General features: G+C 71.8%; 102 protein-coding genes and 1 pseudogene (2 of these 103 only partly in view). 59 read left to right on the top strand and 44 right to left on the bottom strand.

Translation table 11 applies throughout. The annotated features are described in order from the left end of the window. Positions 1-732, top strand: partial view of an ABC transporter ATP-binding protein gene (locus LPA41_RS11430; RefSeq protein ID WP_229070082.1) — the 3' portion only. The gene continues 78 nt to the left of window position 1, outside the view; the window shows 732 of its 810 coding nt (coding positions 79-810); its start codon lies off the left edge, out of view; it ends in the stop codon at positions 730-732. 343 nt (positions 733-1,075) lie between these two features. Beyond that, a complete protein-coding gene (locus tag LPA41_RS11425; RefSeq protein WP_229070081.1) occupies positions 1,076-3,292 on the top strand; it encodes a UvrD-helicase domain-containing protein in 2,217 nt (738 codons plus the stop codon). On the opposite strand, the gene LPA41_RS11420 is transcribed toward LPA41_RS11425, so the two are convergent. Further along, positions 3,247-3,798, bottom strand: coding sequence for a Uma2 family endonuclease (locus LPA41_RS11420; RefSeq protein WP_229070080.1), 552 nt, complete (start codon positions 3,796-3,798; stop codon positions 3,247-3,249). The two genes, LPA41_RS11425 and LPA41_RS11420, sit on opposite strands and share 46 nt — an antisense overlap. A 274-nt stretch (positions 3,799-4,072) precedes the next feature. On the opposite strand from LPA41_RS11420, the gene LPA41_RS11415 reads away from it, so the two are divergent. Then, on the top strand, positions 4,073-4,801 hold the full coding sequence (locus tag LPA41_RS11415) for an HAD-IA family hydrolase (protein WP_229070079.1): 729 nt from the start codon (positions 4,073-4,075) through the stop codon (positions 4,799-4,801). Continuing rightward, positions 4,798-5,784 (top strand): proline racemase family protein, encoded by a 987-nt coding sequence (locus LPA41_RS11410; RefSeq protein ID WP_229070078.1) that lies wholly within the window; start codon positions 4,798-4,800, stop codon positions 5,782-5,784. Before LPA41_RS11415 ends, LPA41_RS11410 begins: the two co-directional genes overlap by 4 nt. A gap of 63 nt (positions 5,785-5,847) precedes the next feature. Here the strand turns inward: LPA41_RS11410 and LPA41_RS11405 are convergent, their stop codons facing one another. Further along, on the bottom strand, positions 5,848-6,567 hold the full coding sequence (locus LPA41_RS11405; RefSeq protein WP_229070077.1) for a hypothetical protein: 720 nt from the start codon (positions 6,565-6,567) through the stop codon (positions 5,848-5,850). Between the two features lie 179 nt (positions 6,568-6,746). Here LPA41_RS11405 and LPA41_RS11400 point away from each other — a divergent pair, with 179 nt between their 5' ends. From LPA41_RS11400 to LPA41_RS11375, 6 genes are all read left to right on the top strand, one after another. Next, entirely contained in the window at positions 6,747-7,133 is a 387-nt protein-coding gene (locus LPA41_RS11400; RefSeq protein ID WP_229070076.1) for a hypothetical protein, read from the top strand. After that, entirely contained in the window at positions 7,130-7,642 is a 513-nt protein-coding gene (locus LPA41_RS11395; RefSeq protein WP_229070075.1) for a GAF domain-containing protein, read from the top strand. The genes LPA41_RS11400 and LPA41_RS11395 overlap by 4 nt, the downstream gene beginning before the upstream one ends. Before the next feature lie 134 nt (positions 7,643-7,776). Further along, the gene (locus tag LPA41_RS11390) at positions 7,777-8,226 is read left to right on the top strand and encodes a DUF4383 domain-containing protein (RefSeq protein ID WP_229070074.1); all 450 of its coding nucleotides are present in this window, start codon (positions 7,777-7,779) and stop codon (positions 8,224-8,226) included. A 482-nt stretch (positions 8,227-8,708) separates the two neighbouring features. Beyond that, positions 8,709-10,169, top strand: a complete 1,461-nt coding sequence (locus LPA41_RS11385) for a cryptochrome/photolyase family protein (RefSeq protein WP_229070073.1) — start codon at positions 8,709-8,711, stop codon at positions 10,167-10,169. A 13-nt stretch (positions 10,170-10,182) separates the two neighbouring features. After that, the gene (locus tag LPA41_RS11380; RefSeq protein WP_229070072.1) at positions 10,183-11,145 is read left to right on the top strand and encodes a phosphotransferase; all 963 of its coding nucleotides are present in this window, start codon (positions 10,183-10,185) and stop codon (positions 11,143-11,145) included. Between the two features lie 214 nt (positions 11,146-11,359). Then, a complete protein-coding gene (locus LPA41_RS11375) occupies positions 11,360-12,136 on the top strand; it encodes an alpha/beta fold hydrolase (protein ID WP_229070182.1) in 777 nt (258 codons plus the stop codon). A gap of 31 nt (positions 12,137-12,167) precedes the next feature. Here the strand turns inward: LPA41_RS11375 and LPA41_RS11370 are convergent, their stop codons facing one another. Beyond that, on the bottom strand, positions 12,168-13,040 hold the full coding sequence (locus LPA41_RS11370) for a sulfotransferase domain-containing protein (protein ID WP_229070071.1): 873 nt from the start codon (positions 13,038-13,040) through the stop codon (positions 12,168-12,170). A gap of 72 nt (positions 13,041-13,112) precedes the next feature. Between LPA41_RS11370 and LPA41_RS11365 the strand changes: the two genes are divergently transcribed. From LPA41_RS11365 to LPA41_RS11350, 4 genes are all read left to right on the top strand, one after another. After that, on the top strand, positions 13,113-13,688 hold the full coding sequence (locus tag LPA41_RS11365) for an AAA family ATPase (protein WP_229070070.1): 576 nt from the start codon (positions 13,113-13,115) through the stop codon (positions 13,686-13,688). A 116-nt stretch (positions 13,689-13,804) separates the two neighbouring features. Next, positions 13,805-14,215, top strand: coding sequence for a metalloregulator ArsR/SmtB family transcription factor (locus LPA41_RS11360; protein WP_229070069.1), 411 nt, complete (start codon positions 13,805-13,807; stop codon positions 14,213-14,215). Then, a complete protein-coding gene (locus tag LPA41_RS11355; RefSeq protein WP_229070068.1) occupies positions 14,212-14,691 on the top strand; it encodes an SRPBCC family protein in 480 nt (159 codons plus the stop codon). Before LPA41_RS11360 ends, LPA41_RS11355 begins: the two co-directional genes overlap by 4 nt. A 185-nt stretch (positions 14,692-14,876) precedes the next feature. Beyond that, the gene (locus LPA41_RS11350) at positions 14,877-15,626 is read left to right on the top strand and encodes a polysaccharide deacetylase family protein (RefSeq protein ID WP_229070067.1); all 750 of its coding nucleotides are present in this window, start codon (positions 14,877-14,879) and stop codon (positions 15,624-15,626) included. A gap of 192 nt (positions 15,627-15,818) precedes the next feature. Here LPA41_RS11350 and LPA41_RS11345 read toward each other — a convergent pair whose 3' ends face one another. Continuing rightward, the gene (locus LPA41_RS11345) at positions 15,819-16,376 is read right to left on the bottom strand and encodes a dihydrofolate reductase family protein (protein WP_229070066.1); all 558 of its coding nucleotides are present in this window, start codon (positions 16,374-16,376) and stop codon (positions 15,819-15,821) included. A 20-nt stretch (positions 16,377-16,396) separates the two neighbouring features. Here LPA41_RS11345 and LPA41_RS11340 point away from each other — a divergent pair, with 20 nt between their 5' ends. The 3 genes from LPA41_RS11340 to LPA41_RS11330 all read left to right on the top strand — a co-directional run bounded on the left by LPA41_RS11340 (position 16,397) and on the right by LPA41_RS11330 (position 17,526). After that, positions 16,397-16,684, top strand: coding sequence for a hypothetical protein (locus LPA41_RS11340; protein ID WP_229070065.1), 288 nt, complete (start codon positions 16,397-16,399; stop codon positions 16,682-16,684). A 241-nt stretch (positions 16,685-16,925) separates the two neighbouring features. Then, entirely contained in the window at positions 16,926-17,207 is a 282-nt protein-coding gene (locus LPA41_RS11335) for a hypothetical protein (RefSeq protein WP_229070064.1), read from the top strand. 181 nt (positions 17,208-17,388) lie between these two features. Next, positions 17,389-17,526 (top strand): hypothetical protein, encoded by a 138-nt coding sequence (locus tag LPA41_RS11330; protein WP_229070063.1) that lies wholly within the window; start codon positions 17,389-17,391, stop codon positions 17,524-17,526. Between the two features lie 22 nt (positions 17,527-17,548). Here LPA41_RS11330 and LPA41_RS11325 read toward each other — a convergent pair whose 3' ends face one another. Then, entirely contained in the window at positions 17,549-18,283 is a 735-nt protein-coding gene (locus LPA41_RS11325; RefSeq protein ID WP_229070062.1) for a hypothetical protein, read from the bottom strand. A gap of 124 nt (positions 18,284-18,407) precedes the next feature. Between LPA41_RS11325 and LPA41_RS11320 the strand changes: the two genes are divergently transcribed. Both LPA41_RS11320 and LPA41_RS11315 read left to right on the top strand, forming a co-directional pair. Next, positions 18,408-19,649 (top strand): MFS transporter, encoded by a 1,242-nt coding sequence (locus tag LPA41_RS11320; protein ID WP_229070061.1) that lies wholly within the window; start codon positions 18,408-18,410, stop codon positions 19,647-19,649. Between the two features lies 1 nt (position 19,650). Next, on the top strand, positions 19,651-20,412 hold the full coding sequence (locus tag LPA41_RS11315; RefSeq protein WP_229070060.1) for a MerR family transcriptional regulator: 762 nt from the start codon (positions 19,651-19,653) through the stop codon (positions 20,410-20,412). Here the strand turns inward: LPA41_RS11315 and LPA41_RS11310 are convergent. The 7 genes from LPA41_RS11310 to LPA41_RS11280 all read right to left on the bottom strand — a co-directional run bounded on the left by LPA41_RS11310 (position 20,382) and on the right by LPA41_RS11280 (position 26,602). Continuing rightward, positions 20,382-20,531, bottom strand: coding sequence for a hypothetical protein (locus LPA41_RS11310; RefSeq protein ID WP_229070059.1), 150 nt, complete (start codon positions 20,529-20,531; stop codon positions 20,382-20,384). The genes LPA41_RS11315 and LPA41_RS11310 overlap by 31 nt on opposite strands. A gap of 203 nt (positions 20,532-20,734) precedes the next feature. Further along, positions 20,735-21,778 (bottom strand): NAD(P)-dependent alcohol dehydrogenase, encoded by a 1,044-nt coding sequence (locus tag LPA41_RS11305; RefSeq protein WP_229070181.1) that lies wholly within the window; start codon positions 21,776-21,778, stop codon positions 20,735-20,737. A 95-nt stretch (positions 21,779-21,873) separates the two neighbouring features. After that, positions 21,874-22,944, bottom strand: a complete 1,071-nt coding sequence (locus LPA41_RS11300) for a HAMP domain-containing sensor histidine kinase (RefSeq protein ID WP_229070058.1) — start codon at positions 22,942-22,944, stop codon at positions 21,874-21,876. Continuing rightward, complete coding sequence (locus LPA41_RS11295) at positions 22,937-23,629, bottom strand: response regulator transcription factor (protein ID WP_229070057.1); 693 nt, start codon at positions 23,627-23,629, stop codon at positions 22,937-22,939. Before LPA41_RS11295 ends, LPA41_RS11300 begins: the two co-directional genes overlap by 8 nt. Then, complete coding sequence (locus LPA41_RS11290; protein WP_229070056.1) at positions 23,617-24,294, bottom strand: VanZ family protein; 678 nt, start codon at positions 24,292-24,294, stop codon at positions 23,617-23,619. Before LPA41_RS11290 ends, LPA41_RS11295 begins: the two co-directional genes overlap by 13 nt. Next, positions 24,287-25,510, bottom strand: coding sequence for a serine hydrolase (locus LPA41_RS11285; RefSeq protein ID WP_229070055.1), 1,224 nt, complete (start codon positions 25,508-25,510; stop codon positions 24,287-24,289). Before LPA41_RS11285 ends, LPA41_RS11290 begins: the two co-directional genes overlap by 8 nt. Positions 25,511-25,615: 105 nt before the next feature. Next, positions 25,616-26,602, bottom strand: a complete 987-nt coding sequence (locus LPA41_RS11280) for an NAD(P)-dependent alcohol dehydrogenase (RefSeq protein WP_229070054.1) — start codon at positions 26,600-26,602, stop codon at positions 25,616-25,618. A 78-nt stretch (positions 26,603-26,680) separates the two neighbouring features. Between LPA41_RS11280 and LPA41_RS11275 the strand changes: the two genes are divergently transcribed. Next, on the top strand, positions 26,681-27,340 hold the full coding sequence (locus tag LPA41_RS11275) for a TetR/AcrR family transcriptional regulator (RefSeq protein ID WP_229070053.1): 660 nt from the start codon (positions 26,681-26,683) through the stop codon (positions 27,338-27,340). An 18-nt stretch (positions 27,341-27,358) separates the two neighbouring features. Here the strand turns inward: LPA41_RS11275 and LPA41_RS42445 are convergent, their stop codons facing one another. From LPA41_RS42445 to LPA41_RS11260, 3 genes are all read right to left on the bottom strand, one after another. Continuing rightward, on the bottom strand, positions 27,359-28,279 hold the full coding sequence (locus LPA41_RS42445) for a methyl-accepting chemotaxis protein (RefSeq protein ID WP_308036541.1): 921 nt from the start codon (positions 28,277-28,279) through the stop codon (positions 27,359-27,361). Continuing rightward, positions 28,276-28,818: a PAS domain-containing protein gene (locus tag LPA41_RS11265; RefSeq protein ID WP_229070052.1), complete on the bottom strand. Its 543-nt coding sequence runs from the start codon at positions 28,816-28,818 to the stop codon at positions 28,276-28,278. The genes LPA41_RS42445 and LPA41_RS11265 overlap by 4 nt, the downstream gene beginning before the upstream one ends. Positions 28,819-28,882: 64 nt before the next feature. Continuing rightward, positions 28,883-32,014, bottom strand: coding sequence for a hypothetical protein (locus tag LPA41_RS11260; protein ID WP_229070051.1), 3,132 nt, complete (start codon positions 32,012-32,014; stop codon positions 28,883-28,885). A gap of 441 nt (positions 32,015-32,455) precedes the next feature. Between LPA41_RS11260 and LPA41_RS11255 the strand changes: the two genes are divergently transcribed. Both LPA41_RS11255 and LPA41_RS11250 read left to right on the top strand, forming a co-directional pair. Then, positions 32,456-32,932: a TIGR00725 family protein gene (locus LPA41_RS11255; protein ID WP_229070050.1), complete on the top strand. Its 477-nt coding sequence runs from the start codon at positions 32,456-32,458 to the stop codon at positions 32,930-32,932. A gap of 34 nt (positions 32,933-32,966) precedes the next feature. Then, on the top strand, positions 32,967-33,764 hold the full coding sequence (locus tag LPA41_RS11250; protein ID WP_229070049.1) for a metalloregulator ArsR/SmtB family transcription factor: 798 nt from the start codon (positions 32,967-32,969) through the stop codon (positions 33,762-33,764). Positions 33,765-34,476: 712 nt separating this feature from the next. On the opposite strand, the gene LPA41_RS11245 is transcribed toward LPA41_RS11250, so the two are convergent. Both LPA41_RS11245 and LPA41_RS42940 read right to left on the bottom strand, forming a co-directional pair. After that, entirely contained in the window at positions 34,477-35,073 is a 597-nt protein-coding gene (locus LPA41_RS11245; protein ID WP_229070180.1) for a response regulator transcription factor, read from the bottom strand. A gap of 187 nt (positions 35,074-35,260) precedes the next feature. Then, entirely contained in the window at positions 35,261-36,397 is a 1,137-nt protein-coding gene (locus tag LPA41_RS42940; RefSeq protein ID WP_229070048.1) for a histidine kinase, read from the bottom strand. A 110-nt stretch (positions 36,398-36,507) separates the two neighbouring features. On the opposite strand from LPA41_RS42940, the gene LPA41_RS11235 reads away from it, so the two are divergent. From LPA41_RS11235 to LPA41_RS11225, 3 genes are all read left to right on the top strand, one after another. Further along, on the top strand, positions 36,508-37,209 hold the full coding sequence (locus LPA41_RS11235) for a GAP family protein (RefSeq protein WP_229070047.1): 702 nt from the start codon (positions 36,508-36,510) through the stop codon (positions 37,207-37,209). A gap of 82 nt (positions 37,210-37,291) precedes the next feature. Then, positions 37,292-37,945, top strand: coding sequence for a M23 family metallopeptidase (locus LPA41_RS11230; RefSeq protein ID WP_229070046.1), 654 nt, complete (start codon positions 37,292-37,294; stop codon positions 37,943-37,945). A 160-nt stretch (positions 37,946-38,105) separates the two neighbouring features. Then, entirely contained in the window at positions 38,106-41,996 is a 3,891-nt protein-coding gene (locus tag LPA41_RS11225) for an Ig-like domain-containing protein (protein WP_229070045.1), read from the top strand. 56 nt (positions 41,997-42,052) lie between these two features. Here LPA41_RS11225 and LPA41_RS11220 read toward each other — a convergent pair whose 3' ends face one another. Both LPA41_RS11220 and LPA41_RS11215 read right to left on the bottom strand, forming a co-directional pair. Beyond that, positions 42,053-42,994 carry a DMT family transporter gene (locus LPA41_RS11220; RefSeq protein ID WP_229070044.1) on the bottom strand — a complete coding sequence of 314 codons (942 nt, stop codon included), beginning with the start codon at positions 42,992-42,994 and terminating at the stop codon, positions 42,053-42,055. Between the two features lie 38 nt (positions 42,995-43,032). Then, positions 43,033-43,953, bottom strand: a complete 921-nt coding sequence (locus tag LPA41_RS11215) for an alpha/beta hydrolase fold domain-containing protein (RefSeq protein ID WP_229070043.1) — start codon at positions 43,951-43,953, stop codon at positions 43,033-43,035. A 207-nt stretch (positions 43,954-44,160) separates the two neighbouring features. On the opposite strand from LPA41_RS11215, the gene LPA41_RS11210 reads away from it, so the two are divergent. Genes LPA41_RS11210 through LPA41_RS11200 form a run of 3 tightly spaced genes read left to right on the top strand, consistent with a single transcriptional unit; the run spans position 44,161 to position 46,221 of the window. Continuing rightward, positions 44,161-44,637 carry a hypothetical protein gene (locus LPA41_RS11210; RefSeq protein WP_229070042.1) on the top strand — a complete coding sequence of 159 codons (477 nt, stop codon included), beginning with the start codon at positions 44,161-44,163 and terminating at the stop codon, positions 44,635-44,637. Positions 44,638-44,654: 17 nt separating this feature from the next. Next, the gene (locus LPA41_RS11205) at positions 44,655-45,164 is read left to right on the top strand and encodes a GNAT family N-acetyltransferase (protein ID WP_229070041.1); all 510 of its coding nucleotides are present in this window, start codon (positions 44,655-44,657) and stop codon (positions 45,162-45,164) included. Positions 45,165-45,216: 52 nt separating this feature from the next. Further along, the gene (locus LPA41_RS11200; protein WP_229070040.1) at positions 45,217-46,221 is read left to right on the top strand and encodes an enoyl-CoA hydratase/isomerase family protein; all 1,005 of its coding nucleotides are present in this window, start codon (positions 45,217-45,219) and stop codon (positions 46,219-46,221) included. Between the two features lie 83 nt (positions 46,222-46,304). Here the strand turns inward: LPA41_RS11200 and LPA41_RS11195 are convergent, their stop codons facing one another. The 6 genes from LPA41_RS11195 to LPA41_RS11170 all read right to left on the bottom strand — a co-directional run bounded on the left by LPA41_RS11195 (position 46,305) and on the right by LPA41_RS11170 (position 52,105). Next, positions 46,305-46,613: a hypothetical protein gene (locus tag LPA41_RS11195; RefSeq protein ID WP_229070039.1), complete on the bottom strand. Its 309-nt coding sequence runs from the start codon at positions 46,611-46,613 to the stop codon at positions 46,305-46,307. Positions 46,614-46,640: 27 nt separating this feature from the next. Then, positions 46,641-47,252 carry a DivIVA domain-containing protein gene (locus LPA41_RS11190; RefSeq protein WP_229070038.1) on the bottom strand — a complete coding sequence of 204 codons (612 nt, stop codon included), beginning with the start codon at positions 47,250-47,252 and terminating at the stop codon, positions 46,641-46,643. Between the two features lie 162 nt (positions 47,253-47,414). Then, positions 47,415-48,536, bottom strand: coding sequence for a histidine kinase (locus LPA41_RS11185; RefSeq protein WP_229070037.1), 1,122 nt, complete (start codon positions 48,534-48,536; stop codon positions 47,415-47,417). Continuing rightward, positions 48,533-49,192, bottom strand: coding sequence for a response regulator transcription factor (locus tag LPA41_RS42935; RefSeq protein WP_229070036.1), 660 nt, complete (start codon positions 49,190-49,192; stop codon positions 48,533-48,535). The genes LPA41_RS11185 and LPA41_RS42935 overlap by 4 nt, the downstream gene beginning before the upstream one ends. Positions 49,193-49,277: 85 nt before the next feature. After that, positions 49,278-50,981 carry an ATP-binding protein gene (locus tag LPA41_RS11175; RefSeq protein WP_229070035.1) on the bottom strand — a complete coding sequence of 568 codons (1,704 nt, stop codon included), beginning with the start codon at positions 50,979-50,981 and terminating at the stop codon, positions 49,278-49,280. 26 nt (positions 50,982-51,007) lie between these two features. Beyond that, positions 51,008-52,105 (bottom strand): FAD-dependent oxidoreductase, encoded by a 1,098-nt coding sequence (locus tag LPA41_RS11170; protein ID WP_229070034.1) that lies wholly within the window; start codon positions 52,103-52,105, stop codon positions 51,008-51,010. Between the two features lie 57 nt (positions 52,106-52,162). Here LPA41_RS11170 and LPA41_RS11165 point away from each other — a divergent pair, with 57 nt between their 5' ends. Together LPA41_RS11165 and LPA41_RS11160 are read left to right on the top strand one after the other, a co-directional pair. Beyond that, positions 52,163-52,771, top strand: coding sequence for a TetR family transcriptional regulator (locus LPA41_RS11165; protein ID WP_229070033.1), 609 nt, complete (start codon positions 52,163-52,165; stop codon positions 52,769-52,771). Positions 52,772-53,117: 346 nt separating this feature from the next. Further along, complete coding sequence (locus tag LPA41_RS11160; protein ID WP_229070032.1) at positions 53,118-54,278, top strand: alkaline phosphatase PhoX; 1,161 nt, start codon at positions 53,118-53,120, stop codon at positions 54,276-54,278. Positions 54,279-54,340: 62 nt separating this feature from the next. On the opposite strand, the gene LPA41_RS11155 is transcribed toward LPA41_RS11160, so the two are convergent. Both LPA41_RS11155 and LPA41_RS11150 read right to left on the bottom strand, forming a co-directional pair. After that, positions 54,341-55,987: a methyl-accepting chemotaxis protein gene (locus tag LPA41_RS11155; RefSeq protein ID WP_229070031.1), complete on the bottom strand. Its 1,647-nt coding sequence runs from the start codon at positions 55,985-55,987 to the stop codon at positions 54,341-54,343. 1,025 nt (positions 55,988-57,012) lie between these two features. Beyond that, positions 57,013-57,669, bottom strand: coding sequence for an HAD family hydrolase (locus tag LPA41_RS11150; protein WP_229070030.1), 657 nt, complete (start codon positions 57,667-57,669; stop codon positions 57,013-57,015). Between the two features lie 608 nt (positions 57,670-58,277). Here LPA41_RS11150 and LPA41_RS11145 point away from each other — a divergent pair. Next, positions 58,278-60,482 (top strand): bifunctional diguanylate cyclase/phosphodiesterase, encoded by a 2,205-nt coding sequence (locus LPA41_RS11145; RefSeq protein WP_229070029.1) that lies wholly within the window; start codon positions 58,278-58,280, stop codon positions 60,480-60,482. A 95-nt stretch (positions 60,483-60,577) separates the two neighbouring features. Further along, on the top strand, positions 60,578-62,398 hold the full coding sequence (locus LPA41_RS11140) for a LamG-like jellyroll fold domain-containing protein (protein WP_229070028.1): 1,821 nt from the start codon (positions 60,578-60,580) through the stop codon (positions 62,396-62,398). Positions 62,399-62,445: 47 nt separating this feature from the next. Here LPA41_RS11140 and LPA41_RS11135 read toward each other — a convergent pair whose 3' ends face one another. Together LPA41_RS11135 and LPA41_RS11130 are read right to left on the bottom strand one after the other, a co-directional pair. Continuing rightward, positions 62,446-64,221 carry a SpoIIE family protein phosphatase gene (locus tag LPA41_RS11135; RefSeq protein ID WP_229070027.1) on the bottom strand — a complete coding sequence of 592 codons (1,776 nt, stop codon included), beginning with the start codon at positions 64,219-64,221 and terminating at the stop codon, positions 62,446-62,448. A gap of 61 nt (positions 64,222-64,282) precedes the next feature. Next, positions 64,283-64,681, bottom strand: coding sequence for a ChaB family protein (locus tag LPA41_RS11130; RefSeq protein ID WP_229070026.1), 399 nt, complete (start codon positions 64,679-64,681; stop codon positions 64,283-64,285). Between the two features lie 115 nt (positions 64,682-64,796). On the opposite strand from LPA41_RS11130, the gene LPA41_RS11125 reads away from it, so the two are divergent. From LPA41_RS11125 to ctaD, 3 genes are all read left to right on the top strand, one after another. Continuing rightward, positions 64,797-66,395, top strand: coding sequence for an MFS transporter (locus LPA41_RS11125; RefSeq protein ID WP_229070025.1), 1,599 nt, complete (start codon positions 64,797-64,799; stop codon positions 66,393-66,395). Positions 66,396-66,960: 565 nt separating this feature from the next. Continuing rightward, a complete protein-coding gene (locus LPA41_RS11120; RefSeq protein ID WP_229070024.1) occupies positions 66,961-68,247 on the top strand; it encodes a serine hydrolase in 1,287 nt (428 codons plus the stop codon). 196 nt (positions 68,248-68,443) lie between these two features. Beyond that, positions 68,444-70,192: a cytochrome c oxidase subunit I gene (gene ctaD, locus LPA41_RS11115; protein WP_229070023.1), complete on the top strand. Its 1,749-nt coding sequence runs from the start codon at positions 68,444-68,446 to the stop codon at positions 70,190-70,192. 153 nt (positions 70,193-70,345) lie between these two features. Here ctaD and LPA41_RS11110 read toward each other — a convergent pair whose 3' ends face one another. Further along, on the bottom strand, positions 70,346-71,395 hold the full coding sequence (locus LPA41_RS11110) for a LacI family DNA-binding transcriptional regulator (protein WP_229070022.1): 1,050 nt from the start codon (positions 71,393-71,395) through the stop codon (positions 70,346-70,348). A gap of 214 nt (positions 71,396-71,609) precedes the next feature. Between LPA41_RS11110 and iolC the strand changes: the two genes are divergently transcribed. The 12 genes from iolC to LPA41_RS11050 all read left to right on the top strand — a co-directional run bounded on the left by iolC (position 71,610) and on the right by LPA41_RS11050 (position 84,345). Then, positions 71,610-72,566: a 5-dehydro-2-deoxygluconokinase gene (iolC, locus tag LPA41_RS11105; protein ID WP_229070021.1), complete on the top strand. Its 957-nt coding sequence runs from the start codon at positions 71,610-71,612 to the stop codon at positions 72,564-72,566. Continuing rightward, the gene (locus LPA41_RS11100; RefSeq protein WP_229070020.1) at positions 72,559-73,566 is read left to right on the top strand and encodes an aldolase; all 1,008 of its coding nucleotides are present in this window, start codon (positions 72,559-72,561) and stop codon (positions 73,564-73,566) included. The genes iolC and LPA41_RS11100 overlap by 8 nt, the downstream gene beginning before the upstream one ends. Positions 73,567-73,591: 25 nt before the next feature. Beyond that, complete coding sequence (gene iolD, locus LPA41_RS11095; protein ID WP_229070019.1) at positions 73,592-75,442, top strand: 3D-(3,5/4)-trihydroxycyclohexane-1,2-dione acylhydrolase (decyclizing); 1,851 nt, start codon at positions 73,592-73,594, stop codon at positions 75,440-75,442. 13 nt (positions 75,443-75,455) lie between these two features. Continuing rightward, entirely contained in the window at positions 75,456-76,952 is a 1,497-nt protein-coding gene (locus LPA41_RS11090) for a CoA-acylating methylmalonate-semialdehyde dehydrogenase (RefSeq protein WP_229070018.1), read from the top strand. Between the two features lie 32 nt (positions 76,953-76,984). Then, entirely contained in the window at positions 76,985-77,893 is a 909-nt protein-coding gene (locus tag LPA41_RS11085; protein ID WP_229070017.1) for a sugar phosphate isomerase/epimerase, read from the top strand. After that, positions 77,893-78,873: a substrate-binding domain-containing protein gene (locus tag LPA41_RS11080; protein ID WP_229070016.1), complete on the top strand. Its 981-nt coding sequence runs from the start codon at positions 77,893-77,895 to the stop codon at positions 78,871-78,873. Before LPA41_RS11085 ends, LPA41_RS11080 begins: the two co-directional genes overlap by 1 nt. Before the next feature lie 6 nt (positions 78,874-78,879). Further along, on the top strand, positions 78,880-79,923 hold the full coding sequence (locus LPA41_RS11075) for an ABC transporter permease (RefSeq protein ID WP_229070015.1): 1,044 nt from the start codon (positions 78,880-78,882) through the stop codon (positions 79,921-79,923). Between the two features lie 4 nt (positions 79,924-79,927). Beyond that, positions 79,928-80,752, top strand: a complete 825-nt coding sequence (locus LPA41_RS11070) for an ATP-binding cassette domain-containing protein (RefSeq protein WP_229070014.1) — start codon at positions 79,928-79,930, stop codon at positions 80,750-80,752. Between the two features lie 2 nt (positions 80,753-80,754). Continuing rightward, positions 80,755-81,774, top strand: a complete 1,020-nt coding sequence (locus LPA41_RS11065) for a Gfo/Idh/MocA family protein (protein WP_229070013.1) — start codon at positions 80,755-80,757, stop codon at positions 81,772-81,774. Then, positions 81,771-82,631, top strand: a complete 861-nt coding sequence (locus LPA41_RS11060) for a sugar phosphate isomerase/epimerase (RefSeq protein WP_229070012.1) — start codon at positions 81,771-81,773, stop codon at positions 82,629-82,631. Before LPA41_RS11065 ends, LPA41_RS11060 begins: the two co-directional genes overlap by 4 nt. A gap of 228 nt (positions 82,632-82,859) precedes the next feature. Then, complete coding sequence (locus tag LPA41_RS11055) at positions 82,860-83,411, top strand: thymidine kinase (RefSeq protein ID WP_229070011.1); 552 nt, start codon at positions 82,860-82,862, stop codon at positions 83,409-83,411. 664 nt (positions 83,412-84,075) lie between these two features. Continuing rightward, complete coding sequence (locus LPA41_RS11050; protein ID WP_374238147.1) at positions 84,076-84,345, top strand: hypothetical protein; 270 nt, start codon at positions 84,076-84,078, stop codon at positions 84,343-84,345. A gap of 57 nt (positions 84,346-84,402) precedes the next feature. On the opposite strand, the gene LPA41_RS11045 is transcribed toward LPA41_RS11050, so the two are convergent. Together LPA41_RS11045 and LPA41_RS11040 are read right to left on the bottom strand one after the other, a co-directional pair. Next, positions 84,403-85,221 carry a hypothetical protein gene (locus LPA41_RS11045; protein ID WP_229070010.1) on the bottom strand — a complete coding sequence of 273 codons (819 nt, stop codon included), beginning with the start codon at positions 85,219-85,221 and terminating at the stop codon, positions 84,403-84,405. Beyond that, complete coding sequence (locus tag LPA41_RS11040; protein WP_229070009.1) at positions 85,206-85,748, bottom strand: RNA polymerase sigma factor; 543 nt, start codon at positions 85,746-85,748, stop codon at positions 85,206-85,208. The genes LPA41_RS11045 and LPA41_RS11040 overlap by 16 nt, the downstream gene beginning before the upstream one ends. 205 nt (positions 85,749-85,953) lie before the next feature. Here LPA41_RS11040 and LPA41_RS11035 point away from each other — a divergent pair, with 205 nt between their 5' ends. After that, on the top strand, positions 85,954-86,634 hold the full coding sequence (locus LPA41_RS11035; protein ID WP_229070008.1) for a winged helix-turn-helix domain-containing protein: 681 nt from the start codon (positions 85,954-85,956) through the stop codon (positions 86,632-86,634). A 25-nt stretch (positions 86,635-86,659) separates the two neighbouring features. Here the strand turns inward: LPA41_RS11035 and LPA41_RS11030 are convergent, their stop codons facing one another. From LPA41_RS11030 to LPA41_RS11020, 3 genes are all read right to left on the bottom strand, one after another. Continuing rightward, positions 86,660-87,826, bottom strand: a complete 1,167-nt coding sequence (locus LPA41_RS11030; protein WP_229070007.1) for a zinc-dependent alcohol dehydrogenase — start codon at positions 87,824-87,826, stop codon at positions 86,660-86,662. After that, positions 87,823-88,227, bottom strand: a complete 405-nt coding sequence (locus LPA41_RS11025; protein WP_229070006.1) for a hypothetical protein — start codon at positions 88,225-88,227, stop codon at positions 87,823-87,825. The genes LPA41_RS11030 and LPA41_RS11025 overlap by 4 nt, the downstream gene beginning before the upstream one ends. A gap of 143 nt (positions 88,228-88,370) precedes the next feature. Continuing rightward, positions 88,371-89,288, bottom strand: a complete 918-nt coding sequence (locus LPA41_RS11020; protein ID WP_229070005.1) for a manganese catalase family protein — start codon at positions 89,286-89,288, stop codon at positions 88,371-88,373. Positions 89,289-89,405: 117 nt separating this feature from the next. Between LPA41_RS11020 and LPA41_RS11015 the strand changes: the two genes are divergently transcribed. Beyond that, positions 89,406-90,647 carry an Nramp family divalent metal transporter gene (locus LPA41_RS11015; protein WP_229070004.1) on the top strand — a complete coding sequence of 414 codons (1,242 nt, stop codon included), beginning with the start codon at positions 89,406-89,408 and terminating at the stop codon, positions 90,645-90,647. Here the strand turns inward: LPA41_RS11015 and LPA41_RS11010 are convergent. Continuing rightward, positions 90,631-91,329, bottom strand: a complete 699-nt coding sequence (locus LPA41_RS11010; RefSeq protein WP_229070003.1) for a response regulator transcription factor — start codon at positions 91,327-91,329, stop codon at positions 90,631-90,633. The two genes, LPA41_RS11015 and LPA41_RS11010, sit on opposite strands and share 17 nt — an antisense overlap. A gap of 36 nt (positions 91,330-91,365) precedes the next feature. On the opposite strand from LPA41_RS11010, the gene LPA41_RS11005 reads away from it, so the two are divergent. The 3 genes from LPA41_RS11005 to rhaI all read left to right on the top strand — a co-directional run bounded on the left by LPA41_RS11005 (position 91,366) and on the right by rhaI (position 93,968). Continuing rightward, entirely contained in the window at positions 91,366-92,340 is a 975-nt protein-coding gene (locus LPA41_RS11005) for an ATP-binding protein (protein ID WP_229070002.1), read from the top strand. Between the two features lie 112 nt (positions 92,341-92,452). After that, positions 92,453-92,614: a hypothetical protein gene (locus LPA41_RS11000; protein ID WP_229070001.1), complete on the top strand. Its 162-nt coding sequence runs from the start codon at positions 92,453-92,455 to the stop codon at positions 92,612-92,614. 196 nt (positions 92,615-92,810) lie between these two features. Beyond that, on the top strand, positions 92,811-93,968 hold the full coding sequence (rhaI, locus tag LPA41_RS10995) for an L-rhamnose isomerase (protein ID WP_229070000.1): 1,158 nt from the start codon (positions 92,811-92,813) through the stop codon (positions 93,966-93,968). A gap of 62 nt (positions 93,969-94,030) precedes the next feature. Here rhaI and LPA41_RS10990 read toward each other — a convergent pair whose 3' ends face one another. Further along, the gene (locus tag LPA41_RS10990; protein ID WP_374238146.1) at positions 94,031-95,968 is read right to left on the bottom strand and encodes a cellulase family glycosylhydrolase; all 1,938 of its coding nucleotides are present in this window, start codon (positions 95,966-95,968) and stop codon (positions 94,031-94,033) included. Positions 95,969-96,106: 138 nt separating this feature from the next. Then, positions 96,107-99,556, bottom strand: coding sequence for an AMP-binding protein (locus LPA41_RS10985; protein WP_229069999.1), 3,450 nt, complete (start codon positions 99,554-99,556; stop codon positions 96,107-96,109). Positions 99,557-99,945: 389 nt separating this feature from the next. Here LPA41_RS10985 and LPA41_RS10980 point away from each other — a divergent pair, with 389 nt between their 5' ends. After that, a complete protein-coding gene (locus LPA41_RS10980; RefSeq protein ID WP_374238145.1) occupies positions 99,946-100,695 on the top strand; it encodes a hemolysin III family protein in 750 nt (249 codons plus the stop codon). A gap of 281 nt (positions 100,696-100,976) precedes the next feature. On the opposite strand, the gene LPA41_RS10975 is transcribed toward LPA41_RS10980, so the two are convergent. The 3 genes and pseudogenes from LPA41_RS10975 to LPA41_RS10965 all read right to left on the bottom strand — a co-directional run bounded on the left by LPA41_RS10975 (position 100,977) and on the right by LPA41_RS10965 (position 104,105). Next, a complete protein-coding gene (locus LPA41_RS10975) occupies positions 100,977-102,560 on the bottom strand; it encodes a methyl-accepting chemotaxis protein (RefSeq protein WP_229069998.1) in 1,584 nt (527 codons plus the stop codon). A gap of 234 nt (positions 102,561-102,794) precedes the next feature. Continuing rightward, positions 102,795-102,955 (bottom strand): annotated as a pseudogene (locus LPA41_RS42685) (glycoside hydrolase family 3 N-terminal domain-containing protein); the annotation flags it as partial. A gap of 280 nt (positions 102,956-103,235) precedes the next feature. Continuing rightward, the gene (locus LPA41_RS10965; RefSeq protein ID WP_229069997.1) at positions 103,236-104,105 is read right to left on the bottom strand and encodes an NAD-dependent epimerase/dehydratase family protein; all 870 of its coding nucleotides are present in this window, start codon (positions 104,103-104,105) and stop codon (positions 103,236-103,238) included. 84 nt (positions 104,106-104,189) lie between these two features. Between LPA41_RS10965 and LPA41_RS10960 the strand changes: the two genes are divergently transcribed. Continuing rightward, on the top strand, positions 104,190-105,089 hold the full coding sequence (locus LPA41_RS10960; RefSeq protein ID WP_229069996.1) for a LysR family transcriptional regulator: 900 nt from the start codon (positions 104,190-104,192) through the stop codon (positions 105,087-105,089). A 21-nt stretch (positions 105,090-105,110) separates the two neighbouring features. Here LPA41_RS10960 and LPA41_RS10955 read toward each other — a convergent pair whose 3' ends face one another. Together LPA41_RS10955 and LPA41_RS10950 are read right to left on the bottom strand one after the other, a co-directional pair. Further along, positions 105,111-105,590, bottom strand: a complete 480-nt coding sequence (locus tag LPA41_RS10955) for a nucleoside deaminase (protein WP_229069995.1) — start codon at positions 105,588-105,590, stop codon at positions 105,111-105,113. 108 nt (positions 105,591-105,698) lie between these two features. Next, positions 105,699-106,424, bottom strand: a complete 726-nt coding sequence (locus tag LPA41_RS10950) for a CPBP family intramembrane glutamic endopeptidase (protein WP_229069994.1) — start codon at positions 106,422-106,424, stop codon at positions 105,699-105,701. A gap of 181 nt (positions 106,425-106,605) precedes the next feature. Between LPA41_RS10950 and LPA41_RS10945 the strand changes: the two genes are divergently transcribed. After that, complete coding sequence (locus LPA41_RS10945; protein WP_229069993.1) at positions 106,606-107,184, top strand: TIGR03086 family metal-binding protein; 579 nt, start codon at positions 106,606-106,608, stop codon at positions 107,182-107,184. Between the two features lie 56 nt (positions 107,185-107,240). Here LPA41_RS10945 and LPA41_RS10940 read toward each other — a convergent pair whose 3' ends face one another. Further along, positions 107,241-108,518 (bottom strand): ArgE/DapE family deacylase, encoded by a 1,278-nt coding sequence (locus tag LPA41_RS10940; RefSeq protein ID WP_229069992.1) that lies wholly within the window; start codon positions 108,516-108,518, stop codon positions 107,241-107,243. Positions 108,519-108,573: 55 nt separating this feature from the next. Between LPA41_RS10940 and LPA41_RS10935 the strand changes: the two genes are divergently transcribed. The 4 genes from LPA41_RS10935 to LPA41_RS10920 all read left to right on the top strand — a co-directional run. Beyond that, entirely contained in the window at positions 108,574-109,059 is a 486-nt protein-coding gene (locus LPA41_RS10935; protein WP_229069991.1) for a 2Fe-2S iron-sulfur cluster-binding protein, read from the top strand. Next, positions 109,056-110,033: a xanthine dehydrogenase family protein subunit M gene (locus tag LPA41_RS10930; RefSeq protein ID WP_229069990.1), complete on the top strand. Its 978-nt coding sequence runs from the start codon at positions 109,056-109,058 to the stop codon at positions 110,031-110,033. The genes LPA41_RS10935 and LPA41_RS10930 overlap by 4 nt, the downstream gene beginning before the upstream one ends. Beyond that, positions 110,030-112,087: a xanthine dehydrogenase family protein molybdopterin-binding subunit gene (locus tag LPA41_RS10925; RefSeq protein ID WP_229069989.1), complete on the top strand. Its 2,058-nt coding sequence runs from the start codon at positions 110,030-110,032 to the stop codon at positions 112,085-112,087. The genes LPA41_RS10930 and LPA41_RS10925 overlap by 4 nt, the downstream gene beginning before the upstream one ends. An 85-nt stretch (positions 112,088-112,172) precedes the next feature. Further along, positions 112,173-113,412: the 5' portion of a GGDEF domain-containing protein gene (locus LPA41_RS10920; protein ID WP_229069988.1), read on the top strand. It continues 563 nt past the right edge of the window; 1,240 of the gene's 1,803 nt are visible here — the first part of the coding sequence; it begins with the start codon at positions 112,173-112,175; the stop codon falls past the right edge of the window.

Below are 113,412 nucleotides of genomic sequence, written 5' to 3'. Positions count from 1 at the left end.
ACGCCGGGCCGGATCACCGCCGTGGTCGGCCCGAACGCCTGCGGCAAGTCGACGCTGCTGCGCGGCCTGGCCCGCCTGCTGCGCCCGGCCGCCGGAGCGGTCCTGCTCGACGGCCGGGACCTCCACCGGCTGCCGACCCGGGAGATCGCCGCCCGGATCGGGGTGCTGCCGCAGCAGCCCATCGCCCCGGACGGCATCACCGTCGCCGACCTGGTCGCGCGCGGCCGCCACCCGCACCAGCGCTGGCTTCGCCAATGGTCCGCCGACGACGAACGAGCGGTCACCGCGGCCCTGGCCGCCACCGGCGTCTCCGACCTGGCCGGGCGTCCCGTCGACGAGCTCTCCGGCGGTCAGCGGCAACGCGTCTGGATCGCCCTGGTCCTGGCCCAGGACACCGACCTGCTCCTGCTCGACGAGCCGACCACCTTCCTCGACCTGGCCCACCAGCTCGAGGTCCTCGACCTGCTCGCCGACCTCAACGCGGCCGGCCGTACGGTCGTCGCGGTGCTGCACGACCTCAACATGGCCTGCCGGTACGCCCACGAGATCATCGCGATGCGCGCCGGCGCCGTGGTCGCGCAGGGCCCACCGGACCGGATCATCACCCCGGACCTGGTGGAGGCGGTGTTCGGGGTGCGCGCCCGGGTCATCACCGACCCGACCACCGGTACGCCACTGGTGCTGCCCGAACCCCGCGACCCGGCACCGGCGCGGCAGCCACCACCGGCATGACAGCCGTCCCATCGCACGCGTCGTGTGCGGGGAGGGGGTCCGGCCCGGGCGGCGCCGCGTCCGGCCATCAACACTCCCACCATCGCACCGGCAATCCGACGCCGTTCTCTTCGTCACCGGCGGGCCGCGGCCTGGGTCATGACCGGTTGCAAGGCCGGAGCGACCTCGTGATCAGAATTGTCGGCAACAGTCAAGTGACAGCCGGAAACAGGGAGATGGGAAGCGGCCACAAATAGCAATACGCATGAGAGTAATGCCATTCCATTTGGTTACCGGCAGTGATTTCCTCTACTGTTGCGCCGCGCCATTTCGGCCCGTTCACGCCTATCTTGAGGATTCGCGCATGCGCCCGGACACCGTCCGATCCGCGATCGCCGAGGAACAGGAATTCCTCGATCTCGCCACCGCCCGCCGCGACCGGCTCGCCGCTCACCTGGAGGACGAACTGGCCGCGGCCGCCGAGGACGCCCTCGCCGCGTCCCGGCAGCGGATGCTGCGCCGGCAGTTCGAGGAGCTGCGCCGCGCCGGCGACGGCCTGGTCTTCGGCCGGCTCGACGCCCTCGACGGCACGGTGCACCACATCGGCCGGATCGGCCTGCGCGACGACGGCGAGCCGGCCGAAAACACCGAGGACACCGAGGACACCAAGCCCGCTGAGGACGCTGCGGACGCCGACCCGCTGCTGCTCGACTGGCGGGCGCCGGCGGCCCGGCCGTTCTACACGGCGACACCCTTCGACCCGCAGGGACAGGCCCGGCGCCGGCACATCCGTACCGCCGGTTCCGTGGTGACAGGCGTCGACGACGAGCCCCTGACCCATGCCGGCGGCGGAGCAGGCGCTGAAGAAGGACTGGTCGGCGAGGGCGCCCTGCTCGCCGCGCTCGGGCAGCGCCGCACCGGCCGGATGGGCACCGCGATCGCCACGTTGCAGCGCGAGCAGGACGACATCGTCCGCGCCGAGGCCACCGGCCCGCTTATCGTGCAGGGCGGCCCCGGCACCGGCAAGACCGTCGTCGCGCTGCACCGGGTGGCCTATCTGCTCTTCACCCACCAGCAGATGGCCGACCAGGCGGTGCTGGTGCTCGGCCCGTCGCCGCGGTTCCTGGACTACATCGCGCAGGTGCTGCCGGCGCTCGGCGAGACCGCCGTCGTCTCGGCGACCTGCGACACCCTGCTGCCCGGCGTCGTCGTGGGCCGCGACGAGAGCCGCGTCGTCTCCGAGATCAAGGGGCGGGCGCTGTGGCAGGGCGCCCTCGAGGAGTACGCGCGGTCGCTGTTCCCGGCGCCCCGTGACCTGCGGCTGCGATGGGACGGCGAGTTCCATGTGATTCCGGCCGGGACGGTGGCGCAGGTGCTGGCCGCGGTGGCGCCGGGTCGCCCGTACCATCAGGCTCGCCGCAGCTTCGCCACCCAGCTGCACCATCTGCTCGCCGAGGCGGTCGCGGAGCAGCGCGCGGCGCTGCTGGCGGAGATGGAGGAGGGGTACGAGGACATCCTCGCCCGCTTCGACCGCGGTGTCACGCCCGCCGGCACCGCCGGGAGCAGCAGCGACGTCGACGGGCTGCTCTCCGACGAGGAGATCGAGGAGTTGCGCGAACGGATCGCCGGCAACGACGCCATCGCCCGGTTCGTGGAGTCCTGGTGGCCCACCCGCGACCCCGGTGCGACGCTGCGGGCGCTGCTCACCGACCCGGAGCTGCTGCGCCGGTTCGCCCCCACGCTGACCCCGGCCGAGGCCGCCCTGGTCGCCGCCGAACCCGAACCGTGGGCGCCCGGCGACATCCCCCTGCTCGACGCGCTCGCCGACCTGCTCGGGGAGGCCTCCCCGGCACCGGCGGCGGGTGATTCGGTCGCGGAGCGCGCCCGGCGGCAGCGCGGCTGGGTGTACGGGCACGTCGTCATCGACGAGGCGCAGGAGCTTTCCGAGATGCAGTGGCAGATGGCATTGCGGCGCTGCCCCACCCGGTCGATCACGGCCGTCGGCGACATCGACCAGGCCGAGGCGTCACACCGGCACACCACCTGGTCCGAGGCGGTGCGGGCGACCCTGGGCGACCGCTGGACGGCGGCCGAGCTGACCATCTGTTACCGCACGCCGAGCGAGGTCATGGACCTGACCGGCCCGGTCCTGGCGAAGGCCGGCAGCCACAACGCCCCACCCCGCGCGGTCCGCTCCTCGGGCATCGCGCCCTGGCAGCGCACCGTGGCGCCGGACGAGCTGGCCGGCGCGGCGGCGGAGGCGGTACGCGACCTGCGGCACCGCTGGTCCGGCGGCACCGTCGGCGTGGTCGCCCCGGCCGCCCGGATCGCAGCGCTGCGCGCGGCCCTGACCGGCGTGCCGGCGCTGACCGGCGTGCCGGTGCTCACCGCGACGCAGGCGAAGGGCCTGGAGTGGGACGCCACCCTGCTGGTCGACCCGGACGGCATAGCCGCCGAGCCGCGCGGCTGGAACGCGCTGTACGTGGCCCTGACCCGCTGCACCCAGGAACTCGGCCGCCTGCTCCCCGGCCCGTCCTACGACACGTCGGGCGTGGTGGCGAGCAGCCAGCCGAAAGGCTGAGCACCACCCGGGTCGATCTCGTACTCGCCGGTCCGGGGGTCCAGGGTGTGCCGATGCACCGTGGTGGCGCCGTCCCGGTCGACGAACCAGTACCGGGGGATGCCGGCCTTGGCGTACTCGGTCTTCTTGATGATCCGGTCGACGACCTCGGAACCACCGGAGACGACCTCGACAGCGAGCAGCAGACCGCTGGTGCCGGCATAGCTCGACCGGGCCGCTCGTGGTGGCGTGCCCGCCGCCCACACCGTCAGATCGGGGACCCGGCCGCCGCCCACGTCGATCCCGCAGTCGGTGACCACCTGCTCGGGGCCGTAACCGTTGGTGAGGAACCAGGCGAACATCCGGGAGACGAGCAGCGCGTGGTCAGGATCGGCGAGGGGGGTGACCGACAACCCTGCCTCGGGGCTGAGTTCGTAATGATGGTTCTCATCGGCAGCCGCCATCATCGCGAGGTCGTCCAGGGTGACCTGCCTCGGCATCGCAGCGCCCACGCCCTCAGCGCCCATCGTGTTCTCCTCCGCAGGACGCGATCGACCATCAGGTTACCGCCCCGGCACCGCGGCCCGGCGGACGTGGAATGCCATGATCGGCGGGACGTTCGGCGGTGCGTATCGGGAATGAGGAAGCAATGGCCGTACCCCTGGAATTGAATGCTCTTCCCTATGCCCGTCCCGCCCCCGCGCTCGCGCAGACCCTGGGCCTGGTGGTCCGCGACTGAACGGCGGCCGGGTTTGCGCCTACGCTGCGCCCTACGCCCGGACTGTTCAGGAGGAACGCGCGATGGATCTCACCCGGTTCACGGCTCTGAGCTTCGACTGTTACGGCACGCTCATCGACTGGGAGACCGGCATCGCCGCGATCCTTGCGCCGTGGGCCCGGGAACAGGGCCTGGAGATCGGCGCGGAAGAGCTTCTCCGGGCGTACGGGGACCACGAGGCCGCCGTGGAACGGCAGACACCGGCGCCGCTCTACCCGCAGGTGCTCGCCGAGGCCTTCCGCCGGACCGGTGCGCAACTCGGCCGCCCGGTCCCCGACCCGTGGGCGCGCCGCCTCGGTGACTCGGTGCCGGACTGGCCGGCGTTCCCCGACTCCGCCGAGGCCCTCGCGCGGTTGCGCCGGCACTACCAGCTGATCATCCTGTCGAACGTGCACCGCGCGGGTTTCGCCGGCAGCAACCGGCACCTGCGCGGTGACTTCGCCGCGATCATCACGGCCGAGGACGTCGGCGGTTACAAGCCCGGTGACAGGCACTTCCGGGCCCTGGACGAGACGCTGCCGGGGCTCGGCGTGGGGCGCGACCGGCTGCTGCACGTGGCGCAGAGCCTCTTCCACGACCACGTCCCGGCCAAGCGGGAGGGGCTGCCCTCGGTCTGGATCAACCGGCGGCACGACCGGCCGGGCTGGGGCGCGACGCCGGAGCCGGGCGAGAGCTACGCGTACGACCTGGAGTTCCCGTCGATGGCCGCGTTCGCCGACGCCGCCGACCGGGCCTTCGAGCAAAGATCATGACCGATCGGGTACGCGCGATCGACTACCACACCGGCGGCGAGCCGTTCCGGATCGTCCCCGAACCACCCGTCGGTCTCCCGGGCCGCACGGTGGCCGAGCGCTGCGATTTCGCGATCGGCGACCCGGCCGCGGACCGGTTGCGGCGGCTGCTCTGCCACGAGCCGCGCGGCCGCCCCGGCATGTACGGCGGCCTGCTCGTCCCGCCCGACGACGACGGCGCCCGCCTCGGCGTCGTCTTCTTCGGCTCCGGCGGCTTCGCCACCGCGTGCGGCCACGGGACCATCGCTCTCGGCGCGTGGGTGGTGCGCGCCGGCCTGGTGGGTACGCCCGCGGACGGTGTCACGGACGTGCCGATCGACGTGCCGTCCGGCCGGGTCACGGCACGCGTGCACACCACCGGCGGCCGGGTCACCGCGGTCGGCTTCGTCAGCGTCGCGTCGTACGTGGTCGCCGAGGCCGTGGCACTGACCACCAGCCGGGGACCGGTCAGTGCCGCCCTCAGTTACGGCGGCGCCCTCTACGCGCAGGTCGACGCCGGCGCCGTCGGCCTGGAGGTCGCGCCCCGCCACCTGCCGGCACTTGTCGCGCTGGGCCGCGAGGTGCGGACCGCCCTCACCGGGCACCCGGCGGCCCGGCACCCGGGCGGCGACCGGCTCGGCGGCATCCACGGCACGATCTTCCACGAGAACGTGGCCGGGCCCACGCACCAGCGCAACGTCACGATCTTCGCCGACGGGCAGGTGGACCGGTCACCCTGCGGTTCCGGCACCGCCGCCCGGGTCGCCACCCTGGCCGCCATCGGGCGGCTCGCACCGGGCCAGGAGTTCGTGCACGACTCGATGGCGGGTTCCCGGTTCGTCGCCCGCTACGCCGCGCGCCCCGAGGTCATCCCGGTGATCACCGGAATGGCGTACCCGACCGGCGAGCACACCTTCGTGGTGGACCCCGACGACCCGCTGACGCCCGGCTTCCTGCTGCGGTGACCGCGCGCCCCGGTGACCGCGCGCCGCGGTGACCTCCTGCCGCGGTGACCGGTCCGGGAATGGTCAGGCGCCGTCGGTGATGACGGCGGTCGCGGCCGCCAGCAGGGAGATACCCTTCTCGGCGGCACGCAGCCGCAGCTCCGGATAGGGATCACCGGACCCGGAGTGCATGAGGGACAGTGCGAGCTGAATGGTCTCGCGCACCGTGTACGCCTCCGCCAGCCCGAGGATCAACTCCTCACCCCCGGCGTCCCAGCCGGCCGCGTTCCCGTCCTCGCCGGGCAGGGGTCGCTCCGGGTCGTAGGCCGCCGCCACCCCTTCGGCCAGTACCGCCATGGCCGCCGCGTCACGCCCGTAAAGATCGAGGGTGGCGATGGCCTCACCGTTGCCGCAGTAGACCGGCGCCGACACCACGTGCAGTCCCATCCCGGCCGCCGTCGCGCGGAACCCCGGCCAGGCCATGGCGGAACCCGCAGGCTGCCCCGGCGGCGTCGCGTCACGTCCGTCAACCGGCGCGTCGTCAGGCAGCACGTCATCGACCGGGACCTCGTCGACGGCGTGCACGAGCGCACCGCTCGCGGCGACGATGCTGGTGCCGTCGTCGGGCCGCCCGGTGACCGATGCGTAGTCCACCGCGCCGACCCGGTCGGCGGCCGACTCGACAAGTCCGCGCAGCCGGTCCTCCCATTCGGGGACGTCGGCGGGCGTCTCGGCGAGCGCGACGAGCGTTCCGGACAGGGACAGCCGTACGGCAGCCGGGTTCTGCGAAAGCGGCTTGGTCATGAGTCTCTGACCTCCCATGTCGGTCCTGGCGGCAGAACCGTTGGATACCCACTCGCCCGTATGTCACGCCACCTCGGCGGCCCGGCCTCGTCGGGACGACCCGGGAAACGCCTGCCGGAAAGGCTTCAGGAACGCCGCCGGCGCGCCGATCACATGTCCATTCACCGGGAAGGACGCCTATGACGACACTGCCGGGCTGGAACTACGAACAGCCCACCGAAGCGGAGATCCTCGCGGCGCTCACCGCCTACGTCGGCCGCGACACCGCGACGGCGGTGTGGGACGCCCTCTGCCGCCAGCACGGCATCGAACGTCCGGTCGAACGCACCGCGGACCTGCTGCGGGCGTGCGACCACCTGACGTACCTCGGCACCATCGCCCGGGTCACCGGCCGCTCCGGCAAGATCCGCGCCGCGACGTACCAGGCCTTGGACGGCACGCACCAGCCCTTGGACGACGCCTATCAGTCCGTGGACGGCGCTCATCAAGCCTTGGACGGTACTCACCAGGCCCTCGCCGGCTCGCTGGCCGACTCGTCCGCCGGCGCTGCCGGGGGCCCGTCGTGAACGCCACCGACGCGTTCGCGGGAGCGCTTGCCGACCCCCGGCGGATGCGGGTGCTCGGCTCGATCGACTTCGATCATCCGGGTCTCACCGCGACCCTCGACCAGATCACCGCGCGTACCGCTCACCGCACCGGCCTGCCGGTCAGCCTGACCACTCTGGTGTTCGACTCGGCGCAGCTGCTGGCCGGCTCGCACGGGGTCACCGGCTGGCTCGCCGGCGTCGGTGGCACCCCCACGGAGTGGTCGTTCTGTGCCCGGGCCGTCACCAGCGGCGCGCCCTACCTGGTGCCGGACACGACGATCGACCCGGACCAGGCGCACAACCCGCTGGTCACCATGGACGGTTACGCCAGCTACGCCGGTGTGCCGGTCACGGTCGGCGGCGAGCGGATCGGGGCGCACTGCGTCCTCGGCACCCGGCCGCACCACTTCACCGGGACCGATCTGGACGAGCTGCGCTCGGCGGCCGACGAGATCGCCGCCGTCATCGACGCGTACCGCCTGTTCTGAGCGACGCCCCTCGTCCGAGCGACGCCGCTTGTTCTGAGCGACGGCCGCGCCGGGCCTAACCAGGCCCGGCGGGGCCGTTAGTCCGATCCAGCCATGGGAATGTGCCGTTCTCCTGACAGAGAGGACTTTCTGAGATGGCTTCCCGTTCGGCGGTCGGCACTCCGGCAGCCACCCGTTCCCCGATCCGCACCGCTGCCCTGGTGGTCGCGGCCACGTTCCTGCTCGTCGGCGTGCTCGGTTTCATCCCCGGCATCACCACCGACTACGACACCATGTCGTTCGCCGGTCACCACTCGGAGGCGCACCTGTTCGGCATCTTCCAGGTGTCGGTGCTGCACAACATCGTGCACCTGCTCTTCGGGGCCGCCGGCCTGGCGCTGGCCCGGACCGTGTCCGGCGCCCGCGCCTACCTGATCGGCGGCGGTGCCGTCTACCTGGTGCTCTGGCTCTACGGCATGGTGGTCGGGCAGGACTCGAGCGCCAACTTCGTGCCCCTCAACCCGGCCGACGACTGGCTGCACCTCGGCCTGGGCCTCGGCATGATCGCCCTGGGTCTGCTCACCGGCCGCCGCACTGCCCGCTGACCCGCCCCGAACACGCAAGACCAGCCGACGCACTGACCGGCCACGAACACGCAACACCAGCCGACGCCCCGTCCGCTGACCGGTCACGAGCACGTGGCACCGCCCGCCGGTGCCGCGTGCTCGCCGGCCTGCCGGGTCTGTCAAGCGCCGGAGCGCGAGCCCTTTAGACCGTTTTGTCCGAGTAAAGCACGCGCGCTACGACGCGCAGGATGTCGCTGCGGCGGGGTGTTGATCTGCTAGCGATGCGAAATCGCGGTTTCCACCCCTTGATCACAGCGATTTCGTAGCGCCAGCAGATCAACATGTCGCCGGGGAGGGCCCGTCCGGCGATACCGGGCCCGGACGCGGCTGGCGTCGCCGCGCCAGGGGTGGATGGCGGGACGCGATGTGGTTCTCCCCCGGCAGCGGTCGCGGCCCGTTTACGCTGGCCCTGGGCGCGCAGTGCCGCTTGGATCCCGCCGTGGCCGGAGGGGAAGCACGTCATGAAACGCCGCTGGCTCTTCGCCGACCAGCTCGGCCCGCACTTCCTCGACGGCCCCGATCAGCCGGTGCTGCTCGTCGAGTCGAAGGCGGTGTTCCGGCGCCGCGTCTTCCACCGGCAGAAGGCACACCTGGTGCTCTCCGCGCTGCGGCACCGGGCCGCTCAGGGCGGCGACGTGCGGCTGGTGCGGGCGGAGACGTACGCCGAAGCCCTGACCGAGCCGGTGAGCGTCTGCCATCCCACGTCCCGCGCGGCGCGGGCCCTGGTCCGGCGGCTGCCCGATGTCGAGATGCTGCCGCCGCGCGGGTTCGTCACCGCGCCGCAGGACTTCGTGGCCTGGGCGGACGGGCGCGCCCACCTGCGGCTGGAGGATTTCTACCGGTACGCCCGGCGCCGTCACGACGTGCTGATGGACGGCACCGAACCCGCCGGCGGCCGGTGGAACCTGGACACCGACAACCGCGAGCCGCCACCGCGCGGCGCGGACCGCCTCGATGTGCCCGCTCCCCCGGCGATCACCGAGGACGAGATCGACGAGCAGGTCCGCGCCGACCTGGACCGCTGGCAGCGCGACGACGGCATCGAGTTCGTCGGCAACGACGGCCCGCGGCTGTTCCCGGTGACCCGGTCCGAGGCGCTGGACCGGCTGCGGCACTTCGCCCGGCACCGGCTGCCCGCGTTCGGGCCGCACGAGGACGCCATGCTGGCCGGTGACCCGTCGATGGCGCACAGCATGCTGAGCCCGGCGATCAACCTGGGGCTGCTGGACCCGCTCGAGGTGGTGGAGCAGGCCGAGCAGGCGTACCGCGAGGGTTCGGCGCCGCTGGCGAGCGTCGAAGGCCTCATCCGGCAGATTCTGGGCTGGCGCGACTTCGTCTGGCACCTGTACTGGTACTTCGAGCCCGACTACCGGGCCGCCAACGAACTGCACGCCCGCCACGAACTGCCCCGGTGGTTCGCCGACCTGGACGCCGGCGCGGTGCAGGCGCGCTGCCTCTCCGACGTGCTGGCCGGGGTCCGCGACCGTGGCTGGGTGCACCACATCCCCCGGCTGATGGTGCTCGGCAACTACGCGATGCAGCGCGGCTGGCGGCCCGGCGCGGTCGCCGACTGGTTCCACCGGTGCTTCGTCGACGGGTACGAGTGGGTGATGACGGCGAACGTGATCGGGATGAGCCAGTTCGCCGACGGCGGCCGGATGAGCAGCAAGCCGTACGCGGCCGGCGGCGCCTACATCCACCGGATGAGCGACTACTGCGGCGGCTGCCGGTACGACCCGAAGGCGCGGACCGGGGACGACGCCTGCCCGTACACCGCCGGGTACTGGAACTTCCTGGCCCGCCACGAGAACGCGCTGGCCGGCAACCACCGGATGCGCCGGCCGCTGCAGGGCCTGCACCGGCTGGCCGACCTCGACGCCGTGCTCGAACAGGAGAAGGTCCGCGGCTCGCGTGCGCCCTGACACCGTAGGGTCGATGACCGTGCGCACCGACGACTGGACAGATCCCGCGTGGCAGGCCGAGGCCGACGGCTGGGTCACCGACCGGCTGGCCCGGCTCGGCACCCCGGTCACCGGCGAGATCGAACGCTTCCGGGTACGCCCCTGGTCGGTCACCCACCGCGTGCCGACCACCGCCGGCCCGCACTGGTTCAAGGCCAACATCACCGGCTGCCGGTACGAGGCCGCCCTCGCCGAGGCGCTGACCACCATCGCCCCCGGCGCCACGCTGCCGCCGCTCGCGGCCGACCCGGAACGCGGCTGGCTGCTCACCGCCGACGCCGGCCCGACCCTGCGCGAGACGACGATGCTGACGCGGGACCGGACGGCGACGTGGCCGCGCATGCTCCAGGCGTACGCGGCCCTGCAGCGCGCCACCACGCCGCACGTGCCGGAGCTGATCGCGGGCGGCGTACCCGATCAGCGGGTCGCGCACCTCCCCGCCACCCTGGCCGCGCTGCTCGCCGACCCGCAGGTCCGCGCCGGCGTCGACCCGGCCGTCCCGGCGCTCGTCCCCGAGTTCGGCGAGTGGTGCGCCGAACTGGCCGCCGACGGCATCCCGGCGGCCCTGCAGCACGACGACCTGCACGACGACAACGTCTTCGCCGACCTGCGGTTCTTCGACTGGGGGGACGCCAGTGCGGGCCACCCGTTCGGTTCACTGCTCGTCGCCCTGAACGTCGTGCACGACGCGCTGGACCCGGCCGAACGCTCCCGTGAACTCCCCCGGCTGCGCGACGCGTACCTGGAACCGTGGTCCGACCTGGCCGGCGCTGCCACGCTGCGCCGCTCGGTCACCCTGGCCTGCCGGGTCACCCGGGTGTCGCGGGCGGCGGCCTGGCAGCGGGCGCTGCGGGGTGCGGCCGTGCCGGTCGACGAGGCGTTCCGCTCGGCGCCGGCGGCCTGGCTCAACGAACTGCCGTCCCCGGACACGCTCTGATCGGCCGCGATCGCCGTGGCGGCCGGGGCCCGCGCGGTGGCCGAAAATCGCGCGACAGGCCGATCGTGCCCCGCCACAATGGCCTCTCGTGAGTCCCTCAGTTGATCAACATGACACGTTCGGCGTGGCGGCACCGGACCGCCTCGGCACCACCCGGCTCCCCGGCGGGCGCCGGCTGGCCTGGTCCGAGTGGGGCCCCTCGGACGGCCGCCCGATCCTGTTCTGCCCCGGCGCCGCCACCGGCCGCCACCTCGGTTTCGGCACCCACCTCCTCGGCGGCCTCGGCATCCGCCTGATCTCGGCGGACCGGCCCGGCCTCGGCGCCTCCGACCCGGACCCCGGCCGCGACCTGCTCGGTTTCGCCACCGACGTCGCCGAGATGTTCCGGCTGCGCGACATCACCGGCGTACGCGGTGTCGGCTTCTCCCAGGGCGCCCCGTTCCTGCTGGCCTGCGCCGCCACCGGCGTGCTCACCGCGGCCGCCGTGGTCGCCGGCACCGACGAACTGGCGCACCCCTCGTTCGCCGCGGCCCTGCCCGCCGACGTCACCGCGATGGTCGAGGCGGTGCGGACCGACCCGGCCGGGGCGGAGACCTTCTTCGCCGGGTACGGGGATCCGGACGCCTTCTGGCAGCGCATCCTGGACATGTCCGGTGCCGCCGACCGCGCCGTTTACACCGACCCGGTGTTCGAGGCCGCGTACCGCCACGCCATGTCCGACGCCTTGGCGCCGGGCCCCGCCGGTTACGCCCGCGACACCGTGCTGGCCTCCGCCCGCTGGCCGTTCGACCTGGCGCGGGTGCGGGTGCCGGTACACCTCTGGTACGGCGCCGCCGACACCAGCCCGGTGCACTCCCCCGACCTGGGCGCCACCCTGGCGACCCGCCTGCCCGACGCCGAACGCCACCTCCCGCCGGGCGCCGGCGGCGCCCTGCTCTGGACCCACACCACCGACATCCTGCGGACCCTGCTGGCGAGCGCTCAGGGGTGAGACCGGACCTGGCCGGGCGGCTGCGGCGTGCTCAGCGGTGCAGCCAGGCCGGCAGGCCCGGCTCGGCCAGTTCGGTGACCCGCCGCTGGTAGCGGTCGAACTCCGCGGCATCGAGCATCTCGCGGCCGGCGCCGGAGCGTCCCGCGTGGAAGAAGGCCCGGTCGCTCTTGAGCACGCCGTTCCCGCCCGGCACCAGCTCCGGCGCCCGCTGCCGCATCGCGCCGAAGGTGGCGGCCTGGACGAGCGCCGGCCAGCGGTCCTCGGGCACGGTGATGCCGAGCCACGCGGCGAGGTGGCGCATCTGTCCGGCGAGGTCGGTCAGCAGGTCGTCGTAGTGCACCAGCAGCACGTTCGGCGCGGCCCGTCGCCGCCACGCGTCCGACAGGTGCCACAGGACGCCGGGCAGGGAGTCGAGTTCCGTACGCGGATCGTGGTCCCCGTCGATCCACTTCACCAGCCAGGAGTGCGGGGACGGGCGCTCCGGCGCCGGGCCGGTGGCCTGCGGCACGCCGGTGAGCGCGCTCAGCCGGTCACGGTCGATGTTGGCGCCCTGGTGGTAGAGCGAGACGGCCATGTCCAGCGGATGCCGCGCCACCACGATGTAGTGCACCCGGTCGTGGAGCGGCACCCCGTCGAGCGGCGTGTGCGTCTTGATGAAACGCCGGTGCTGTTGCGCGGCGAGCCGGTCGTACACTTCCTGTTCCGGCGTCACCAGCCAATCCAGCCACGGCGACAGCGCGGGCAGCGGCGCCGGCAGCTCCGGGGTCCGGAACACGAGCAGCGCGCAGATCATCTGCATCCAGGTGGTGCCGCTCTTGGACCGGGTGCTGATCACGATGTCGCCCGCCCGGAACGGGAAGCCCCGCCAGCGGGCACTGTCCTCTTCGCTGGAGCGATAACGCATCCGCCCGAGTCTAGGCCGCGCCCCTTCGTACCCAGCGTCGCGGGGCCGTGGCGCGGCGTACACAATGACCCGGTGCCCGCACCCACACTGGTCGTGATCCGCGGCAACTCCGGCAGCGGCAAGTCGACGACGGCCCGGGAGGTGCGCCGCCGGTACGGTCGCGGCGCCGCCCTCGTCGAACAGGACTATCTGCGCCGGGTGCTGCTGCGCGAACACGGCGGCACCGCGCACGAACCGGTGGCGCCGGCCCTGATCGACGCCACCGTGCGCACCACGCTCGGCTTCGGCTACCACGTCATCCTCGAAGGCATCCTGGACTCCGCCGGCCACGGCACGATGCTGCGCCGGCTCGTCGCCGACCATCCCGGCCCCACCGCGGTCTTCTACCTGGAGGTGTCCTTCGCGGAGACGGTGCGCCGCCACCACCGGCGCGCCGAGCCCATCCCGGTCTCCGAGGATCAGATGCGCCAGTGGTACGCGGACCGCGACCTCCTCGGACTTCCCGGCGAACACGTCCTGCCCGAGAGTTCGACCTTCGACGAGTCCGTGGCCGCCGTCCTGCACCTCAGCGGCCTCACCTCAGCGGCGCCCCGGACACCGTGCCCGACGCGCTGCCCACGCTGCGCCGCCAAGTCCCTGCCGGGTTGACCGGCAAACCGGCCGGTCGCCGGTCGTCTTCCCACCTCACTCGCCGACCGGGCGCTTCTGTGCCGACGCCAGCGCATCATTGCCGGAAGCGTAACCAGTGGGTTACGCTTCCGTGCGTGGACGAGGTGGCCGGAGCGATCGCCGACCCGGTGCGGCGGGAGATCCTGCTGATGCTGCGCGACGAGCCGCTCGCGGCCGGGCAGATCGCCGACCGGTTCGCGATCAGCCGCCCCGCGGTGAGCCGTCACCTGCGGGTGCTGCGCGAGGCCGGTCTGGTGCGCGACAGTGTCGACGGCCGGCGCCGGGTCTACACGATCGACACCGCGCCGCTGTCCGAGCTGGCCGGCTGGCTGGAGCTGGTGCGCAGCCCGGACGCCTGGTCGCGCCGCTTCGACGCGCTGGAGACCGAGGTCTACCGCACCCGCCGCGAGCGCCGCGACACCACCCACCGGGAGCACCGCGACACCACCCGGCACGACGTCCCGCCCGGCACATCCGACGCACCGTTCCATGAGGAGTCCGCATGAGCCCCACCCCGACCGGCCGGCTGTTCGGCAACGATCTCGTGCTGACCCGCACGTTCCGCGCACCCATCGACGACGTCTGGGCGAGCATCACCGAATCGGAGCGTACGGCGCGCTGGTTCGGCCCCTGGCAGGGCGACGCGGCGCCGGGCAACACGATCAAGGTGCAGATGGCCCAGGAGGAGGGACGGCCCTGGATGGACGTGACGATCGACGCCTGCGAGCCGCCCGCTCGGCTGGTGCTGTCGGCCGTCGACGACCACGGCAGCTGGAACCTGGAGCTGGCGCTCACGGAGAGCGCCGGCGTGACCGAGCTGCGGTTCACCCATCACCTGACCGGCCAGGAGACTGTCGGCGAGGTCGGTCCCGGCTGGGAGTACTACCTGGACCTGTTGGTCGCCGCCCGCAACGGCGAGCCGGCCGTGTCGTTCGACGACTACTACCCGTCAATGAAGGAGCACTTCGAGTCACAGCGGTGATGCCGGGGCGCACGACCCGTCCGTCGGCGGGCAGGTAGCAGTCGATCGACGGATGGCCCCGGCCCCGGTGTGGCGGCATTCTCGGACCCGAGCGGATGCGGGACATCGACCGTGTCCGCCGTGCGAACGGGGAGGAATGCCATGAGTACCACCGCGCCGAGGATCCGCACCGGGCTGGTTGACGCATGAGGATCGCTGCCGCGCTCACCGCCGGCCTGATGCTCAGCTCACTCGCCCTGACCGCCACCGCCGGCCCGGCCACCGCCGCGCCGATCACGAAGGTGCCGCTCACAGAGACGGCCGTCACGGGGGCGGTCGTCACCGAGGCGGCGCAGGCAGTCGAGGTGACGACGGCCGCCCAGTTCACCGCGGTCGCGGGCAAGCGCAAGACGGTCGCCCTGACCTTCGACGACGGGCCGTCGAAGTACACGCCACAGATCCTGGACATCCTGCGCCGCAACAACGTCAAGGCGACGTTCTGCATGCTCGGCAACAACGTCGGCCCCTACCGCGCCACGGCACGCCGGGTCGTCCGCGAGGGTCACCGGCTGTGCAACCACAGCCGCAACCACCCGGACTTCCGCAAGCTGTCCACAGCAGCCGCCCGGTCCCAGGTCAAGTACACCCAAAGCAAAATCAAGTCGGTGACCGGCCGGAGCCCGAAGGTCTTCCGCTTCCCTTACGGTTCGAGCAACACGCGTACGCGGGCCGTCGTCCGCAACGAGGGCCTGCGCATTCTCGGCTGGACCGTCGACACGCGCGACTGGGAACGCCCCGGCTCCGCCACCATCACCAAGCGCGCGGTGAACAACACCCGGCCCGGTGGCGTGGTCCTGATGCACGACGGCGGCGGCAACCGCAGCCAAACCGTGGCGTCGCTCAACAACACGATCCGCAAACTAAAGGCGAAGGGCTACACCTTCGTCCTGGCCTGAGCCGCAACCCAGGCCGATGAGCAATCCAGGCCGACGACCAGCCCGGGCCGACGACCGGCCCGACCCCTGAGCAGTCCGGGTTGGAGAGCACCACATGGCGGCCGCCGGCAGCACCCGCCGGCGGCCGTCGCCTGCCGGTGGGCTGAGGACCTCGGGGCTGGCGGCAGGTTCGGCAGCCATGACGGCAGTCTGTCACCGGGTTACGACATAACGAGACCTCGTCACCCCCGCCGGCCATGTCTCGCTCTCGCGCAGCCGCAGCGGGACCGGGCGTTCGCCGGGGGCCAGCAGCGGCGTGCCGGCGCCCAGCGCGATCGGGGCCACGAACAGTTCCAGTTCGTCCACCTCACCGGCCGCGAGCAGCGCCCGCATCACACTGACGCTGCCCCAGACGATGGTGCGGCGGTCGCTGCCGCGCTGGGACCGCACGTGCGCGACGGCGTCGGGGACCACGCGCGCGGCTTCGTGCGTACCCCAGGGGGCGGCGCCGAGCGTGCCGGAACAGACCGTCTTCGCCAGGCCGTTGACCTGCCGGGCCATGGGCTGGTCGGTGGCCTCCGGCCAGAACGCCGCGAACTCCTGATAGGTACGGCGGCCCAGCAGCATCTCGTCCACCGACTCCAGCAGCGCCGTGTTGTGCCGCTCGGAGTCGCCGAAGTCGGGCACGGCCGCGAAGACGTCGCCCTCCCCGCCCGGTCCGGCAAGGAACCCGTCGACCGACATCCACTGCTGGACAAGGACGTGACCCATCCGGTTACGCTACCGCCACTATGGTCAACGTACGGTCCGGCGCGGCCCTGGCGGCGATCCCGCACCTGCTGATCCTGCTGGTGGTCGTGACGTCGGCGGTCAACGCACCGGCCGGCGAGCGGGGCTACGTCGCCTATCTGATCCTGCTCGAGCTCCTGATCGTGCCGTTCGGACTGCTGGCGGCCGTGGTGGTGCGCTTCATCCCCCGTTTGCGCGCCTGGTCGGGCGGCATCCTCGCCGGCACGGTCGGCGGCGCGGCCCTGGTGGTGCTCGCGATCTTCCTGGCGGGCGCCTCCGACAACTGGTGACCCGACACTCGAACCCTCGGTGGCGGCTGATGCCGCCACCGGGAAAGCCTTGTCGCGCTGGGTCAGCGCCACCGTTCCGATGGACTCCGGCCGGGAGCGGCAGGACCGCGACGGGCTGAGCGGGGCGTACGCCGGTATCGGGTGCTCTTGTTCGCCCGGATCCCGGTGGTGTCGTCGACGGTAGACATTTGCCGGGATTGGCAGCAACGCGTTCTCTGCGGCGGTGCGCGACAATGCCGGGATGCAGGAGGACCGATCGCAGGGCTGGCAGCGACTGGCTATCCTGGCGCGGGAGCGCGGTGAACGTGCCCGGCAACGCGCCGCCGAGGTGCGCGACCGCGCGGCGCGGCTCAAGGCCGGTCGGCCGGTTTCGGCGCGGGCCCGCGCGGCCGAGGCGGAACGCGCGGTCCGGCACGCCGAGGACAGCCGGTTACGCGCCGCTGCCGCGCACCGGGCCGCCGCGGAGGCCCACGAGTTGGCCGGCCGGTCGCATGGCGATGCGGCGGTCCAGGGCCGGCGTTAGGCTGCCGCGCATCACCGGGCTGCCGAGCGTCACCGGGCCCAGGCCGCGCGGGTGGTCGCGCGGCAGGAGGCCGGCAAGGTGGCGGCAGAGGTGGCTCGGGCTGAGCCGCGCGCGGGACGAAAGCGCCGCCGCGACGGCTGAGGAGCAGCGGTTCGATCCGGCGTTCGACGAGGGCGGCGATGTGGCTCGTACCGTCTCCGGTGTCGCCCACATCGCCGCCGCGACCGCCGAGGGCGCAGCGACCACCCGCCAGGCCGCCTCGGACCTGACCCGCCTGGCCGGCAGCCTCACCACCATCGTGGCCGAGTTCCGCCACTGACCCGGGGAAAAGCGGGGCCGGTTCAGACGATCCGCTGGCGCCAGCCGCGCACCCGAGCCGGCACGGCCGCGCGGACCGCGGCCGGCAGGTGCGGGCGCACGTCGGCGACCTGCCGGGCCGCCTCCGCCGCCGTACGGCGCAGGCTGTCCCGGGCCTCGACGGCGAGCCGCTCGTCGTGCCGGGCCGCCTGCTCGGCGGTGACCGCCGTCCGGTACGCCCGGTGGCGGTACCCGGCGATCGCCCGCTGCACCGCGACCTCCTGGAGAACCGGGTGCAGCGCCGGATCCCAGCCGTCCCACCGGACGGCGTCGGCGGGCAGGTCACCCCGGCCGATCGCGGCCCGGAGCATCCGGTGCAGCGCCCGCTCCCGGTCGGCGAAGTCCGCCGGGGTGCGCGCGTCGTCCGGCGCGGTGAAGGCCTCGGCGCTGCGCAGCCGGTCGAGCCGCAGTTCGGCGTCCTGCCACGCCTGCCAGGCGTCCTCGGTGTGCTCCTCGGCCTGCCACCGGCACTCCTGCCAGCGGCGCGCCGCGTCGGTGGCCCGTTCCGCGGCCACCCGGACCTCGGCGGCCCAGCGCACGGTCTCCAGGGCCTGGTCGCGATCGCGGGACCGGTCGCGGCGGGCCCGGCGCACCGCACCGAGGGTCTGCACGGCGGCCAGTCGTGGGTCACGCAGCGCTCGCGGCTCGGCCAGGAGCAGCAGCGCCGGCAGGGTCAGCACCAGCAGGACCAGCGAGATCGCCACGGGTGCGACGTTCATGATCGATCAACCTCCTCCCGTTCGGTCGTCATCAACCGTGCCAGCCGGGGGGACGCCGCCGGTACCTCCGTGGCCGAGAACACAGCTTGACCCCGACGCGACGTCATGGTTTGGACTCGTCGGCGTGAGACTGACAGCCACCGCGTACCTCTGCTCCCATCTGTTGTCCCTGTTCGGCAACGCGATCGCCGCCGTCGCCCTGCCGCTGGTGCTGCTCCAGGTCACCGGCAGTGTGCTGAGCGCCGGGGCGCTGGCCGCCGCGACCGTCGTCCCGGCGGTGCTGGCCGGCCTGTTCGCCGGCGTGGTGATCGACCGGATCAACCGGCGTACCGCCTCGGTGGTGACCGACCTGATCTCCGCCGCCGCCGTCGCCGCGCTGCCGCTTGTCGATCGGGCGACGGGCCTCACGCTCGCCTGGTTCATCCTGTTCGGCGTGCTCGGCTCGCTCGGTGACGTGCCCGGGATGACCGCCCGGGAGGCGCTGCTGCCGGCGGTGGTCCGGCACAGCGGGATGGCGGCGGAACAGCTGGTCGGGCTCCGGGAGAGCGCTGGCGCGCTCGCCGTGCTGATCGGTCCCGCCCTGGCCGGCGCGCTCTTCCTGCTGCTGGACGGAACGGCCGTCCTGTGGGTCACCGCGGCCACCTCCGCGGCCGCGGCCCTGATCACCCTGCTCATCCCGCACGAGGTCGGCCGGATCGAGCGGGTCGCCGAGAAGCCCGGGCGCCCACGCCTGCTGGTCGGCCTGCACCACCTGTGGGCCAGCCCGTTCCTGCGGGTGACCACGGGTGTCAGCCTGGTGATGGTCGTCGTGCTGTCCGGACTGCAGAGCCTGGTGCTGCCGGTGCACTTCCTGGCGTCGGGGGACGAGGCGCAACTCGGTTTCGTGCTCAGCGCGCTGGCCTTCGGCAGCCTGGCCGGCGCCGGTGCGTACGCCGGGCTGGGTGCCCGCGGCTCCCGGCGAGCCGGGATGCTGATCTGTTTTGCCGGTACGGTGGGCGGGTTCGTCCTCGTCGCGCTGCTGCCGGCCACCTGGCTGCTGCTGGTGGGCGCCGGAGTGGTGGGTCTGTCGAGCGGGTGGCTGGGCGGTCTGATGGGTGTGCTGTCCCTGGAACGGGTGCCGGAGCACCTGCGTGGCCGGGTGCTGGGCAGCCAGAACGCGGTCCTGACGGCGGCGCCGGCGCTGGGCGTCGTGGCGGCCGCGGTGATCACCCATCGGACGGAGATCGGCGTGGCGGCGATCGGCCTGGCCGTGGTCTGGGCACTTGCCGCAGCGGTCGCGGCCCGGTCCCCCGCGCTGCGGTGCCTGGATCCGGCCACCGCGTCCGACCCGGCCACCGCTGCCGCGTCCGCTGGGAAGGAGGCCTGACATGCGCAGCCGGGAAGTCGCGGAGCTCGCCGGCGTCACCGTGCGCACCCTGCGGCACTACCACCGGCTCGGCATCCTCCCGGAGCCGCCGCGGAGTTCCAACGGCTACCGGGAGTACGACCTAGGCACGCTCGCCAGGCTGCTGCGGATCAAACGGCTCACCGGGCTCGGCATCCCGCTCGGCCGGGTCGCCGCGCTGCTCGACGACGGCGGCACGGCGGGCGCGGCCACCGGGGACGTGCTCGACGAGCTGGACCGCGAGCTGCGGGACCGGATCGACCGGCTCACCCGCCAGCGCGAGATCATCGCCGAGGTCCGGAGCCGGCAGGTGAGCGCGGACGTCCCGGCCGGCGCGGAGCGCTACCTGGCCCGGCTCGCGGCGAACGCGCCCGAGCTGCACGCCACCGAACGCGACCACGCCGTGCTGGTGCACCACCTGATCGGCGACACCGAGGTGGTCACCGAGCTGTACGCCCGGATGAGCGACCCCGGCCAGCTCGACGTCATGGCGCAGGTCGCCCGGCAGTTCGCGGCCCTGCACGACGGGAGCGGCGACGACGCGATCGAGCGGGCCGCGAGCGACCTGGCGGCGCTGCTCGCCCCGCTCGCCGCGACAGTCACCGCGGACACCGCGCCGGTCGTGCCGCTCGGCGTGGACTTCTGGACCGGCTCGCTGACCGGGCCGCAACGGGCGGTGATCCAGCGGCTCGGCGAACTTCTCGCCGCGGATCCTCAGTCCGGGGCCGCGGGCAAACCGAGCTGACCGGGGTTGGCGAACCGGGCGGCCGTCCGGTGGGAGATGCGGCCCACCGGCGGGACGATGCGCACCAGGCGGGCGCCGGGCGGCACCGGCGGGAAGGTGAGGCGTTCGAACTTCGGCATGTGGCGACAATCGGCGGGCCGGGCCGCCGCCTCAGGGTTCGGGCTCGTGACCAGTGCCATATTCGATGACCGCAGCATGCCCGCGGCCCTCGGGGAGATCCGGCTCCGAGGGCCCGTACGTGCAGCGGCTTGCCGCCACCGTCTTCGACCCGGCCCTCCTCCCGCCCGCCGGGTGAGCGGAGCGGCAGGAGGGCCGGACCGGCTCAGCGCAGCGTCTCGGCGTCGATCACGAAACGGTAGCGGACGTCGGACTTGAGTACCCGCTCGTACGCCTCGTTGACCTGGTCGGCGCTGATCAGCTCGACCTCGGGGGCGATGCCGCGCTCGGCGCAGAAGTCCAGCATCTCCTGGGTCTCGGCGATGCCGCCGATGCTGGAGCCGGCGAACGACCGGCGAGCGCCGAACAGGGCGAACACCGGCACCGGCAGCGGCTCCGGCGGCGCGCCGACGCTGACGAACGTGCCGTCGAGGCGCAGCAGGCGCAGGTACGAGGCCATGTCGATCTTGGCGCTCACCGTGTTGATGATCAGGTCGAAGCTGTTCTTCAGCGTCTCGAAGGTCGCCGGGTCACTCGTCGCGTGGTAGGCCGAGGCGCCGAACGCGAGCCCGTCGTCCTTCTTGCCCAGCGTCTGCGACAGCACGGTGACGTCGGCCCCCATCGCGGCCGCGATCTTGACGGCCATGTGGCCGAGACCGCCGAGACCGACGACGGCGACCTTCTTGCCCGGGCCGGCGTTCCAGTGCGACAGCGGCGAGTAGGTGGTGATCCCCGCGCAGAGCAGGGGCGCCGCCTTCTCGTACGGGATCGCCTCCGGCACCCGCAGCACGAAGTCCTCGTCGACCACGATGTGGGTGGAGTACCCGCCCTGCGTGACGGTGCCGTCCCGGTCGACCGCCGCGTAGGTGCCGGTGTTGCCCTTCAGGCAGTACTGCTCCTGCCCGGCCCGGCAGTTCTCGCACTCGCGGCACGAGTTGACCATGCAGCCGACGCCGACCCGGTCACCCACGGCGTACTTGCTGACCTCGCCGCCGACCTCGGCCACCACCCCGACGATCTCGTGGCCGACGGTGAGCGGGTAGGGCACGGTGCCCCACTCGCCACGGACGGTGTGGATGTCGGAGTGGCAGATGCCGGCGTAGCGGATCTCGATCAGAACATCGCGCGCCCCGACGTCGCGCCGCTCGATGGTGGTGCGCACGAGCGGCTCGGTGGCGGAGACGGCGGCGATGGCGTTGACAGTGCGAATGATGTCCTCCGATGGCGCGGTACTGACGTGCTCTTACCAGCTCACCACAACCGGGGCGGTCGTGGCACCGATGATCGGTGTACTGGTAGTACCACTCAACCAGGCAGCCGAACCGTGACGAGCAGCCCACCGGCCGGGCCGGGCGTCAGGTCCAGGGTGCCGTGGTGGGCGCGGACGATGCTGTGCACGATCGCCAGGCCCAGTCCGGCACCGGCGTGACCGTCCGTGCGTACCCGATCGGTGCCGCGCCGGAAGGGCTCGGTGAGGGTCGGCACCAGCTCCGCCGGCAGCGGGTCGCAGGTGTTCTCGACCCGCAGCACCCCGGCGCCGCCGTGCTCGCCGGTGTGCACCGTCACGCGGCCGCCGTCGAGGTTGTGCACGACGGCGTTCTGGATCAGGTTCGTCACCATCCGCAGCAGCAGTTCCGCGGAGCCGCCGGCCCGGGCCGGGCCGCCGGTGACGCCCAGTGTGATCCCGCGCCGCTCGGCCAGCGGAAGCAGCGTCTCGGCGGCCTCCTCGGCGAGCAGGGACAGGTCGACGCGGTCACGGGCGAACGTCCCCCGGCCGCTGCGGCTGAGCAGCAGCAGGGCCTCGGTGAGGTCGATCGCCCGCTGGTTGACGGCGTGCAGGCGCTCGATCAGCTCGCCCTGGTCGCGGGCCGGGTCCGTGCGGGCGACGTCGAGCAGGGTCCGGCTGACGGCCAGCGGGGTGCGCAACTCGTGCGAGGCGTTCGCGGCGAACCGCTGCTGCTCGGCGACGTGCGACTCGAGTTGTTCCAGCATCGCGTCGAACGCGTCGGAGAGCTCCCGGAACTCGTCGCGCCGGCCCGCCATCCGGATCCGGTGGGACAGCGAACCCGTACCGGCCCGGCGCGCGGCCTCGGTGATCCGGGTGAGGGGTCCGAGCATCCGGCCGGCCAGCAGCCAGCCCCCGACCAGGCCGAAAACGAGCAGGACGACCCCGGCCACGGCCGCGGCGGGGGCGAACATGTGCATCAGCAGCCAGCGGTTGGGCGAGATCCCGAGCAGGCCCTGCGAGTTGTCCGGCACGTAACGCAGCAGGAACATCTGGACCACGCCGAGCAGCAGGGCGAACGCGACCGCGAGGAAACCGGCGTAGCTGAGGGCGAGTTTGAGCCGGGCGCTGAGCCCGCGGCGTCTACGCATCCGGGCCGCCCGCGTCGCTGCCGGTGCCCGTGTCGATCCGGTAGCCGGCGCCCGGCACGGTCGCGATGATCCACGGTTCGCCGAGCCGTTTGCGCAGGGCGGAGACGGTGATGCGCACGGCGTTGGTGAACGGGTCGGCGTTCTCGTCCCACGCCCGGGCCAGCAGGTCCTCGGCACTGATCACCCCGCCACCGGCAGCGACCAGGACCTCCAGCACCGCGAACTGTTTGCGGGTGAGCGCGACCTGGCGCCCGTCGCGGTGCACCTCCCGGCGGAACGGGTCCAGCCGCAGGCCCGCGATCTCGTGGACCGGCGGCCGGGCGTAGGCGCGCCGGCGGTGCAGGGCCCGCAGCCGCAGGACGAGTTCCCGCAGGTCGAACGGCTTGGTGAGGTAGTCGTCGGCACCGAGCCCGAAGCCCGAGGCCTTGTCGTCGATCCGGTCCGCGGCGGTCAGCATCAGGATCGGGATCCGGCTGCCGGTGGCGACGATGTGCCGGGCGATCTCGTCCCCGGAGGGCCCGGGGATGTCGCGGTCGAGGACCGCGAGGTCGTACGCGTTGACGCCGAGAAGTTCCAGGGCGGTGTCCCCGTCGCCGGCGATGTCGGCGGCGATCGCCGCCAGCCGCAGGCCGTCCCGGACCGCCTCGGCCAGGTAGGGCTCGTCCTCCACGATCAGTACCCGCATGCCGGCAGCCTAGGATCCGCGGTCACCTCCGCCGGGCGCCGCCACCAGCGCCGGGACACCCACCCGGCCAGCATCGCCCCGGCGGCGTTGACCAGGACGTCGTCGACGGAGGACACCCGGTCCAGCCGCAGGACGTACTGCGCGACCTCGACCACGACGGCGCAGCCGGCACCGAGCGCCAGGATCCGCGGCAGCGACGCGCACGCCGCGAACCGCATCGGGGCGAAGAACCCCAGCGCCGCGAAGATCAGCAGGTTGCCGCCGATCCCGACCGGACCCATCGTGACCAGGTCGCGCAGTGGGACCAGGCTGACCCGGCCGGGCACGACGCCGGCGCCCGGTCCGGGCATCAGGGTCAGCCAGACGAACGGCACCGTCCCGTAGATCATGCCCACCTCGGCCAGCGACATCCGGAACACCCCGGAGCCATCCGTACGCCGCAGGCGCGCCAGCACCCACGCCGCCAGGACGGCGACCGGGAGGCTGGCGAGCGTCACGAGCAGCACGCCGTTCGCCGTGTCGTAGCAGCCGTGCCAGCGCCCGGCCAGGCACCGCGGGGCGGACATCAGCAGCGGACGCCGCAGGACGAACAGCACACCTGCCACACCGAGCAGGGCCAGGCCGAGGAGTACGGGCCGGCGCGTGCCCCCGGACGTCTCAGCCACCCGAGCCACCGCCGTCCGGGGCGGCCCCGGTGACGGCCAGCGTCTCCTGCGCCATCATCTCGACCAGCGGCTGGCCGTCGGTGTTGCCGAGGATCACTCCCACCCAGCCGGTCGACGGGTAGATGCTCCAGTTGGCGCAGACACCGGGGTTTCCGCCGGCCCGCTGGAAGACCCACTGGCCGCCGACGATGTCGAGCGAGATCCCGTACCCGGCGAACGACGCCGGGCCCTGCGGCGCCTTCGCCCCGGTGAGGACGTCGGCCCAGGGCCGGTCCAGCAGCGTGCCGTCGCGCAGTCCTTCGGCGAACCGCACGAGATCCGGTGCGGTGGCGAAACCGCCGTCGCCGGGCGCGTCGACGAACGCGCGACCGGGATTCTTGCCCCGCACGTGCTCCAGCGGGCTGCCCACGTCCAGGTGGCGGACCCCGTCGACCCGGCTGCCGTCGGCGAGCGTGAGGTACGGGTGCGCGAGATGCCGGTCGGTGAGCCACCGCGGCCGGATGAAGAAGCCCGACCCGGTCATGCCGCAGCGCCGGAAGATGTGCTCCTCGACGTGGTCCCAGTACGTCGTGCCGGTCACCGCCTCGACGATCAGCGCCGGGATGGTGACCTCGGGTTCGGCGTGGCCGCCGGTGGGCAGGCCGGGCACGCCGACCGGCCGCGCCTGCCGGGCCCGCTGCCGGTAGTACTCGTGCACCTCCCGCCGGCTGCCGAAGACCCGCGACACGTCCTCGGCGGGGGCGGCCAGCCCGGAGGTGCCGGAGAGCAGGTGGTGGATCGTCACCCGCTCGGCGATCTCCGGGGCGAAGCCGGTCAGGTGCTCGCCCACCGTGTCGGTCAGCCGTAGCCTGCCCTGCTGCGCCAGTCGCAGGACGGCCACCGCGTGGAACGGTTTGCCCGCGGAGCTGAGGGCGAACGCCGTTCCCTCCTGGTTGCGGATTCCCCGCTCGCGGTCGGCCAGGCCGTACGCACGGGACAGCACCGTCCGGCCCCGGTGTGCCAGCAGGACCACGCCGGAGAACGTCCCCTCGGCGGCGAGGCGCGCCACGTACCTGTCGTACGCCCCGCCGGGCCGGGTGTCCGGCGGGATCCGGTCGTGCCCGCCCGGAGCGGCGTGGCCGCTGCCGGCGCCGGCCAGCGGCGCACCGGCCGCCGCCAGCCCGCCCCAGGTGATCAGCCGTCGCCGGCCGATGCCGTGTGCGGATCTCGAGCCCATGGTCACGGTCCTCCCCGTCGTCGCGCAGTGGGTCCGGCACCCACCGTCGCGGAGTGGGTCCGGCATCCACCCAAGCCGACGGGATGTTGCGGCGGCGTATGCGTTTCACACCGTGACGACGAGTTTCCCGGACGCGTGCCCGGTCTCCAGGTGCCGGATCGCGTCCGCCGTCGCCGCCAGCGGCCAGGTCCGGGCGATCGCCGGGGTCAGCGTGCCGGCCGACACCATTCCGGCGAGGACGTCGAGAACCGCCCGGTCGGGGGCGGTCTCCAGCACCACGACCCGGCGGTCCCGGGCGAGCCGGGACGCCACCCGGCCACGGATCACCAGGCCCATCGGGCCGAGGAGGCTGCCGCCCTCGTACACCCCGCCGCCGCTGAGGATCAGTGTCCCGCCCGGGTTCAGCACGCCGCGGCACTCCCCCAGCGACCGGTTGCCCACCAGGTCGAGCACCACGTCGTACCGCTGACCGCCGGCGGTGAAGTCGGCGCGGGTGTAGTCGATCACGTGATCGGCGCCGAGCGAGCGGACCAGGTCCGCGTTCCGGCCGCTGCACACCGCGGTCACCTCGGCGCCGAGCCGACCGGCCAGTTGCACGGCGAACGTGCCCACCCCACCCGACGCCCCGTTGATCAGGATCCGGCGGCCGGGACCGGCCCGCCCGACGTCCCGGACCCCGCGCAGGGCGGTGAGCCCGGCCAGGGGCACCGCCGCCGCCTGCTCGAACGTGACGTCCGGCGGCTTGACGGCGAGCAGGTTCTCGGCGACGGCGGCGTACTCGGCGAACGCGCCCTCGGCCGCTCCGGCGTCGCCGAACACCTCGTCACCGGGCCGGAACCGGGTCACCGCCGGGCCGACCTCCTCGACCACTCCGGCCAGGTCACGGCCCCGGACGCGGTTGCGGGGCCGGGTCAGCCCGAAGGCGAGCCGGGACACGGCCGGGTCGCCGCGCACAACGTGCCAGTCCCACGCGTTCAGAGCCGCCGCACGCACCCGCACGAGCACCCGGTCACCGTCCACGGCCGGGCGGGGCACGTCGTCGTAGGACAGGACGTCCGGTCCGCCGTACCGGTTCTGCACGATCGCCTTCATCGCAACCTCCTCTGGTGTACGCCGTACACCAGCGTGAGGTGTACGGCGTACACCTGTCAAGGGCGATAATGTTCGACCGTGACAAACCGCCCGCCCCTGAGCCGCGACCGGGTCCTGCGCGCCGCGATCGAGCTGGCCGACAGCACCGGCATCGAATCGCTGAGCATGCGCCGGCTCGCGCAGGAGCTGGATGTGGTCCCGATGGCCCTCTACAAGCACGTGGCCAACAAGGACGAACTGCTCGACGGCATGCTCGACACCGTGGTCGGCGCGATCGAGGCACCCGGCCACGACACCGACTGGAAGACGGCGGTCCGCCGGCGGATCCTGTCCGCCCGGCAGACCATGCTGCGGCACCGGTGGGCGTCCCGGGCGATCGAAACCCGTCAGGCGCCCACGCCGGCCGTCCTGGCGTACCTCGACTCGGTGATCGGCATGTTCCGCCGCGGCGGCCTCTCCGTCGACCTCACCCACCACGTCATGCACGCGCTCGGCAGCCGGGTGCTCGGCTTCACGCAGGAGCTCTACACCACCGGCCCGCAGGCCGGGCCGCCACCACCCGAACTGGCCCTGGCGTTCCCGCACGTGGCCGAGGTCGCGGCGGCCGCCGCCCACGAGAACGGGTCGGTCGTCGGGTCCGGCTGCGACGACCAGTTCGAGTTCGAGTTCGCCCTCGACCTCATGCTGGACGGCTTCGAACGCCTCCACGAGCAGCGGTGGACGCCCGGCAGGTCATGACCACCGGGCCGTCGCCCGTCACGACTCGCGGGCCGTCGCCACGAATCGGTTGACCTCGCCGCGCAGCACCTCGGCCAGCTGGGCCAGTCCGGTGCCGGCACCCGGTCCACCGTCCACGGCGTTCGCGATGCCGTCCACCAGGCCGCTCATCTCCCGGATGCTGGCGGTCACCTCCTCGAGCACGCGTACCGCGTCGCCGGCCGCATGCTGCACCGTGTTGACCTGCGCCAGAATCTCCTCGCTGGACGCGCTCGTCTCCGTCGCGAGAGTCTTCACCTCGCCCGCGACCACGCTGAAGCCGCGCCCCGCCTCACCGGCCCGGGCCGCCTCGATCGTCGCGTTCAACGCCAGTAACCGGGTCTGCGCCGCCACCGCGTTGATCAGGTCGACGGCTCGGCGGATCTGGTCCGACGAGGTGCGCAACGACGTGACAGTGGTCAGCCCCCGCTCGGCGCTGCCCACCGCCTCGCGGGCGAAGTCGGCCAGCCCGTTCGCCGTCGAACCCATCTCGGTGGCGGCCGTCGCCACCTGCTCGGACACGGTGAGCACCGCCGACTCCAGCTCGTCGGCGAGGGCGAGGCGGGCGTGCGCGGCCTGCTCGACCCGGGCCGCCGACCGGGCCATCTCCGCGCTGGACTGGGAGATCTGCGCGGCGGCGCTGCGGTACGCCCCGCGCAGCCCCCGGGTGAGGAACTGCCGGTGGAACCGGCCCTCGGCGGCCGCGGCCAGCGCGGCGCCGGACTCACGGATGAACGCGTCGGTGATGTCGAGCAGGTTGTTCACCGCGTCCCGGGCCCGGTCGGCGTTCGGCCTCTCCCCGATCGCCGGGACCCGCTGCTCGAAGTCACCGGCCGCCGCCGCCTCGCAGACCTGGGCGATCAGCTCCAGCGGGTCCGCGCCGGGACCGGCCGGCGGAACGCCGCCACCGCGCCGGATCACGAGGCACCCGCGTTCGTGAGTTCCCAGACGAACTGGTCGTACGTCTGCCCGCGTCCCGACAACGTCGACTGGAGCATCTCCCAGCCCGCGTCCAGGGCCGCCCGCGGGTTGTCGTACCGGCGCTCCTCGGCCCGCAGCCGGCCGTAGAGTTCCTGCGCCGCGGCGACCGCGGCCCGGTCCGGTTTGCGCCGGCTGGAGTGGTAGCCGACCACCTGCCCGCGCTCGTCGAACGACGGCGTCACATGGGCCAGCACCCAGTAGTGCGCGCCGTCGGAGGCGAGGTTGACCACGTACGCGAACAGCTCCTGCCGATCCTTGAGGCTGTCCCACAGCAGCTTGAACACCGACCGCGGCATCTCCGGGTGCCGGATCAGACTGTGCGGCCGGCCGATCGCCTCGGCCTCGGTGAGCGCGGACAGGCGCAGGAACACCTTGTTGGCGTACGTCAGCACGCCCTTGGTGTCCGTCTTGGTAACGATGATCTCGTCCTCACCGAACGTCCGCTCCACCCCGGTCGGGACAACGTGAGTCGCTCGCATAACGACATGATCCCGGCCGGTCCTGGTCAACACCTCTTTAACCGACAAATACGTCCGAAAGCCCTCAGTCCTCGTCCTCGGCGAGGCGCAGATGCTCGTCCGCAACGGCCGCCAGCACCGCCGGCGAGATAGCGGCCGCGGCACGCAGCGGAACACTCCAGTCCCCCAGCCGGAACGCCTCCGCGATCAGCGGAACGGCAATCGGCGGCGGCGCCTCGAGCGCGATGACCGCCAGTGCCTCCGCCTGCTGCTCCGCCTTGGGGATCAGCCGGGCCAGCACCTCGGCTCTCGCGAGCTCACCTGCCTTCACAAACGCCTCGATCAGCGGCCGGACGACGGCATGCCGGATCGAGGGGTCCAGAAGGTCCGACGCGGCAAGCGCCTCCGCTCGATCAAGGTGGCCTCCCTCGACGAAGACCGCCACCACTTCGGCCAGCGCAGGCGCATGGTGGATCGTCCTGCGGATCAGGCCGACCAGCAACTCCGCATGATCATTGTCCCCGGACTCGGCCGCCACCACTGCGAGGTGGGCCAGCACTCTCATCCGGATCGGCCGGTCGGGGATGCTCATGGCGAGTCCGTGAGCGCGCACCTGCTCGCCTGCCTCGGCGGCCAGAAGGGCGAGATCGGCCTGGGCAGCACTGAGCACATCGGGGTCCACGATCTCCTTGATCAAGGCGTCGACCCGCCGGGTATCCCCCCGCCGAGCGGCAACCTGCGCGAGGACACCGAAGCCCCGGCAACGTTGCGGGGATCCGCCGATACCGCCAACCCGGGCCACAGCCGTGTCGAACTCTCCGGCCTGGGCAAGCACCTTCGCCAATCGGATCGCGGCCAGTTTCCGTTGCTCCTCGCCGACGATGAGGCCGATGATGTTCTCCGCACGATCGATCTCGCCTGCTTCGGCGACAGCAGCAGCGACCGCGGCCAGGGCGTCCTCCCGCCGGTCAGCGGTCTCTAGGGAGTAGACACCCCGATGCCGCCCTGCCACACCGTCCAACATCGGCTTGATTTTCGCCGTCCTGATGCCCCAGCTCCGCCGAGTGTCGTAGCGGCCCTCGTCCGCCGAGCGGTCCCGCAATCGGGCTTCATCGACCAAGCCGGCAAGGGAGTCGGCACGCGACGAGTCACCGACTTCGATCAGCTCGGTGCTCAGGGATGCCAGCCTGCGGGTGTCACGGCGCCAGTTCCGCATGGAGCGAGCAGCACCCTCGACTTCGAGCAGGACCGCGCGGGCCGCACCCTGATCGGCGGCTGCCGTTGCCGTCATCGCGATGTCGACGAGCACGGCCAAGCGCCTCTCGGCCTGCGGAATCCCCTTGGCGGTGACGAGAGCCTCGCCGAAATCGCCCAGAGCCGCGGCCGCACGCGCCACCGCAGCCCCGGCCCGAGCCCGCGCCAAGTCATACCGGCGCACGCTGCCAATCGATGTCGCCGCCGTCTTGGCCTCGGCAATCAGGCGCTCGGCAACGGCTTGCATGCCGCACCGGCCGACGCTGACGGCGAGATCAGCGAGTTCGGCCGCCTCGTCGGCAGGACTGGACGCGGGGATCATGCCACGGGCGCGAGTCAGCTCACCGGCGACGGCGAACGTCCTCGTCACCAGCGGCCGCACCATCATGGGGTGCTCCTGAGCGGCGGCCAGCTGCTCGACCTCGCCGGCGAGCGACACCGCCATCCCCGCCTGACCGGCGTGTGCCAGCACCTCTGCCAGCGATGCCAGCGTCATTAAGCGGAGCAGGTCGTCGTCGACCTGCTCCCGGACAACCCCTAGGGCGCCCTCGGCATCTCCGGCAGAGACCAAGGCGGAGGCCACGTCGATGATGGCGTGGTGGCGCCATTTCGCCTCGGGGACCGATTGCGCCAGAGCGACGACGCGCTCGACGAACGCGACGGTCCTGGCGTGATCACCCGTCGATCCGACCGCTTTCGCCACGGCGCCCAGCGCGCGTCCCTTCCGATAGGGTTCCGTCAACCTTTCGGCGATCTCCTCCGCCAGAGCCGGGGCGTGCGGTGCGATGGCGACAACGATCCGTTGCACCGCCAGTCCCCGCATCTCCGGATCTCCGATCGAGTCGGCGACCCGCAGTGCCCTGGCATGGTCACCGGCGACCGCCGTAGCCCTGGCGACCTCGATCAGCGCCCTCCCCCGGACGGACGGGTCGGGGATCGAATCGGCCAGCGCCTCGGCGCGTCCGTACTCTCCGAGCAGCGCCCATGCGCCCGGAAGCTTGACCGGGAAATTGGAGCTGCGTTCGGTGAGCCGGCTGTGGTGGACGGCCAGCCGGCCGAGCGCAGCGACATCCGGCTCCGGCGAGGTCACCACGATGTCCATCGCCTCGGCGATCTCCTGCATGGCCTCGGCGTCGCTGCCGGTCACCGCGAGCATCCGGTCATGGCGGAACCGGTCGGCGGCATCCGCCACAAGGTGCGACAAATCCTTGATTCCGTGCAACATCTGGGCGTACGGCCGTAGCAGATATTCGGGTGTTTCCGCAGGCCAACGCCGTACCCGATAGTCCTCCGCCCAGCGCGCCAGCCGATCCCGCCGCTCAGCCAGGTCGGCCGGGTCGAGCCGGCGTTTGACGAACTCGGCCAGCTGCTCGTGCCCGAGGGCATAACCGTGCCGCCCGGCGGCCGGACTCCACCGGCTCGGCACGGATCGGACCGAACGCCCGGCCGCGGTGGTGAGGTAACCGGCGACCTCGTCGGCCGGCAGCCCCGCCAGCGCCGCCAGGTCCGCCGCGCTCAGGCCGCCGCCCGCGACCGCGAGCAGACCGAGCAGATCCCGTCCGGCCGGATGCCCGCGGAGCAGCTCGTCCAGCTCCCGCTGCATGTCCTGTTCCGCTGCGGCCGCCTGCGGCGACCTCTCCAGCGTCCGGACGGTCAGCGGGTCCAGCAGCGGATGACCGTCGCGCAGGTGGCCCCGGAGAGCGGGAGTCGGCCGGCTCGCGACGACGACGCGCATCCCGGCCGGTGGAGCGGCCGGAAGCAGGGCCACCACGCTGTGCCCGCCGGAGGTCAGGGTGAGCGCGAAGTCCTCGTCCAGCCCGTCCACGAGCAGGATCAGCCGCTGTCCCGCGTCCCGGCAGCTCCGGGCCGCCCGGGCCAGCAGGTCCGCGAAGATCAGGTCCTGGTTGTGGAGCGTCCCCTGCGGCCGGGCTTCCTCGAGCAGCGCGGCGAGCTGTTCGATCACCGCGTCCAGGAACGCGTGGCGATCGTTCTGGTACGCCTGCCGGGCCGTGACGAAGAACGAGACGATCCGCACCCCAGGCGGCGGATTCAGCGCGAACCACGCCATCAGCGCGGACTTGCCCGCCCAGGCGGAGGCCTGCCACCAGACGTACGGTGCCGCCTGCGCCGCCGTGCAGAACGCCGCCATCTCCGCCAGTTCCCGTTCGCGTCCCACCAGCTCGGCGGGTGCGAAGTCCGGGATCCGCAGATGGTAGGTGGGCGTCGCGACCGGCTGCGACACGACGTTGACCGGCCCGTACACCACACCGCTGTTCGCGAACCCGCCGCCGCTGGCCGTGGCGGCACCGGTGCGGTCGGCCCGTACTCTCATGCAACAGTCCTACCAGGATGGTCGTACCTCCGAAATCCTGGCCGGGCCGCCGGCGGCCCCTACCATCGGGGCATGCCGTTCCAGATCGCCGTCTGCGGGCCGCGCGACTGCACCGAGGCCGAGGCCGCGCTCGCGCGCCGGGTCGGTGAGCTGATCGCCGAGCGGGGTGCGGTGGTGATCTGCGGCGGCGGGAGCGGTGTGATGGCCGCCGTGGCCGCCGGCGCCCGCTCCCGCGGCGGGCTGGTGATCGGGGTACGGCCCGGTGACAGCGCGGCGGACGCCTCACCCGACCTGTCGGCCACGATCGTCACCAACCTCGGCGAGGCGCGCAACACCGTGATCGTGTGGAGCGCCGACGCGGTGATCAGCGTCGGCGGCTCCTGGGGCACGCTCAGCGAGGTCGCGCTGGCGAAGCACCGCGGCGGGATCCCGGTGCTGTCCCTGCGCGGCTGGCGGGTCACCACGGCGGACGGCAGCGCCGTACCGGGGATCCGGCACGTCTCCACCCCCGAGGAAGCAGTCGAGTACGCCATCGCGGGCCACGCTTGACAACATGCAGTCGCCCGACTGCATAATGCAGCTCATGGACAGGGTGTTCCGCGCGCTCGCCGACCCGACACGCCGCCGGCTGCTCGACAGCCTGCGCGCCGAGGACGGCCAGACCCTGGGTCGCCTGTGCGGCCGGCTGGACATGACACGGCAGACGGTGACACAGCACCTGACCGTGTTGCAGGACGCCGGCCTGATCACCGTCGTCCGGCGCGGCCGGGAAAAATGGCACTACCTCAACCCGGTGCCCATCCACGAGGTGCAGCAACGCTGGATCGCCCCGTTCGAGGAGCCGAGGCTACGGGTCCTCGACGACATCCGCCGCCACGCAGAGGAGCCCCGCATGCCCGAGACCAAACCCACCTTCGTGTACGTGACATACATCCACGCCACCCCCCAGCGCGTGTGGGAGGCCCTCACCGACGCCGACCTGACCGGCCGATACTGGGGACACAGCAACATCTCCGACTGGCAGCCCGGCTCGCCGTGGGAACACCGCCGCACCGACGACTCCGGCATCGCCGACGGCGGCGGCGTGGTGCTCGAGGCCACCCCGCCGACCAAGCTCGTGATGGCGTTCGGGGAGGCGGGCTCACCGGCCACACCCGAATCGTCCACGGTGACCTTCCTGATCGAACCGCACCACGACATCGTCCGGCTCACCGTCACCCACGAGAACCTGGCAACCCCCGACGACGTGGAAGCCGTCGCCGCCGGCTGGCCCGCCGTGCTGGCGAACCTGAAATCCTTGCTGGAAACGGGCGACGTGCTGCCGCAGGCACCCTGGGAGATGCACGCCGACCTGCGCGAGAAGCAGATGAACAGGCACTGACGCCCGCGCCAGCCCCCTGATCACCGGCCTACATCCCGCCCCCACCAGCCGACGGCCCCGGCCCGTCTTGAGGCCGGCCGCTGGGCCCACCCGCGCTTCGGCAACACTCACCACCCCGCCGCGCCCGCCAACACCAGTTCCAGCTGTCACTCACGGTCGCCCCCACCGCGCTACGACAGCCCCGAACGACAGCCACCCCCACCCGGCTGTCACCCATGGTCGCCCCCACCGCGCTAGCACAGCCCTGAGCGACAGCCGCCCCGCCCAGCTGTCACCCACGGTCGCCCCCACCGCATTACGACAGCCCTGAGCGACAGCCGCCGCCCAGCTGTCACCCACGGTCGCCCCGACTTCGCTACGACAGCCCTGAGCGACAGCCGCCCCGCCCAGCTGTCACCCACGGTCGCCCCCACCGCATTACGACAGCCCTGAGCGACAGCCGCCGCCCAGCTGTCACCCACGGTCGTCCCCACCGCATTGCGACAGCCCTGAGTGACAGCCGCCGCCCAGCTGTCACCCACGGTCGCCCCAACCCCGGCGTAGCAGCCCTGAGCGACAGCCGGCCCCACCCAGCTGTCACCCACGGTCGCCCCGACCTCGCTGCGGCAGCCATGAGTGACAGCCAAGCCCGCGACCGGTCGGGCCGCTGCACCGGCAGGCGACAGGAACAGGCACCCGGGCGGTGCAGGCCGGGGCCGGGGACGGGGCCGGGCTACGCCAGGCCGGCTTCTTTTGCGAGGATCGCGGCCTGCACCCGGGATGCGCAGCCCAGCTTGCCCAGGACCCGGGACACGTGGGTCTTCGCGGTGGCCTCGCTTATCGCCAGTTCCGCGGCCAGGTCGGCGTTGGACAGGCCGCGGCCCAGGGCGACCAGCACGTCGCGTTCCCGCAGGGTGAGTGATTCCAGTGCGGCCGGTAGCGGCGTGGGCGCCGGCGGCTGGGTGGCGGCGAACGCGGTGAGCAGGCGGCGGGTCACTTCGGGGGCCAGGAAGCCGTCGCCGGCCGCTACCCGGCGGACAGCGTCTATCAGGGCGGCCGGTTCCACCGATTTCAGCAGGAAACCGGCGGCGCCGGCACGCAGGGCGCCGAACAGGTAGTCGTCGAAGTCGAACGTGGTGAGCATCAGCACGTCGCTCACCCCGGCCGCGGTGATCTCGCGGGTGGCGCTGATGCCGTCGGTGCCGGGCATCCGGATGTCCATCAGCACCACGTCGGGCCGCAGGGCGGCGGCTTGGCGGATCGCGACCGCGCCGTCGGCGGCCTCGCCGACCACGGTGATGTCGTCGGCCTGTTCCAGCATCAGCCGCATCCCGGCCCGGATCGCGGCATGATCATCGGCGAGCAGAACCCGGATCACGCCGCGCCCCGGCAAGCCGCCCGGGCGCCGACCACACCGCAAACCCAGCGAAACAACAGAGCGCCGAACACACCGCAACCCCAACGAAACAACAGAACGCCGAACACACCGTAAACCGGGTGGAGCGGCAGGGCGCGGGTCATGCCGGGGTCCGCAGGGGGAGCTCCGCCCGTACGCGGAAATGGTCCCCCTCCGGCCCGGCCGTGAGCGAACCCCCCAGCAACGCCGAACGCTCGCGCAGCGAGATGAGGCCGGTGCCCGCACTGAGGGCCGCATGGTCGTCCGCGGGCGGGCGGGTCAGGGTGTTCGTGACGGTCACGGTGACGGTGTCGCCGAGCGGCTGGACTTCGAGGTGTACGTCGGAGCCGGGTGCGTGTTTGCCCGCGTTGGTCAGCGCTTCCCGGACGATCCGGTGCACGGCGTGTGAGACGGCCGCGGAGATGCCGGGGACCTCGTGGAGGCGGGTGGTGATGCGCAGGTCGCCGGCTGCGGAGGTGACCAGGTCGGGCAGGCGGTCGAGGCCGCCGGGCAGGGTGGGGTCGGCGAGTGCCGGGTCGTCGGCGCGCAGCACCATGATCATGGAGCGCATCTCCTCCAGGGCGGCGAGGCTGCTGGTGCGGACCTCGCCCAGGGTGGCGCGGTCGCGGTCGGTGTCGGGCGGGCGGGCCAGGGCGGCGCCGGAGTGGATGGCGGTGGTGGTGAGGTGTGCGGCGATGACGTCGTGCAGGTCGCGGGCCATCGCGGCGCGTTCGGCGAGGACGGCTTCGCGGGCGGTGCGTTCGGCATCGAGCAGGCCGATCTGGCGCTGCTGGCGGATGTTCGCGGCCCACCACAGCGGCACGAACAGCAGCGTGGTCAGTTGCAGGGCGAGGAACGCGCCGATCCGGATTTCGCCCGCGGCCAGGCCGCCGACCACGCTGATGGTGCCGATCAGGACGAAGACGGTGGTGGTCACGGCGGTGCGGGCGCGGGCGGAGGCGTGCAGGCCGACCGAGAAGATCAGGTCGAAGAGGACCAGGACCATCCCGATGCTGCCGCCGAAGGCGAGGTCGGCGGCGGTCAGCGCGGCGCCGGCGGTGACCGCGACGATCGGGTGGCGGCGTTTGCCGACCATGACCAGGCAGCCGGCGGCGAGCAGCGCGGTGTGCCACCACATCGGCGCGCCGCGGAGGGCGCCGAGTTGCGGGGTGCCCCAGATGTCGGTCAGTCCGACCAGGTTGCAGAACAGTCCGGCGGCGAACGTCGCGGCGGCGGTGACGACGTCCTTCGAGCTCACGTTCCCCATCTCATCATGGATGCGGGGGCCGGGCGTACGCAGAAAGATGTACGTCCCGGGTCCTCCTTCGACCGACGCGCCGCGGTGGGTGGCGGCCGCAGGGTGGGTGCATGGATTTCGCGCTGCTCAGGTCGCTGGTGGTTCTGGCGCTCGTCGATTCGACGAGCTTCGGGACGCTGCTCATCCCCATCTGGCTTCTGCTGCATCCCGGCCCGGTGCGGCCCGGGCGCATTTTGATCTTCTTGGGTACGGTCGCCGCCTTCTACTTCGGCATCGGGGTGGCCGTCGCGCTCGGCGCCGACGCGTTCCTCCCGCAGATCACCCGGGTTCTGGACACCCGCCCGGCGATGTGGACGCAGCTGGTCGCCGGGGTCGCGCTGTTTTTCTGGAGTTTCCGCCTGGAGCGCCGGCAGAAGCGGAGCCCGGGTGGTGGCGGCCGGCTGCTGCGCTGGCGGGAACGGGCCCTGTCCGCGGACCGCGGCGCTGGCGGGCTCGCCGCGCTGGCCTTGGCGGCGGCCGCCGCCGAGGTGACGACGATGCTGCCGTACCTGGGTGCGATCGGTCTGCTGACCACCGCCGCGCTGCCCGCCGGCCAGGTCGCGATGATCATGGCGGGTTACTGCCTCGTCATGATCGTCCCGGCGTTGCTGCTGCTGGTGGCGCGACTGACGGCTGGGCAGTGGGTGACCAAGCCGCTGACCCGGATCAGTGACTGGATGGCGAACAGCAACACGCTCTCCTGGATCGTCGGCATCGTGGGATTCCTGCTCGCCCGGGACGCCGCCGTCCGGCTGGGCCTGCTCGGCGGCTGACCGCCGCACACCTCGGGCAGGCCGGCTCCGCCGGACGACACCGCGGCGAGCTGGGAGGACGTACAGCCACTAGGGTGTCGCCATGCGATTTCATAAATGTCTGGCCGGGGTGGCGGCACTCACCGTCACCCTGACCGGCCTGGCCGGTCTCGGGGGGCCGGCGAGTGCGGCACCTCCGGCAGCCAAAGCCGCAGTGGTCACGAAGGCGCCACTTACCGTTGCCAAGAAGGTCAAATACGTCTTTCCCGTGAAAGCGTCGAAGGTATCCGTTCCCAAGACGCATTCCGGATATCCGGCCACCGACATCTTCGCCGCCTGCGGCAAGAAGTTCCGCGCCACCACGAGTGGCGTGGTGCTCGAGGTGAGCCGGAAGGACAAGTACGTCAAGGGCAAGCCGGACGGCCCGAACAACGGCGGCAAGTTCGTCTCCATTCTCGGTGACGACGGCGTCCGCTACTACGGCTCGCACCTCAGCACGGTGCAGGCCGGCATCAAGAAGGGCGTCCGGGTCAAGGCCGGCCAGACGCTCGGCCGGGTCGGCAAGACGGGCAACGCCAGCAACGTCTGCCACGTGCACTACGGCATCTCGCCGCCGTGCAAGAAGACCGGTGACTGGAAGGTCCGCCGGGGTGTGGTGTGGCCTGCGAAGTACCTCACGTCGTGGCGCAAGGGCGGGCAGAAGAGCCCGGCCGCCGCCGTCAAGGCATGGAAGAAGAAGCACAACTGCAAGGCCTGATCGCAGCGAGTTCGTGGCCGTTCCGCCATTGCGGAACGGCCACGATTCGTTTATGTGACATCGCGCGCAATTGGAATCCCATGAGAAACACCTGAGAAACACCTGCTGATTAGCGTCGCCGCCTAGTTGATCATTCAACTCCTGTTCCTAGGAGAACTGCGTGAAAATAGGCGGATTACTGCTCTCGGCGGTCCTCACCGCCGCGATCCCGGTGGGCATCGCCGCCCCGGCCACCGCGGCACCGGCAGCACCGACGACCGAGACCGCACTTCCCGACCCGACCGCCCGTGGCCCGTACGGTCACCAGGTCATCCAGGAGGCCAAGTTCGGCCTCGCCACGATCCAGGAACCGAACTCGGACGGTGGCGCGCCCACGGCCGGCACCGCCGCCGCGCCCGAGCAGGTCGAGATCCGCGGCCAGCTCTACACACCGGACTACTCGCTGCGCACGACGCCGTCGCCGCTGATCGTCCTGGTGCACGGCAACCACGGCTCCTGCGACTCCGGCCAGAACTCGGCCGGACTCACCTGTGCGCAGTTCAAGCACAACGAGAGCGGTTACGCCTACCTCGCCGAGAACCTCGCGACCTGGGGATACACCACGTTCTCCCTCTCGCAGGACCAGCTCATGATGCGGCAGGACAACGCCAAGGGCAAAGGCATGCACAACCGGCGGATGCTGCTGGCCGCCGCCCTGGACGCGATAAGCGCGTCCAACTCCACCGCCGGCCTGCCGGTCGACGAGCACACCACGATCGGCACCGCGCTCTCCGGGCACCTCGACATGACCCGGATCGGCCTGATGGGCCACTCGCGCGGCGGTGACGCGGTCACCAACTTCATCGACTACAACCGCATCCGCACCGACGGGCCGAGCTACCCGATCAAGGGTGTCATCTCGCTCGCGGCCACCGACTACGAGCGCAAGGCCCCGTACGGGATGCCGTTCATGTCGATCCTGCCGATGTGCGACGGCGACGTGTCGAACCTGATGGGCGCCCGGCAGTTCGAGCGCGGCCAGACGATCAACTCGACGAACCCGTACCCGATGATCCAGGTGGAGCACCTCGGTGCGATCCACAACTGGTACAACACCGTCTGGTACGCCGACGGCGGCGCGGACGGCCAGTCCAACAACGACGCGGCCTGCGGCAACTCGGCGCCGTTCGCGACGAACAACATCCACCCGAACAACCTGCGGCTGTCCGGTGCGGCGAGTTCCACGGTGGACGCACTGAACTACAAGATCGACAACTCGGACCCGCTGAACCCCGAGGTCAACACGAAGATCTCCGGTGACCCGGAGCGGATGGGCGACCAGGAGAAGCTCGGCCTCGCGACCATGGCCGCGTTCTTCCGGCGCTACATCGGCGGCGAGGGCGCATTCGACCCGTACATGACCGGTGAGCTGGCGAACACCGCCACCGGGCTGCAGGTCCCGGCCAGTGCCTGCCCGACCAGCGAGTCCGGCACCCGGATCCCGTGCAACGAGCGGGTCAACACCAGCTACTTCGCCGGCGACGACGTCCGGATGGACGTGATCCGTCCCGAGGTGGAGAACCCGCTCACGCTCAACGCGCTCGGCGGCGCCCTGTCCGGCAGCGGCTTCGCGAACCCGTACGCCCAAGCCGCCGGCGTGCCTGCCAAGCCGGCGGCGACCCCCGGCGGCTACGACTGGTGCAACCCGGAGCCGGACCACTTCGCGCCCGCCCAGCTCGGCAAGACCGGCCTGCCCACCGCCGTCAAGCAGTGCCCGCTGCCCGCGGCCACCGCGCTCGGCGGCCAGAACGGCATCCGTGAGAACGCGCCGGTCAACCACTCCTACGGCCGCCAACTCACCCTGGCCTGGGAGTCCGACGCCACGGCGAAGCTGACCGCGCAGATCCCGGCCGACACCCGCAACATGTCCGACCTGGAGTCGCTGGCGCTGAGCGCCGCGGTCAACTTCTTCGACACCCGCAACCCGGGCGCCGACAACCGGGGCGACAACACCCGGGACACCACGGTGAACGGCACCCCGGCGAGCCCGGCGTGGCCGAACGAGAAGCCCACCTCCTACGACCCGGCGTCGACCACCCAGAACTTCGTGATCGCCCTGCGCGACACGAACAACCGGGAGGGCGTCGTCGAGGCCGGCGACCCGCGCTGGGGCAACGCCCTGCACATGTCGACAGGCACGAACACCCCGAACACGCACATCGTCCTGGACCAGATCCGGGTGCCGCTGAACGAGTTCGCCGCGCAGGGCGTCAACATCAGCTCGCTGGCCTCGGTGGAGTTCCGCTTCGGCGAGGGCGGCCTGCCGAAGTCCGGTTCGATCCAGATGGCGGACGTGCGGTTCCAGGAGAGTGCGTACGGCGCGCAGGTCCAGTCGGACGGCGTCGCCAAGGCGGACGGCGCCGGGCACGGCGGGTACGCCACCGGCGCGCCCCTGGAGAAGGACGACGCCACCCCCGGCAACGTCTGGACCGTCGACGACGACCGCAAGCAGGCCCCGAACGCCCCGTTCACCTCGATCCAGGCGGCCGTCGAAGCGGCAGCACCGTGGGACACCATCCTGGTGCAGGACGGCGTCTACGAGGAGTCGTCGACACCGTTGAACCACAACTCCAACCCGGTGCAGTCCGGCGCGAAGAACGGCCTGACCATCACCAAGCCGCTCACCATCAAGGGCACCGGCGCCGACAAGGTCACCATCAAGCCGGCCCCGTCGCTCGGTGACCTCGCCGGCACCCAGCCCTACCTGCGGGACGGCGGCGGCAACGTGATCACCGTGTCCCGCCAGTCGCTCGGCTCGACCGACACCAACGAGATGTTCGTCGACATCTCCGGCGTCACCGTCACCTCCGGCGACACCTGGGTGGAGGCCGGCATCGCGTACTTCGGCGCCGCCGGCCGCGTCGCGAACAGCGTCGTCGGCCCGCTGCGCACGGCCACGACCGCGGCCGAGACCACCGCGCATCCGCACGGCTGGGGCATCGTCAAGACCGGGATCATCCAGGGTACGGGTACCGGCACCGTGGAGAGCGAACTGACCGTGACGGGCACCCTGGTCAAGGGCTTCCAGTCCGGCGGCATCCTGTTCGACGGCACCCGCGGCCGCGACGGCGCACCGGAGAACCTGGTCCGCAGCGGCATCCGCTACCACGGGTACGTCGCCGGCACCGTCGTGGACGGCCCCGGCACCGGGGTGAAGTTCACCGGCGGCACCGACGGGTACGTCACCGGCAGCCGGATCTCCGGTCTCGCGCTCGCCGACTCCGGCCCCGTCAAGGTCACCGGCAACGTCCTCGGCGGCGTGGTCAACACCGACGCGGCCGGCACCACGGCCCGCACCGACGCCCCGGTCACGGTGTCCGGCAGCTACCTCACCGGCCCGGTCTCCGCCGGCGGCTCGGTCGTCCTGGAGAAGCCACTCAAGTCGGCCCCGAAGTCGGTGCCGACCGGCGCCGGCCAGGTCACCGACGCCAAGCCGACGGCCGTGGTCGCCTCGCCCGGCCGCGACCAGCAGGTCACGGTCGGCCGGACGGTACGGCCGCTGATCCGGGCCGCCGACGACTTCGGGGTCACCTCGGTCACCCTGCTGGTCGACGGTGCCGCGGTGGAGACGAGCAGCGCGTCGCCGTACGCCTTCGCCTGGAAGCCGGCCGCCGCGCACGCCGGCAAGAAGGTCGCGCTCCAGGGCCTGGTCACCGACTCGGCGGGCAACACCCGGCTGTCGGAGAAGCTGACCGTCTCGGTTCTGCCGCTGCCCGTGCTCACGGTCGGCAAGGTGGAGACCAACGCCACGGCGGGCACCGCGACCGTCACGGCCGCGGTGAACGTGGCCGGCAAGGTCGCCCTCGACAGCGACCAGGTGGCCTACGTCAGCCGGACCGTGAGCAAGGCGGGCGGCGTCACGCTGGCCGTCACGCCCACGGCGGAGTCGAGCAAGGCGCTGGCCAGGGCCGGCACGCTGGAGGTGTCCGCGACCGTCACGTTCGAGGACACCGCGGGCCAGAAGGTCAGCGTCCCGATCACGCTCACCCTCACCCTCACCAAGAAGAAGTAGCCCGTACCAAGAGGAAGTAGTGGAAGGGCCCTCCCGCGTGGGGGGCCCTTCGCACGTCACCCGGTGATCGCGCGGCGGCGGGTCAGCAGGCCCTGGGAGACCGCGACGCCGAGCAGCACGACGAGCGCACCCACCGGCTGGTTCCAGTGCAGTTCCTCGCGCAGGATCGTCACGCCGACCACCGTCGCGACCACCGGCATCAGATAGGTGACCGAACTGGACGCGGTCACCCCGGCCACCCGGATCACGTGGAAGTTCAGCACGAACGCCAGCCCGGTCCCCAGCGCACCCAGCGCCAGCACACTGAGGATCACCTGCGTGGACAGACCGGCCGGGTTCGGCGGCGCACCCGCGAGCAGCGGCGCCGCCACGGCGAGCTGAGCGAGAGCGACGAGCAGCTGAGCGGCGGCGAGGGAGACGCCGCTGCCGGTGCGACCGGCGACGAACCTCTTCTGGTACGGGATGGCGACGGCGTAACACATCGCCGCGGCGAAGCACAGGAGCTGCCCGGTCAGCTGGGAACCGCCGACACCGCGCCACACCCCGAGCACCACCATCACCCCGGCGAAGCCCAGCCCGATGCCGGCGGCCCGGTTGACCGTCATCCGCTCGGCCCGGAACACCAGCACCGCCAGGGGCAGCGCGACGAGCGGCGTCGCGGCGTTCCAGATGCCGGCCAGCACCGACGAGACCCGCTGCTCGCCGTACCCGAACAGGGTGAACGGCAGCACCACCCCGACCAGCGCGATCACCACGAGATGGCCCCACAACCGGGCGTCGCGCGGCAATCGGTCGCGGGTCACGGCGAGCACCACGAGCAGCGTCAGCGCACCGGCGGCGACCCGGCCGAAGGTGAGCCAGATCGGATGCAGTTCCCGCACCCCGACCTTGATGAGCAGGAAGCTGGTACCCCAGATCACGGCGAGTGCCAGGAAGGCCGGCAGCCACCGCCGGAGTTCGGCCGGGGCCTTCGTGTCAGGACCGGAAAGCGTAGTCACCCCTGACACTCTGCCTCAGGACCGGCCGGTTCCGCTCCTCAGTTTCCGTGGAGCACGTCGTACAGATATCGTCCCGCCTGCTCGGTGGCCGTCCTGGCCGCTTCCATGTCGCCCAGCGCGTCCACCATCACGAAGTCGTGGATCACACCCTCGTGGCGCACCGTGCGCACCGGGACGCCGGCCGCCCGCAGGTCCGCCGCGTACCCCTCTCCCTGCTCCCGCAACACGTCCGCCTCGGCCACCACGACCAGCGCCGGCGGCAGGCCGCGGAACCGGCCGTCGGCGTCCGGCCGGACCACCTCGGAGGCCGGGGCCGTCCCGGCGACCGGAGCGGCCTCGGCGATCGGGGCGGCCTCGGCGATCGGGGCGGGCGACTGCCGGGCCGGCACCGACCAGATGCCGGACTGCCGCCTGATCCAGTGCTCGGTGGCCCGGCGGTGGTAGGAGACCGTGTCGAAGGCGGACGAGCCCGCGTACGTGCTGCTGATCATCGGATAGAGCAGCACCTGGGCCGTCACCAGTCTCTTCGCCGGCACCGTGACCGCGACCGTGAGGGCCGCGCCCGCCGAGTCACCGGCCACCGCGATCCGGCCCCGGTCCAGGTCGAGCCCGCCCGCGTTCGCGACCACCCAGTCGAGGGCGCCGCGGCACTCCCGCACCGCCGCCGAGAACCGGTTCTCCGGCGAATGCCGGTAGTCCACGAAGACGGCGGCCGCCCGGGCGCGCACGGCGAGCTCCCGCATCAGCCGGTCGTAGCCGGCGTCGTCACCGAAGATCCAGCCGGCGCCGTGCGTGAACAGCACCACCGGCAGCCTGCCGCCGGCATCGGCCGGGCGGGTCACCCGGACGCGGGTGCCGCCCGGGACGGTGAGGTCGTCGACGGTGACGTCCGGCGCCCGCCCCGGGCGGATCCCGACGTCGCCGGCACTGGTCAGGTGCTGTCGATAGCGCGGAGTCATACCGTGTGATCCTCGCGGCCCGGCGCAACCGTGCCATCCGTCAATCGACTGTCCGACCGCCCGCCGCTGCCCATCACGCGCCTCCTCCGGCCGCCCGCCGCTGCCCCTCACGCGCCTCCCCCGCAGCCCGCCACTGCCCGTCACGCGCCTGCCCCGGGTGCCACCTGACAGGGTCGGCGCGGGTCGCGTCGGCTACCGTGCGTGCTCGTGATGCGTTCCCGTCTCCTGCCCGCCGCCCTGCTCTGTGCCGGCCTCCTGACCCTCGCCGCCTGCAGCGACACCCCGGCCGAACCGTCCGCCACCCCCGCCGCCGGCACATCCGCGGGCACGTCCGCGGCGGCCGGCGCACCCGTGGCCATCGGCGACGCGGAGCTGTGCCGCACGGTCGACACGGCCGGCAAGGCCATGAAGACCGGCATCACCGAGTCGCAGCAGTCCCAGGGCGGCGTCCTGCCCGCCGACGCGAAACGGCACTTCACCAAGTTCCACACCACTGTCGGCGAGGCGCTGACCTCGGCGTCCGCGAGCCCGGTGACGACGGCGGCGCAGGCACTCTCCGACGAGATCGGCGTGGCGGCGGACTCCGGCGACCCGGTCGGTACCGCCGCCGGCGCCGACTTCGAGGGCCTGAGCCGGACCATGACCACGGTCTGCGCGGCCGCCGGAGTGGAGATCGACTTCTGAGCCGATAAACTGCCGGGGTGCGGGAGACAGTGACATATGTCGACATGGCAACCCCCGGCCAGCTGGTCCCGGCCGCACCCGTGCCGGGTCTGACCCTGGAACCGCTGGACCGCTCCTCCCCCTGGGTGATCGACCTCCAGGTCCGGATCGGCGCCCCGCACGGCTGGAAGTGCGCCACCCGGACCCCGGAGCAGTGGGCGACCTGGGCGGCCGAGCACCCGGACCGCCTGTTCTGGCTGCTGTCCTATGAGGGCACCCCGGCCGGCCTGGTCGCCTACGACCTGCACCCGCAGTCGGCCGGCGGCGCCGAGGTGGAGATCGAGACGTTCGGGCTGGTGCCGGAGTTCGTCGGGCGAGGGCTGGGCGGTCACGCGCTGACGCTCGCGCTCCGGCAGGCGTGGGAACTGACGGCCGGCGTCTCCCGGATCTGGTTGCACACGTCCTCGGCCGACCACCCGAACGCCCTGCCCAACTATCATCGGCGGGGGCTGCGGACCTTCCGGACCGAGGAGCGTACGCGGGACTGAAGGAGTCCGGCGCTGATCGACCGGGCAGCGTGCCGTCTGCGAGGATCATGGGATGAGCGAGAAACCGGTGATCATTGACGTCGACGGGCAGCTGGGCCACGTCACGCTCAACCGGCCGGCCGCGATCAACGCACTCACCCCGGAGATGGTCGCGATCGTCGCGAGCGCCCTCCAGGACTGGCGGACCGCTGATCAGATTCGGACCGTACTCATCACGGGAGCCGGTCCCCGCGGGCTCTGCGCGGGCGGCGACATCCGTGCCATCCACGCCGACGCCGTTTCCGGCGGCACCGGCTCGCTGGACTTCTGGGCGGCGGAGTACCGCCTGAACGCGACAATCGCGGCGTACCCCAAACCGATCGTCGCCTGGATGGACGGCCTGGTGATGGGCGGCGGCATCGGGATCTCCGCACACGCCTCGGTGCGCGTGGTGACCGAACGGTCCCGGCTGGCGATGCCCGAGGTCGGCATCGGTTTCCACCCGGACGTGGGCGGCTCGTGGCTGCTGTCGCACGCGCCGGGGCAGCTGGGCACGCATCTCGCGCTCACCGGGACGCCGATCGGCGCGGCCGACGGCATCGCGGCAGGCCTGGCCGACCATTTCGTGCCCGCCGGCCGCCTGCCCGACCTGATCGAGGCATTGACCCGGACCGGCGCCGTGGACGCGGTGCGGTCCCTCGCCGGCGAGCCGCCGCCCGGCGACCTCGCCGCCGCCCGGGAATGGATCGACAGCTGCTACGCCGCCCCGACCGTCGGCGAGATCGTGTCCCGGCTCGCCGCGCACCCGTCCCCGGCCGCGCAGGCCGCCGCCAAGGAGATCGCCACGAAGTCACCGACGTCCCTGGTGGCGACGCTGCGCTCGATCCGCGTCGCCGCCGGCCTGCCCGACCTGGCGGCGGCGCTGGAGCGCGAGTACCGGCTGTCCGCCGCGATGCTGCGCCTGCCGGACCTGGCCGAGGGCATCCGCGCCCAGATCATCGACAAGGACCGCCGCCCACGCTGGCAGCCGCCAACCCTGGCGGAGGTCCCGGCGGACGTGCTGGCGCCCGATTCATAAGGATGGCCGAATTCGTCCGGGGCCGCCGGGCATCAGGGACGGCCGGGCGTCAGGGACGGCCGGGCGTCAGGGACGGCCGGGCGTCAGGCGCCGGTGGCCATCCGGATCAGCGCGTTGCCGCCCAGCAGCAGCACGTCCGCGCCGGCCACCAGCGCCATGCTGAGATTCAGGTGCCGGGCCGCCTGTTCCGGCCCGTCGGCCGCGGCGAACCCGCGTACCGCGAAGAAGATCGCCGCCAGCACCAGCGGGATCCCGCCGATCAGCAGCAGACCCACCTGCCCGGGCGTCTTCCCGTCGATCACCAGCAGCGTCACCAGGACCGCCGGGACGATCCCGAAGAACACGACGGCGAGTCCCGCGTACCACCGCAGCGGCCCCAGTGAGTTGGTCACCGCCGGATCTTAGCCACCGGACCGTGCTCAGGTGCCGAGCAGGTCCTGGAGCCGGGCGCTCAGCTCGCCGGTCACCGAGTCCCGGCGGCGCTGCGCCTCGGCGCGCAGGGCCTCGATGCGTTCCAGTGCGGCCGCCCGCCGGGCCGGCAGCTCGGCGAGCCGCTCGGCGTGCCGGTGCCGTGCGTCGGCGACGATGGTGGAGGCCTGCAGCTCGGCCTCGCTGACCAGCAGCGCCGCCTCGGTGGCCGCCTTGTCGCGGACCTCGCCCGTCTCCTGGCGCACCTCGGCGAGGTACTGCTCGGCGGTCCGCTCCGCCAGCTTCATCACCTGCGGGTTGGCCGGCGGCAGCGCGGCCCGCAACTCGGCTTCGAGTGCGCGCAGCCGCTCCTCGGCACGGATCTTCTCGGCTTCCATCCGGCGCAGCTCGCCGCGCATCTGCCCGCCCGCGTCGGGCTGCCGCAGCCGCTCGTGCAGAGCCTTGTTCTCCGCCTCCAGGCGGCGCATCTCGGCGGCCACTGTGGTCAGGAAGGCGTCGACCTCACCGTCGTGGTAGCCACGGGTGCCGGGTCGGGGCTGCCGGAAGACGACGGTGTCGACATCGTCCGCGGACAGCGGCACGGACTGCAGAGGTGATGTCATTCCCCGCTTCCTCCGGCCGGCTCCGGCGCACGTTCCCACAGCTCACGGGCGCGCGCTGGAAAGAAGTACACGTGAGGTCACCTCCAAAGTCAACACCGTGTGTCGAGACGGGAACCCGACAGTGACGGCTGGCCACGCAGGAGTTCCCCGACATCGGGTGCCCTAATCGGTCAGGACGGGGAGGCGTACGCGTACCCGGAAGCCCCCGTCCCCGGTCGGTCCGGACTCGAAGGTGCCGTGCAGGATGTCGGCGCGTTCCTGGAGGCCGACCAGCCCCTGCCGGGCACCGGGCAGCGGCAGCGACGGCCGGGACGGCCTGCTGTTGGTGACGGTGACGCCGACGTGGTTGCCGTCCTGCCACAGCTCCACGGTGGCCGAGGCGCCGGGGGCGTGCTTGCGGACGTTGGTGAGTGCTTCCTGAACCGTCCGGTAGAGGGCTCGTTGCGCGGGCGTGCCGACCGGCAGCACCGCGTCGCCGCGCAGCTCCACCTCGATGCCGCTGGACGCGATCAGGGTACGCAGGTCGGCGAGCGTCGGTTGCGGGGTGAGCTGGGTGGTGTCGTCACCGGCCGAGCGCAGCAGCGTGACCATGGTGCGCAGCTCGTCGAGGGTGCCGACGCTCAGCGAACGGATGGTGCGGGCCGCCTCGCGGGTCTGCGCGTCGGCGGCCGCCACCTGCAGAGCCCCGGCCTGCACCGCGATCAGGCTGACCTGGTGCGACACCACGTCGTGCATCTCCCGGGCCAGCTGGGCGCGTTCCTGGGCGAGGATGGCCTGGGCGTGCAGGACGCGTTCGTGCTCCTTGACGTCCTCGATCTCGACGAGCCGCCGCGCCAGGTCGTGCCGGGCCTGGACGAGCTGGCCGAGCAGCACCGGGAACGCCGAGTAGGCGAGCGTGTAACCGAAGTAGATCAGGGTGCCGCCGACCCCGCCGGGGTCGTCGTCCAGCGGGGAGGGCACCGCCCCGGCGACCGCGGAGATCAGCACGGTGGCGGCGAGCAGCCGCCGGTCCCGGGTGCGGGCGGCGAGGGTGTAGAGGGCGGCGAACGGCGCGACCACGGCACCCTGCACCAGCGCGGCCGGCAGGGTGAGCAGGACGACGGCGACGGGGTACCGGCGGCGCAGTGCCAGCGCCCCGCAGCCCAGCACGGCGGCCGCCACCCCGAGCGGCCTGCCGGTCAGCGGGTTGAACCAGATGTCCAGACCGGCCAGGACGACCAGCACCGCGTCCACCACCGGCGCCGGGACCCGTCGCCGCAGGCCGCGCCACCGGCCGCCGGTCACCGCTCGTCCTGCCCGGCGTCGAGCAGCCCGGCCCGCTGGGCGAGCAGCGCCGCCTGCACCCGGCCGGAGACGCGCAGCTTGGTGAGCAGCGCGCTGACGTGGTCCTTGACGGTGCCGGTGCTCAGGTGCAGCCGGATCCCGATGTCGGCGTTGGACAGACCTCGGGCCAGCAGGACGAGCACGTCGCGCTCACGCCCGGTGAGCCGGTCCACCCGGCCGGCCTCCTGGTCGTCGGCCGCGGCCCGGGGCAGGCTGCGCAGCAGGGTCCGGGAGGCTTTCGGCGACATCACCACGCCACCGGCGGCGAGGGTACGCACGAGTTGCGCGAGGTGTTCCGGTTCGGTGTCCTTGAGCAGGAATCCGGCGGCGCCCCGGTGCAGGGCGGCCAGCACGTACTCGTCGGCGTCGAAGGTGGTAAGCATCGCCACCGTGGGCGGGGCCTCGAGGGTCCGCAGCCGGCCGAGCACGGTGAGCCCGTCGACGTCCGGCATCCGGATGTCGAGCAGCACGATGTCGGGCCGGTGCTCCCGGACGGCGGCGAGCGCGCCCGCCCCGGTCGCGGTCGCGACGACCTCGATGTCGGCCGCCGCATTGAGGATCATCGCGAAACCGGACCGCACCAGGGCCTCGTCGTCGACCACCACCACCCGGATCACACCGCACCGCCCGCTCGTCGCCGTTCACCGCCGATCCGTATCGAAGCCCGCCCGGTGCCGCGACTCACTCCGCCGCCCGGCTGGTTCACCCCCGCCGCCGGTCCGCTCCGTCACCCGCCGGACGCCGGCCCCCGGCCGAGCCGGCCTCCCCACGAGACGGCCCGGGCGAGCCGGCCGCCGGCCGGCGGGGTGGTGCGGACGGGCCGGCGGGCAGCCGGACCGTGAACGTGGTCCGGGCCCCGCCGGACTCGCTGACCGTCAGCGTGCCGCCATGCAGCTCGACGACGGTCCGGGCGACGGTCAGCCCGAGGCCGTGCCCCGGTACGCCGCTGTGCCGCACCGCCTCCCCGCGGAACAGCATGTCGAAGACGTCGGCCCGTTCGTGCGCCGGGATCCCGGCCCCGATGTTGGAGACCGACAGCACCGCCGCGCGCTCCTCGGCGCGCACGTCGACACCTACCGCGTAGCCAGCGGCCGACCAGGTCAGCGCGTTGTTGAGCAGTTCGTCGAGCACCTGCCGCAGCCGCCGCGGGTCGCCGTCGACGAGAACCGCACCGAACGCGGTCACCTCGACGCCGCGCCGCCCCGTCGCCGCGTCCCGGGCCAGGGCGGCCAGATCCACCGTGGTCCGGTCGAGGTCGATGTGCCCGGCGCGCATGCCTGCCACGTCGAGCAGCCGCATCACCAGGCCGCGCAGGTTCGCGGTGTTGCGCCGCATCACCTCGACGGCCTCGCGCTGGTCGGCGTCGAGACCGGGGTCGCAGAGCATCAGGTCGGCGTAGGCCTGGACGGCGGTGAGCGGCGTCCGCAGCTCGTGCCCGGCCAGGGCGACGTACTCGTCGCGGGCCCGGTCGAGTTCGGCGGCGAGCCGTTCGGCGCGGCGGCGTTCCAGGAACTCGCCGAGCCGCGCCCCGATCCCGGTGATGATCGCGGCACGCTGGTCGTACGCCACATCCTCGGTGTCGCTGTAGCAGACGAGCACGCCGAGCGGGTCCGGGCCGGTGGGCACGGGAATCGCCAGTGCCGTGCCGGTGTCCGGGTCGGTGACCCAGAGGGGCTCGGCGGCCTGCCAGGCCCGGCCGGGGACGCCCTGGCCGGCCGGAACCAGGTCGGCGGCTGCGCAGCACCGGTCGCCGGCCGTGGCGGACCAGCAGGCTTCCCGGTGCAGCGCCCCGGTGACCGCGTCCAGGGTCCAGAACTCGGTGACTGCCCACCCCATCGACGAGCCGACGATCTCGAGGACCCGGTTCAGCACCTCGCCGGTCGGCCGGTGACCGCCGATCAGGCGCGACACCTCCAGTTCGCTCTCCTGAATCCGGACCAGGGACTGGAGGCGGCGCCGCGCGAAGACCTCGATCTCCATCTGCCGGTGCAGCTCGGCGCCGTCCTGCCGGTCCAGCACGTACGCCGTGACGTCCTCAACCCGATGCATGATCATCGTCACCCTGCCCTGGTCGTCGTGGACGGGGGCGTTGACGGGCGCCCAGTAGCGGATCTCGAAGCCACCGCCGGGCAGCGGGATGTCGTACTTCTGGATCGCCATGACGTCGGGGACGCCGGTGCGCAGGACCCGGTGCAGGGAGGCCCGCAGGGTGCTCACCCCGTCGGCGGCCAGGTCACCGGGGTTGTCGGGGAAGGCGTCGAACACGTGGCGTCCGAGGAGGTCGTCGCGGTCCCGCCTGGTGGCGGCCAGGTAATGATCGCTGACCTCGACGATCGTCAGGTCGGTATCGAGCACGAGGAGCCCGGTCGGCACACTGCGGAACAGCAACCGGTAGTCCACTCCCATACCAGGACATATTAGGTGCAGCTGCGCTACCGATTCTGCCGTTCCAGGCCACGGCGGATCAGGGCCCGCGCCGCCGGCACGGTCAGCGCCCGGATCATCAGGTCGTTCATCCAGACGTGGAAGCGGTTCGGCGGCACGTACTGCCGCATGCCGCGCCGGGCGAGAGCCTGCCGTTTCGTCACGGCCGGGCGCAGGCCGGCCTCCCACGCGGCGAGCGCTGCCGGCACGTCGTCGCCGTGCCGGGACAGCGCCTCGCCGAGCCGGTCCGCGCCGGCCAGCGCCAGGCCCGCACCGTGCCCGGCGAACAGGGTGACGCACCAGGCCGCGTCCCCGAGCAGTACCGCCCGGCCGTCGCTCCACCGGGGCAGGACGACCTGACTGACCCGGTCGAGGTAGGCGTCCGGGCCCATCCCGTCGATCGTCGCGCCGAACGCCTCCAGGTCGCCGAAGACCGACCGCACCGAGGCCTCGGGGCCCTCGGAGCGCCACGTGAAGAACGCCGACGACCGGTCCGGGCCCAGGTTGAGCTTCGCCGCGGTGCGGCCCGGCCCGATGAACGTGGTGGCCGCCGACTCCGCCGGACCGGTGATCGGGAAGGCCGCCACCCGGTACGGGAACTCCACCTCGAACCCGTCGCCGAACAGTGCCGCCCGGGTCGCCGAGTGCACCCCGTCCGCGCCGACGAGCAGCTCGGCCTCTTCGGTGGTGCCGTCGCTGAGCTTCACCCGTACGCCGGTGGGGGTCTGCTCGATGGTCGTGATCGTGGTCGCGAAGCGGAACCGGGCGCTCTCGCGCACGGCCTCGTGCAGCACCGTCTCGAGGTCACCGCGGAACAACGCCAGGAACCGGTCGCCGACCAGGCCCGGCGGCACGGTGAACTTCGGCCGCCCGTCGGCCCGGATCAGAGTCGTGGTGAAGTCGCCGAGCGCCCGCGCGGCAAGCGCCGGGAGCAGCCCGAGCCGTTCCGCGGCGTCGTAGCCGGGCCCGTTGAGATTGATCAGGTAACCACTGCTGCGCCGCCCCGGCGCCCGCTCCAGCACCGTCGTCCGCCAGCCGTCACGCCCCAGCCGCAGCGCGGTGGCCAGCCCCGCGATGCCCGCGCCCACGATTATCGCTCGCTTCATGCCGCCAACTATGAGCGTTTGCTCATTCTCGCGCAACACAGGGCTTAGACTTCGCCCATGCCCCGCGGAGTCGCCGTCCCCGAGCCCCGGCAGCAGCTCTTCGCCGCCGCCGAACGGGTCGTCGCCCGCGACGGCCTGAGCCGCCTCACCAGCCGGGCCGTCACCGCCGAGGCCGGCGTCGCGACCGGGCTGCTCTTCAAGCACTTCACGAACTTCGACAAGTTCCTGACCGGGTACGCGGTCGACCGCGCCTTCCAGATCACCGCGTCCGTCGCCGGCCTGCCCGGGCGCGCCGGCAGCGGCACGGTGGGCGGCACCCTGAGCGAGGCCCTGCTGGCGACGCCGATGGACACCCTGCAGGCGCTGATCCGGGTGATGGCCGACCGGCCCGGGCTCACCGCGGCTGTCGAGGCGGTGCTCGGCGCCGGCAGCGCGGGCCTGGCACCGCTGGAACACGCGGCCGCCGGCTACCTGCGCGCCGAACAGCACCTCGGCCGGCTCCCCGCCGCCGCCGACACCGGCGCCCTGGCCCTCGCCGCCGTGGGCGCGCTCACCCACATCGCCCTGACCGCCCCGGCCGACCCGGGCCGCCTTTACCGCGTCATGGACGCCCTGACCGCCGCACCCGACCGGCAGGCGCCGGTCAGGGCTCGCCGGTCAGGCTGAAGCGCTCGGTCAGCCACCGGAGCAGGGTGCGGTAAGCGACCACGGTGTCCGGCTGGCCGCCGTCTTACCGCCGCTGGCCGACGAAGGCCGCGCTGTTCGGCGCGGTCGTGGAGCCGCTGCTCGCCACGTTCGACACCGACCCCGCCACCGGCTCGTTCCGCGGCGACCTTCGCCGGCGTCGTCATGTGGGAGCAGACGCACGACCGGCCGCCGGCCGACGCCGACTGCGCGCTCCTCGTCGACGTGGCCCTGTCGGGCATCTGACGGCATCGATTCATGTCGGCGTAACTGCCCGGACAGCGGCATCCGGCTTCCTGGAGTCCCACCGAAACATCCAGGAGGCTCCATGGATCGGCGATCACTGCTACGTGCCACCGTGGCCGGAGCGGGCGGTCTGGCCCTGCCCTTCACCGCCTGGCCGGCCGCGTACGCCGCACCGGCGCAGAACGCGACCGGCCCCTACGGCCCGCTGCAGGCCGCCGACGCCAACGGCATCCAGCTGCCGGCCGGCTTCACCAGCCGGGTGATCGCGCGCTCCCGGCAGGTGGTGCCCGGCACCTCGTACGTCTGGCACGACGCGCCCGACGGCGGCGCGGTCATCCCCAACGGGACCGGCTGGGTCTACGTCTCGAACGCGGAGACCACCCCGGCCAACGGCGGCGGTGCCTCCCGGATCGTCTTCGACGCCAACGGCAACGTGACAGCGGCGTCCCGGATCCTGTCCGGCACCAACAACAACTGCGCCGGCGGCAAGACACCGTGGAACACCTGGCTGTCCTGCGAGGAGATCAGCCTGGGCCGGGTCTGGGAGACCTACCCGCTGGGCGGTACGGCCGTGGTCCGCCCCGCGATGGGCCGGTTCAAGCACGAGGCGGCCGCCGCCGACCCGGTCCGCAAGGTCGTCTACCTGACCGAGGACGAGTCCGACGGCCGGTTCTACCGCTTCGTGCCGGCCACCTGGGGCAACCTCGCCACCGGAACCCTGCAGGTGTTCAAGGCCGGCACCGCGACCTCGGGCTCCTTCACCTGGCAGACCGTGCCCGACCCGGACGGATCGCCGACCGCCACCCGATACCAGGTGGCCGGCAGCAAAGTGTTCAACGGCGGCGAAGGCTGCCACTACGCCGACGACCGCGTCTGGTTCACCACGAAAGGCGACAACCGGGTCTGGCAGGTGAACCTGACCACGAACACCTACGAGCTGGCGTACGACGCCAACCTGGTCAGCCCGGGATCCGCGCCGCTCACCGGGGTCGACAACGTGACCGGGTCGTCGTCCGGCGACCTGTACGTGGCCGAGGACGGCGGCACCATGGACATCTGCCTGATCACGCCGGACGACCGGATCTCGGTGTTCCTGAGGGTCAACGGCCAGTCCGCCTCCGAACTCACCGGCCCCGCCTTCACACCGGCCGGCAACCGCCTCTACTTCTCGTCGCAGCGCGGCACGTCCGGCTCCTCCTCGGGCGGCATCACCTACTGCGTGACCGGTCCGTTCCGGACCTGAGACAGGCAACACGGGCGTACGGGCCACCCGTCGCGCGGGTGGCCCGTACCCCTGCGATCCGATCAGATCCGGAAGCGGCCGATCACCTGTTGCAGCTCCGAGCTGATGCCGGTCAGTTCGCGCAGCGTCTCGGTCGCCTCGGCCAGCGAGGCGTTCGTGGCCTGGGTCGCCGAGGCCACGCCGGTGATCGTGCCGGCGATCTCGGTGCTGCCCTGCGCCGCGTCGCCGACACTTCGGCTCATCTCGCCGGTGGTGGCGGTCTGCTCCTCGACGGCCGACGCGATGGTCAGCTGATAGTCGTTGATCCGCGCGATGATCTGCGAGATCTCGCCGATCGCGGCGACCGCGTTCGCGGTGTCCGTCTGGATCGCCTCGACCCGCCGGGAGATGTCGTCGGTGGCCCGGGCCGTCTCCTGGGCCAGATCCTTGACCTCGCTCGCGACCACCGCGAAACCCTTGCCCATCTCGCCGGCACGGGCCGCCTCGATCGTCGCGTTCAGCGCCAGCAGGTTGGTCTGCTCGGCGATCGCGGTGATCGTCTTGACCACGTTGCCGATCTCGGCGCTGGAGTCGCCCAGCTTGGAGACCGTCGCGTTGGTGGTCTCAGCCACGCTCACCGCCTCGGAGGCGACCCGGGCCGCCTCGTTGGCGCTCTCCGCGATCTCCCGGATCGAGACGCCCATCTCCTCGCTGCCGGCGGCCACCGTCTGCACGTTCGACGACACCGTCCCGGCCGCGGCGGAGACCGTGTCGGCCTGGGCGGCGGCCTCCCGCGCGGACAGGCCGATCCGGTCGGTGGCGCCGCTGAGCCGAACCGTGCTCTGACCCAGCACCTCCGAACTCGCGGTGAGCTGCCCGACCACGTCCCGCAGGCCGTCCCGGGCGGCGTTCACCGCCACCGCCATGCCGCCCAGCTCGTCGCGGGCCTGCACCTCGGCCGGCACGGTGAGATCGCCGCGGGCCACCCCGGCCAGCGACATCGCAACACTGTGCAGCTGCCGGGAGATGACCCGCACCACGAACGCGGACAGTGCCAGGGCCAGCACCAGCGCGATCGCCATGAAGATCAGCATGGTGGTGCGCGCACTGGAGTACTCCTCCTCGGCGTGCGTGGCCATCTCGGTGGCCTCCGCGCCCTCGGTCCGCTGAAGCGTGGCGACGGCGTCCCGGAGCCTGGTCTGGGTCTCGGTCCACGCGGGCGCGACCTGGTCGGCGGGAGGCATCTCGAAGCCGGCGCCCGGCGCCTCCTTGAAGATCGCCACGTTCCGCAGGTTGAGGAAGTAGCCGAACGCCTCCTCGACCTCCGCCGCCGCCGCCGACCGTTCCGCCGATCCCGCGGCCAGCGCCTGGTAGGCGTCGAGCGCCCCGGAGAACGCCTCGTCCGCCGCGTCGATCCGCTCGCGGTACTCGTCCCGGTTGTCCGGCAGCAACTGCCACAGAAACGTCTCCTGCCAGCTGTCACTCGACGCGCCGCGCATCGTGCTCAGCTGCACGAGCCCGTCGACGTGCTCGGCCTTCATGTTCTTGATATCGGCGTTGAGCGCATTCATCCGGTTGATGCCGAGCACACCGATGGCCACCGCGGCGATCGCCACGGCCAGCACCGACACATAGATCTTGGGGCCGACGCGGATGTCGGCGAGCCATCCCGCGACCGGGTTCCGCCCGGCTTTCACCTGCTGCTTCGTCGGCCTCGCGTCCGCGCTCATGCTTCTCCTCCGGCGTGCAGACCTGCTCCGATCTCCTGATCGGCACAGAACCGCCGTTCATGAACACCGAGTCCAGTCCGGCACCACCGGGCCAGTCCCGCCCGTCCGCCTATGCGACCCGGTGTCCGATTCCTCCGCCAGCTCGGCGTCCGTGCCAACCCGCCGGCTCGGGGTGCGTGCCAACCCGCCGGCTCGGGGTGCGTGCCAACCCGCCGGCTCGGGGTGCGCGCCTGCGCGCCGGCCCAGTGTCCGTGCCAACCCGCCGGCTCGGGGTGCCTGCGCGCCGGCTCGGTGTCCGCGTGCCAGCGCGCCGGCTCGGTGTCCGCGTGCCAGCGCGCCGGTTCGGGGTGTGGATCAGTCGGTCGGGGACCGGGCCGACAACGGTTTCACTTCCGCCTGCTGCGGGAAAATCTTCTCGCTCGGCCGACCGGTCGTCGAGAGCCCACCCGCGCCCTCGGCTGTGCTTATCCGCAGCACCACGTGATCGGACGCGCGCGTCAGCCTCGGCCCGGGACCAGGCCACCCGCAGCACCACCGACCCGGCGCTACTCCCCCGGCCGGGACTGACCTCCCCGCTGTCCCCCGCAGGCGTCGCACCCTGATCGCGTCCAGCCGATGCCGCCCGCGCATCCCCAGTTCCGTTCCGGCCCCGATGGCCCCGGACACGCCGCCGGTATCGAGAAGTTGATCTGCTAGCGCTACGAAATCGCTGTGATCAAGGGGTCAAAACCGCGATTTCGCATCGCTAGCAGATCAACACCGCCACGCGGACCCACCGCAGCCGACCGCCGCTGCCTATCCAGCGACCGCCTAGAGCGGAGCGCAAGCAACACCACGCCAGCCGCGTCGACATCCTGCGCGCCAGACTCCGCACCGGGACCCCAATACCAGAACAAATCGGCGGGAAACCTCCCTACTCGACAAGACCGTCGGAACACCCCGCGGCACCACCCCGACCCGGCGCCGCGCGGGCCGACACCCCACCCGGCGCTGGTCGGACCTGCGGCGCCCCTGATCCGGGTCGGTCAGGCGAGGCGGGCGACCGCCTCCACCACGTCCGGGAACCTGTCGATCGCGGCGGTCACCAATGTGGGATCAAAATCGGACAGCCGCCGTACGCCACTCTCGAGGCACGCGATGAACGCCAGCCCCGCCCCAGCGGCCGCCACCGCGTCGCCCGGTGAGTCGCCGACGTAGACGCACTCCTTCGCCGGCAGCCCAGTGTGCGCGAGCAGTTCGTCGAAGGCGCGCGGGTCCGGTTTGCCGTAGCGGGTGTTGCCCCGGTGGTAGACCGCACTGATCCGGCCCGCCAGCACGTGACCCGGGTCGAGCATGTGCCGCACCTCCGTGCCGGTGCGCGACGTCAGCAGCATCAGCCGGTGCCCGGCGCGGAGCAGCTCGTCCAGGGCGCGCAGGTTCTCCGGCGGGATCACGTCAAGGCGGCCGTCGGCCACGTGCCGCCGCATCGCCGCATCGAACAGCGGGCCGAACCTCTCCAGATCGATGCCCGGAGCCCGTTTCGGCATCGCCTCCAGGAGCGGCTCGCCCCAGGTGCCGAGGTGCACCCGGCGCGCCATCGGCGGGCGGCCCATCGCGGCCAGCACCTCGTTCTCCAGCGCGAACGACGCGGCCTCGGTCAGGCAGAGAGTGTCGTCCACATCGATGACGACGGCTCGGATCATGCGGCCACCCTAGCGTCCGGCGATCCTGCCTCGGCCGGCCGGCAGCCCGCGGGACGTGCTGCGACAGCGGAATCCGGTCGCTGGCGGGGTGACCAGGATGCCGATGCTCGCCCGCCGGTTCCGGCCCGACCGAACCGGACGCGCCGCCCGGCGCGGCGCGGAGTTGATCTGCTAGCGATGCGAAATCGCGGTTTCAATCCCATGATCACCGCGATTTTGCGTCGCTAGCAGATCAACTCCGCCGTGCGTTCGCAACGCAGCGGACCGCGGCGACCGCCAGCAGCCGCAAGCGACAGCCGGCGACAGCAAAACGCCTGCAACCGACCGCAAGCGACCGCAAGCGACAGCCGGCAACAGCTAAGCGACCGCAAGCGACAGCCGGCGACGGCTAAGCGACCGCAAGCGACAGCCGGCGACGGCTAAGCGACCGCAAGCGCCTGCAAGCGCCTGCAAGCGACAGCCGGCGACAGCAAGCGACGACCGTAAGGGGCACCCCTCGCGGAACAGACGCCGAAGCGGTGTGATCTGGCCACGGCGACCTCAGGTGGGGCGGGGCCGCGCCGATGTCGAGGGTCGGCAGGCCATGACGACGGAGGGGGAACGGCACCGTGTGGTTCCAGCCGATCGCCCTGCTGATGGTGGTCGCCCAAAGCTCGCTCGTGGTGGCCGGCATCCACGCCGGATTCCCGAAGCTGCTGGTCTGGGTACCGGCCGTAGCAGGTGTGGCGACGGCCGTTCTCGCCCTCCACCGGGCCGCCGTGCGCACCGCCGGGGTGCTGCGCACGTTCTGGCGCCGCGTGACCGTGGCCATGGGGTTCGTGCTGCTCGCCGCGATCAGTCAGACCGTGGACGTCGGCACGACGGACTACGCCGACATGCCGCCGATCGGCTCGCGCACCCTGCTGCTGTACGTGGTCGGCACCGTCCTGGCGATCTCCGCGCTGCTCCGGCTGCCCGCCGGTGGCCGCAACTGGCGCCAGCTCACCACCGCCGTGCTGGACGTGGCAGTGGTGGCGGTGACCGCCGCGATCGCCGCGTCGGAGTACGTCGGCTGGTTCATGAACCGCTTCGGGGTCAGTACCTCGGCGTGGTGGCTGAACATCGCGATGATGGCGATCGCGGTGGCCGGCGTGATGGTGGTCGTCAAGATCATGGCAGCGCGGCAGAGCCCGGTACCCCGTGCCGCCCTCTGGTGGCTGGCACCGATCGGCATCGCCGGCCCGCTCTCCACCGTCCTGATGGCCGCCCTGAAGCCGTGGCCGCACCTCAACGGCAGTGCCGCGGTGCTGCCGTGGGTCGGCCTCTTCGGGGTGTTCGCCGCGCACGCCCAGTTGCGCGCCGGGTCCCGCCTGCCGCAGATGCGCCGACCCTCGGTGCACCGGCGCAGCACCGCCATCCCGCTCGTCGCGACCGGTCTGACAAGCGTGCTGGTAACCGTGATCTACCTGGACACCGGTCACCTCACCCCGGTCCAGGTCGCCGGCACCGCCCTGTTGCTGCTGCTGGTCGTGGCCCGGCAGGCGATGGCGCTCGCCGAGAACACCACGCTGCTGGACACCGTCGAGCACCACGCCATGCACGACGAGCTCACCGGTCTCAAAAGCCGGCGCTACTTCACCGCGGCCGCCGCCGGTGCGACCGGCCCGCACACCGTCGCGCTCCTCGACATCCGGGACTTCCGCTCGGTGAACGACGGGCTGGGCCCGGAGACCGGTGACGCACTGCTGGTGGCGTTCGGCGAGCGGATCTCCCAGCTGGCCGGCGCCGAGGCCGTGGTGGCCCGGCTCGGTGGCGACGAGTTCGCCCTGCTGCTGCCCGGTTCCGTGGACATCGCCGGCCGCCTGCTCGCCACCGGCGCCGAACCTCTGGTCGCGGCCGGGCACGAAGTGCTCGTCGACCTGGCGGTCGGGGTGTCCGACGGCGAGGAGGACCTGTTCCGGCGGGCCGAGATGGCGCTGCGCGAGGCGGCGGCGAACCCGGGTCCGCGGGCGGTGCGCTATGACAGGTCCCTGGAATGCCGGCTGACCCGGCGGGCGACCCTCGCCGCTGACCTGCGCCGGGCGCTCACCGCCGGCGAGTTCCACCTGCTCTACCAGCCGGTGGTGGAACTGCCGCACGGGCGGATCGTCGCGGTCGAGTCGCTGGTCCGCTGGCGTACCGCCGACGGCACCGTGGTCTCGCCCGCCGACTTCATACCGGTCGCCGAGGACACCGGCCTGATCGTCGAGCTCGGCGCCTGGATCATCGACACGGTCTGCGCGCAGGCCGCCGCGTGGCAGCTCCGGCACGGCCCGGACGCGCTGCACTCGGTCGCCGTGAACGTGTCGGCGCGCCAGCTGCTCGACCCGGCCCTGCCGGAGATCGTGGCCGCGGCGCTGGCCCGGCACGGCGTGCCCGCGAGCCGGCTCACCGTCGAGATCACCGAGACCGCGGTGTTCGGCGGCGGGCGGGCCCTGGCCACCGTGCACGCGTTGTCCCGGCTCGGCGTCAGCATCGCGCTCGACGACTTCGGGACCGGGCACTCCTCGCTCGGGTTGCTGCGCACCTGCCCGGTGGACGCGATCAAGGTCGACAAGTCCTTCGTCGACGGCCTGGGTGGTACGCCGCAGCAGGAGGCCATCGCGATCGCCGTGAACGGCATCGCCGAGACGATGGGGCTGCACACCGTCGCCGAGGGCGTGGAGACCGCCGAGCAGGCCCGCCGGCTGCACGAGCTGGGGTACCGGCACGCGCAGGGCTTCTACTTCGCCCGGCCGCTGCCGGCCGCCGAGATCGACACGCTGCTGGACGACGCCCACCCACTGGCCGCCTGACGGCCCGGGCCGGTTCTGTGCCCTGACACGAAGTTCGCCTTCTCCTCGTTTCACGGTCGCCTGCTGTCCCCGTACCCCCTCGATGATCTTCTGCTGTGGAACGAAGGAACCTGCTCACCGCGGCGATGGCCGCGCCCGCCGCGGCTTTGGTCGCGCCCGCCGCGGCCGCCCTGGACATCAGCCCCGCCGCCGCCACGACCCGTGCATTCGACAAGACCGACCCGCGGTTCTCGATCGCGGTCCTGCCCGACACCCAGTACCTGTTCGACGCCGACAGCTCCGATCCCACACCGTTGAAGGCCACCTTCCGTTACCTGCTCGACCAGCGCACCGAGGACAACGTCGCCTTCCTGACGCACCTGGGTGACATCACCGAGCACGGCACCGACCAGGAGATCGCGCTGGCCGGCGCGACGTTCCGGGCGATCGACGGCCGGCTGCCGTACAGCGTGCTCGCCGGCAACCACGACGTCCGGTCCAGCACCGACGATCAGCGCGGCGACACCGCGTACCTCAAGGTTTTCGGCCCGGACCGGTTCCGTGGCGCCGCGACCTTCCTCGGTGCCTCGCCGGACGGCTACAACAGCGCGCACCGGCTGACCGCCGGCGGCCGGCAGTGGCTGATCCTCGCGCTGGACTGGCGCATCTCGGACGGCGGCCTGGTTTGGGCACGCACCGTGCTGCGCGCCAACCCGGCCCTGCCGGCGATCGTCACCACGCACGACCTGGCCTACGCCGACGAGGCGGGCACCGCGCACCTGTCCGGGAACGGTCAGCGCCTCTGGGACCAGCTGATCAAGGACAACGACCAGATCTTCCTGACCCTCAACGGTCACTACTGGCCGCCGGGGCGCACCGTGCTGCGCAACGCCGCCGGCCACGACGTCCACGTGCACGTCACGAACTACCAGGACCGCTACTACGGCGGCGCCGGCATGATCCGGCTCTACCGCTTCGACCTGGTGCGCAACCGAATCGACGTGGAGACGTTCGCGCCGTGGTTCCTGACCCGGGACCCGGACCGCCGGACGCCGCTCGAGGAGGAGACGATCGAGCTGACCGGTGACACCGACCGGTTCAGCCTCGAGATCGACTTCGAGGAGCGGTTCGCCGCGTTCGCGCCGCCCGTGATCCCCGCGCCGCGACCGGCGGCCCGGGTGGTCGACCGGCACACCGCCGCCTACTGGCGGTTCGACGGCGCGGGCCAGGCGGTCGGCGACGGCGCCGTCGTGGCCGATCTTTCCGGCAAGGGCAACCATCTGACGGTACGGCGATTCGCGGGCAGCGGCGACGACGTGCTCACGCTGGCCGACGACCACCACCGGGGCGCTCCGGCGCACGCCAGCCTCCGCTTCGACGGCGCCCGGGGCCGTGGCGCGCTGCTGCAGACCGCCGCCGGCGCGCCGCTGAACAGCATGCGGTTCCGGGACGGGTACACGTTCGAGACGTTCCTGAAGCTGCCCGAGCCGTTCACCGGCGACCACGCGTGGATGGGCGTGTTCAGCTGGGAGGGCCGCGCCGGCGACGCCGGCAAGCACAGCGGCTGGTCGCCGCTCGAGCCGACGTGCAGCCTGAACATCTCGCCCGAGCGGTTCGTGCAGTACGTGCTCTACACCGATGAGGGCGACCACAACCCGACGTCGTGGAGCCACGCGCTGCCGGTCGGCGTCTGGCATCACGTGGCGGTGGTCAACGACGGCCGGCGCAGCACCGTGTACGTCGACGGCTCCCGGATCGCCCGGAACCCGGCCCAGCCGGCACGCGGCGTCGCCACCCTGGGCCGCCCGTTCACCCTCGGCGGCACGTCGTTCGACCTGAAGTACGACCAGAGCTTCTACGGCTGGATCGGTGACACCCGGATCACCGCGCGGGCGTTGCGTCCCGAGCAGTTCCTGCCCGGCGGCACCTTCCGCTGACCACCGGCGCCCCCCGCGCCACGTCACCCCGGGGGGCGGGCGCGGGGTCAGCTGGTCTCGATCAGCAGCAGGGAGGCGTCGTCCTCGCGGTCACCGGCGGCGATGATCTCCATCATCGCGTCGGCGAGGTCGTCCAGGGCGGCGCCGGGCATCCCGGTCAGCACCGCGTGCAGGTCGTCCACGCCCTCGTCGATCGGCCGGGTCCGGGTCTCCACCAGGCCGTCGGTGTAGAGCACCAGCCGGGTGCCGGCGGGCAACAGCCGGGTGTGGGTGCGCCGGACGACGCCGCGCAGGCCGCCGAGCAGCGGCCCGCCGTTGGGCAGCTGACTGATCGAGCCGTCCGGCAGCACGATCGTCGGCGGCAGGTGCCCGGCGTTGGCCCAGGTCATCGTGTGCCCGCCGGTGGGTTCGGCGGTGAGGTACGCGACCATCACGGTGGCTATGCCGCCCACCCCGAGCAGCCGGGCCGCCCGCTCGAACCGGTCCAGCAGCACCGACGGGTAGTCGTACCGGTCGACGAGCAGGGCGCGCAGCATGCTGCGGTAGAGGCCCATCGTCGCGGCCGCGGTGACACCGTGCCCGGCCACATCCCCGATCAGCACCGCCAGCCGGTCGTCGTCGATGCGCACCGCGTCGTACCAGTCGCCGCCGACCAGGTCGCCGCGGTGCGCCGGAGCGTACCGGGCGACCATCCGCGCGTTGTCCACCTCGGGCAGCGGGCTGAGCAGCGCCTTCTGCATGGTCTCGGCGGCGGTACGGCGATCGTCGTACGCGCTGGCCCGCAGCAGTGCCTGCGCGACCAGGCCGGCCAGCGCCGTCAGCACCGCGTGCTCGGCCTCCTCCGGCGCGTACCGCTGCTTCCAGCAGAACGTCAGCGACCCGATCGGCCCGTGCACGCCGGGCAGCGGCACACTCACCGCGGCCTGCCAGCCCATCCGCTGGAAGGTGCCGAACGCGTCCGGGGTGTGCTCGGCCACCGCGGCGAGGTCGGGCAGCACCACGGTCCGGCCGGTCCGGGCGGCGAGCCCCGACGGGGTGCGGATCTCGGCGCCGTAGGTCGCCCACCGGTCGGCCAGGTCGGGCGGCAGCAAGCGGCCCGACGCCAGCTGCATGTGCCCGTCCGCCTCCACCCAGGACACCCCGACGTACGCCGGATCCAGGTTGCCGATCACCAGGTCACGAACGGTGTCGACAACCTCGTCGGAGCTGGTGGCGGCACCGAGCGCGGCGCTGGCCCGCAGCAGCAACCGGCTGCGCTCGATCATCAGCTGTGCCCGGTCGGCCCCCTCGGCGGCCGTCCGGACACGCTGGTCGGCGTGGTAGGAGGCGATCCGCAGCTGCAGGCTGTCCGAGCAGGCGGCGGCGAGGTCCGCGAGGATCGACAGCTCCTGCTCGGTCCAGTGGCGCGGCTCGTGGTCGATGGCGCAGAGCGAACCCAGCACCCGGCCCTCGGCGTCGTACACCGGCATCCCGGCGTAACCGACCACGCCGAGGTCCTCGATCGCGAGGTTGCCGCGCACCCGCGGATCGGTACGCGCGTCGACAACGATCAGCGGCTGCGCGGTGTCCACCACGTGCCGGCAGAACGAGTGGCTCAGCGGGGTCTGCCGCTCCCGGGCCCAGGGGTCGCCGAGCCCGTACGCGCCGGGAAAGAACTGCCGGTCGGCGTCGACGAGCGAGACCAGCGCGACCGGCACGTCCAGCACGGTCCGCACCAGGCCGGCGAGCCGGTCGAACATCGGGTCGGCGACCGCGTCGAGACCGGTACGCACCAGCGCGGCGAGACGTCTGCCGTCGTCGCCGTCGTCGCCGAACTGCCTCATGCGCGCCTTCCGTGTCGGGTGCACGGAAAAGATACCCGGGGGTCCGCGTGAGCGCAGGTACCTACCGGCTGCGAGCCTTGCGGGTGCTGCGTGCGTTGGCCTTCTGGATCGCGTCGACCAGCTCCGGCTTGGTCATCCGGCTGCGGCCGCTGATCTCGAGGCGCTTGGCCAGATCCATCAGGTGCTGCTTGCTGGCGTTCGCGTCGACGCCGCCGGCGGTGTCCGCCTTCGTGTCGCGCCCACCGGCGGCCTTGGGGTCGCTCGGGCCCTTCTCCGCCTTCGGCTCCCAGTGGTCACCCACCTTCTCGAACGAGTGCTTCACCGCCGCGAACGCGGTCCGGTGCGCGCGCTCGCCCTCGCCGTACTCCTCGACCGCGGAGTCGTGGGTCTTGACGAACGTGTCCTGGGCCTTCTTCGGGGAGCGTGCGATGGTGCTCGGCATGTCCTTGCGGGCGGGCATGGCGGTCTCCTTTCCACGGTGACACCGGATCCCGTTCCCCGCCGGGCCGCGCCGAAACGGTCGATGCCTGCCGGGCGCGGGGGTAATTCGGGCCGGGCACGGGTAGCAAGCCCTGGTGAGCACCGACGCCGTCACCGACCGGCCCGCCGCGCCGTCGGCCTGGGACCCGCTGCGCATCGCCGCCTTCCGCAGCCTGTGGCTGGCGCTGCTGGCCAGCAACATCGGCACCTGGATGCAGACCGTTGGCGCGCAGTGGCTGCTCGTCGAGGAGTCCGGCACCGACACCCTGGTCGCCGTGGTTCAGACCGCGAGCACCCTGCCGATCCTGCTGCTGGCGCTGCCGGCGGGCGCCCTCGCCGACACCTTCGACCGGCGCCGGCTGCTGCTCGCCGTCCAGCTGTTCCTGACCGCCGTCGGGGTCCTGCTCACCGCGCTGACCTTCACCGGGCACATGCCGCCGGCCCTGCTGCTGACCCTGACGTTCGTCCTCGGCGCCGGCCAGGCGGTGACCGGGCCGGCCTGGCAGTCGGTCATCCCGGAGCTGGTGCCGCGCCCGCAGCTGGCGTCCGCCTCCGCGCTCGGCGCGATAAGCATGAACCTGGCCCGTGCGGTCGGCCCGGCCGTTGCCGGACTGCTGATCGCCCGGACCGGCACCGGCGTGGTGTTCGCGCTGAACACGGTGACGTTCGCGCTGTTCGCCGTGGCCCTGATGCGCTGGCGGCCGACGGCGACCCGCAGCACCGGCGCACCCGAACGGTTCGCCGCGGCGGTCCGGTCCGGCAGCCGGTATGTGCGGCACTCCCCGGTGGTGCGGCGCATCCTGCTGCGGGCCGGGCTGTTCCTGGTGCCGGGCAGCGCCCTCTGGGCCCTGCTGCCCCTGGTCGCCAGCCGCGGTCTCGGTCTCGGCTCCGGCGGGTACGGCGTCCTGCTCGGCGCCGTCGGCATCGGCGCCGTGGCAGGTGCGCTGCTGCTGCCCCGGATGCGGGCCCGCTGGTCGCTGAACCGGCTGCTGCTGATCGCCAGCACCGGCTTCGCGGTGGTGCTGGCCCTGCTGGTGCTGGTGCCCTCCGAGTACGCCGTGGTGGCCGCCCTGCTGCCCGCCGGTGTCGCCTGGGTCATGGTGCTGTCCAGCGTGAACGCGGCGATGCAGCTGTTCCTGCCGAACTGGGTACGCGCCCGCGGTCTCGCCGTCTACCAGATGGTCTTCGCCGGCGCCCAAGCCGCCGGAGCGCTCGTCTGGGGCGTTCTCTCCGACGTCTGGGGCCTGCGGACCACCCACCTGATCGCGGCCGCCCTGATGCTGGCCGGCGTGGTGACGCTGCGCTGGTGGCCGATGCGCGACACCAGCGACATGAACCGCGAGCCGGCCGTCTTCTGGCCCGAACCGCACCTCGAACTCGACCCGTCCGACGACGACGGCCCGGTCCTGGTCATGTCCCGCTACCCGGTGAGCCGCGAGCACGAGACCGCATTCGTCGAGGCGATGGAACGGGTCCGCCTGAGCCGCCTGCGCACCGGCGCGCTGCGCTGGGGCCTGTTCCGCGACGGCGCCGACCCGTCCCGGTTCGTCGAGGCCTACGTGGTGCCGAGCTGGGGCGAGCATCTGCGCCAGCACACCGGCCGCCTGACCGGAACAGATCAGGAGATAGAGGAGTACGCCCTCTCCCTGGCCGACGGCCCCGCAGAGGTGAGTCACCTGGTCTCCGCCCGCTGACACCGCACGCGCGGTGTCAGCCGGTCGTGCGCGCCGCCCACACCGGCGCCGCACCGTGATCACTGCCCAGCCGATGCGAGCGCATAAAGCCGCGCCCTCGCGTTGTGGCTGCGGCGGAGCGGGGTGCGCCGCCCTCAGCGAGATGTTGATCTGCTAGCGCTACGAAATCGCTGTGATCAAGGAGTCAAAACCGCGATTTCGCATCGCTAGCAGATCAACATCGCCCCGCGAACCCAAGGCAGTCGATCGCGGCTACCTGTTGAGGGACCGCAACAGAGCCAAGGGCAAGGCAACACCAGCCGGCCGGTCGGGGCGGATCCGGGCGGATTCGGGCGGATCCGGGCGGGTCGGGTCCGGTCGGGTCGGGTCGGGTCGGGTCGGGTGAACAATCGCCGAACGGGCGCGACCGGGTTGCCCCCGCGGGATCGGGTTGGCAGGATCGGCGTTCATGCTGATCACTCGCCGCAGGGTCCTGGGCGCCGGAGCTGTCGCTGCCGCAGCTGCCTTGACCGGTTGTGGTCAGGCAGCCCAATCCGGCCGTGGCCGCATTCCCGACATTTCCGAAATGTCCCGCGAGGCGGGGACGAGCGGCACGGGCACGAACGGCGCGGGCACGAACGGCGCGGGGACGGGCGGCGCGGAAGCGGGCGGCGCGGGCACGGGCAGTGACGGCGCGGGCGGGACCGGTGAGGTCACGGCGGACGGGGTCGCGGCCACTGCCGCCTACACGGCGCCGCTGACCAAGGTGCTCACCAAGTACCTCAAGCCGACCAAGGCGAACCCGAAGCATCCCACCTACGCCGGCGCCGTGGCGGTCGTCATGGTCGACGGGAAGGTCACGGCGAACATCGCGGTCGGCCACGCGCTGCGGTACAAGGCCGGGCCGGTCGAGTTGGCCGCCGCGAAACGCGTACCCATGCGCACTGATTCGATCTTTGATCTGGCCTCGCTCACCAAGGTCTACACGGCGGTGCTGCTGATGCAGCAGGTCGAGCGCGGCCGGGTGGACCTCGACGCGCCGGTGGTGCGCTACCTACCCGGGTTCACCGGCAAGGGCAAGAGCCGGGTCACGGTACGCATGCTGCTCGCACACACCAGCGGCCTGCCCGTCGGCGCGACCATGAAGAACGCCGCCGACAAGCGGGCCAAGGTACTCGCCACGCCGCTGCTGACCGGCGCGACGCCCGGGACCACGTACCGCTATTCCAGCGTCGGCCTGATGGTCGCCGCCCAGCTGGTGGAGAAGGTCACCGGCAGCAGCCTGCCGGCCGCCCTGAGGAACGGCATCACCGGCCCGCTGGGACTGCGCACCACCGGCTTCACCCCGCTCACCTGGCTGCCCAAGGCTGACCAGGCGAAACGGCTGGTCGCTACCGACGCTCGCACCTCCCGCGGCCTGTTGCGCGGCACCGTCCACGACGACGTGGCCGCCCAGATGGGTGGCGCGATCGGCAGCGCCGGGTTGTTCGGCACCGCGCACGAGGTGGCCGTGCTCGGTCAGATGCTGCTGGGCGGCGGTGCCCACAACGGCAAGCGGGTGCTGCGGGCCGCGACGGTGACGCAGATGCTCACCAACCAGAACCGGGGCCTCAAGGCCGTCGACCCGGACCGCCCGGGCCGCCCGGCCGACCACGGTCTCGGTGTCACGCTGCGCCAGCCGTGGTTCATGGGCAAGCTCTCATCGGCGACCACTTTCGGTCACACCGGTTTCACCGGCACCTCGCTGCTCGTGCATCCCGGTCACCGGCTTGTGCTCGCGCTGCTGACCAACCGCGCGCACCCCAACTGGAGCTGGGCGAACCCGGACCCGATGCGCGCCGAGGTGGCCGACGTGCTGGCGGCCCATCTCTGAGCTGCCCAGCTCTGAGCCGTTCACCTCAGAGCCGCCCACCTCAGAGCCGCCTCTACCACCGAGCCGCCTCCACCACCGAGCTGCCTCTACCACCACGGGTCGATAAATGTCGCTGATGCGCTGATTCGGAGCGAATTGCCGTAGCAGCGGCATATAACGGAGGGTGAGCACCACATTCCCGTCTGAGGAGCTGTGCATGACCACCGTCGCCCCGAGGCCGACCGTCACCCGGCCCCACGCGCTGCGCCGGCAGGTGAAAGGTTCGGCACTGACCCGGATCCTGCGTACGACGGACGCGAAACAGATCGGGATCATGTACCTGGTCACGTCGGTCGCGTTCTACATCATCGGCGGGGTGATGGCGCTGCTGATCCGCGGCGAGCTGGCCCGGCCGGGCATGCAGTTCCTGTCGCCGGAACAGTACAACCAGCTGTTCACCATGCACGGCACGGCGATGCTGCTGTTTTTCGCGACCCCGATCGTGTTCGCGTTCGCCAACTACGTCGTGCCGATCCAGATCGGTGCGCCCGACGTGGCGTTCCCGCGGCTCAACGCGTTCGCGTACTGGCTGTACCTGTTCGGCACGCTGACGGCGATGGGCGGGTTCATCATGCCCGGCGGTGCGGCCGACTTCGGCTGGTTCGCGTACACCCCGCTGAGCGACTCGCTGCACTCCCCCGGCATCGGCGGCAACGCCTGGGTGGTGGGCCTGGCGATCGGTGGCCTCGGCACGATCCTCGGCTCGGTCAACCTGATCACCACGATCCTGACCCTGCGGGCACCGGGCATGACCATGTTCCGGATGCCGATCATGACCTGGAACATCCTGGTCACGGCCCTGCTCGCGATCCTCGTCTTCCCGTTCCTGGCGGCCGCGCTCTTCGCGCTCGCCGCGGACCGGGTGCTCGGCGCCCACGTCTTCGACGTGGAGACCGGCGGGCCGATGCTCTGGCAGCACCTCTTCTGGTTCTTCGGCCACCCCGAGGTGTACATCATCGCGCTGCCGTTCTTCGGCATCATCACCGAAGTCGTGCCGGTGTTCAGCCGCAAGCCGGTCTTCGGCTACAAGGGCCTGGTCGCGGCGACGCTGCTGATCGGGGCCCTGTCGATGAGCGTGTGGGCGCACCACATGTTCGCCACCGGCCAGGTGCTGCTGCCGTTCTTCAGCTTCCTGAGCTTCCTGATCGCGGTGCCGACCGGCATGAAGTTCTTCGTCTGGATCGGCACCATGTGGCGCGGCCAGATCAGTTTCGAGTCGCCGATGCTCTTCGCGGTCGGCTTCATGGTGACGTTCCTCTTCGGTGGTCTCTCCGGCGTGCTGCTCGCCGCCCCGCCGATCGACTTCCACGTCTCCGACTCGTACTTCGTGATCGCGCACTTCCACTACGTGCTGTTCGGCACGATCGTGTTCGCGGTCTTCGCCGGCATCTACTTCTGGTTCCCGAAGATGTTCGGCCGGATGCTCGACGAGCGGCTCGCCAAGATTCACTTCTGGCTGACGTTCCTCGGCTTCCACGCGACCTTCCTGGTGCAGCACTGGCTGGGCAACCAGGGCATGCCGCGGCGGTACGCCGACTACCTGCCGGGCGACGACTTCACCTTCCTGAACACGTTCTCGACGGTCGGCTCGTTCGTCCTGGGCATCGCGACACTGCCGTTCATCTACAACGTGTGGAAGTCCTACAAGGTCGGCAAGGTTGTCACCGCGGAGGACCCGTGGGGTCACGGCAACTCGCTCGAGTGGGCCACCACCACCCCGCCGCCGCTGCGCAACTTCGACCGGATGCCGCGGATCCGCTCCGAGCGCCCCGCCTTCGACGCCAAGTTCCCGCACCTCGCCGCCGGCGAACAGTCCCTGGCGGGCCCGCCCGAGGGCGGCGCGCGGCCGCTGACAAGCGAGTCCGACGGCGGCGCCACCTACCAGGAGGACCGCAGCGACCGCTGACCGCCGCAACCGAACATCCAGCCCAGGCCCGCCCTGCCGACCCCGGCGCGGCGGGCCTTGCGGTCGACGGAAGCGCGACGCCCGGCGCGGCGGGCCTTGCGGTCGACGGGAGCGCGACGCCCGGCGCGGCGGGCGTTGTGGTCGACGGGAGCGCTAGAAGCGGCGGGACCCGGGTGGGGCCGTGCTGCCCCGTTCGACGAGCGCCGTCGGGACCACCGCCTCGCCCGGTGCGAGACCGGCGTCCCCGATCCGGCGCACGGCCGCCCGCACCGCCGCGACCCCCATCAACTCCGGGTCCTGCCGCACGGTGGTCAGGTCGACCGACGAGAGCCGGGCGATCGGTGCGTCGTCGAAGCCGGTGACCGAGACGTCCTGCGGCACGCGTACGCCCTCGCGCAGCAACACCTGCAACACACCGACCGCCGTGTGGTCGTTGGGTGTGACCACCGCGGTCGGCAGCGAGGCACGCCGCAGCAACGTCCGCCCCGCGGTCGCGCCGGCCTCGTCGAAGTAGTCACCCTTGACGTACTCCCCCGGCACCGCGTGCACGTCCGCCGCCAGGCCGAGCCGGCGGACCGCCCGGTCGTAGCCGCGCCGCCGCAGGGCCGCCGCGGGCATGGCGACCGGGTCGACGTACGCGATCGCCCGATGCCCCAGCCCGGCCAGGTGACCGACCATCGCGGCGATGCCCACGTCACCCGCCGAGCGCACCACGTCGTAGTGGGCGTTGCGCCGCCCGTACCCTACGTCGACGACCGGCACCGGGCTGCGCCGGCTCAGCGCGCGCAGCCCCGCGTGGTCCAGGTGCGACCCGATCACTATCAGTCCAGCACACCGGTGGCCGAGCAGTTCCTCGACGGCCTGCCCGGTGGCGCGCACGGCGGTCTGCGCGCTGAGGATGAGGTCGTAGCCGTGGGCGGCGGCAGCCGGGTAGATGTGCTCGATGATCTCCGGTTCGGTCGAGTGCGCCGGCGTGAAGACCACTCCGAGGTCGGTGCTGCGGGTGCGTCGCAGCGATCGGGCGCCGACATGGGCGCTGTACCCGAGTTGTTCGGCCACCTGCCGCACCCGGCGCCGGGTCCGGTCGCTGGCGCCGGGCGCGTCCCGCAGGACCAGCGAGACCAGTTGCCGGGAGACGCCGAGGTGGGCCGCGATGTCGGCCATGGTGGGCGGCCGGCCGCGCCCGGTGTCGTCAGGTCTCATCGGGCACTCCCGGCGATTACACATGGTTGCCGACTCGTCACGGAGACTTGACAAAAACTAGCACGTGCCAGTTCTATGTGGTGCAGCGCACATTCTGGTCGTCACCGGCGGCGCTCCACTTTCTCCCCTGGCCGAGAACGCACTCCACCTGGCCGAGAACGCACTCCACCTGGCCGAGAGCCCAGGCCGATCGCCGTAGCCGGAGGCGTCCCGCATGCCCGCAGACGAAGTCCTCACGATCGGACGCATCGGCGTCGATCTATATCCGGAACAGATCGGGGTGCCGCTCCCCGAAGTTCGCACGTTCGCCAAGTTCCTGGGCGGCAGCCCGACCAACGTGGCCGTCGCCGCAGCCCGGCTCGGCCGGCGCAGCGCCGTGATCACGCGGACCGGCGCCGACCCGTTCGGCGACTACCTGCACCGGGCGTTGTGCGCCTTCGGGGTCGACGACCGCTTCGTCACCCCGGTCGGCGGGCTCCCCACCCCGATCACCTTCTGCGAGATCTTCCCGCCGGACAACTTCCCGCTCTACTTCTACCGCCACCCGAAGGCCCCCGACCTGGAGATCCGGCCGGACGAACTCGACCTCGGCGCGATCGCGGCGGCGGAGATCTTCTGGGTCACCGGCACCGGGCTGTCGCAGGAACCGTCCCGCGGTGCCACCCTGGCGGCGCTGCGGCATCGCGGCCGGGGCGGCATCACCGTGTTCGACCTCGACTACCGGCCGATGTTCTGGGGTTCCCGCAAGGAGGCGAGCGGTTTCTACGCCGAGGCCCTGCCGCTGGTCACCGTGGCGGTCGGCAACCTCGACGAGTGCGAGACAGCGGTGGGCGTACGCGATCCGGGCGAAGCCCTCGCCGCCCTGCACGATGCCGGCGTCGACCTCGCGGTGGTCAAGCAGGGCCCGCGGGGTGTGCTCGCCTCCCGCCGCTCGACCGGCGAGTCGGTGGAGGTGCCACCGGTGCCGGTCCGGGTGGTGAACGGCCTCGGCGCCGGTGACGCGTTCGGCGGAGCGCTCTGCCACGGCCTGCTCGCCGGCTGGGACCTCACCACCGTGATGCGCTTCGGCAACGCCGCCGGCGCCCTTGTCGCCTCCCGCCTGGCCTGCGCCGACGCGATGCCCACCGAGTCCGAGGTACGACACCTGATGGAGGCGGGCGACCATGCCTGAGCCGATCGCCCACCGGGGCCCCGCGCGAGCGGGCGCCAAGCCTGAGATCAGCGACCTTCGGCAGCTGACCGAGGTGCGGGCCCGTCGTCCGGAAGCGATCGCCGCCGCGGCCGCACACCGGCGGCGGCCGGCACCGCACCAGGGCAAGCTCCTGATCATCGCGGCGGATCATCCGGCGCGGGGCGCGCTGCGGGCCGGAGCCGACGCGTACGCCATGGGTGACCGCGCCGGCCTGCTGCACCGGATCCGGATCGCGCTGGAGCGGCCCGGGGTGCACGGCGTCCTCGGCACCCCGGACATCCTCGAGGACCTGCTGCTGCTCGGCGCCCTGGACGACAAGGTCGTGTTCGGCTCGATGAACCGGGGCGGCCTGGCCGGGACCGTTTTCGAGGTCGACGACAGGTTCACCGGGTACGACGCGGCCGGCATCGCGCGGTCCGGCTTCGACGGCGGCAAGATGCTGCTGCGCATCGACCCGGACGACCCGGCAACCGCCGGTACGCTGCAGGCCTGCGCCACCGCGATAAGCGAACTGGCCGAGCGTCGCCTGATCGCGATGGTCGAGCCCTTCATCGCCCACCGGACCGCGGAGCCCACCACCGCAGACCGGCGCGGCGGGCCGTTGCGCAACGAGCTCACCGCCGACGCCATGGTCCGGGCGGTCACCGTTGCCGCCGGCCTGGGCAGCACGTCCGCGTACACCTGGCTCAAGGTCCCGGTCGTCGACGACATGGACCGGGTGCTGTCGGCAACCACGCTTCCCGCGCTGCTGCTCGGCGGCGAGGTGCCGGACGACCCGGACGCCGCGTTCGCCCGGATGCGCAAGGCGCTCGCCCACCCCGCCGCGCAGGGCCTGGTGATCGGCCGCAGCCTGCTCTACCCACCCGGCCGCACCGGACCCGGCGAACCGGCAGGCGGCAGAACACCCGGCGCGGGCGAAGGCGGCAGCCGGACCGCCGACGTGGCGGACGCCGTCGACCGGGCGGTGAGCCTGTTGTGACGACCCCGGCGGAGAGGACGACATCATGAGACTCACCGTGGCACAGGCCGTCGTGCGGTTCCTGGCCGCGCAGTGGACCGAACGCGACGGCGTGCGGCACCGGGCGATCGCCGGCTGTTTCGGTATCTTCGGGCACGGCAACGTGGCCGGAATCGGTCAGGCGCTGCTCCAGGCTCAGCGCACCGGCGAGGCCGCCCTCCCGTACCACCTGGCCCGCAACGAGCAGGCCATGGTGCATACGGCCGCCGGGTTCGCCCGGATGACCAACCGGCTGTCCATGATGGCCTGCACCGCCTCGATCGGGCCGGGCTCCACGAACATGCTGACCGGCGCGGCCCTGGCGACGGTGAACCGGCTGCCGGTGCTGCTGCTGCCCGCCGATGTCTTCGCCACCCGGGTCGCCACGCCGGTGCTCCAGGAACTCGAGGACCCGCGGGCCGGCGACGTCTCGGTGAACGACGCGTTCCGCCCGCTGTCGCGGTTCTTCGACCGGGTCTGGCGCCCGGAGCAGCTGCCGCAGGCGCTGCTGGGCGCGATGCGGGTGCTGACGGACCCCGCGGAGACCGGCGCGGTCACCCTCTGCCTTCCCCAGGACGTGCAGGCGGAGGCGTACGACTTCCCGGACGAGCTGTTCACCGCCCGCGTCTGGCACGTGCCGCGCGCGGTGCCGGAACCGGCCGCCCTGGCCCGCGCGGCCGAGGTGATCCGCTCGGCGGACCGGCCCCTGATCATCGCGGGTGGTGGGGTGATCTACGCGGAGGCGTCCGCCGAGCTGTGCCGGCTGGCCGAGGCGACCGGCATCCCGGTGGCGGACACGCAGGCGGGCAAGGGCGCGATCCCGTGGGATCATCCGCAGTCGGTCGGCGGGGTGGGTTCCACGGGCACCCCGGTGGCGAACCGGCTGGCCCGCGAGGCGGACGTGGTGATCGGGATCGGCACCCGGTACAGCGACTTCACCAGCGCGTCGAACACCGCGTTCCAGCACCCGGGCGTACGGTTCGTCAACCTCAACGTGGCCGCGTTCGACGCCGCCAAGCGGGCCGCCACGACGCTCGTCGCCGACGCCCGGGAGGGCATCGCCGCGCTGACGGCCGCGATCGGGCGCACCTGGCCGGACTCGTTCCGCGACGACGTCGCCCGGTGGCAGCGGGCGGTCGACGCCGCGTACACCGCGCATCGCAGCCCGCTCCCCGCGCAGAGTGAGGTGATCGGGGCGGTGAACGAGGCGTGCGGAACGCGCGACGTCGTGGTGCAGGCCGCCGGCAGCATGCCCGGTGACCTGCAGTTGCTCTGGCGGGCGCGCGACCCCAAGCAGTACCACGTGGAGTACGGCTACTCCTGCATGGGTTTCGAGATCGCCGGCGCCCTCGGGATCAAGATGGCCGACCCGAGCCGTGAGGTGTACGCCCTGGTCGGCGACGGCTCCTACCTGATGATGGCGCAGGAGATCGGCACCGCGGTCGCCGAGGGGATCAAGCTGATCGTGGTGCTGGTGCAGAACCACGGGTTCGCCTCGATCGGCGCGTTGTCGGAGTCGCTCGGTTCGCAGCGGTTCGGCACCAGCTACCGCTACCGCAGCGCCGCGGGTGACTACGACGGCGCGCGCCTGCCGGTCGACCTCGCCGCGAACGCGGAGAGCCTGGGCGCGCGGGTGATCCGCTGCCGCGGTATCGCGGACCTGACCGACGGCCTGAAACGGGCCCGCGCGGCGGACCGGCTCACCGTCGTGCACATCGAGACCGACCCCCTCTCCCCGGTGCCGTCCTCCGAGTCGTGGTGGGACGTGCCGGTGGCCGAGGTCTCCGCGCTGGCGTCGACGCGGTCGGCGCGCGCCGGCTACGAGACCGCCAAGCGTGACCAGCGTCCCTACCTGTGAGGTGAGGTGCGAGATGGCACTTGTCGAACACTGGATCGGCGGCGGGTTCACCGCCGGCACGTCGGGCCGCCGGGGCCCGGTCTTCAACCCGGCGACCGGGCGGCAGCAGCACGAGGTGGCCCTCGGCGGCGCGGCGGAGGTGGACGCCGCCGTGTCCGCCGCGACGGAGGCGTTCGAGCAGTGGGGCCAGGCGTCACTGAGCCGGCGCACGAAGGTGCTGTTCGCCTTCCGGGAGCTGGTCAACGCGAACATCGGGCGGCTCGCCGAGATCGTCTCGGACGAGCACGGCAAGGTCCTGTCGGACGCGGCTGGTGAGGTGCAGCGCGGCCTCGAGGTGATCGAGTTCGCCTGCGGGATCCCGCAGCTGCTCAAGGGCTCGTTCTCGGACCAGGCGTCGACCGGGGTGGACGTGTTCGGTTTCCGGGAGCCGCTCGGGGTCTGCGCCGGCATCACCCCGTTCAACTTCCCGGCCATGGTGCCGATGTGGATGCACCCGGTCGCGATCGCCTGCGGCAACACGTTCGTGCTCAAGCCCAGCGAACGGGACCCGTCGGTCTCCGGCCTGGTGGCGTCGTTGTGGCAGCAGGCCGGGCTGCCGGACGGCGTCTTCAACGTGGTGCACGGCGACAAGGCCGCGGTCGACGCGATCCTCGGCCATCCGGGAGTCGCGGCGGTGTCGTTCGTCGGTTCCACCCCGATCGCGCGGTACATCCACGAGCGGGCCACGGCGACCGGCAAACGGGTGCAGGCACTCGGTGGCGCCAAGAACCACGCGGTGATCATGCCGGATGCCGATCTGTCGTTCGCTGCCGCGCAGCTGTCGGCGGCCGCGTTCGGGTCGGCCGGCGAGCGGTGCATGGCGATCTCGGCGGCCGTCGCGGTCGGCCCGGCGGCCGAGGCCCTGATGCCGGTGCTCGCCCAGCAGGCGGCCACGGTGGTGGTCGGTCCGGGCCGGGACCCGCGCAGCGAGATGGGCCCGGTCGTCACGGCCGGCGCCAAGCAGCGCATCGAAGGGCTCATCGACAGCGGCGAGTCGCAGGGCGCCAAGGTCCTGGTCGACGGCCGGGGACTGCGGGTCGCCGGCCACGAGGACGGGTTCTTCGTCGGGCCGACGGTGCTCGACCAGGTGCGGCCGGAGATGGCGGTCTACACCGAGGAGATCTTCGGGCCGGTGCTGTCGGTGGTGCGGGCGGCCGGCGTCGACGAGGCGATCGCTCTGATCAACAGCAATCCGTACGGCAACGGCACCGCCATCTTCACCGGCAGCGGTGCGGCGGCGCGCCGGTTCCAGCGTGAGGTGCACGTCGGGATGATCGGCATCAACGTCCCGATCCCGGTGCCGATGGCCTACTACTCGTTCGGCGGCTGGAAGGACTCGCTGTTCGGCGCCCACCACATCCACGGTCCGGAGGGCGTCGCGTTCTACACCCGCGGCAAGGTCGTCACCTCCCGCTGGCCGGCGCAGCAGTCGATGTCCGACGCGTCCCTGCACTTCCCGACGGCGACCTGACCTCCCGCCGGCGACCTGACCTAGGAGTCTCCATGGCCATCCGACAACTTCGCCTCGGCAGCTGCCCGGACTCGTGGGGCGTGTGGTTCGCCGACGACCCGCTCCAGACACCGTGGCGGCGATTCCTGGACGAACTGACCGCCGCGGGCTACCAGTGGCTGGAGCTCGGCCCGTACGGCTATCTCCCGACCGACCCGGGCGAGTTGAGCGACGAGCTCGTGTCCCGCGGATTGTCGGTGGCCGGCGGCACCGTGGCCGGTGCCGGCGGGCCGCACAAGGACTTCGGCACCGTGGTCACCGAGACCCGCAAGGTCGCCGAGCTGACCGCTGCCCTCGGTGCCGAGAACCTGATCTTCGTGCCGGTCCCCGGGTACCGCGACGACGTGACCGGTGCCTACTCGGAACCGGCCGAGCTGGACCCGGACCGCTGGAAGACGCTCATCGGCAACAGCAACACGCTGGGCCGGATGCTCTTCGAGGAGTACGGGCTGCGGATGCGTTTCCACCCGCACGCCGACTACCACGTGGAGACGCAGGCACAGACCGAGCGGTTCCTCGACGAGACCGATCCGCGGTTCGTCTCGCTCTGCCTGGACACCGGGCATCTCGCGTACCGGCGGGCCGACGTCCCGGCGATCATCCGGAAGTACCCGGACCGGATCGGTTACGTCCACATCAAGCAGATGGACCCGGCGATCGCCGATCTGGCGGCGGCCGAGGACCTGGCGTTCGGCCAGGCCGTCGCGATGGGCGCGAGCGTGGAACCGCCCGCCGGCCGGCCCGAGGTGCCGCCGGTGCTGGACGCGCTGGCGGAGCTGGAGGCCGCGCTCTTCGTCGTGGTCGAGCAGGACATGTACCCGGTCGACTTCGACCGGCCGCTGCCGATCGCCACGCGCACGCGGGCGTACCTGAACTCTCTCGGATTGGAAGGACGGAAATGATGAGGATTCTTCGTCCGATCGCCGTCGCCGCGGTGGCGGTGCTCGGTCTGGCCGCGTGCAGTGACGGCGGCCGGGAGCGGACCGACGACTCGGAGTCCGGTGGCGGCAACGCGCCGGGCAGTTCCGGCTGGACGGTCGCCATGATCACCCACGAGACGCCCGGCGACACGTTCTGGGACAAGATCAAGGCAGGGGCGCAGCAGGCCGCCAAGGACACCGGCGTGACCCTGAAGTACTCCAACGACCCGGACGCCGGCCGGCAGGCCGTGCTGATCCAGAACGCCATCGACTCCAAGGTCAACGGGATCGCCAGCACGCTTGTCACCCCGGACGCCCTGGCCGGCGCGGTCAAGTCGGCCACCGACGCGGGCATCCCGCTGGTGGGCTTCAACTCCGGCATCGACCAGTACGCCCGGCTCGGCGCGCTGATGTACTTCGGCTCCGACGAGAACGTGGCAGGCACCACCGCCGGGCAGCGGATGCAGGAGGCCGGCGCGAAGCACCCGCTCTGCGTGATCCACCAGCAGGGTTCGGTCGCGCTCGAAGCCCGCTGCGCCGGTGTGAAGAGCGCCGTCGCGGGGACCGAGAACCTCCAGGTGAACGGCGCGGACGACGCGGCGGTGGTGGCCACGTTGCAGGCGAAGCTGGCGCAGGACGACTCCATCGACTACATCGTCACGCTCGGCGCCCCGGTCGCCCTCGACGCGCTCAAGGCGATGGAACAGGCCGGCAGCAGCGCCAAGCTGATCACTTTCGACCTGAACATCGCGGCCGCCGAGCAGATCAAGGCCGGCAAGATCGAGTTCTCGATCGACCAGCAGCCGTACGTGCAGGGTTATCTGGCGGTCAACTCGCTCTACCTGCACCTGAAGAACGGCAACGACATCGGCGGCGGCCGTGCCGTGCTGACCGGCCCGTCCTTCGTCGACGCCTCGAACATCGACACCATCCTGCCCTTCGCCCAGAAGAACACCCGGTAGCCGGCCATGGCGCACTCCGTCACGGCGAACCCGCCGAACCGCGTACGCCTCGGCTGGTCGAACCGGATCCTGGCCCGCCCCGAGGTCGGCGCGTTCGTCGCCGCCGTCGTCATCGGCATCTTCTTCATGGTGATGGCGCCGTCGTTCCGGTCGGCCGACTCGTTCTTCACGGTGCTCTACCAGTCGTCGGTCATCGGCATCGTCGCGGTCGGCGTCGGCCTGCTGATGATCGGCGGGGAGTTCGACCTGTCCGCCGGCGTCATCGTCTACAGCGCCGGGCTGTTCAACTCGATGTTCTGCTGGTACCTCGGCGTCAACCTCTGGGTCGGCGCCGCGCTGTCGCTGGTCTTCTGCCTGATGATCGGCGCGCTCAACGGCTACCTGGTGATGCGGACCGGGATCCCCAGCTTCCTGATCACGCTCGGCACCTTCTTCGTGCTCCAGGGCGCCAACCTCGGCCTGACCAAGCAGATCACCGGCTCGGTGTCGTCCACCGACATCAGCCGGATCGACGGGTACGACAGCCTCGGCGTGGTCTTCGCCTCCAGCTTCAAGATCGGCTCGGTGACGGTCTGGATCACGGTGATCTACTGGCTGCTGCTGATCGCGCTGGCCGCCTGGATCCTGCAGCGCACCCGGAGCGGCAACTGGATCTTCGCGGTCGGCGGGGCGCCGGACAGTGCGCGGGCGGTGGGCGTACCCCTGGTCCGCACCAAGATCTTGCTGTTCATGACCGTGTCGTTCCTGGGCTGGTTCGTCGGCATGCACCAGCTCTACCGGTTCAACACGCTGCAGGCCGGCGGCGGTGTCGGCAACGAGTTCCTCTACATCATCGCCGCGGTGGTCGGCGGCACCCTGCTCACCGGCGGCTTCGGCAGCGCCATCGGCGTCGCGATCGGCGCGTTCATCTTCGGCATGACCAGCCTCGGCATCGTCTACGCCGGGTGGGACCCGAACTGGTTCCGCGCCTTCCTCGGCGTGATGCTGCTGCTCGCGGTCCTGGTGAACCTCTACGTGAAGCGGCTCTCCACGACGAGAAAGGTGGGCTGAGGCGATGACCGACACCCTGGCCGAGCACGCCGACCGCGAACTGCACCGGGGCGAGCCGCTGATCGAGATGGAGGCGGTCGGCAAGAGTTACGGCGCGATCCGGGCGCTCAAGGACATCAACCTGCGGGTCAACGCCGGCGAGGTGACATGCGTGCTCGGCGACAACGGCGCCGGCAAGTCGACCCTCATCAAGATCATGTCGGGTCTGCACCCGCACAACGAGGGCATTCTGCGCGTCGACGGCACGGAACTGCGGTTCGGCTCCCCGCGCGAGGCCCTGGACCACGGCATCGCCACCGTCTACCAGGACTTGGCGGTGGTGCCGCTGCTGGAGGTCTGGCGCAACTTCTTCCTCGGCTCCGAACTGACCGCCGGGCGCTACCCGCTGGCCGGGCTGCGGGTCGGGCAGATGCGCGAGATCGCCGACGCCGAGCTGCGCAAGATGGGCATCGAGGTCAAGGACATCAACCAGCCCATCGGTACGCTCTCCGGCGGCCAGCGGCAATGCGTGGCGATCGCCCGCGCGGTGTACTTCGGCGCTCGCGTGCTGATCCTCGACGAACCCACCGCGGCCCTCGGCGTCAAACAGTCCGGCGTGGTGCTGAAGTACGTCGCCGCCGCCCGCGACGCCGGCCTCGGCGTCGTCTTCATCACCCACAACCCGCACCACGCCTACCTGGTCGGCGACCACTTCGTGATCCTCAAACTGGGCCGGGCCGTGCTCGACCGCACGCGTGCCGAGGTCGGCCTCGACCAGCTCACCACCCAGATGGCCGGCGGGGACGAACTCGCCGAACTCTCCCACGAGCTCGGCCGGAAAGAGGCCTGACCATGCTGGGAGTGGGCGTCATCGGCACCGGCATGATCGGGCAGGACCACATCCGGCGGATGAGCCGGGTGGTGTCCGGCGCCCGCGTGGTCGCGCTCACCGACACCGACACGGCCGTCGCCGGCGAGGTCGCCGCCGGCGTCGGCGCGGCCGTGCACGCCACCGGCGAGGACGTGATCGCCGACCCGCGGGTGGACGCCGTGGTGGTCTGCTCCTGGGGGCCGTCCCACGAGCAGTACGTGCTCGCCTCCATCGCCGCCGGCAAGCCCGTCTTCTGCGAGAAGCCGCTGGCCACCACCCAGCAGGCCTGTCTGCGGATCGTCGAGGCGGAAGTCGCGCACGGCAGCCGGCTGGTGCAGGTCGGGTTCATGCGCCGCTACGACGCGGCGTACCGCTCGCTGCGCGCCGTCACCGCCGGCGGCGAGATCGGTGCCGCGCTGATGATGCACTGCGCCCACCGCAACCCGATGGTCCCCGGCTACTACGAGAAGGAGAGCGCGATCGTCGACACCGCGGTGCACGAGATCGACATGGTGCGCTGGATGTTCGGCCAGGAGATCGCCGCCGCCCGGGTGCTCGTCCCCCGGCGCAGCCGCAACGGCGGTGACCTGCAGGACCCGCTGCTGCTGATCCTGGAGACCGCCGGCGGGGTGCTCGTCGACGTCGAGATCTCGGTGAACATCCGGTACGGGTACGACATCCGCGGCGAAGTCGTCGGCGAGCACGGCACCGCGACGCTCGCCGAACCCGTACCGGTCACCGTCCGCCGCGCCGGTTTCGTCGCCACGCCGGTGCCCGCGGACTGGCGGGAACGCTTCGTCACCGCCTACGACACCGAGTTCCAGGAATGGATCGACGCCCTCGCCGACGGCGGCCGCACCGTCGGGCCCAGCGCCTGGGACGGTTACGCCGCCGCGGCCGTCTGCGACGCCGGGGTCGCCGCCCTGCACACCGGCGACCGCGTCCCGGTGGCCCTGGCCGACCAGCCCAAGCTCTACCGGGGTGCGGAGGTCACACCGTGAAAATCGCCCTCGACCCGTACATGCTGCGCCGCGTCCCGCTGCTCGACCTGCCCCGGATGGTCGCCGGCCTCGGCTACCACCGCATCGAACTCAGCCCGCGCGACGACTTCCTGCCGTTCTTCCGGCACCCGCGCGCCGACGACGCGCTCGTGGCGGCGTTCCGCAAGGCGCTCGCCGACGCCGAGGTCCAGGTGGCCTCGGTGCTGCCGCTCTACCGCTGGTCCGGGCCCGACGAGGACGCCCGGCAGGCCGCGGTCCGCTACTGGCGGCGGGCCATCCAGATCACCGTCGACCTCGGCGTGGACGTGATGAACTCCGAGTTCAACGGCCGGCCCGCGCAGCCCGACGCGAGCGAGGCCCAGTTCTGGCGGTCCCTCGACGAGCTGCTGCCGATCCTGGAACGCGAAGGCGTACGCCTCGTCCTCGAACCCCACCCCGACGACTTCGTGGAGGACGGCACCGCCGGGGTCGACCTGGTCCGCGGCATAAACTCCGGCCAGGTCAGCTTCCTCTACTGCGCGCCGCACACCTTCCACCAGGGCGGCGACGCACCCGCCGTGATCCGGCACGCCGGGCCGCTGCTCACCCACCTGCACCTGGCCGACTCCTTCGACCACCGGGCGTCGTCCGGGCTGCGCTACATCGTCAACCCACCCGGCTCGGCGGCACGGGTGCACCAGCACCTCGACATCGGGCAGGGCGAGGTGGACTGGGAGGCGTTCTTCCGTACCCTCGCCGAGGCCGGCTTCGACGGCCTCGCCACGATCTGCGTCTTCGCCTGGGAGGACCGCGCCGAACAGAGCTGCCGGTTCAACCTGGCGAAGGTGCGGCAGTACGCCGAGAAGTACGGTCTGTAACGATTCCCGGGGCCGGCTGCGGTCCTCGCGTGCCGGTTGTTGCCGTCCTCTGCGTGCCGGGTGCTGCGGCCTCGCGTGCCGGTTGTTGCCGCGGTCCTCTGCGTGCCGGGTGCCGGGGCCCTCGCGTGCCGGCTTTCCGCGTCCTCGCGTGCCGGCTGGCTGCGGCGAAGATCTCGGGTGGGTGGGGCGGCGCCGAGTCGCCGGACGCCTGGTGGCACCGTCTTCGGCATGGACCTGACCGTGATCCTCGGCCCGATGAAGGGCGGCAAGTCACTCGAAATGATCAGCCTGCTGTCCCCGCTGCAGCACACCGGCATCCCGCACCGTGTCTTCCAGTCGGCCCGGCACGGGCGCGACACCGCGGTGATGTCCCGGTCCGGCGGCAGCCTGGAGACGGTCAAGGTGCACTCCCTGGCGGGCGCCGCCTCCGGCGGCTTCGAGGTGATCGGCGTCGACGAGATCCACATGTTCACCACCGCCGACATCGCCGAACTCGGCGTCGCCGTCCGCGCCGGCATCAAGGTCGTCGTGGCCGGCATCGACCTCGACCACCGGGGCCAGCTGTTCGCACCGGTGCGGGCCCTCTTCGAACTGGCCCCCGAAAAGGTCATCTACCGCCGGGCGGTCTGCGACGTCTGCCGCTCCCTGGACGCCACCCACACTCAGGTCCTCGAACACGGCAAACCCTTCATCCGCGAACTCGCGCCTTCCACACCCCTCCCGGACGACGGCACCTACACGTACGAGGCCCGCTGCCGCCGCTGCGTCGTCCTACCCTGAGCCCCGGCCGCGCCCCCGGCCCCCGCACCCGGCGGCCGCCGCACCCGGACCGCCGCACCCCGGTCCCGCCGCACCCCGGTCCCGCCGCACCCGGACCGCCGCACCCTGTCACCGTCCCCGAACCACCGCGCCCCGACCGCCGCCCCGGCCCCGGCCCTGGCCGCGCCGCGCGCCGATCACTGCCCAGCCGGAACTGCCCGCAACATCAACGCGCCTCCCTTTCCGGCTCCGGTGACACCGGGCCCACCGCCCCTGTCGAGGAAGTTGATCTGCTAGCGCTACGAAATCGCGGTTTCAACCCCATGATCACAGCGATTTCGTAGCGCTAGCAGATCAACACCGCCACGCGGACGCCCTAAGCCCCACCACCGCATACGCCCCCAGCCCCACCACCGCATACGCCCCCAGCCCGCCCACCACCGCTCACAGGCCCCAGCCCCCCACCGCATACGCCTCCAGCCCCACACCGCATACGCCCCCAGGCCCACCACCGCGGACGCCCCAGCCCCACCACCGCGGACGCCCTCAGTCCACCGCGGCGGCCTTCCGTCAAGCCTTCCCCGCCGGAAGAACATTCGCGCTGAGCAAAGTTGCGCAGTGGGCAAGCCCCCATGACCTGGCCGCCGCCGGTGTGCCGGCCGGCAGCACGGGTGGCAGCGGCAGCTTGAACCTGGGCGCGCTGCCGGAGGCGGTGCAGCACATCGTGCGCGCAGCGTACGGGGACGCCACCGGCCACATCTTCCTGATCTCCGCGCTGATCGGTGTGGTCGGCGTGATCGCCGCCGTGGCCATGCGTCAGGTGACGCTGCGGGACAGCCTGGACCTGCCCGCCGAACTCATGGGCGCCGCGGTCGCCGCCGACGCGATCGACGGCGCCCCGCCCGTCGACGGCGGAGCCCCACGAAACGCTGACCCGACGTCATCGAAGCCCTGACCGGCGTACACGTTCGGTCAGGGCTTCAATGCCCGCGGAGCAGCGGTAGCCGCGCCTTTACGGCAGGTCGGACGGCCGGTAGCTGGTCGTCTTGTCGCCGGCGGTGACGGTCACGGTCAAGGCGTCCGCCTCGCCGCCCTCGGGGCCGGGCCACCACGCCGCCCACCAGCCGTTGTCCACACTGGCCTGGACGACCTTGCCGTTGTCGAGCCGCACCTCGACGCCGGTGATGCCGTCGCCGGCCAGGCCCACGATGTTCGACCACATCGTGTCGCCCTCGCCGAGCGAACTCATCGTCTCCAGGTTGATCGTGCCGGCCGGCACCTTCGGGGTGCCCTCGGTCAGGGACATCGACGCGAGCTGGTCGTCCCCGACGCCCAGGCATTCGACGACCACGCCGTTGCTCTTGCGCAGGACGAGCAGGGTCGCCTCGCCGCGCTGTTCGGCCAGCAGCACGTCGGATGGGTTCACCGTCGGGGACGCCCCGCCGCCCACGTCGTTGCCGGCACAGATCTTCGCCTGCGGCAGCACCTCCGCACCGCTGCGGGCCGCCGGCAGCGCCGTCCACGACGCGACAGCCTTCTCCGCCGCGCCCGGCACGAGCGCCGGCACCCCGAACGCCGCCACCGCACCGACCGCCGCCGCGGCGGCACCGACGACCAGCCACCGCCGGCGATCCCACAGACCGCTCACGGCCGGTGAGCCGCTGCGGGCCGGAGAACCGCTGCGGGCCGGAGAGCCGGAAACGGCCGGGGAGCCGGCGACGACTCGATCGACGAAAGCCTCCGCCCGGGCCCACTCCTCGGCGCTGGGCTCCCGGTTGCGGGCCGGGTCGAGCACCGCGAGCCGGTCCAGGTCCTTCATGCTTTCGTCCATGACTGCTGCTCCTTGACGGTTCGGGGGTGTGCGGGTGCGGCGGGTTCGAGGGCGGCCTGCAATCTGCTGCGCGCCCGCGCCAGGCGCATGGCGAAGGCGGACCGCCGGCAGTTCAGGACTGTTGCGGCCTGTTCCGAGGTGAGGCCGTCGAAGGCGACGAGCGCGAGCACCTCGCGGTCGGCCACGCTCAACGTCCGCCAGGCCCGTTCCAGGTCGATGCGGGCGGCCGTGCCGGCGGCCCCGTCCGGTGCCGTCGTGTTCTCCACCGACATCAGCCGGACGTCGAGGGCACGCCGCCGCAGCCAGCTGCGGGTCCGGTTCGCCATCGTCTTGTGCGCTATGGCGAACAGCCACGGCCGGGCGTCCTCGGGCAGTTCGCCGAGCCGCCGCCACGCGGTCAGGAAAACCGTCGACACGATGTCCTCGGCGTCGTCGGCCGGTACCCGGCGCTCCACGAAACGCAGCAGGTCGGCGTACGTCTCCCGGTGCAGCCGGCGGAAGCGTTCCTCGGCGCCCGCCGCCGTCATGTAGTTGCTCCTTGGTGGTCCATACCCGGTACCTGTCCGGACCGGGCGGCACTGTCACACCCCGTCCGCGATCTTTTTTCGGGACGTCGCCGCCCCGCCCCAGGATGAGGGGATGGCCTGCCGCGACGGGCGGTTTCGGCGCGATCCGGCGGCCGACCGGACCGTCGCCTTCTGTCACGCATCGTCAAGGTCGACAATGTGTGCCATGACTGACGACGTACGTGACCGCATTCTCGGGCTGCTGCATGCCGGATCCGCCACGGTGGCCGGGCTGGCGGAGCGGCTCGGCTTGCCGGGCGGCGTCGTGAGTTTCCACGTGAAGATGCTCGAACAGAGCGGTCTGGTCCGGGCCGGCAACCCCCGGGTGGAGCGCGGGGTGCCGGTTGTCCGCTACGTGAGCACGGCGGCGGCCGCCGCCCCACCGCTGCGCGCGCCGGCGCCGCTGCCGGGCCTGACTTGGACGGGAACGGGCCGCTTCCCGATCCCGGTCTGGACGGTCGGCGGCGGACCGGCGGCGGGCCGGACGGGCGGCGCCACGGCGGCGGGCCGGACCGGCAGCGCCACGGCGGCGGGTCAGACCGGCAGCGGCTCAGCCGAAGCAACACCGGAAGCACAGGCCGGAACCGGAACGGCACGCGAAACCGCAGCCGAACCCCCGGCCGAACCCGCGACCGGGATCCCGGCGCAGATCCCCGGGCAGTTCATCCCCGGTCCCCGCCTGCTTGACGTCCGCCGGATCCCGATGGACGACGCCACCTTCTACGAGTACGCCACCCGCCTCGACGCCCTCAGCCGTGAGTTCGCCGGACGTGCCACGCCCGGCGCACCCGCTGCCGAGATCACGATCGCCCTGCACCGCCCCCGCACCGAGGCCGGCGGGTCCTGAAGAGCGAGTGAGAAAGAAGGACGGACTACGGGATGAAGACCGCCCGTACGCAGTCGTCCTCCTTCTCCTTGAACATCCGGTACCCCTCGGGCGCCTGATCCAGCGGCATCACGTGGGTGGCCAGATGCTCGGTCACCAGCTCGCCCTTGGCCATCCGCTCCAGCAGCATCGGGATGTAGCGCTGCCCGTGCATCTGCGCACCCCGTACCGTCAGGCCCTTGTTCATCATCGCGCCCAGCGGGAACTTGTCGACGAAGCCCGCGTAGACGCCGAGGACGAAGACGGAACCGCCCTTGCGGCAGGCGTGAATCGCCTCCCGGACCGCGATCGGCCGGTCCGTCTGCAGGCGCAGCTGCTGCTTGATCTGGTCGTAGCCGAAGTGCGCGCCCGGTGAGTGCGCCTCCATGCCGACCGCCTCGATGCAGACGTCGGGTCCCCGGCCGCCGCTGCGTTCCCGCAGTTCGGCGGCGACGTCGGTGGTCTCGTAGTTGATCGTCTCGGTGCCCAGCCCTTCGGCCTGGCTCAGCCGGTTCGCCAGGCGGTCGATGACGATCACCCGCTCGGCGCCGAGCAGCACCGCCGCGCGCGCCGCCATCTGCCCGACCGCGCCGGCGCCCCAGACCGCGACCACGTCACCGGGTTTGACACCGCCCAGGTCGGCGCCCATCCAGCCGGTTGACGCGGAGTCGGAGGCGAACAGCGCCCGGTCGTCACTGACGCCGTCGGGCACGGTGAACGCGCCGACGTCGGCGAACGGCACCCGGATGTACTCGGCGTGGCTGCCGGCGTTGCCGCCCATCGCGTGTGAGTAGCCGAAGCAGCCGCCCGGGGCGTGCCCCCACAGGGTTTCGGTGATCGCCGGGTTGGTGTTGCCGTTGTCGCAGAGCGAGAAGAGTTTCTGGTCGCAGTACCAGCAGTTGCCGCAGGCGATGAAGGAGGAGACGACGACGCGGTCACCGACCCGGTGGTTGCGCACGTCCGGCCCGACCTCGACGACCTCGCCGAGGAACTCGTGGCCGAGCACGTCACCCTTCTCCATGAACGGGATGTAGCCGCCGAGCAGGTGCAGGTCGGAGCCGCAGGTCACGGTCCGGGACACCTTGACGATGATGTCGCCGGGGTTGCGCAGTTCGGGGTCGGGGACGGTACCGACGGCGAGCTTGTTGACGCCCTGCCATTGCAACGCCTTCACAGCAGTCCTCCCTCGCGGCCGTGCTGGGTGGCCTTCTGCAGCGGCCGGTTGGTGAGCGTCGGTTTGGTGGTCGGCGGGCCGGCGGGCAGCAGCACGTCACCGACCTCGATCAGGGACCGGGTCTCGCGCAGGGCGCGACGGACCTCGCCGGGGGTGGTCGAGGAGCCTTCGGGGATGCGTACCGCGATCTCGGTGCCGCGACCCGCCGGCGCGGCACGCAGCGTGATCTCCACGCCGTCCGCGATCTCGCGCAGCGAGCCGGGCAGTTGCTGGGACTCCAGTTCCGACAGGGGCTTGAAGACCGTCACCACGTGGCGCCGGCCCGACTCGTCGGGTTTGCGGGCGGCGCGGCTTCGGGCCGCGGCTATCGCGGCGCCGGCGGCCAGCGGTGCGGCCAACATCAGAATCGTCTTTGTACGGGCCATGGCACGTCACATACCGCGCTCCATCCGGCCTAAACGAATAGGAACACCCCAGATGTACGTCCTCGAACAGCCGAACGGGCCGGACAAGTTCGTCCGGCCCGTTCACGACATATCGGGTATCAGTCGAGGGCGTCCTTGATCTTCTTCACCACGTTCTTCGCGCCCTGCGCGGTCGCACCGGCCCCGGTGCCGGGCTTGCCCGGTCCCATCGCGCCGTCGTAGGTGACGTACAGCTTGGGGTCCGGCGCCGGGCCGAGCGGCTTGTCGTCGGTGAGCGGCTGGGCGTCCGGCACGTAGATGATCTCGTTCTTGCCGTCCAGCGTCGGCCCCTGCGCCCAGCGGCCCTCACCGGCCCGGCTCGCCGGGTCGAAGCTGTAGAAGGTGTGGTTCGCCTCCTGGTGCTCGAACTCGGCGTTGGAGTCCTCGATGCCGGACTCGGTGAAGCCGTCGGCGATCAGCTGCTCGATGCCGAGCAGCCACTGCTGCTGGTGGTACGTGTCGCGGGCCAGGTTGAACTGCAGCATGTCCTTGACGCCACGGTCGTCGGTCATGTTGTAGACGCGGCTGGTCATCAGCCGGCTCTGCGCCTCGGCGGCCACGTTGGACCGGAAGTCCGAGAGCAGGTTGCCGCTGGCGATGATGTAGCCGGCGTTCCACGGCACACCGGCGGCGTCCCGGGGCAGCGCGCCACCGCCGGTGACGATGGCGTGCTGGAAGTTCATGCCACCCATCACGGCGCCGAGCATCGGGTTCGCCGCGGCGGCCTTCTCCTGGGCCTCGTTCGGGGCGCCCTCGAGCAGGCGGGCCAGCATGGTCGTGAGCATCTCGACGTGACCGATCTCCTCGGTCGCGATGTCCATGATCATGTCCTTGTACTTGCCGGGCACCCGGCACGACCAGCCCTGCCAGAGGTACTGCATCATCACGGTCATCTCACCGAACTGGCCACCGACCAGTTCCTGCATCTTCGCCGCCAGCACCGGGTCCGACTTCTCCGGCTTTGCCTGGAACTGCAGGTAGTCAACGTGCTTGAACATCTTGCGCTCCTCTGTGGCGAACGATTCGGGTTACGGAGCACTGGCTACCCGGCGAACTGACCTGATGGGGTCGCCCGTGGCCCCATCGTGCCCGCCGATCCGGGCACTGCGGGGCCCATGGTGGTTCTCGACCTGGCAGCACCGATCAAACAGCGCGTGACCCGGGTGGCGCCGTGGTTCGGTCCGGCCTTCGTGGCCGCGATCGCCTACGCCGACCCCGGCAACTTCGCCACCAACTTCACCGGCGGGGCCAGTTACGGATACCTGCTGGTCTGGGTGATCGTGGCGGCGAACCTGATGGCCATGCTGATCCAGTCGCTCTCCGCGAAACTGGGCCTGGTCACCGGGCGCGACCTGCCCGAGCTGTGCCGGGAGAACCTGCCCAAGCCGGTCAACCGCGGCCTCTGGGTGCAGGGTGAACTGGTCGCGATGGCCACCGACCTCGCCGAGATCATCGGTGGCGCCCTCGCGCTCTACCTGCTCTTCGGCCTGCCGCTGCCGATCGGCGGGCTGATCACCTGCGTCGCGGCGTTCGCGCTGCTGGAACTGAACCGGCGCGGCGTACGCCGGTTCGAGACGGTGATCGGCGTCCTGCTCGGCGTGATCCTGGTCGGCTTCCTCTACACCGCGGTCCGCTCCGGCAGCGACAACGCCGCGCTCGCCGCCGGCCTGGTGCCCTCGTTCGACGGCACCGACAGCCTGCTGCTGGCCACCGGCATCCTCGGCGCGACAGTGATGCCGCACGTGATCTACCTGCACTCGGCGCTCACCAAGACCCGCGCGGTGGCGGCCGCCGACCCGGTGCGCCGGCGCGAGGCGTTGCGGTTCCAGCGCGCCGACACCCTCATCGCCCTCGGCGCCGCGGGACTGGTCAACCTGGCGATGCTGGTGATCGCCGCGCAACTCTTCTTCGGCTCCGGGATCGGCGGGACCGACACCCTGGAGGGCATCCACAGCGGACTGGCCACGGTGCTCGACAGCCATGCCGCGCTGGCCTTCGCCATCGCGCTGCTCGCCTCCGGGCTGGCTTCGTCGAGCGTCGGGACGTACGCCGGTCAGGTCGTCATGCAAGGCTTCATCGGCCGCAGCATCCCGCTCTTCGCCCGCCGGCTGATCACCATGGCCCCGGCGATGCTCGTCCTGCTGATCGGCGTCGACCCGACGAGCGCCCTGGTCTGGTCACAGGTGGTGCTCTCGTTCGGCGTGCCGTTCGCGCTGGTCCCGCTGATCTGGCTGACCCGCCGCAAGGACCTGCTCGGCGACCAGGTGAACCATCCGATCACGACAGCCGTCGCCTCGGCCGCCGCTGCCCTGATCATCGCCCTGAACGTGTTCCTGCTGGTCAGAACGCTGGGTTGAGTGGTCCGTTTCCGGGAACTCGGGCGGCCATGTCCGAGTGCAGCAACCCGGCGCTGCCCGCCAGCAGAGCGGCCTCCGCACGACTGGAGACCCGCAGCCGGCGGAGCAGCGCCGCGGTCATCCGTTTCACCGTCCGCTCCGAGACGTGCATCCGCGCCGCGATGCCCGCTGTGGACGCACCCATCACGATCAGCCGCAGCAGCTCCCGTTCGGTGTCGCCGAGAGTCCCGGCGACCGGGTGCGGCGCCTGCCGGCGGTTCTGCTCGACCACCGCGCCGAGCAGCCGCTGCGGCAGCACCGCCCACCCGTCGAGCACCGCGAGGAGTGCCCGGAACAGGCCACCCGCGTCGCTGCTCTTCGGCACGAACCCGACGGCGCCGTGGCGCAGAGCCTCGGCGGCGAGCGCGGGATCGTCGTCACCGGACATCGCCACCACCCGGGCGCGCGGCGCGGCCCGGCGCACGGCCTCCACGGCGGCGAGGCCACCGGGTTCCGGCATGTGCAGATCGACGAGCACCAGGTCGGGTGCCGCATGGCGGGCCACCCCGGCGGCGTACGCCGCGTCCCCGGTACTGGCCACGACGGTGGCCACGCCCTCGCTCACTTCGGGCAACAGCAGTTCCAGTCCTCGTACGAACAGGTGGTGGTCGTCGACGACCACCACCCGGATCCCGGTCGGCATGAAGGCCGGATTCCCGCTTTGGAACGAGAAATGCACATGAATGGTCCCACCGATCCGGGCCTGCTCCTGGCCCGCAGCATCTGCCACGAACTACGCCCGCCGATGGCCACCCTGGTCGGACTCCTCAAAGCCCTCGAAGCAGCACCGACCGGGCCCCGCCGCGCCGAGCTGGCCCGGCTCGCGGTCGAACACGTCGCCTACGCCGAGGCCGTCCTCGGCGAGGCCGCGGAGACCGCGTTCCAGCTGGCCGGCTCCGAGCCGGCCCCCTCTCCCCCAGTGCCGTCCCAGCCGGCGCCGCCCCACCTTGCGCCGTCGCCCTCGGTGCCGTCGCCATCGGTGCCGCCGCCATCGGTGCCGTCCCAGCCGGCACGTTCCCCGTCGGTCCCGTCTCGGTCGGCGCCGTTCTCGTTGGCCGGGCTACAGCTTGCTCAGGTCCAGTCCGTTCAGGCCCGGCCCGTTCCGCTTCAGCCGGTCGCCGACGTGGTCGCACCGGTGACGTTGGACGAGGTCCTGCCGGTGATCATGAGTATCGCGCCACCCGGCCGGCTGGCCGTGACGGCGGGCAGGTCGGCCCTACGCTGGCCGGTGCACCCGCACCACACCCGGCAGATCCTCATCAACCTGGTCGGCAACGCCGTCCGGCACGGCCCCGGTCCGGTACCGCACCGATCCGGTCCTGCCCGGCGGGCTTCCGGCCCGGTCCGGCACGCGCCCAGGCCGATCCGGCTGCGACTCGGCCAACTGGCCCTGTACCGACACGCTCCGAGCCCTGTTCAACTCATCGCCCGGGTCCGCGGCCGCCGGTTGCACCTCAGCGTCCGCGACGGCGGCGGCCCCACGCCGGAACTGCACGCCGCCCTCAACCGCCGCACCCCGCCGCCGGACGACCGCGGTCTCGGCCTCTGGGTGGTCCGGCAGCGGCTGGCGGCATTGGGCGGGACGGTACGCGCCCGCGCCCTGGCCCCCACGGGTCTGGCGATGGACGTGGTCCTCCCCCGCTACCGGAACTGACCCACCACGGCGCTGCACCCTCCTGAAAAGTGGCCCGGCCCGCGCTGAAGGGTGGCCCGGCCGGGTCACCCGACGGCCCCGGCGGGTCGGTGGAGTGGGAAAGGCGACAGGCATGACCTACAGGACGCTGATTCTTGCTCCCTGGCTGGTGGCCCTGCTCGCACAGGCCGACGCCCACCCCCGCATCGGATTGCTGGCGCTGGCGATCCTGCTCGTCTGGGCCGCCCCGCTGGTCCGTGATCGCGCTGTCAACGGCCGGCGCGCCTCCATGTGACATCCAACAGCCGGCATGGACATAGGACAGCCCTCGGACGGCCGGCATGGACATCGGACGGCTGGCATGTGACATCGGGCGGTCTGGCCTTGACCGTGGGCCGCGCCGCCGGTTAGCGTTTGGCTTCTACCTGTGAAACGTTTCATCGAGAAAGTGGAACGATTCACCGCCGCTCGCTCACCGAGGAGAAAGTGCCATGCCTGACGTGCGCGCCACGCTGCGAGCGCAACGGATCGAGACCCCCTCCTGGGCGTACGCGAACTCGGGCACCCGATTCAAGGTGTTCGCGCAGCCAGGTGTGCCCCGCGACCCGTACGAGAAGATCGCTGACGCCGCCGTGGTGCACCGGCTGACCGGGGTCGCGCCGACCGTCTCGCTGCACATCCCGTGGGACACCGTCGAGGATTTCGGCAAGCTCGCCGCCTACGCCGAGGAACAGGGTGTCCGGCTCGGCGTCATCAACGCGAACGTCTTCCAGGACGACGACTACAAGCTCGGCAGCGTCACCAACCCCGACCCCCGGATCCGCCGCAAGGCCACCGACCACCTGCTGGCCTGCGTGGACGTGATGAACGCGACCGGTTCGAAGGACCTCAAGCTGTGGTTCTCCGACGGCACCAACTATCCCGGCCAGGACGACATCCGCGCCCGTCAGGACCGGCTCGCCGCCGCGCTGCGCGAGGTCTACGACCGGCTCGGTGACGACCAGCGCATCCTGCTGGAGTACAAGCTCTTCGAACCGGCCTTCTACACCACCGACGTGCCCGACTGGGGTACCGCTTACGCGCACACCCTGGAACTCGGACCGAAGGCCCAGGTCGTGATCGATACCGGTCATCACGCACCGGGCACCAACATCGAATTCATCGTGGCTTTCCTGCTGCGCCAGCGCAGGCTCGGCGCCTTCGACTTCAATTCACGCTTCTACGCCGACGACGACCTGATGGCCGGGGCTGCCGACCCGTTCCAGCTCTTCCGGATCATGTACGAGATCGTCCGCGGCGACGCCCTAGACCCGGCCGCCGGCATCACGTTCATGCTCGACCAGTGCCACAACATCGAGGCGAAAATCCCGGCGATAATCCGCTCGGTCACCAACATCCAGGAGGCGACCGCGAAGGCCCTGATCGTCGACCGGCCCGCCCTGGCCGCCGCCCAGCAGGAGGGTGACGTGCTCGCCGCGAACGCCGTGCTGATGGACGCCTTCAGCACCGACGTACGCCCGTTGCTGGCCGAAATCCGCCAGGAGCAGGGCCTGGCCGCCGACCCGATCGCCGCCTACCGGGCCAGTGGATACGCCGAGAAGATCAGCGCCGAGCGCGTCGGCGGCACCCAGGCCGGCTGGGGCGCCTGACCGGACCGGCCGCCGTCCCGGCCCGGGGAGAGCCGGGCGGGACGGCGGCCGATGTCAGCGACTCAGGACAGCGTGCAGCTCAGTGCCGGCGCGCCCGCCGAGCCGGAACCGATCAGGCCGAACGACGTCGACGCGCCAGGTGCCAGAGCGCCGTTGTGCGCGGCGTTGCGGACGGTGACCGCGGGCGTGCCCTGCACCCCGTTCCACAGGGAGCCGACAGTCGTACCGCTGGGATAGGTCCAATTGACGACCCAGCCCGTACCACCGACCGTTCCGGTATTACGCACCGTCACTTCGGCCTGGAAGCCGCCCGACCAGGAACTCACCGTCTTGTAGGCCGCCGAGCACCCCTGATCCCCGCTGCTGCCACCGCCGGTGCCGGTGGTGACGCTGCGTGCGGCGGAGGCGGCGGAGACGTTGCCGGCGGCGTCGCGGGCGCGGACGCTGAACGTGTACGCCGTCGCCGCCGTCAACCCGGTCACACTGTGCGACGTCCCGGAGATCGTGGCCACCACGGTGCCGTTGCGCAGGACGTCGTACGAGGTGACGCCGACGTTGTCGGTGGACGCCGCCCAGGTCAGGGTCAGCCCGGTCGCGGTCACGTTGGTTGCCGCAGGCTGGCCGGGCACGCTGGGCGCGACCGTGTCCGCCGAGCCGAAGACCTGGCTGACACTGATTCCCGTGGTGCTGCCGGCGCCGCCGAGCGGGACCTGGTGGTCGAGGCCGACGAACTTGCCGCCGTGCTGCCACAGGGCCGGTTTGAGCAGCGCGTACTTCTCTTCGTCCCAGGTCTTCCAGTCGTCCAGCAGCAGGCCGCCGGTGTCACCCGAGTTGGGGTTGAGCACCCAGAACGTCTGGTGCAGCCGGTGCTCGACGATCAGGTCACGCAGCGCGGTCATCCAGCGGTCCTGCCGTTCGTCCTGCCCGAGCCGGCCACCCCACTCACCGATCAGCAGCGGGGCGGTCCCGTCCTCGTGCAGGTAGAGCCAGTTCGGCCGCCACACGTCGTTGGTCAGCGAGTCCTTGTCGAACGGCTTGTCGAACCAGGGCTGGTTGAACACCAGCGGCCCGTAGTCGTGCGGCGAGTAGACCAGCTGGTCCTGATTGGCGCCGAGGTTGATCGGATGGTCGCGGACGCCCCGCAGGTTGCCGCCCCACCAGTTGTAGTAGTAGTTCGGCGACAGGTCGGGATCGGTGTTCGGCGAGGACCAGGTCTCACCTTCCCGGGGGTAGATCTCCTGGCCCTCGACCAGAACCAGGACGTTCGGGTTGATCGCCAGGATCCGCTTGGCCGCGGTCTCGGCGGTGTGCTTCCAGTTGTCGATGTCGGTGGAGCCGTCCCACTTGGCACGGGCGGTGTCGTTCGGCGTACCGTGCGGCTCGTTCTTGATGTCCATCGCGACGATCGTGTCGTTGGCCTTGTAACGGCTCGTCACCCACTCCCAGCCTTGGTAGAACAGCTCAGGGGTGATCGCGCCCTTGTACCAGACCGGGTGGATGTGCCCGGAGTTGTCGGCCTCGGCGCTGTGCACGTCGAGCATGACCTTGATGCCGTACTGCTCGCACAGCTGCAGCCAGAAGTCGAAGATCTGCAGACTGTTCTTGCCGGCCAGCTCCGGGTTGGCGTACGTGTTGACGTTGACCGTGCCGAAGGTCCCGGCCTTCCACTCCAGCAGAAGCTGAGTGGAGATCGGTACGCGCACGATGTTGATGCCGCGGTTCGCCATCGATCTGGTGATCTCGGTGATGTTGCCTGACCACAAACCGTGGAAGACCCGTTCCGAGGCGTTGAAGCCAAACCAGTTTGTTCCGGTTAGCCAGACCGGATTACCGGCTTCGTCGACGATCTGATTCCCCTGCACGTGGAGCCAGTCGGACGCCGGCACGGCCGCTGCCGCCCCGGGCGCGGCCACGGCTGGCGCGGTGACGCCGCCGGTCAGCGCCAGGGCAAGCCCGGCAGCTGCGGCGGCCAGGCGTCTCCTTGCTTGCCTGTCGAACACGCTCGAACTCCTTCATGGGGGATTGGGGACGAGAGCGCGGGAGCGCTCCCACGACATCCTGTAATCTCCCGGATACAAAACACAACCCTCAGCCATCAATGAACGTCGAAGTTCCGAGCCTGCCGGACAGTTCGGCGTCTACCGCGACGTCTGACGGATCGGGAAGCCTCGTCCCGTTCGGACCAGGTGGTGGAGCTCGTTGCGGAACCGGGTCATCCACTGGTCGATCTCGGGTCCGGTCCACCACAGCCGCCGGGGCGAGTATTCCCAGACGATGCGGGTCGTGCCGCCGACGACCGTGCATTCGACGTAGAGCGGCGGCTGCCGCACGCCGGCCCCGGGATCCCGCACGTCACAGACGGCGGCCGTACTCAGAGAGAAGAGGCCGCTGCGGCTCCGCGTCGGCATCTCGCCCTGGAAGTTGAACCAGAGCGTCGGAGCCGAGGTCCGGCGGATGCTCCGTCGCACGTCCGGATCGTCGTTCAGATATCTGAGGCCGTCGAACGACAGACCCCCGGACGGGACACCGGCAAGCCGTTCGCCCACCGCGGTCAGCGTCTCGGCCGGGCCCTGGGACCGGCTGTCCTCGAAGACGAGGGGGAAGGTGCAGTGCAGATCGCCGACCGTCCGTGAGAGATCTAGGCCGTGCACCGCCGTCTGTCTCCCCGAGCCGGAGAGCTCGACCACGAGACGCCCGCAGCTCCACTGGCGCTGAGCGGTCCGCACCAGCGCCGTGAGCAGAGTGGTGGCGAGCGGTGCGCGGCCTGCCTCCGGCCCGGTCATCCGTACGTTGCGGAGCGCGCGCGTCTCCTCGGGCGGCAGGCTGTGGCGGGCGGTGACCAGGTCCTCCATCCGCACGCCGGGATGCGCCAGCGGGTCGTAGGTGGCCGGCGGTGGCACTGCGAGCTGAGTACGCCAGAACTCCAGATCGTCCGTCGCGCCCCGGTGGGCGAAGTCGTTCATCCAGCCGGAGAACACCTCGAAGCGCGCCGACGTCCGGGCCGGCTGCATGGCCTCGCCCTGTTCGTCCAACCGGCAGAGGTGGTCCAGGTCATCCAGCAGGATGCGCACCGTGACCCCGTCCATCACGAGGCGGTGGACCACGATGAACAGACGTTGCCTGGAGCCGGTCCTGATCAGAAGGAGACGCATCAGCGGGCCGTGCTCGACGCTGACGCGGCGATGCTGCTCGCTGAGGAGCGCCGGGAGCACGTCGGGCCGGTCCAGCGTGATCGACTCGACGGCGAAACTGCCCTCGATGTCGCCGTAGCGCTGCGCGAATCGACCGTCGTCGCGGCGGAACCGCAGGCGCAGCGCCTCGTGCCGGGCGACCAGCGCGGACGCGGCTCGACGCAGACGGTCCGAGGTGAGCCGCCGATGGACGTCGAGCATGACCGTACGGGTCCATCCGTCCCATTGCCCTAGTTCCAGGGCGCGCCGCTGCGCGGCGCTGAACGAGACGTCGCCGGTGTCCGGAGCCTCGCCCGGTTCGGGGGGCGCCGGCTCGACGTGCCGTACCACCGAGGTCGCCATCGCCCGCAGGGTCGAGTCGTTGCCGAAGCTCGCCGGCGGGATGCGCGCTCCGGTCCGATCCTCGACGCGCTGGGCCAGATCGATCAACCCGAGCGAGTCGAGGCCGACGTCGGGCAGCGGCCGATCCACCGATACGTCGTTCGGGTCGGTCAGTTGCAGCACCTCCGCGACTTCGGTCTGCAGCAGGCGGAGCACGTACTCCGGCTCGCCGTCCGGGCCCGCCCGGGGCAACGTCTCCCGCGTCGGCCTGCGTTGTCCCGAGATCGCCGACGAACGCAGCGAGCCGACCGTCCACTGGTGCTTGCACTGTGTGCGTCGCAGCTTTCCGCTGGTCGTCTTCGGAATACTGTCCGGCCTCAACAGCAGGACCTCATGACACTGCACCCCACAGTGCGAGACCACTGCGGCCCGGATCGCCGAGGCCGCGCGGTCCAGCGGGATCGGCGCCCTGTTCCGCAGTACCTTCTTGCGCAGCTCGGCCGCCACCACGACCCGCTCGACGCCGTCGACCCGCACCCCGAAGGCGACCGCGTTGCCCGGCCGCAGAATCGGATCGGCCGCCACCACCGCCGCTTCCAGATCCTGCGGATGAATGTTGCGGCCCCCGACGATGATGAGGTCCTTGAGGCGGCCGCAGAGGAACACCTCACCGTCGTCGCCGATCACCCCGAGATCACCGGTACGCAGGAAACGTCGCCTGTCGGCCGGGCCGTCCCCGGTCGCCGGGCGCGCGGCGAAGACGGCCGCGTTCTCCTCCTCGGTCCGCCCCCAGTAACCGCTCGACACGCTGGGACTGGAGATCCACAGCTCGCCGACAGCGTAGGGCGGCCGCGGCCGCCGGGTCACGGGGTCGACGGCGATCACCGACACACCCCACTCCGCGTCGGGGACACCGCTGCCCACGAGCGTCACCGCGGGTGCGCCCGGTGCCGGCGCGACGATCACGCCGTCACGATCCAGCAGGGCCCGATCCCCGCGGAGCAGCGTCGGCTTCCGGCCCACCCTGCCGCAGACGAACAGCACGGCCTCGGCCATGCCGTAGATGTTGCCGAACGACGCCGGATCGAAGCCCATCCGGCTGAGCCCGGCTTCGAAGCGGTCCATCGTGGCGGCCAGCATCGGCTCACCGCCCTGCAGGGTGGCGCGGAGCGACGAGAGGTCGAACGAGTCGCCGTCGCGCAGACCGCGCAACACGTAGTCGTAGCCGGAGTTCGGCCCGGCGATGTGCGTGCCGCGATAGCGATCGATCGCCTCGAGCCACAGACGCGGAGCGGCCAGGAAGGTCATCGAGGAGAAGGCGATGCAGCGCGCCCCGGTGAACATCGCGTTGAGGATCCCGCCGGCCAGCCCCATGTCGTGGAACAGCGGCACCCAGCCGACGAGCACCGACTCGCTGTCGACCCGGGTGTTGCGTGCGATCAGCTCGAGATTGTGCGTCAGATTCCGGTGCCGCACGACGACGCCCCTGGGGGCCGACGTCGAGCCGGAGGTGTACTGCAGGTACACGACGTCGTCCGGCCCGAACCGGGCGGCCGCGCGGGCCAGCCGGGCCGCGGCCGCCTCAGGATCCGCACGCTTGACGCGATTGGACAGCAGCCAGACCAGTTCCGGCCAGCTCGACGTCTCGCGGCCGCGCCAGCGGCCCGCCACGCCGTCGCGTACCGACGCCAGCGTGGTGAGCGCGCGGTACTTCGCATGGGTGAGGGCGACGCGTGCGCCGCTGTCCTCGGCGATGTGCCGGAGCTTTGGCAGTTCCCGATCGAGATGCCGCGGGTCGGGGCTGGCCACCGGGACCGCGATCGCGCCGAGGAGCATGCACCCGAAGAAGCTCGCGACGAACTCCAGACCGTCGGGCGGGAAGATGAGCAGCACCCGGTCGCCGGGCGCGACCCCGGACGCCTGCAGGAAGTCCGCGATGCCGGCCGCCCGCCGCACGATCTCCTGGCGGTCCGCCGCGTCGATCTCCTTCCCGTGGCGATCGAGGAACGTGTAGAGGGGCGCCCGCGGAGCGGCGTCGAGGCGGTCAGCCATGGCGGTCAGCAGGCTCGCGGTCAACCGGGACTCCGGAGGATGAGGGGAGTTACTCGCTCGGACGTTACACCCGGGCGGTCGGCCTCAACCTCGGCGGTAGCTGGCAGCTCGACGCGTGAGCGACACGGGCGCCACTTATCTACGCCGGCTGGAGCCGAAGTCCAACCTTCAGGGGGACACCTTGAACCCAGGAGGGGGCGGCATCGAAGTGGACCGGTCGTTCAGCTGTCCAGCGGAACAATCGGGCTCGGACAAGACCCTTCCCAACGGGCACTAATCAGACGCAGCGGCCACGTTTCCGCACTCGCCGGGACACCACCCGGCCGGACTCCCCGGAAACGCGGCCGTACGAGGGCACACTGGGTTCAGCTGCTTGCTCACCGTTCAGGTGGGGTAACCACGGTGCCGTGACTATGGACCGTTCCCACCCCGCAGAGGACGACAACCGGCCGAGTGCCGGCCTCGATGCCGGTATGGACCGGCTCGAGGACCGGGTCGAGCAGGGCCTCGACCACATCAGCGCCATGATCAAGCCCCGGCTGCGGGGCTGGTTGCATGCCGGCACCTTCCCCGTCGCGGTCGCCGTCGGAGCACTGTTGACCGCGCTGTCCCCGGACGCCCCCTCGAAGCTGGCGCTGGGGCTCTTCACGCTGTCGGCGGCGCTGCTGTTCGGTATCAGCGCGCTGTATCACCGCGGTAACTGGGCCGGGCGCGCCGAGAAGGTGCTGCGGCGCTTCGACCACGCCAACATCTTCCTTATCATCGCCGGCACGTACACGCCGTTCTGCGTGTTGCTGCTGCCACCGGGCCATGCCCGTACCCTGCTGTGGATCGTCTGGGGCGGCGCACTCGCCGGCGTCGCCTTCCGGGTGCTGTGGGTCGGCGCCCCACGCTGGCTGTACGTGCCGGTGTACATCGCCCTGGGATGGGTGGCCGTGATCTACCTACCAACGTTCTGGCAGGCCGGCGGCGCACCGGTCATCACGTTCCTCGTCCTCGGCGGCGTGCTCTACACCCTCGGCGCTGTCGTGTACGGCTTCAAACGGCCCAACCCCAGCCCGCGCTGGTTCGGGTTCCACGAGGTCTTCCACGCACTGACCATCGCAGCCTTCGCCGCCCACTGCATCGGCATCTCCCTCGCGCTGCGCACCGCCACCGCGTAGGAACCGAGCTCGCCAGTCAAGCTGGACCGTGTCCACCGGTCCCGATTCCGGGCGCTTGGGCCGGGTTGCGAGACCCTTGACCCCGACGTCCATCTCAGCGGCTAACAGTGCAGGACAAACGCGGCCGACCGCGCTGATAGACGTGCGGCCTTACCAGTGTCGTTGAATCGCCCAACGGCCCCGGCGCACCGGCCGTGCCTCCCCCCGATACGGCGCGACCGGGTCGCGCCGTATCGGCGGCAGACCAGGACGTCGGTCTGCTGTCCTGGGTGTGGGCAAGCTTAAATGCGGAATCGGGAAACCAGGGTGCGTAGTTCGCCGGTGAGCTGGGACAGTTCGTCGACGGTCTGCTCGGTTTGGTGGACCAGTGCGGTGGTGTCGCGCGCGACGGTCGCTACCTCGCCGATGTTCGCGGCGATCTGGGTGGAGCCGGTCGCGGCCTCGGCGACGCTGCGGTTGATCTCGTTGGTGGTGGCGGTTTGTTCCTCTACCGCCGAGGCGATCGTGGTCTGGTATTCGTTGATCTGCTGAATGACCTCGGAGACCTGCTGGATCGCAGCGACCGCACCGGTGGTGTCAGCCTGGATGGCCTGCACTCGGCGGGCAATGTCCTCGGTCGCCCGGGCCGTTTCCTGGGCGAGGTCCTTGACTTCGCCGGCCACCACGGCGAAGCCTTTACCGAGCTCGCCGGCGCGGGCCGCTTCAATGGTGGCGTTGAGGGCGAGCAGGTTGGTCTGCTCGGCGATGCTGGTGATGGTCTTGACGACGTCGCCGATCTCACGGCTGGACGTGCCGAGCCGGGACATCGAGGCGGTGGTGGCCTGCACGGCAGTGACGGCCTTGCCGGCGACGGTGGCCGCTTCGTTGGCACTGTGTGAGATCTCCCGGATCGAGGCGCCCATCTCCGCGGAGCCTGCGGCGACGGTGTTCACGTTGCGTGACACCTCGTCGGCGGAGGCGGAAACCACGTCGGTCTGCTGCGACGACTTCCGCGCCCCGTCGGCGAGCTGGGCGGAGAGCCGGCCCATGCGCTCGCTGGCCGCGCTCAGCGTCTCGGTGCCGCTCGCCAGTCGACTCATCACGGCGCCCATTGATTCCAGGGCGGTGTTGACCGACTTGCTCATCTGTCCGACTTCGTCGTGGGATCGCACGTTGAGACGGCGCGTCAGGTCACCCTCAGCGACTGCCGCGAGCGCCGACACCGCGTCGCCCAACGGGCGGGTGACGCTGCGGGTGACCGTCCTGGCCACCACGGCCGCGATGGCGACCGCGCCGAGCAGCAGCAAACCCATCATCATCAGAAAGTTGTCGGCAATGCCCCGGGCGTCGGCGGTCTCCGACTTGTTCATCGCCTCTTCCATATCGATGAACACGTTGATGACGCGCAGCCACTCGATGAAGGCCGGCTTGGCGTCGCCGTTCAGCAGCTCGACCGCCTCGGCACGCTGGCCGCTCTCACGCAGCCCGATAATCCTCTCGACGAGCGGGTTGGTGTCCAGCTGAACCTTCGCGATACCGGCGAGGGCAGCCTTCTCGGCATCGTTGACATTGGAAGGATCGGCGAAGATGTCGTTCATCTTCGTCTCCGACTCCGTGTACGTCGCAGCCAGTTTGTCGATCAACGCCTTCTCGGCGTTGATCCCTGCGGTGTCGGTGGCGTAGACGAGGTCACGCAACGCGATGGCCCGGTCGTGCACGCTGCCGCGGAAGTTGATCGCGTACCGCTGCTTGACCGCGTTTCGGTCATTGATCACGGCAAGCTTGTCATTGATCCGGTTGACCTGGGCCACACCCACCACAGCCAAGGCGACCATGGCGAGGACCACTACAAGGAATCCCGCACCCAGGCGGCGTCCGATCGTCATATTCTTCATCTTTGAGGCGCCTCTGGACTCGTCTCACTCCGCCATCCCGGAACCGGGGGCATACTCACCTATCGACACCCGACAGGCGAGTATGAGCTTTGGGACTCCGGGCGGTGCGCCGAGCAGACCGCCTGTGTGCGTTGAGCGGAATTACCGAGCACGATCCGGGCCACGAAGCAAATCCGGTCGCGAGTGTCCTGCCCCAGCCTCTCCGACCTGCCCGGCAACTCACCGGCGGACTTCGGCGGCGGTGGCGTGGTAGACCGCTCGACCAGTCTCGGATTGCGGGTGGCGCCGAGGCCGATGTTCTGCGGGAAGATGGTGGCGCCGTGCACGTTGCCGTGGCCGTGGGCGGCATCGACGCCGTAGATGATCGGGATCTGCAGCGGGGTGCTCATAGCGGCCTGCTGGAAGGTGAGCGTCGCAACGGTCGACGCCGTGGGCGGCCGGGTCGCGGCGCTCATCGAGCAGTAGCACCGGCCACGGATCGTCCGGGGCCGCCACCAGGCAGCCCCAAACCACCGTGTCAGCGCCGTCGTCAGCCTCGGGCGCGAACCTGGCCCACCGCATCCAGTGCACTGATCAGGGCCGGGGCGCACGCTGCGGGTGAGACGAGTGACGACCTGCATGAAGCAAGCGTGGTCCCGCTCCGATCACGGCCAACCGGCCCGTGACTCAGCGGGGGTCGTAGCCGCCCGCCGCGATTTCCCCCACCAGCGACGGACGGACCGGCTGCCAGCCCAGCACCCGCCGCGCCTTCTCGCCCGTGGCCTGCTGGTCCAGCAGCAGCGCCCGCCCGAACTCGCCGAGCCGCTCCACGGTGGCCGCCGCAGGCTCCGGGACCACCCGGCCGCCCAGGCCGAGGCGGTGGCTCGCCGCTTCGCCCAGCTCGCGGGTCGTCGGGTTGACGCCGCTCACGCCGAGGAACACCTCGCCGTGGCCGGCCCGATCGAGCGCCGCCACGTAGAGCCGGGCCAGGTCGTCGACGTGCACGGTCGTCCAGTGCTGGGTGCCGTCGCCGATCAGCGTCAGCGCGTCGCCGGTTACGGCCGCCCCGACGACCATGCCGGGGATGCCGCTGCCGTGGCCGTAGACGATGCCGGGCTCGATGAGCACCGCACGCAGCCCCGCCGTGGTCAGCACCCGCCGGTCGATCTCCTGACGCCAGGCCACCAGCGGCGGCGCGGCGACCGGGGTCTCCTCGGTGATCGCGGCGCCGTCGCCGTGGACCCAGACGCCGCCGGTGCGGATGAACGTCGCCGGCCCGCCGGCGAGCACCGCGTCGGCGAACGCCGCCTCGGCCGCGGCGCTCGAGGCGTCGCCGGGACTTGCCGTGTGGATCACCGCGTCGCTCTTGCCGGCGAGCTCACGCACCAGGTCGGCGTCGCGCATGTCGCCGATGACGGGGTCGAGGCCGGCGGCGGACACCCGGCCGGCGGCGTCGGAGGTGCGCACCAGCGCGGTGACGGCGTGGCCGTCGGAGAGCAGCGCGGAACGGACAGCGGAGCCGATGTAACCGGTGGCACCGGTCAGCAGAATCTTCACGGGAGAAAGCGTCCCGCGCGGCGGTCATCGTGTCCAACGAATGCTGTTCATACCAGCTATCGCCGTCGGCGATAGGATCATGGGATGGAGCAGCGTCAACTGGAGTTTTTCATCGCGGTGGCCGAGGAGCTGAACTTCACCCGCGCCGCGAGACGCACCCACGCCGTCCAGTCGACCGTCTCCGCGAGCATCCGGGCCCTGGAACGCCACCTGGGCACCCCGCTCTTCGACCGCACCAGCTCGCGCGTGACACTCACCGCCGCCGGCCGGGCCCTGCTGCCGGAGGCGAAGAACGCCCTGGAGTCCCTGGACGCGGCCCGCGCCGCGGTGGAGGACGCCGGCCGGGGACTGCGCGGCAACGTGCGCCTGGGCACGCTGGCCGGCCTGACCGTCATCGACCTGCCGGGGCTGGCCGGTGACTTCCGGGCACGGCATCCGGGGGTACGGCTGTCGATGACCGTGGCGGCCGAGGGCAGCTCCGGCCTGCTCGACCGGCTGCGCGCCCATCAGCTGGACGTCGCGTTCGTCGGGGTGGAGATCTGCGCCGTGGACGGCATCGCGATGGACCCGGTGGCGACCTTCCAGCCGCGTCTGCTCGTACCCCTGGGTCATCCGCTCGCCGGAACGGAACGTGTCGACGCGGCGGCCCTGGCCGGTGAGCCCTTCGTCGACATGCCGGCCGGGTACTGCAACCGGCTGCGGTCGGACAACGACTTCCGGCGGGCCGGCCTGACCCGTACCGTCGTGGTCGAAGTCAGCGATCTGACCACCGTGCCCCGCTATGTCGAGGCGGGCCTCGGCGTGGCCGTGGTGCCCCCGCTGCGCGCCGAGGCGGGCGCCCGCGTCGTGCCGGTCGAGCTGGACCCACCGGCGACGCCGTGGACCCTGGCCGTGGCCCGGCCGGCGGCGATCGCGCCGAGCCGTGCCGTGCGGGCGTTCCTGGAGCTGGTGCCGGAACACACCGCCGGCACCGACGCGTACTGAGGCCGCAGACAGCGGGACGCCTCAGTTCCAGAAACCGGCGTGCACCTCGGTGGCGCTCCGCAGCGCCGCCGGTCCGTCGATCACGATCGGCCGGGCGCCGCGTTCGAAGACCTCCCGCGACGAGAGCCGCAGCGCCGGCTTGCCGATCATCGCGCCGAGCTGCTCCGAGGAGAGGGCGAAGACGATCCGGCCGATGCCGGACCAGTAGATCGCGCCCGCGCACATGGCACACGGCTCGGTGCTCGTGTAGAGGACGCTGCCGGCGCGGACGGCCGGGTCCAGGCGCCCGGCGAGCCGGACCAGGTTGGTCTCGGCGTGACCGGTCGGGTCGGCGGCGGTCACGATGTTGTTGACCGCCTCGAGGACCTCGCCGCCGGGTGTGACGAGCAGGGAGCCGAACGGCTCGTCCCCACTGTCCCGGGCGTCCCGGGCGAGCGCGACCGCCCGTTCCAGGTGCGTCTCGTCGGCCGCCGTGATCCCGCTGGACGTCACAGGTGTCATCGCCCCATCGAAGCAGGCGAGACCAAGCGAGGCGAAATCAAGCCACGCGAGATCAAGCGAGGCGAGAGAGCCAGGCGAAATCAAGCGAGGCGAGAGAGCCAGGCGAAATCAAGCCAGGCGTACGGTAGCCAGCGCCGCACCGACCAGCAGGCCCATCCCGTTGGTCGCCCAATGCAGTGCGGCCGCCGCCAGCAGGCTCCCGCTGCGCCGGCGCAGTTCGCAGAGGAGCAGCCCGGCCAGCGCCGTGAAACCGACCGCGCCGAGCACGGTGAGCACCTGTCCGCCGAGACCGGTGCCGAACGCCGCGCCGACCGCCCGGTTCGCCTCGGCGAGACGCAGGGACGGCAGGATGTGCCAGAGCCCGAACAGCATCGACGAGATCACGCTGGCCCAGAACGCGCCGCGGTGCCGGCCGACGAGGCCCAGCAGGACACCACGGAAGGCGACCTCCTCGAGCAGGACGGTGCCGAGTGGAATCACCAAGAAAGCGGTCGCGAGGACGGCGCTGAGGTGCAGATCGTACCGGCCGTCCTGGAACGCCGGCCGGGTGGCGGGCACGGCCGCGGCGATGCCGTAGACGACGGCGACGGCGAGCACCGCGCCGGCCGCGTACTTGGAGCCGCGGGCCAGGGTGCGCGGGGACAGACCGAGGTCGTGCCAGGTCAGCCCGGAGCGGCGGGCGAGCAGCAGCAGACCGACGGCGACCAGGGGGCCGGCGACCAGGCCGGTGCGGGGCGGGCCGTACTTGTTCGCCACGTTGACCACGACCAGCACCAGCACGATGGCACCGAGAACGAGTCCGAGGCGACGCCGGCTCAATTGTTGGTCAGGCACAGTCGCGGGACGATACCGGTGCAAAGTGGATCTCACCCGGCGAACAACGATATCTGTGACCTGCGACGCTCCGGTGAACCGGCGGGATCCGGCCGCATCGAACCGGAGGGTCGGCGACACGACGGGAAGGTCTTTCAACCGTACAGTTGAAAATCCGGACCGGCTCTGCGAGGATCGACCCATGTCCCTTTCCGAACTGTCACCCGCCGAGCGCCACCGCCGGATCGCCGCCGGATTCACCGACCGTGTGCTCGGCGCCGCAGACTGGGACGCGCCCGCGCCGGTCGACGGCTGGGCCGCGCGGGACGTGGTCCGGCACCTGGTCGAGTGGCTGCCCGGGTTCCTGGCCGGCGGCTCCGACGTCAAACTGCCGGTCGGCCCCGGCGTGGACGACGACCCGGTCGCCGCCTGGCAGGTGCACTGCGACGGGGTGCAGGCGCTGCTCGACGATCCGGCCACGGCCGGGCGGACACTGAACAACCCGCACATCGGTGAGGTGCCGGTGGACCGGGCGATCGACCAGTTCTACACCTCCGACGTCTTCATGCACACCTGGGACCTGGCCCGCGCGACCGGCCAGGACGAGCGGATCGACGCCGAGTTCGCGGGCCGGCTGCTGGCCGGCATGCTGCCGATGGAGCAGATGATCCGCGGTTCGGGGCAGTACGGCCCGGCCGTCCCGGTGCCCGCCGACGCAGACGCACAGACCCGCCTGCTCGGCTTCATCGGCCGCGACCCGGCCTGGACCCCGAAGGCCTGAAAGCAGCCGGCCGGCGCAGACCTGAAGGCAGCGGGACGGCGCAAGCCTGAGCGAACTCAGGCGACGCCGCAGTGGTCCAGGGCGACGAGCGCCAGCGCCCGCGTCGCGGTGAGCACCTCGTCGAGGTCGACGGATTCCTGCGGCGCGTGCGCCAGCCCGGCGTCACCGGGGCCGTAGTGCACGGTCGGCACGCCACCGACGTTGCGCATCAGGCGCAGATCACTGCCGTACGGGGTGAGCCACATGTCCACCGGCCGCGGCGACACCCGGGCGTGCGCCGACCGCACGGTCCCGACGATCGCCGCGTCCGGGTCGGTGAGTCCCGGCTCGAACTGGCCGCCCCACCACTGCACCTCCACCGGGTGCTGCCGCAGCCAGGGGTGCCCGGCGCAGACCTCGGCGACGGCCTCCTCCAGCGCGAGCCGGGCGGCGCCGGTGTCCTCGCCGACCGCGACACCGAGCCGGCCCTCGGCGGTCAGCAGCTCGGGGACCGTCGACGCCCACTCGCCGGCCGCAACCGTGCCGATCTCGATGGGGATCGGCAGGTCCCAGCGCTGCGCGAGCGGGTGGCGTACCTCGTTGCGCCGCGCCTCCAGCCGCCGCAGCGCCGCGAAGACCGGCAGGAACAGCTCGATGGCGCTCACCCCGGAGCTCCGCCGGGACGCGTGGGTGGCCAGGCCGCGCACGGTGAGCCGGAACGTCAGCGCGCCGGCGCTGCCCGGGGCGATGTCGAGCGAGGTCGGCTCCGGGATGACGCAGGCGTCCGCGGTCCATCCCCGGTCCAGCAGCGCGAACGTGCCGAGACCGCCGTCCTCCTCACCGATCACCGTGGCGAACAGCAGGTCGCCGCGGAGCGGGACGCGCAGTTCGGCGCAGGCGCGGACCGCCCAGTACGCGGCGATCAGCCCGCCTTTCATGTCGCAGGCGCCGCGCCCGTAGAGGGTCCGGCCGTCGATCGTCCCGGCGAAGGGCGCCACGCCGGCCCAGGCGGCCGGGTCGCCGGGCGGCACCACGTCGACGTGCGCGTTCAGCATCAGCGACGGCCCGTCGCCCCGGCCGGCGAGACGACCGGCCGTCCCCCAGGCCTCGCGCCGGTCCACCTCGGCGCCCGGGAACCGTGGTGACGCCATCGTCTCGGCCAGCGGCACCTGCCAGCCGTCGGTCTCCAGGCCGAGGCCGCGCATCCGGTCGAGCAGCACGTGCTGCAGCGCGTTCTCTTCGTCGGTGCCGGACACGCTCGGCACGCGGACCAGGCCGGCGAGGTCGGCGACGATCTCCTCGGCGTGCTCGTCGACGAAGCCCAGGACACGGGACGACCATGGGTCAGCGGACATCAGAACCTCCTGGTTCGGCCGGTTCGGCACCGGCGACGCGGGTAACGAGGCGGACATGCGTCTCACCGTCAACGGCATCGAGCATGACCTCGATCTCGACCCGCGCACCACTGTTCTGGACGCTCTTCGTGAGCACCTCGACCTGACGGGCGCCAAGAAGGGCTGCGACCACGGCCAGTGCGGCGCCTGCACGGTGCTGCTCGACGGTCGGCGGGTCAACAGCTGCCTGCTGCTCGCCGTCGCGCACCAGGACGCCGAGATCCGGACCGTGGAGGGCTTCGAGGACCACCCGGTCCAGCGCGGGTTCCTGGAGCACGACGGGTTCCAGTGCGGTTACTGCACGCCGGGCCAGATCTGCTCGGCGGTCGGCATGCTCGACGAGGTGGAGCGGGGCTGGCCGAGCGCGGCCACCGGCGGCGATCCCGAGGGCGAGGACCTGCTCAGCGACGCCGAGATCCGGGAACGGATGAGCGGTAACCTGTGCCGCTGCGGCGCCTACCCGAACATGGTCCCGGCGATCCGCGAGGCGGCGGGCCGATGAAGACCTTCACCTACCGCAGCGCCACCGGGTTCGCCGACGGGCTGGAGCCGGGCGCGGTGTTCCTGGCCGGCGGCACCAATCTGGTCGACCTGATGAAGCTGGGAGTCGCCGCCCCGGACGTGCTGGTCGACGTGAACCGCCTGGTGGCGGACGAGATCAGCGAGTTGCCGGGCGGCGGGCTGCGGATCGGCGCGGGGGTACGCAACAGCGACCTCGCCGCCGACCCCCGGGTCCGCACGCGGTACCCGGTGCTGAGCCAGGCCCTGCTCGCCGGGGCGTCCGGGCAGTTGCGCAACATGGCGACCACCGGCGGGAACCTGCTCCAGCGCACCCGCTGCCGCTACTTCATGGACGCCACCAAGCCGTGCAACAAGCACGCACCCGGGACCGGCTGCCCGGCGCGGGACGGCGATCACCGGAACCTGGCGATCCTCGGCGGCTCGGACGCGTGCATCGCGACCCACCCGTCGGACATGGCTGTCGCGCTGGTGGCGCTGGATGCGGTGGTGAACACCAGCGGACCGGCGGGCGAGCGGCGCATCCCGGCCGAGGAACTGCATCGGCTGCCGGGTGACGCGCCGGAGCGGGACACCGTCCTGGAGCACGGCGAGCTGATCACCTCGGTGGACCTGCCGGCGGTGGAGGTGACGAACTCGGCCTATCGCAAGGCGCGCGACCGGGCGTCGTACGCGTTCGCGGTGGGCTCGGTGGCGGCGGCACTGACCGTCGCCGGCGGCACGGTCGGTGACGTGCGGCTCGCCTGGGGCGCGGTGGCGCCGAAACCCTGGCGGGCCCGGATCGCCGAGGAACGGCTGCGGGGTGCGCCGGCCACCCGGGAGTCCTTCCTGGCGGCGGCGGACGCGGAACTCGCCGGGGCGCGGGCGTTGCGCGACAACGCGTACAAGATCGCTCTGATGCGCAATCTGACCGCCTCGGTCCTGGAACGTCTGGCAGCCGCGGGAGGCACCCGATGACCGCCACCACGCACCGGGCCGTGGGCACGCCGCTGGCGCGCCTGGAGGGACCGAAAAAGGTCACCGGCGCGGCGAAGTACGCCGCCGAGTACCCGCAGGACGACCTCGCGTACGCCTGGATCGTGCAGTCGCCGGTGGCGCGGGGCCGGCTGGACGCCGTGGTCGTGGACCCGACGGACGAGGCGATCGTCGTGCTGTGGCACGGCAACGCGCCCCGCCTGCGGGATGCGGACGATCCCGAGCTCGCCGTCCTGCAGTCGGCGGCGATCAGCTATCGGGGGCAGCCGGTGGCGCTGGTCGTGGCGGACACCCCGGAGGGTGCGCGGCGGGCGGCGCAGACGGTCCGGCTGGAGATCACCGCCGAGGAGCACGACACGGTGCTGCGGACCGATCACCCGGAGCTGTACACGCCGGAGACGGTGAACCCGGGATTCCCGTCCGAGACGGCGGCCGGTGACGTGGACCGGGCGTGGGCGGCGGCACCGGTCCGGATCGACGTCGAGTACGCGACGCCGGCCCTGCACAACAATCCGATGGAGCCGCACGCGACGATCGCCCGGTGGGACGGCGACGAGCTGACGCTCTGGGACTCCAACCAGCATCCGTCCGGTGTCGCGGCCACCGTGTCGCAGGTGTTCGGGATGCGCCCGGACCAGACCCGGGTGATCACCGAGCACGTCGGCGGCGGGTTCGGCTCGAAGGGCACGGCCCGGCCGAACGCGGTGCTCGCCGCGATGGGTGCCCGGGTCACCGGCCGCCCGGTCAAGCTGGCCCTGCCCCGGCAGCAGATGTTCACCGTCGTCGGGCACCGCACCCCGACCCGGCAGCGGATCCGCCTGGCCGCTACCTCCGACGGCGCCCTGACCGCGATCGATCACCAGGCGTTCTCCCAGAGCAGCCGGCTGTTCGAGTTCGCCGAGCAGACCGCTGTCGCGACCCGGCACATGTACGCCGCCCCGAACCGGCGCACCGGCCACCGGCTGCTGCGGCTGGACATGCCGACGCCGCGCTGGATGCGCGCGCCCGGTGAGGCGCCCGGCATGTTCGCCCTGGAGTGCGCGATGGACGAACTGGCCGCGGAACTCGGCATCGACCCGATCGAGCTGCGGGTCCGCAACGAGCCGGAGGTCGAGCCGGAGACCGGTACGCCGTTCACCAGCCGCCACTACGTCGACTGCCTGCGTCAGGGTGCCGAACGTTTCGGCTGGTCCGGGCGGGACCCCCGGCCGCGGCAGCGCCGCGAGGGCGACTGGTGGATCGGCACCGGCGTGGCCGGGGCGACGTACCCGGCGATGGCCCAGCCGTCGACCGCCCGGGTGCGTGCCTTCGACGACGGCGGCTTCGAGGTGGCGATCGGCGCGGCCGACCTGGGCACCGGGGCGCGGACCATCCTGACCCAGATCGCGGCGGACGCCCTCGGCGTGCCGGTGGAGCGCATCACGATCCGGATCGGCGACAGCAGCCTGCCCAAGGCGTCCGTCGCCGGCGGCTCCTCGGGCAGCGCCTCGTGGGGCTGGGCGGTCACCGGCGCGTGCCGGGCGCTGCGCGAGTCCGGCGAGCGCGAGGCCGTCTTCGACACCACGGAGCTGATCCAGAAGCAGGAGAAGGAGGGACGGCACGCCTTCGGCGCCCACTTCGCCGAGGTACGGGTGGACGCCGTCACCGGCGAGGTCCGGGTGTCCCGCCTGTTCGGCATGTACGCCGCCGGCCGCATCCTGAACCCGCGCACCGCCCGCAGTCAGTTCCTCGGCGGCATGATCATGGGGATGGGGATGGCCCTGCACGAGGAGGGTGTCCTGGACCCGGCGATGGGGGAATGGGTGAACCACGACCTCGCCGAGTACCACATCCCCGCGCACGCCGACGTCGAGAACATCGATGCCGCCTGGCTCGACGAGCAGGACGACCAGCTCAACCCGATGGGCAGCAAGGGTGTCGGCGAGATCGGCATCGTCGGCTCGCCGGCCGCGATCGTGAACGCCGTCTGGCACGCCACCGGCGTCCGGGTCCGCGACCTCCCGGTCCGGCTCGACAAGCTGCTGCCCCACCTGTGACCGGAGCCGGCCGGACCCGGCAGAACGATGCGGGAATGGCCGGCACCCGCCGCCTCGAAGCGGCCCGGTGCGCGATCATGAGGGGGTGACGGGTCGCACGTACGCCATCCTCTCCCCGTTCGTCGGCGGCGACTACTACGGCGCGATCATCGCCGGGATCAACGCCGCGGCCGTCGCCGCCGGCGACCGGGTGATGGCCGTGCAGACGCTGGACCCGGGTTCGCACAGCGCCGACCGCAGCGGCCTGCCCGAGTTCCACCGCCCGCTGGCGTGGGCGCACCTGTCCGGCCTGGCCGTGCTGCCCGGCGCGGTCTCCGAGGAGTACGCCGCGAAGGCCCGGCAGGCCGGGCTGCCGGTGGTCCGGGTGGCGCACGACGGCGCCGGCGCCGCGGTGCTCGCGGACAACCGCCCAGGGGTACGCGCAGCGGTGGCGCACCTGGCCGGGCACGGTCACGAGCGGATCGCGTTCGCCGGTTACCTGACCCACTTCGACCTGCGGGAACGCTACGAGGGATACCGGGCGGAGATGCTCGCGCGAGGGCTGTCGCCGCTGCTGTTCGACGCCGGTGACAACCACGAGAGCGGCGGCGAGACGGTCGCGGACGAGCTGGTCCGGGCCGGGATGCCGGTGACCGCGATCCTGATGGGCACCGACCGCAACGCGATCGGGCTGACCGGGCGGATCGCGGCGGCCGGGTTCGCCGTCCCCGGCGACCTGGCCGTGGTGGGTTTCGACGACATCGCCGACGCGGCGTACCTGCGGCCGGCGCTGTCCACCGTGCGGCAGCCGCTCGACGAGGTGGGGCGTGCCGCGTACCGAACCCTCGCCGACGCGGCCCCGGATCGGGTGACCAGGGTGCCGACGGTCTTCGTGCCCCGCGAGTCGTGCGGCTGCCCGAGCCAGGGTTTCCCGGTCTCCGAGGCGCACACCCGCGCCCTCTTCGACGAGGTGCGGTACCTCCAGAACACCCTCAACATCGAGTACGAGCTCGGCATCGCCCTGCTCGGCGGCGAATCCGTCGAACCCCGGAACCTGGACTGGCTGGACCTGACCCCGGCGGTGGCCGGCTGCCTCGGTCTCTGGTCGGTGACCGAGCCGGACACGCTGCGGCTGGTCGGGCAGTACCGCACCGACGTCGGCGCGCCCCTGTCCGCCGTACCGGTCGCCGAGTTCCCGCCGGCGGAGCTCTTCACCGCGGCCGACGGGCCGGCCGGTGACATCGTGCTCGTCGTCCCGGTCCGCAGCCGGACCCGGGACTGGGGGATGCTGGCCGCGGTCGGGCGCGTCCAGTCCACCACTCCCCCGGGCCGGGAACTGATGAACC

Origin of the sequence: Actinoplanes sp. DH11 (assembly GCF_020873875.1) — a bacterium.
Lineage (GTDB): Bacteria > Actinomycetota > Actinomycetes > Mycobacteriales > Micromonosporaceae > Actinoplanes.
This window is presented reverse-complemented; position numbering and strand designations above follow the sequence as displayed.

Bases quoted from the DNA above. Each gene is read 5' to 3' on its own strand.
- LPA41_RS11000 (WP_229070001.1), top strand. From the start codon at position 92,453: ATGACCTACAGGACGCTGATTCTTGCTCCCTGGCTGGTGGCCCTGCTC.
- LPA41_RS11200 (WP_229070040.1), top strand. From the start codon at position 45,217: ATGAGCGAGAAACCGGTGATCATTGACGTCGACGGGCAGCTGGGCCAC.
- LPA41_RS11345 (WP_229070066.1), bottom strand. From the start codon at position 16,376: ATGGGTCACGTCCTTGTCCAGCAGTGGATGTCGGTCGACGGGTTCCTT.
- LPA41_RS11370 (WP_229070071.1), bottom strand. From the start codon at position 13,040: ATGCGTTATCGCTCCAGCGAAGAGGACAGTGCCCGCTGGCGGGGCTTC.
- LPA41_RS11190 (WP_229070038.1), bottom strand. From the start codon at position 47,252: ATGACATCACCTCTGCAGTCCGTGCCGCTGTCCGCGGACGATGTCGAC.
- LPA41_RS11020 (WP_229070005.1), bottom strand. From the start codon at position 89,288: ATGTTCAAGCACGTTGACTACCTGCAGTTCCAGGCAAAGCCGGAGAAG.
- LPA41_RS11350 (WP_229070067.1), top strand. From the start codon at position 14,877: ATGAGGATCGCTGCCGCGCTCACCGCCGGCCTGATGCTCAGCTCACTC.
- LPA41_RS11400 (WP_229070076.1), top strand. From the start codon at position 6,747: ATGACGACACTGCCGGGCTGGAACTACGAACAGCCCACCGAAGCGGAG.
- iolC (WP_229070021.1), top strand. From the start codon at position 71,610: ATGCCCGCAGACGAAGTCCTCACGATCGGACGCATCGGCGTCGATCTA.
- LPA41_RS11055 (WP_229070011.1), top strand. From the start codon at position 82,860: ATGGACCTGACCGTGATCCTCGGCCCGATGAAGGGCGGCAAGTCACTC.
- LPA41_RS11135 (WP_229070027.1), bottom strand. From the start codon at position 64,221: ATGAGGCAGTTCGGCGACGACGGCGACGACGGCAGACGTCTCGCCGCG.
- LPA41_RS11025 (WP_229070006.1), bottom strand. From the start codon at position 88,227: ATGTTGGCCGCACCGCTGGCCGCCGGCGCCGCGATAGCCGCGGCCCGA.
- iolD (WP_229070019.1), top strand. From the start codon at position 73,592: ATGAGACTCACCGTGGCACAGGCCGTCGTGCGGTTCCTGGCCGCGCAG.
- LPA41_RS10975 (WP_229069998.1), bottom strand. From the start codon at position 102,560: ATGACGATCGGACGCCGCCTGGGTGCGGGATTCCTTGTAGTGGTCCTC.
- LPA41_RS11165 (WP_229070033.1), top strand. From the start codon at position 52,163: ATGCCCCGCGGAGTCGCCGTCCCCGAGCCCCGGCAGCAGCTCTTCGCC.
- LPA41_RS11315 (WP_229070060.1), top strand. From the start codon at position 19,651: ATGCGCAGCCGGGAAGTCGCGGAGCTCGCCGGCGTCACCGTGCGCACC.
- LPA41_RS11340 (WP_229070065.1), top strand. From the start codon at position 16,397: ATGGTCAACGTACGGTCCGGCGCGGCCCTGGCGGCGATCCCGCACCTG.
- LPA41_RS11385 (WP_229070073.1), top strand. From the start codon at position 8,709: ATGAAACGCCGCTGGCTCTTCGCCGACCAGCTCGGCCCGCACTTCCTC.
- LPA41_RS10935 (WP_229069991.1), top strand. From the start codon at position 108,574: ATGCGTCTCACCGTCAACGGCATCGAGCATGACCTCGATCTCGACCCG.
- LPA41_RS10930 (WP_229069990.1), top strand. From the start codon at position 109,056: ATGAAGACCTTCACCTACCGCAGCGCCACCGGGTTCGCCGACGGGCTG.
- LPA41_RS10955 (WP_229069995.1), bottom strand. From the start codon at position 105,590: ATGACACCTGTGACGTCCAGCGGGATCACGGCGGCCGACGAGACGCAC.
- LPA41_RS11155 (WP_229070031.1), bottom strand. From the start codon at position 55,987: ATGAGCGCGGACGCGAGGCCGACGAAGCAGCAGGTGAAAGCCGGGCGG.
- LPA41_RS11090 (WP_229070018.1), top strand. From the start codon at position 75,456: ATGGCACTTGTCGAACACTGGATCGGCGGCGGGTTCACCGCCGGCACG.
- LPA41_RS11255 (WP_229070050.1), top strand. From the start codon at position 32,456: ATGCCGTTCCAGATCGCCGTCTGCGGGCCGCGCGACTGCACCGAGGCC.
- LPA41_RS11160 (WP_229070032.1), top strand. From the start codon at position 53,118: ATGGATCGGCGATCACTGCTACGTGCCACCGTGGCCGGAGCGGGCGGT.
- rhaI (WP_229070000.1), top strand. From the start codon at position 92,811: ATGCCTGACGTGCGCGCCACGCTGCGAGCGCAACGGATCGAGACCCCC.
- LPA41_RS11075 (WP_229070015.1), top strand. From the start codon at position 78,880: ATGGCGCACTCCGTCACGGCGAACCCGCCGAACCGCGTACGCCTCGGC.
- LPA41_RS11010 (WP_229070003.1), bottom strand. From the start codon at position 91,329: ATGCCGACCGGGATCCGGGTGGTGGTCGTCGACGACCACCACCTGTTC.
- LPA41_RS11040 (WP_229070009.1), bottom strand. From the start codon at position 85,748: ATGACGGCGGCGGGCGCCGAGGAACGCTTCCGCCGGCTGCACCGGGAG.
- LPA41_RS11215 (WP_229070043.1), bottom strand. From the start codon at position 43,953: ATGACTCCGCGCTATCGACAGCACCTGACCAGTGCCGGCGACGTCGGG.
- LPA41_RS11325 (WP_229070062.1), bottom strand. From the start codon at position 18,283: ATGAACGTCGCACCCGTGGCGATCTCGCTGGTCCTGCTGGTGCTGACC.
- LPA41_RS11070 (WP_229070014.1), top strand. From the start codon at position 79,928: ATGACCGACACCCTGGCCGAGCACGCCGACCGCGAACTGCACCGGGGC.
- LPA41_RS11080 (WP_229070016.1), top strand. From the start codon at position 77,893: ATGAGGATTCTTCGTCCGATCGCCGTCGCCGCGGTGGCGGTGCTCGGT.
- LPA41_RS11280 (WP_229070054.1), bottom strand. From the start codon at position 26,602: ATGAAGGCGATCGTGCAGAACCGGTACGGCGGACCGGACGTCCTGTCC.
- LPA41_RS11230 (WP_229070046.1), top strand. From the start codon at position 37,292: ATGCGATTTCATAAATGTCTGGCCGGGGTGGCGGCACTCACCGTCACC.
- LPA41_RS11130 (WP_229070026.1), bottom strand. From the start codon at position 64,681: ATGCCCGCCCGCAAGGACATGCCGAGCACCATCGCACGCTCCCCGAAG.
- LPA41_RS11420 (WP_229070080.1), bottom strand. From the start codon at position 3,798: ATGGGCGCTGAGGGCGTGGGCGCTGCGATGCCGAGGCAGGTCACCCTG.
- LPA41_RS10945 (WP_229069993.1), top strand. From the start codon at position 106,606: ATGTCCCTTTCCGAACTGTCACCCGCCGAGCGCCACCGCCGGATCGCC.
- LPA41_RS10960 (WP_229069996.1), top strand. From the start codon at position 104,190: ATGGAGCAGCGTCAACTGGAGTTTTTCATCGCGGTGGCCGAGGAGCTG.
- LPA41_RS11250 (WP_229070049.1), top strand. From the start codon at position 32,967: ATGGACAGGGTGTTCCGCGCGCTCGCCGACCCGACACGCCGCCGGCTG.
- LPA41_RS11120 (WP_229070024.1), top strand. From the start codon at position 66,961: ATGTCCCGCGAGGCGGGGACGAGCGGCACGGGCACGAACGGCGCGGGC.
- LPA41_RS11380 (WP_229070072.1), top strand. From the start codon at position 10,183: ATGACCGTGCGCACCGACGACTGGACAGATCCCGCGTGGCAGGCCGAG.
- LPA41_RS11035 (WP_229070008.1), top strand. From the start codon at position 85,954: ATGACTGACGACGTACGTGACCGCATTCTCGGGCTGCTGCATGCCGGA.
- ctaD (WP_229070023.1), top strand. From the start codon at position 68,444: ATGACCACCGTCGCCCCGAGGCCGACCGTCACCCGGCCCCACGCGCTG.
- LPA41_RS11245 (WP_229070180.1), bottom strand. From the start codon at position 35,073: ATGCGGCTGATGCTGGAACAGGCCGACGACATCACCGTGGTCGGCGAG.
- LPA41_RS11425 (WP_229070081.1), top strand. From the start codon at position 1,076: ATGCGCCCGGACACCGTCCGATCCGCGATCGCCGAGGAACAGGAATTC.
- LPA41_RS10940 (WP_229069992.1), bottom strand. From the start codon at position 108,518: ATGTCCGCTGACCCATGGTCGTCCCGTGTCCTGGGCTTCGTCGACGAG.
- LPA41_RS11390 (WP_229070074.1), top strand. From the start codon at position 7,777: ATGGCTTCCCGTTCGGCGGTCGGCACTCCGGCAGCCACCCGTTCCCCG.
- LPA41_RS11405 (WP_229070077.1), bottom strand. From the start codon at position 6,567: ATGACCAAGCCGCTTTCGCAGAACCCGGCTGCCGTACGGCTGTCCCTG.
- LPA41_RS11235 (WP_229070047.1), top strand. From the start codon at position 36,508: ATGGATTTCGCGCTGCTCAGGTCGCTGGTGGTTCTGGCGCTCGTCGAT.
- LPA41_RS11065 (WP_229070013.1), top strand. From the start codon at position 80,755: ATGCTGGGAGTGGGCGTCATCGGCACCGGCATGATCGGGCAGGACCAC.
- LPA41_RS11410 (WP_229070078.1), top strand. From the start codon at position 4,798: ATGACCGATCGGGTACGCGCGATCGACTACCACACCGGCGGCGAGCCG.
- LPA41_RS11170 (WP_229070034.1), bottom strand. From the start codon at position 52,105: ATGAAGCGAGCGATAATCGTGGGCGCGGGCATCGCGGGGCTGGCCACC.
- LPA41_RS11175 (WP_229070035.1), bottom strand. From the start codon at position 50,981: ATGGGAGTGGACTACCGGTTGCTGTTCCGCAGTGTGCCGACCGGGCTC.
- LPA41_RS11285 (WP_229070055.1), bottom strand. From the start codon at position 25,510: ATGGGCTCGAGATCCGCACACGGCATCGGCCGGCGACGGCTGATCACC.
- LPA41_RS11015 (WP_229070004.1), top strand. From the start codon at position 89,406: ATGGTGGTTCTCGACCTGGCAGCACCGATCAAACAGCGCGTGACCCGG.
- LPA41_RS11045 (WP_229070010.1), bottom strand. From the start codon at position 85,221: ATGGACGAAAGCATGAAGGACCTGGACCGGCTCGCGGTGCTCGACCCG.
- LPA41_RS11110 (WP_229070022.1), bottom strand. From the start codon at position 71,395: ATGAGACCTGACGACACCGGGCGCGGCCGGCCGCCCACCATGGCCGAC.
- LPA41_RS10980 (WP_374238145.1), top strand. From the start codon at position 99,946: ATGGACCGTTCCCACCCCGCAGAGGACGACAACCGGCCGAGTGCCGGC.
- LPA41_RS11100 (WP_229070020.1), top strand. From the start codon at position 72,559: ATGCCTGAGCCGATCGCCCACCGGGGCCCCGCGCGAGCGGGCGCCAAG.
- LPA41_RS10925 (WP_229069989.1), top strand. From the start codon at position 110,030: ATGACCGCCACCACGCACCGGGCCGTGGGCACGCCGCTGGCGCGCCTG.
- LPA41_RS11150 (WP_229070030.1), bottom strand. From the start codon at position 57,669: ATGATCCGAGCCGTCGTCATCGATGTGGACGACACTCTCTGCCTGACC.
- LPA41_RS11310 (WP_229070059.1), bottom strand. From the start codon at position 20,531: ATGCCGAAGTTCGAACGCCTCACCTTCCCGCCGGTGCCGCCCGGCGCC.
- LPA41_RS11300 (WP_229070058.1), bottom strand. From the start codon at position 22,944: ATGCGTAGACGCCGCGGGCTCAGCGCCCGGCTCAAACTCGCCCTCAGC.
- LPA41_RS11295 (WP_229070057.1), bottom strand. From the start codon at position 23,629: ATGCGGGTACTGATCGTGGAGGACGAGCCCTACCTGGCCGAGGCGGTC.
- LPA41_RS11335 (WP_229070064.1), top strand. From the start codon at position 16,926: ATGCAGGAGGACCGATCGCAGGGCTGGCAGCGACTGGCTATCCTGGCG.
- LPA41_RS11355 (WP_229070068.1), top strand. From the start codon at position 14,212: ATGAGCCCCACCCCGACCGGCCGGCTGTTCGGCAACGATCTCGTGCTG.
- LPA41_RS11415 (WP_229070079.1), top strand. From the start codon at position 4,073: ATGGATCTCACCCGGTTCACGGCTCTGAGCTTCGACTGTTACGGCACG.
- LPA41_RS11005 (WP_229070002.1), top strand. From the start codon at position 91,366: ATGAATGGTCCCACCGATCCGGGCCTGCTCCTGGCCCGCAGCATCTGC.
- LPA41_RS11265 (WP_229070052.1), bottom strand. From the start codon at position 28,818: ATGCGAGCGACTCACGTTGTCCCGACCGGGGTGGAGCGGACGTTCGGT.
- LPA41_RS11085 (WP_229070017.1), top strand. From the start codon at position 76,985: ATGGCCATCCGACAACTTCGCCTCGGCAGCTGCCCGGACTCGTGGGGC.